Source organism: Kocuria sp. CPCC 205231 (assembly GCF_040980965.1).
Taxonomy (GTDB): domain Bacteria; phylum Actinomycetota; class Actinomycetes; order Actinomycetales; family Micrococcaceae; genus Kocuria; species Kocuria rosea.
Map to the genome: position 1 here is coordinate 55469 of NZ_JAVKPP010000008.1, position 113790 is coordinate 169258.

Genomic DNA, 113790 nt, shown 5'->3' on the forward strand with positions numbered 1-113790 from the left:
CTGCGCCCGGCCGCGGCGGAGCCGTCCCGGCGCGGCGCCGCGGAGCTCGTCCGGTGAGCGCGGCGCACCGCCCCGAGGACGTCCGGGCGGTCCCGGGCCCCGCCCCGGCCGCCGAGCCCGTGCCCGAGTCTGCGCCGGTGCCCGACCCCGGACCGGCCGCTGCTGCCGGGTCCGGCGCGGCGGCGACGATCACCGTGTGCCCCGACGGCCCGCTGCTGGTGCGCGGGGGCTACGAGCTGCTGGACGGCGACGACCGGCCCATCGACCCCGGGCGCGCCACCGTGGCGCTGTGCCGCTGCGGGGCGTCGTCCATCAAGCCGTTCTGCGACGGCTCGCACAAGCGGGCCCGGTTCCGGGCCCGCTGAGGCTCAGCGGCGCGGTCCCGGCTCGCGCAGCAGCCACTGGGCGAGCTGGTCCAGCGCCATGCCCAGCAGGCCGATGACGAGGATCACCACGAGCATCTCGTCGTAGGCCAGCCGGTCCCGGGCGTTGAGGATCTCGTAGCCCAGGCCGCTGCTGACCCCGAGCATCTCGGCCGGCACGATGACCACCCACGAGATCCCCAGGGCCAGCCGCACCCCGGTCATGACGAATGGCCGGATGCTGGGCAGCACCACGGTGCGCAGCCGCTCGACCGGGGTGGCCCCGAGCGTCTCGGCGACCCGCAGGTGCAGCGGGTCCAGGGCCTTGACGCCGGCGGCCGTGTTCATGGTGATCGGCCAGACCGCGGCGGCAGCCACGAGGAAGACGACGGGGGCGTTGCCCACCCCCAGCAGCGCCACGGCCACCGGCGCCCAGGACAGCGGGGAGACCATGCGCAGGAACTGCACCACCGGGGCGCTGGTCCACCGGAAGCGGCGGTAGGAGCCGATGAGCAGGCCCAGCGGCACGCCCAGGCCCGTGGCCACGGCCAGCCCGCACAGCAGGCGCCACAGGCTGGTCAGGCCGTCCTGGACCACCACCCCCCGCTCGGCCAGCGAGGCCACCGCACCGGGCATGCGCTCGGGCTGGAAGGAGGCGATCATGGTGTTCGCCCCGGCCGCGGCGTGCGTGAACGCCCACCACACGGCGATCGTGACCAGCACCCCGAAGGCCCCCCAGGCCGGGCCGGTCCAGCGGGACCCGGTGCGCCGGGGCGTCCGCGCCGGGGCGGGGCCCGCCGGACCGGTCCCGGCCGGAGCGCCGCGGGCGGCGTCGTCGAGGTCGGTGGGGGACGCCGGGGTGTCGTGCGGGGCGGGGTGCGGCGCGCTCATGCGCTGATCTCCTCGGTCCGGGTGGTGCCGGTCATGCCGAAGGCGGCGAGTCCGCCTGCCTTCTCGATGCTGCGGGTCACGAGCGTGTCGTCGACGAGCTCGCGGTGCACGAGCGCCGGGTCCAGTCCGTCGAGGAACCCCGCCGGGGCGTCGACGACGGTGTCCTGCATGGCGCGGACCAGCTCCTCGGTGAAGCTCGCGTACGGGTATGGCCGGAAGTCCAGGCGCTCGCCGTGCCAGTCCGGGTGGTGCAGGGCGTCCCGGTGCGCGGCGGCGGAGTAGGTCAGGGCCTGCTCGATCACGGGCCGGGGCTGGGGGAGGTAGCCGGCGGCCAGCAGCGCCGCGGTCTCGGGGCGGTTCTGCCGGGCCCAGGCCTGGGCCCGGACGAGGGCGTCCATGAACCCGGCGGCGTGCGCGGGGCGGTTGCGCAGGAGCTCGCCGCGCATCATGGTCACGCAGCACGCGTGGTCGCGCCACACGTCGCCGAGGAAGCGGTGGATGTGCCCCACCTGCCGCGCCTCCGCGGCGGCGTTGAACGGGTCGGCCACCACGTATCCGCCGATCACGCCGTTGTTCAGCGCGGGGAGCATGTCCGAGGGCGCCATGGGCAGCAGGGCCACCGTGCGCCGCGCCCGGGACGGGCTCTCGCGCATCACCGGGGTCAGGCCCGCGGACCGCAGCAGCTTCTGGACCACCACGTTGTGCACGGACCACCACGCCGGGATCGCCACGGACTCCCCGGCCAGGTCGGCAATCTCCGCCACGTCCGGGCGGACCGTGAGGGCGGAGCCGTTGGTGTGGTTCCACGCGGTGATCCGCACGTCGGCCCGCAGCCCGTAGCGCATGTACAGGGCCATGGGCATCAGCAGGTGGATCGCGTCCACCTTGCCCGCCACGAACGCCTCGGACAGCGAGGACCAGCTGCGGAAGAGCACGGGGTCGGCCACGGGGACGGCGGCGTCCTCGTAGTACCCGTTGGCGTGGGCGACCAGCAGGGGGGAGGCGTCCGTGATCGGGAGGTACCCGATCCGCACCGGGCGCTCCGGGTCGGCCGCGCCGCGCGCCTCCTGCTGGCTGTCCGCGTAGAGGGAGCCCGCGCCCCAGCCGAGCCCGGTGAGGGCCGCGGCCCCCGCCCCGGCCCGCAGCAGGACCCGCCGGCTCGGCCCGCCGGCGCTCATATGACCCAGTTCCCGGAGCCGTCGTCGGCCCCGCGGTAGTGGGCGAGGATCTGCTCGGCCGTCGTGCCGTCCTGCGCCGGGACCCACTGCCGGCGGAAGCCGCGCGGACCGGCGAAGAAGCCGATCCGGTCGCCGAGGGTGATGGCCTCGTCGACGTCGTGGGTGACGAGGAAGACCGTCAGGTCCAGCTCGGTGGCGAGCCCGCGCAGCCACAGCTGGAGGTCCTTGCGGGTCGCCGGGTCCAGGGCGCTGAACGGCTCGTCGAGCAGCAGCACGTCGGGGCGCACCGCGAGCGCGCGGCCCACCGACACCCGCTGGGCCTGCCCGCCGGAGAGCTCCTGGACGGGGGTGTGCGCGAGCGGGACCAGGCCGAGGATCTCGAGCAGGTCGTCCACGCGGGCGTCCTCGAAGCGGTCCCGGTTGCGCCGGTACCGGCCGCCGAGGGCGATGTTCTGGCGCACCGACAGCCAGGGGAACAGCCCGGGGTCCTGGAAGACGACGGCGAAGCGCTCGTCGGCCCTGCCGAACTCGATGCTGCCCCCGTCCAGGGGCTCGAGCCCCGCGATCGCCCGCAGCAGCGTGGACTTGCCGGACCCGCTGGGCCCCAGCACCGCGAAGGTCTCGCCGTTGCGCAGGGTCAGGTCCACCCCGTCGAGGGCGGGCGCGGAGGCCCCCGGGTAGCTCTTGCGCAGCCCGCGGACGGTGAGCGCCGGCGCGGCGCGGCTCAGGCCAGGTTCTGCAGCACCCACCGCAGGTGTCCTTCCGTGGGGGACTGCACGGGCAGGAACGCGGCCTCGCGGGCCCGGCGGGCGGTGGGGGAGGACATGGCGTAGCCGCGCCCGCCCACGACCTTCCCCTCGATCCGGGTCGCCCGGCCCGTGAGCAGCGCGGCGTCCAGCCGGAGGGAGAACAGCTCCCGGGGGGCGGTCTCCCGGGGCGCCTCCGCCAGGCGCAGGAGGTCGGCGCGCAGGCGGCGGTACTCGGCGGTCGCCTCCTCGAGCTCCTCCCGGAACACCTCGGCGACGCCCTGCAGGGCCTCGTGCGCGGCGGTGAGCGCGGCGGCCGAGAGGCCGAGGCAGAACGCGGTCTGCAGCAGCAGGAACGGGCCGCGGACGGCGGCGAGGAAGGACGGGACGTCCTCGCTCAGCAGGTCCTCGGCGGGGTCGACGGCCACGCCCTCGAGGACGAGCACGCCCGAGGCCGTCGCGTTGAGCGCCATCAGGTTCTCGAGCAGGCGCACCGTCACACCCGGTGCCGAGACCCGGGTCCGGACCACCACGCGGGTGCCGTCCTCCCGGACGGCGGGCAGGACCACGACGCCCTCGGGGTACAGGTTGGAGGCCCACGGCACGGTGCCGTCGAGGACCGGTCCCGCCGCACCGGCGGTCAGCGTCACGGGGATCTCGCCGATGCCGGCGGCGTCCTTGAAGGCCGGCGCCATCGCCGAGCAGCCGGGCACGGCCCCGGAGCGCACGTCCGCGGGGATCTCCGTCCCGGTGGCGGCGAGGTACTCGACGGTCGCCCGGTGCGCCCACAGGGAGAACGCCGTGGCGGTGCACTCGGTGGCGAGGTCGAACACGACGGCCGCCTGCGGGGCCAGCGACCCGGTCAGGCCGAGGTCCAGGAGCCCCCGGGCGCCCAGCTCGCGCAGGGTCCCCAGCGGGGAGGCGGCGGCCGTGTCGACGTCGCGGGCCCGCGCCGCGGCGGTGCGGCGGACGAACTCGTGCTCGGGGTAGTCGACGAGCGGCGCGAGCAGGGGCCGGCTCTCGGGGTCCGGCCCGCCGGCCGTGGACGGGGAGCGCGTGGACTGGGTCATGGTCTTCCGTTCTGCCGGGGAGTGCGGGGCGGGGCTCGTCCGCTCGGCGGGCGGGCCCGGGCGTCGAAGCACGACGGCGGCCCCCGGCTCGCGGGGACCGCCGTGTCGTCGTGTGCTGCGGCCCGTCAGACGTTGAGCTTGAACAGCCGGTCGAACGGGGTGCCCACGGCCTGGCGGGCCCGCTCCACGGCCGCCTCGTCGGGGGCGTTGTAGAAGCACAGGCACTTGGCGGTGTCCTCGCGCACGTAGGTGCGCAGGAAGGAGACCTCGGGGACCTCGGCGTACTTCGGGGAGTTGGCCTTCTTGCGCGCCAGGTACTGCTCCATGGTGATCTCGGCGGGGATGTCCCACTCCACCAGGTACTGCGCGTCGCCCTTGAGCTTCTTGATGTCGTCGAGCTCGGCGCCCACGAGGCGGACGGCGTCGGGGCCGGTGACCTCCGCGGCGGCGTCCCCGGCGGCGGTGCGCACGGTCTGGGCGAGGCCCTCGGCGCTGTCGGCCTCCACGATCACGAACACCCGTCCGTGGTCTGCCGTGACCTGGGACTCGATGAACTCGGCGCCCGCCGCGGAGACGGCCTCGGAGACCGTGGCGATGAGCTGGGTCACGGCGTCCTTGGACGCGGAGGCGGGAACGATCTCGAGCAGGTGGAGCGACATGGGGGTTCCTTCCGTCGGGTCGGGGCGGCGTCGTCGCCGCTCGGGCACTCCTGCCAGGCTAGGCTCCTGCCCCCGGAAGGTCCCGGGATCCGTCACACTTCGCAACACGGGGCGTCCGGGCGGGTTCTCCTCGTGCCGGGGGCTCGCAGGGTGCACAATGCGCCCCGGTCCGCCCGCCCGGGGTCGGCGCCGGGCGGCGCCGCCTGCGGGTCGCTAGCCTGGGGGAGTGCGCGCGGAAGAACTGAACCGGTCCGTCCAGGACTGCCTGAAGACGGTCTGGCTGGCCCAGGAGTGGTCCTCGGACGCCGTGACCACCACCGGGCTGGCCCAGCGGCTGGGCCTGTCCCCGTCCACCGTGTCGGAGGCCGTCAAGAAGCTCACCGCGCAGGGGCTGCTGAGCCGGCCCGCCCACGGCGGGATCGTCCTCACCGACCGCGGTCGGGACGTCGCCGTCCAGATGGTGCGGCGCCACCGGATCCTCGAGGCGTTCCTCACCGGCCACCTGGGCTACTCCTGGGACGAGGTGCACGAGGAGGCCGAGGTCCTCGAGCACGCGGTGAGCGAGAAGTTCGTCGCCCGGCTGGACGCCCTCCTGGGCCATCCGGAGCGGGACCCGCACGGCGACCCGATCCCGCGGCGGGACGGCACCGTGCCGTCCGCCCCGGCCGTGCTCCTCGCCGACGTCGCCCCGGGCAGTCCCGTGGTGGTGGCCCGGGTCTCGGACGCGGATCCGGCCGTGCTGCGCCGGCTCGGAACCGCCGGCATCCGGCCGGGCACCGAGCTCGTGCTCGGCGAGCACCGGTTTCGCGCGGTGCCCGTGGTGCTGGACGGGGACGTCGTCGAGGTGGACGTCCTCGCCGCGGAGGCGGTCTGGGTCCGGCCCCGGGACCGGCCCGGACCGCCTCCGGGGCCCGTCAGGAGATGACGCCGTCCACCAGCGCCTTGGCCTCCCGCTGGACCTGCTGCAGGTGCTCCTCGCCGAGGAACGACTCCGCGTAGATCTTGTAGACGTCCTCCGTGCCGGACGGCCGGGCCGCGAACCACGCGTTCTTCGTGGTGACCTTCAGCCCGCCGATCGCCGCGCCGTTGCCGGGGGCGTTCGTGAGCTTCGCCGTGATCTGCTCGCCGGCCAGGGTGTCCGCCTCGACCTGGGCCGGGGAGAGCTTCTTCAGGGCGGCCTTCTGCTCCCGGCTCGCCGGGGCGTCGATGCGCTGGTAGACCGGGGCGCCGAACTCCTCGGTGAGCTCCGTGTAGCGCTGGGACGGGGTCTTGCCGGTGCGGGCCGTGATCTCCGAGGCCAGCAGGGCCAGGATGATCCCGTCCTTGTCGGTGGACCACACGGAGCCGTCCCGGCGCAGGAAGGACGCGCCCGCGGACTCCTCGCCGCCGAAGCCGATCGAGCCGTCCATCAGGCCGGGCACGAACCACTTGAAGCCCACCGGCACCTCCACGAGCTCGCGGCCCAGCGAGGCCGCCACCCGGTCGATGATCGAGGAGGACACCAGGGTCTTGCCGACCCCGGCGTCCGGGGACCAGCCGGTGCGCTCGCGGAAGAGGTAGTCGATCGCCACCGCCAGGTAGTGGTTCGGGTTCATCAGCCCCGCGTCCGGGGTCACGATGCCGTGGCGGTCGGTGTCGGCGTCGTTGCCGGTGGCGATGTCGTACTTGTCCCGGTTGCCGATGAGGGAGGCCATGGCGTTCGGGGAGGAGCAGTCCATCCGGATCTTCTCGTCCCAGTCGAGGGTCATGAACGCCCACTGCGGGTCCACCTGCGGGTTCACCACGGTCATGTTCAGCCCGAAGCGCTGGGCGATCTCGCCCCAGTAGGCCACGGAGGCCGAGCCCATGGGGTCCGCGCCGATGTGCAGGCCGGAGTCCCGGACCACGTCGAGGTCGACGACCTCCGGCAGCGTCCGCACGTACTCCTCGAGGAAGTCGTAGGTGCCCGTGGTCTCCGCCGCCCGCGCCCGCTCCAGGGAGACCCGGCGGACCCCGGACATGCCGTTCTCGAGGAACTGGTTGGCCCGCTGGGCGATCCACTCGGTGGCGTCGGAGTCCGCGGGGCCGCCGTTGGGCGGGTTGTACTTGAAGCCGCCGTCACCGGGCGGGTTGTGCGAGGGGGTGATGACGATGCCGTCGGCCACCGCCTCCGCCCGGCCCGCGTTGTGGGTCAGGATCGCGTGGGACAGCGCCGGGGTGGGCACGTAGCCGTCCCGGGAGTCCAGCAGGACGGTGACCTCGTTGGCGGCCAGCACCTCGAGCGCGGTGTCCTGCGCGGGCCCGGACAGGGCGTGGGTGTCCTTGCCCATGAACAGCGGGCCGGTGATCCGCTGGCCGGCGCGGTACTCCACGATGGCCTGCGTGATCGCCGCGATGTGCTGCTCGTTGAACGAGGCCTTGAGGGACGAGCCGCGGTGCCCGGACGTGCCGAACGCCACGCGCTGGTCCGGGTCCGAGGGGTCGGGCACGACGTCGGTGTAGGCGTCGAGGAGCTTGCCGAGGTCGACGAGGTCACTGGGTTGGGCGACGGTGCCCGCACGATTGGTCATGGCGCCCAACCTACCGCCGGGCGGCGGGCCCGCGGAGGCTGGCACGCGATCGGGTCGCCAGGTTTCGTGCTCCGTGCCGCGCGGGAGGCCCGCGCGGGGGTGGAGGAATCGCGGCCGGTGGGACAGGATGAAGGCACCAGACAGGGCAGGACCGAACGAGGAGGCAGGGACACCATGAGCGACGCACCCGGCGGGACGACCGAGGGCTCGGGCAAGGGCCCGGAGGGAACCGTTCCGGACAACGAGCAGGGCGTCGGGCTGACCACCGACGAGAACGCGACCGGCTTCGAGCCGGAGGAGGACCCCCAGGCGGCCACCGATCCGGACGACCCCGACTCGGAGGAGGAGGCCCTGGGCCACTCCTAGGCGGTGGCGCGGGGGCCGGGGCGGCCCTGGTCCTCGAGCTGGGCGACGACGGCGAGCAGCTGCGCCTCCGCGCTCGGGCGGCCGATGAGCTGGACGCCCATGGGCACGACCGGCCCGTCGTCGTCCGCCGCGCGGGTCCACAGCGTCGGGACGGTCACCGCGGGCAGGCCCACGACGTTCACGACCGAGGTCCACGGCGTGTACGCGCACTGGCGCCGGTAGTCCTGGTCCGCGCCCGCGGGGTCCGCGAGGTCGTAGCCCTCCCAGTACCAGCCCAGCGGCCTCGGTGTCATGGCGAGCGCGGGCGTCAGGACCACGTCCCAGGCGCCGTAGGCCCGCACCACGTCCTGCTCGATCCGGCGCAGGACGCCCACGGCCTGCGCCAGCTCAACCGCTGACCGGCGCAGGGCGCGGGCGCGGAAGGCCCCCGCGAGGCCGGTGAGCCTCCCCGCCTGCTCGTCGTCCAGCGGGGCCGTGCCCATCGAGGTGGTCCACACGTCGAAGAAGGCCCCCGGGTACTCGGGGTCGTAGGACAGCTCGGCCTCCTCTACCTCGTGCCCGGCGGCCCGCAGCAGGGCGACGCCCGCATCGAGGGCGGCGCGGGCCTCCGGGAAGACCTCGATGTCCTGGACGGCGTCGAACGGGGAGGCGGTGCTCACCCCGATCCGCAGCGGCCGGTCCCCCCACGGGAGATCGCCCCGCCGAGCCGCGCGCACACCGTCCAGGAAGGACCCCTGCGGGGCGGCACGGACCGCCCGCCGCACCACGTTGCCGTGCGCCGGGCCGGGCGCGGGGGCGCACAGGACGTCGAGCAGCAGCGCCGCGTCCTCGGCCGTGCGGGCGAGAGGCCCGTTCACCACGAGCTGGGCGGCGTCCGACTGCGCGTCCGCGGTGGGCACCCGGCCGCGGTTGGGCTTGAGCCCGACCAGCCCGCACACCGCCGCCGGGATGCGCACCGACCCTCCGCCGTCGGAGCCCGGCGCCACCGGGAGCAGACCCGCCGCCACGGCCGCCGCCTGGCCGCCCGAGGAGCCGCCGGCCCCCGTGGACGGGTCGTTCGGGTTCCGGGCGGGCGGGGCCACGAGGTTCTCGGAGTAGCAGTTGAGGCCGAACTCGGGCACCTGGGTCTTGCCCAGGCACACCGCCCCGGACGCGCTCAGCAGGGCCGCGAGGTCGTCGTCGTCCTCCGCCACGGGCGCGCCGCCGCGCCGTCCGGTCACGGCGGCGGAACCGTAGGTGGTGGGCATCCCGGCGACGTCGTGCAGGTCCTTCACCGCGAGCGGCACGCCGTGCAGCGCTCCGCGGGCGGCCCCGGCGGGCAGGGCGTCGAGCGCGCGCGCCCGGTCGAGGGCGAGGTCCGCAGCGACGTGGACGAACGCCCCCAGCGCCGGATTGCGCGCCTCGATCCGGGCCAGGAAGTGCTCGGCGGTCTCCACCGCGCCCAGCTCGCCGCGCGCGAGCGCGTCCCGCAGCTGCACGGCGCTGAGGTCCCCGATCGAGGGCACGGCAGGCTCCTGTCCGACGGTCGCGCGGTCCCCCCGGGGCTCCGCAGGGCGCTGAGCCCAGGCTAGTAGGCTGGCGGCTGTCCGGACGTGCCCGCGCGCCCCGGTTCCCGATCTTCTCCGACCCGCAGGAGTCCCCCGTGCCCACCGCCTGTGCGCCCCGTCCCGCGGCGATCCGCGCGGCGACGGCGTCCGTCCTGCTCCTGGCCCTCGCCGGCTGCTCGTCCTCCGCCGAGGGGGACGGCGCGGCCGGCAGCGGTCCGGACTCGACGGCGTCCGCCGCCGCGAGCGCCCCCACGGCCTCCGGCGGAGCCTCGCCGGCCACCGTCCAGGAGACGTGCGCCCGCGTGCTCGAGACCGTGCGCACCGCGCCGCAGCAGTTGCGGGACGATCCCGCCGGGCTGTTCTCCGACGTCGACGAGCTCGCGGCCACCGCCCCGGACGAGCTGTCCGGGCAGCTCACCTCGGTCCGTGAGGCCGTCGCCGGCTTCCGGCAGGGCGAGCGCTCCTTCATCAGCGTGGTCCAGGAGGTCCGAGGCCTGCAGGAGCGCTGCTCCGGCTGACCTCCCGCCGTGCGCGAGGGGTCGCGTTCGGCACCCCGGGGGCGCGAGGGGTCGCGTTCGGTGGGAAACAGCGCCGCGGAGGGTCCGGCAGCGACCCGTCGGTGATGGCGACGTGCAGAACCCGCCCCCTCGCCCTGGAGGGGCCGCAGAATGCCGGGCGGCGCAATCGCACTCCACCGGGGCACGATGACGGTCCGGGAGAGCAGGACTGCGCCACTCCGTGTGCTCGCGCCCTCCTCCGCCCGTCCCCGGCGGTCATGCTCCCGGCATGAGACACCCCGCACCCCTGCCGCCCGAGCTCCGTGGCATCGGCTTCTCACGTCGGGAGGCCCTCGCCCTGGGCGTCGCGGAGCACCGGCTCCGGGACGCCGACCTCACCAGTCCCGTCGGCAGGGGAGTGCGGGTCCCCGCCGGCTGTCCCGCTCCGCTGCTGGAAGCGGCACGGGCACTGACCCGCCGGTATCCGGGGACGGTGATCAGCCACCGCTCCGCGGCGCTGCTCCACCGGATGCGGGTTCCTGACCCCTGGCAGCGGTCCTCGCAGCTGTGGCTCACGCGCGCCGACGACTCGAGGGCCCTGAGGCGGCCCGGCGTCGTCTGCCGGAGGGGACGCCTCGGTCCGCACGAGGTGGTCCGCGTCCACGGGGTGGCCGTCACGTCACCGGTGCGCACGTTCCTTGACGTCTGCGCCGAGCTCACGGTGACGGAGGCAGTGGTGCTCGCCGACGGGCTGGTCGACGCCCACCGCCACGGGATCCGCCGGGCCGTGGCCGCGGTGTGCCGGCCGGACGAGCTCGAGACCGGGGTGCGGGCGCACGCCGGGCGGCGTGGCATCCGTACGGCCCGCGCCGCGGTCGAGCGGATGCGGGTGGGGTCGGACTCGCCCGGCGAGACACGGCTGCGGCTGCTGCTCGAGGACCACGGGATCCGGGGCCTGGTGCTCGACCATCCGCTGCTGGGGCCGGACGGGACGCTGCTGGCGCAGCCCGACCTCGCCCTGGAGAGCCACCGGCTGAGCCTGCAGTACGAGGGTGCCCACCACGACCGGGCGGAGCAGCGAGTGCTGGACATCAGGCGGTTGCGGGCCACGGAGTCGGCGGGGTGGCGGGAGCTCCGGATCTGCGCTCACGACCTGCACCGGCACACGACGACGACGCGGGGCCGGGTGCCGGTGGCGGTCGCCCTGGTGTGGGAGGCCATGGGGGTCGCGCACCGCCGGTGACGGGGCCGAGCCGGGGTGCGCGGGGCGAGGGGTCGCGACCGGCCGCCCGCCGCGCCGAGGGGGCTCGTCCGGACGGAATGTGACTGACTGACCGTGCGAACGAGACCCCTCGGCGTGAGGGTGGTGCTGAACGAGACTCCTCGAGCTGGCCTAGGCCGCCGCGTTGCGGACGGCCTGGGCGAGCACCTGCAGGCCGTCGCGCAGCAGCTCCTCACCGATGACGAGCGGGGGCAGCAGGCGCACGATGTTGCCGAAGGTCCCGCAGGTCAGGATGATGACGCCCTGCGCGAGGCACTCCGCGGCGATCGCCTTGGCGGCGTCGGCGTCGGGCTCCGTGCCGCCGGGCCGGACGAACTCCAGGGCCATCATGGCCCCGCGGCCGCGGATCTCGCCCACGGTGCCGGTCTCCTCGGCCACCGGGGCCAGCTCCTCGCGGATGATCTCCTCGATCCGGCGGGCGCGGGCCACGAGGTCCCACTCCTCGATGGTCTGTAGCGCGCCGAGGGCGGCGGCGCAGGCCACGGGGTTGCCGCCGTAGGTGCCGCCGAGGCCGCCCGCGTGGACGGAGTCCATGATCTCGGCGCGGCCGACCACGCCGGACAGCGGCATGCCGCCGGCCACGCCCTTGGCCACGGTGATCAGGTCGGGGACGACGCCCTCGTGGTCCACGGCGAACCACTCGCCGGTGCGCGCGATGCCGGACTGGACCTCGTCGACGACGAACACGGCGCCGTTGTCGGTGCACCACTCGGACAGCGCGGGCAGGAAGCCGTCGGCCGGCACGATGAACCCGCCCTCGCCCTGGATGGGCTCGATCACGACGGCGGCCACGTTCTCGGCGCCGACCTGCTTCTCCACCTGGAGCAGCGCGCGGCGGGCGGCCTCGGCGCCGGTCATGCCCTCCGGGTCCCGGAACGGGTAGGACACGGGCACGCGGTAGACCTCGCCGGCGAACGGGCCGAAGCCCTGCTTGTAGGGCATCACCTTGGCGGTCATCGCGAGGGTCATGTTCGTGCGCCCGTGGTAGGCGTGGTCGAACACGACCACGGCCTGGCGGCCGGTGTGCACGCGGGAGATCTTCACGGCGTTCTCGACGGCCTCGGAGCCCGAGTTGAACAGCGCCGCCTTCTTCTGGTGGTCGCCGGGGGAGAGCTCGGCGAGCTTCTCCGCGACGGCCACGTAGCCTTCGTACGGGGTGACCATGAAGCAGGTGTGGGTGAAGTGCGCCACGGCCTCCTGCACCTTGGCGACCACGGCGGGGGCGGAGGCGCCCACGCTGGTCACGGCGATGCCGGACCCGAGGTCGACGAGCTGGTTGCCGTCGACGTCGAGCACGATCCCGCCGTCCACGTCCGCGGCGTAGGCGGGCACGGAGGAGGCGACTCCGGAGGCGACGGCCGCGGCGCGCCGCTCGGACAGCTCGCGGGACTTGGGGCCCGGGAGGGCGCCGTCGAGGTGACGGACCTGCTCGAGACGGTACTGGATCTCGGTCACGACGAGATCTCCTTTCGGTGGGGACGGGACGGTGGGGACGGGACGGTGGGGACGGGACGGTGGGGACGGGACGGTGGGGACGGGACGGAACGGTCGGGGGCGCCGGGCGGGAGTGCCCCGGCACGGGACGGCGGCCGCCGCAGCTGCCTGCGACGACCGCCGTCCCGGTGCGGGAACGCGGGTCAGGACCTCAGGCGGGGGTGCCGGTGCCGGGGTTCGGGACGTTGGCCCAGGGGTTCTCCACGCCGATGTACTGGGTGGTGGTGTACTCGTGGAGGCCCTCGGCCCCGCCCTCGCGGCCCAGGCCGGACTGCTTGACGCCGCCGAACGGGGCGGCCGCGTTGGAGATCACCCCGACGTTGAGGCCCATGAGGCCGAACTCGATGCGGTCGCCGATGCGCAGGCCGCGGGAGATGTTCTCGGTGAACACGTAGGAGGCCAGGCCGTACTCGGTGGAGTTGGCCAGGGCCACGGCCTCGTCCTCGTCCTTGAAGGTGACGACCGGGGCCACGGGGCCGAAGATCTCCTCGGTCACCGCGCGGGCGTCGACGGGGACGTCGCGCAGCAGGGTGGGCTGGAAGAAGTAGCCGGGACCGTCCACGCGCGCCCCGCCGACGACGACCTTCGCCCCGCGCTCGACGGCGTCGGTGACGAACTCCTCGACGGAGTCGCGGGCCTTGGCCTCGACCATCGGGCCCACGCTCACGCCGTCGTCCACGCCGTTGCCCACGGTGAGCGCGGCCATCTTCGCGGCCATCTTCTCGACGAACTCGTCCACGACCGACTCGTGCACCAGCAGCCGGTTGGCGGCCGTGCAGGCCTCGCCCATGTTGCGCATCTTCGCGGCCATGGCGCCGGCCACGGCCTTGTCGATGTCGGCGTCCTCGAAGACGATCAGCGGCCCGTTGCCGCCGAGCTCCATGGAGGTGCGCAGCACGTTGTCGGTGGCCAGCTTCATCAGCTGCTTGCCCACCGGGGTGGAGCCGGTGAAGGAGACCTTCCGCAGCCTGGGGTCGGCCATGATCGGCTCGGACACGGCCGAGGCGGACTTGGAGGAGACCACGTTGAGCACCCCGGCCGGCAGGCCCGCGTCCAGCATGAGCTGGGCGAAGTACTGGGAGGTGAGCGGGGTCAGTCGGGCGGGCTTGAGCACCATGGTGCAGCCGGCGGCCACGGCCGGGGCGACCTTGCGGGTGGCCATCGCCAGGGGGAAGTTCCACGGGGTGATCAGCAGGCACGGGCCCACGGGCTTGTGCGTGACCAGCATGCGCAGGTTGCCCTCGGGGGTGTCGAGGTAGCGGCCGTAGTCGCGCACGGCCTCCTCGGCGAACCAGCGCAGGAACTCGCCACCGTACTTGACCTCACCGGCGGCCTCGGCCAGCGGCTTGCCCATCTCCAGGGTCATCAGCAGCGCGAGGTCCTCGGCGCGCTCCTGGACGAGGTCGAAGGCACGGCGCAGGATCTCCGAGCGCTCCCTGGCGGGGGTGCGTGCCCAGGACTCCTGGGCGTCGGCGGCGGCGTCCATCGCGGCCTGGGAGTCCTGGCGGGTGGCCGAGGCCATGGTCGCGATGACCTCGCCGTTGGCCGGGTTCTCCACCTCGAAGGTGGACCCGTCCGAGGCGTCGCGCCACTGGCCGTTGATCAGCAGCCCCGTGGGGGTCCTGCCCAGGACCTCGGTGATGCGGTCCGTCATGCCGGTGGCCGCGGGGGCCTTGTCCGTGGTGCTCATGTATCAGCCTCTCTTCTCGACGCGCGCCGGGCCACCGGGCACCGGTGGCGCTGCGCTGCGTCAGGGGGTTCGTCGGACGGGCGGGCGACAGCACTGGGCCCGCCCGTCCATCGTAGGACTCCGGACGGGCTCCCCCGCGGGGACGTCGTCACCGGGTGACGCCGAGCCGGGGCGGAGCCGGCGCCGAGGGGCCGCCACGGTCCCCCGACTGCTCCAGGCTAGCGCCGGGGCGACCCAGCAGGATGCTGAATCTTCGTGACGTCGTCGTGCACAGTGCACAGGGAAACGACGGCGGGCTACGGCGTCGACCGGTCGGGCCGGTCGGACAGCCGCAGGGCGATCCACAGCTCCGCGCGCAGCTGCGGGTCGTCCACGGACCGGCCGAGCGCCTCCTCGATTTCCTGCAGCCGCTGCTGCAGGGTGTTGCGGTGGATCCCCAGGGCCTCGGCCGTCCCGCTCCGGTTGCCGTTGTGGGCGAGGAACGTGCGCAGCAGGGACAGCCGCCCGGCCCCGTCGACGGGGCCCAGCAGCTGCCGCGCCCAGGCCCGGGCGGTCTCGGGCGGGAGGAGCCCGGCGACGCCGCCCGCCACGAGGTCGTCCCACGTGCCGACGCGCTGGCGGTCCGTGGTGCGCTCCAGCGCCTCGCGGGCCTCCCGGTCGCTCGCGTCCGTCTCGTGCACGGCCGCCGGGCCGCCGATCCCGGCCCGCAGCCCGGAGGCCTCGGCGGCGGCACGCACCTCGGCGAGCCGCTCCGGGAGGTCCTCCAGCAGCACCGCGACGGTCTGCTCGCCGCCGGGCTCCGTGGCCGGCGCCCCGACGAGCACCGGTCTCGCGCCGTGGGCGGCCTGCGCCTCGAGGCGCCGCACGCCGTCCCGCAGCTCCTCGGCGCCGCCGCGCAGGCGGGCCACCCGCACCCGGGGCGCCGTCGACCACGTCGTGTCGTCCGCCACCCCCAGCAGGGCGTCCGCCGAGCGCACCTCGCCGTTGAGCAGGAGGGCGAGGGCCCCCGCGCGGACCCGGCGGCGGAACAGCGCCTGCTCCGCCGCGCGCTCCGCGTGCAGCGAGAGCAGGGCCACGGCGGTGGCGATCACGCCGGTCCGGACGGGGTCGGCCGGGCCGGGCAGGACCACCACGAGGTAGCTCTGGGGGGCGCCGTCCACCCCGAGGGGGTGGGCGACCACCGCGCCGGCCGGGCCGGACTCGCTCAGGGACCCGCGCAGCCCGGCCGGCCGCAGCCGGTCGAGGAGCTCGGGGAGCGTCCGGCCCGCGGGCAGCTCGGGCAGCCCGGGGCCGGAGCGCTCCACGATCCGGGCGTCCGCCGCGCAGACGCCGGCCCACCCGCCGCCGAGCACCGACACCAGCGTGCGGACCACCCGGGCCGGGCCGTTCCTCCCCACCGCGGCCCGGGTCAGGCGCCGCTGCTCGGAGAGCATCGCCTCGAGGGCGGTGCGCGCCTCCGCCGCGCGCATCTCGGCCGCGGCGCGGATGATGCCCAGGAAGGGCGTGCGCTCGGGGACCCGGAACAGGGTCAGCCCGGCGTCCCGGCACGCCGCGGCGAGTGCGTCGGGCACGCGGAGGTAGGACAGCTGTCCGCCCACGCCCAGGCCCAGCGCCACCACGCCCCGGTCCGTGAGCCGGCGGACGTACTCCGTCCAGGAGTGCGCCCGGGCGGAGGTGTGGAGGCCCGTCAGGAGGAGGACCTCCCCGCCCTCGAGGTACGGGGTGGGGTCGGCGAGCTCGCTGGTCACCACCCAGCTCACCGGCAGGTCGGTGGCCGCCTCGACGACGGGCTCCAGCCCGAGCCCGGGCAGGCCGAGCACCTGGGCGACCGTGACCATGGGCAGTCCTCCTCTTCCGCAGTCCTCGCTGTCCTTCCCGGCGCGGCGGCCGTCTCAGCTCCGCTGCCTGCGGCGCTCGACCTCGGCGACGAGCCGGTGCTCGGCGTCGGCGCCCGGCCGGATCCCGGTGGGGATGCGCAGCAGGAACACGAGCCCGAGCAGCCACCACAGCCCGAAGATGGTCCAGGCGGGCGCGCTGAGGAAGGCGGGCATCCCGGGCAGGTACAGGCTGATCAGGGCGAGGCACAGCACGACCGAGAGCACGCCGATCGCCGTTCCGCCGTGGCCGTGGCCGCCGATCCGGAAGGGGCGTTCCATGCCGGGCTCGCTCCGGCGCAGGATCACGAAGACCACGGAGACCAGGGCGTAGGCGATCACGATGGACGGGGAGCCGGAGTCCACGAGCCAGCCCAGCATCTCGGCGCCGAAGAACGGGGCCACGAAGGAGAGGGCGCCCACGAAGAGCAGGGCGTTGGCCGGGGTGCCGTACTGCGGGTGGAGGCGGCCGAACCACTGCGGCACCATCCGGGAGTTGCCGAGCGCCCAGAGCAGGCGGGACGCCCCCATGAGGAGCGAGTTCCAGGACGTCAGGATGCCGGCGAGGCCGCCGGCGATGAGCAGGTTGGCCACGGCCGTGCTGGAGAACATGGCTCCCATGGCGTCCGCGACCGCGATGTCCGCGCCGGCGATGTCCGCGCCGGACATCGCCGAGGACGTGGTGAGCACGACCATGACGTACCAGGCGGCGGCGAGCAGGACGGAGACGATGATGGTCCCGCCCAGCTGCTTGGCCGGCAGGTGCATCTCCTCGGAGACCTGGGGGATGACGTCGAAGCCGACGAACAGGAACGGGACGGTGACGAGCACGAGGAAGAAGCCGGCCGTGCCGCTCGTGAAGAACGGCTCCATGGTGTCGACCGAGCCGCGGGTGAACGCCCCGAAGATCATCATGAGTCCCACGATCAGCAGGAAGAGGATCACGAAGATCTGCACCATGGAGGCGTGCTTCACGCCGCGGATGTTGATCGCGGTGATGATGACGGCGGTCAGCGACCCCACCAGCGCCCAGGTCAGGTTCACCTCGAAGCCGGCCACGGTCCACAGCGGGATCTGGCTCAGGCCCGGGAAGATGTACTGCAGGGTGCGGGGGACCGCCACGGCCTCGAAGGCCACGATGGTGATGTAGCCGCCGGTGATGGCCCAGGACCCGACGAAGGCCCACCGGGCGCCCATGCCGCGCAGGAGGTAGTTGTGCTCCCCGCCCGCGTACGGCATGGCGGCGACGAGCTCGCCGTAGACGAGTCCGACGACGGCCATGATGAGCCCGCCGGTGACGAGGGCCAGCACGGTGCCCATGGTCCCGGCCTCGGCCAGCCAGTCGCCGGTGAGGATGACCCAGCCGAAGCCGATCATCGCGCCGAAGCCGAGGGCGATCGCGTCGAGGCGGCCGAGGACCTTCTTGAAGCCGTGGTCCTCGCGGTCCGGGGCGTCGGGCCCCGCGCTGCGGGGTTCGCTGGTGCTCATGGGAGTTCTTCCTTCTGTCGAGGACACCCGGACGAGGTGCCTGGTCGGACCCGCCGCACGGCACTCCCGGCGGCGAGGGCACAATTTATACAGGGATTGTTTCGTCCCTGTGTGCCGCCTGGAAGCCCCCGGCCGCCCGCAGCTCGCTCGGCACCGTATCTTTGCGAAAGAGAATATGTTCGCCGCTTCCCTGAGGATGCCATGACCCAGCGCCGGGCCGCCCTGTTCATCGATTTCGACAACTTCTTCGGCGGTCTGCTCGGCAGTGATCCGACGGCGGCCATGGCGCTGGCCGAGCGGCCGTCCGTGTGGATCCACCGGCTGGCCGCGGCGAGCGGCGGGGAGGGCGCCGACAGTACCCGGCGCTGGCTGGTGCTGCGGTGCTACATGAACCCGTCCGGGAGCGTCGCGCATCCGCTGAACCCGGGGCAGAGGCTGTACCTCTCGACGTTCCGCCCCTTCTTCACGCAGGCCGGCGTCGAGGTCGTCGACTGCCCCAGTCTCACCCGGGGCGCGAAGAACGGGGCGGACATCCGGATCGTGATCGACGTGATGACCGCATTGCAGCACCACGCCCACTACGACGAGTTCGTCCTGGCCTCGAGCGACGCCGATTTTACGCCGCTGCTCCAGGTCCTCAGGGCCCAGGACCGCAGGACCTGCATCATTGCGACCGGGGCCACGGCGGTGGCCTACGAGGCGCTCGCGGACCAGTACCTCGACGAGCAGGACCTCTTCGACCTCATGGCGCCTGCGCCGGCGGAGGAGCCCGTGCCCGGCTCCGGGGACCGGGTGCCGGCTCCCGGAGGGTGCTTCTCCCCGGGCGCCGCGCCGATCGCGGGCCCCTCGGAGGACCCGGGGGCGTGGCACGAGTTCTGCGCGGTCGTGCGCAGTGACTACGAGTCCTCCGAGGGGCCCGTCAGCCTCTCCCGCCTGGCAGGTCGGATCCACGCGGACATGGGAGAGGTCGTCACCCGCACCCGGTGGTTCGGCAGCGGCTCCTTCCGCCGGGCCGTGGAGCTGGTCGACCTGCCGGAGGTCGAGTTCTCGAACCTGCACTTCTGGCACCGCACGAGGCACCGGGCGCCGGGGCCGGCACCCGCGGCGCCGCCGGCTCCTGTCCGGCCGCCGCTGCCGGCGGCCGTCACCCGCTTCTGCGACGTCGCGAAGATGCCGCGGCTCTGCCGGGCGGTGCTCGCCAGCGTGCTGGAGCATGCGGTGCTGGCGGGCTTCCATCCCTCCGCGGCGGAGCGGCAGGAGCTGGCCGCCTGGCTCGGGGCGGGCGCACCGGCACCCGTGCCCGCGGACTAGGCTGGTCCGGGACAGCCCGTTCCCGACGAGAGGACCCGGACCATGGACAACCTGGACAGCCTGCCGAGCGCCTCGGTGGAGGAGATCCCCGAGGGCGCACGCGTCCTGGACGTGCGCGAGGACGAGGAGTGGGAGGCCGGGCACATCGCCGGTGCCCAGCACATCCCGCTCCGGCAGCTCCCGGAGCGCTACGGCGAGGTGCCGGTGGACGAGGACGTGTACGTGATCTGCCGCTCCGGCGGCCGGTCCCTCAAGGCCACGGCGTACCTCCAGCAGTACGGCTTCGACCCCATCAACGTCCTGGGCGGCATGGGGGCGTGGATGGACGCCGAGAAGCCCATGGTGTCCGAGACGGGCGAGACCCCGAACGTCCGTTGAGGTACGCCTACCTGGGCCCCGCCGGCACCTTCACCGAGGCCGCGCTGCTGAGCGTGGCGGGCGCCCGTGAGGCGGAGCGCCTCCCCGTGTCCTCCGTGCCCGTGGCGCTCGCGGCCGTCCGCTCCGGCGAGGTCGACGCCGCCATGGTGCCCATCGAGAACTCCGTGGAGGGCGGCGTGACCGCGACCCTCGACGCGGTGGCCACCGGCAGCGAGCTGCGCATCGTCCGTGAGGCGCTGGTGCCCATCAGCTTCGTCCTCGTGGCCCCGCCGGGCACGGCGCTCGCCGACGTCCGCTCGGTCTCCACGCACTCCCACGCCTGGGCCCAGGTGCGGGGCTGGATGGACGAGCGGCTGCCGGGCGTGGACTACGTCCCGGCGTCCTCCACGGCCGCCGCGGCGCTCGCGCTGCTCCCCGGCGGGGCGGGGCGCGAGGGGCCGGCGTCCCGGGCGGGCTTCGACGCCGCGGTCTGCTCGCCCGTGGTCGTCGAGCAGCACCCCGAGCTCGAGGTGCTGGCGCAGGACATCGGGGACAACAGGGCCGCCGTCACCCGGTTCGTGCTCGTGGCCCGGCCCGGGGTGCCCCTGCCGCCGCGCACGGGCGCGGACCGCACCACGCTCGTCATTCCCCTGTGGGAGGACCGCGCCGGGGCCCTCATGGAGATCCTCGAGCAGTTCGCGACCCGGGGGGTCAACCTCTCGCGGATCGAGTCGCGGCCCACGGGCAACTTCCTCGGGGAGTACTTCTTCAGCGTGGACGTCGACGGTCACATCCTCGACGCCCGGGTGGCGGACGCCGTCGAGGGTTTGCGCCGCGTCTGTCCCAGCACGCGCTTCCTCGGCTCCTATCCGCGGGCCGACCACAAGGTGGCGACCGTGGCCCCGCACCACTCCGACGACGCCTTCCGCGAGGCGGCCGCCTGGGTCGCCGCCCTCCAGGACCGCGACCGCCGGACCCCGGAGAACCCGCCCGTGCAGGGCGCACCGGGCGGCGCGTAACGCGAGGACGCGCACCGCACCCCCGCTTGTTAGCAATTGCGAATACATGCACCATGGGGAGTGCGGGCGCGTCCGTGCCCGCGATCTTCAGCCGGTGTCGATCGACCCCCCGGGTCGGGACCGAGCCCGACCGGAGGTGCCACCATGCCTGCTCCCGCCGTCCGCCGCCTCGCCCTCGCCGCCGCCCCGGCCCTCCTGGCCTGCGCGCTCGCCGCTCCGCCGGCCGCGGCGGCCGCGCCGCCCGAGCCGAGTCAGGTGGTCCGCGTCGAGATCGGCCCGAGCCCCGTCGTCGGGGACCCCCGGACCGCCGACGCCCTCGACCTCGTGCCGGCCTCCCGGGTCGTCCCGGAGCCGGTCGCCTCGGTCACGGACCGCGGGCAGGGCCCGCTCGTGGCCGTGGGACTGGCCGTGCTCGCCCTCGTGGCCGCGTTCGTGGCGGGCCTGAGCCGCCGGCCCGATCCCGCCGACTGACCCGCGGGGCCCGGGCGCCCGTGCGGGTCAGTCGCCCTGGGAGGGCGGAACCCGCACGGAGAGCGCGCCCGGGAGGATCTCGGACTCGAACCCGTTGATCAGCCCGGTGCCGTCCCCGTCCATCTGGGACTCGATGGGCTCGTGGAACTCCACGCGCACCTTCTTCGCGGCGAAGAACTCGATCACGGGCAGGTCGCGCCGCTGCCGGAACACGACCTTGGCGGCCATCAGCGCCCACTCCAGCGTGCTGCGCGGGGACATCACCACGAGGTCCAGCAGGCCGTCGTTGATCTTGGCCTGCGGCACCAGGATCAGGCCCGCGGTGAGGATCCCGCAGTTGGCGGCCATCACGGAGCGGACGCGGCGGCTCTGCCACTCGCCGTCGTCGATCCGGAAGCGGGCCCACCGCGGGGGCGCGATCAGGTGCCGGACCCCGGCCTCCCCGTAGGCCGCCCAGCCGACCAGCTTCTTCAGCTCGTCCCGGGTGTCCGTCATGATCTGGGCGTCGAAGCCCGCCCCGCCCATGACGCAGAACGCGTGGTCCCCCACGGTCCCGTCCTCGAGCTCCACGCGGAACGTGGCCATGTCGATGGCCCGCTCCGCGCCGAAGAGCGCGATGTCCACGTTGCGGTGGGGATCGCCCAGGTCGGCGCCCAGGTTGCGGGCCAGGAGGTTGCCGGTGCCCAGCGGGATGAGGCCCAGCGGGGTGTCGTGGCCGACCAGCGCCTCCGCCACGGCCCGGACGGTGCCGTCGCCGCCGGCGGCGATGACGAGGTCGGCGCCCTGCTCGAGCGCCTCGCGGGTCATCGAGGAGCCCGGGTCGTCCTCCGCGGTCTCGTAGAACACGGGGTCGGGGAACCCGCCCTTGCGGCACCCGATGATCACGGCGTCGCGGGCGACGTCCGCGTCGGCCTTGATGGGGTTGATGACGACGGCGACCCGTTTGGGGGCCACGGGAGTGGCGGTCACGGAAGGACTCCTCGGTTCTGCGGCGCCGGGGACCGGTGGCGCCGTGCGGTGGGGCGGTGGCGCCGCGGCACGGCGCCGCGGGCCCGCGGCGCCGGGCGGATCGCGACGGGCCTCCACCCTAACCCCCGTCGCGTCCGGAGGACTTGGGTACCCTGTCAGGGTGATCGACATCAACCAGCTCCGTGAGAACCCCGACGTCTTCCGCGCCTCGCAGCGTGCCCGCGGGGCGGACGACACCCTGATCGACCGGATCCTGGAGGCGGACGTCGAGCGCCGCCGGCTGATCACCGAGTACGAGTCCCTGCGGGCCGAGCAGAACGCCTTCGGCAAGCAGGTGGCCCGGGCCCAGGGCGAGCAGAAGCAGGCGCTGCTCGCCGAGGTCAAGGAGCTGGCCGCCCGGGTCAAGGAGGCGCAGGCGGCCGCGGAGGCCGCCCGTGCCGGTCAGGACGAGCTCGTCGCGGTCGTCGACAACCTCGTCCTCGACGGCGTCCCCACGGGCGGGGAGGACGACTTCGTCCTGCTCCGGACCGTCGGGGAGCCCCGCGACTTCGCCGCGGAGGGCGTCGAGCCCAGGGACCACCTGGAGATCGGCGAGCTCGTGGACGGCATCGACATGGAGCGGGGGTCCAAGGTCTCCGGCGCCCGGTTCTACTTCCTCAAGCGCGACGTCGCCCGGCTCGAGACCGCCCTGCTGCTCATGGGCCAGGACCAGGCGCTGGACAACGGCTTCGTCCCCATGACCACCCCGAACCTCGTGCGCCCCGAGATCATGAGCGGCACGGGCTTCGACGTCGCCCACTCCGACGAGATCTACCACGTGGGCAAGGACGAGCTGTACCTCGTGGGCACCTCCGAGGTCCCCCTGGCGGGCTACCACGCCGACGAGATCCTCGACCTCTCCGACGGCCCGCTGCGCTACGCCGGCTGGTCCTCCTGCTACCGCCGCGAGGCCGGCTCCGGGGGCAGGGACACCCGGGGCATCATCCGCGTGCACCAGTTCAACAAGCTCGAGATGTTCGTCTACTGCTCCCCGGAGGACGCGGAGGCGGAGCACGCGCGGCTGCTCGCGTGGGAGGAGGAGATGCTCGCCAAGTGCGAGCTCGCCTACCGGGTGATCGACACCGCCGCCGGGGACCTCGGCACCTCCGCGGCCCGCAAGTTCGACTGCGAGGCCTGGGTCCCCACCCAGGGCAAGTACCGGGAACTGACCTCCACGTCGAACTGCACCACCTACCAGGCGCGGCGGCTCAACATCCGGGAGCGGCTGCCCGAGACCACGGACGCCGCCGGCAAGGTCCGCAAGGGCGGCACCCGCACGGTGGCCACCCTCAACGGGACGCTGGCGACCACCCGCTGGCTGGCCGCCATCCTCGAGACCCACCAGCAGGCCGACGGGTCGGTGCGCGTCCCCGAGGCGCTGCGGCCCTACCTGCGCGGCCAGGAGACCATCCCCGTCCGGCGCTGAGCCGCCGGGAGGCGTTCGGCTCCCGTTCATCTCACATCGACATCTCGGCCATCCTGTCGGTGTGATGTGGCACCATGTCCCGCATGACAAAAGAAAAGACCGCTGGCACCGAGGACCAGCACGAACTCGTCGGCATCAACTCCACCGTCCCGCTGAAGGTCGAGCACTCGGAAGACCTCAGCGACACGGCCGGCGGCACCACCGCGCCCGCGCGCTCCGCCGCCGACGTCCGGATCCCCCTCAAGGTCCAGCCTCCCCGCTCGAACGGGTGGAAGAAGGAGGCGGGCGTCCAGTACCTGGTGGCCCTCGACGTCGACGGCACGCTCGTCGACCACGACGGCCACATGTCCCGGCCGGTGCGCGAGGCGGCCCAGGCCGTGCTGGCGGCCGGCCACCACGTGGTCATCTCCACCGGCCGCTCCAAGGGGGCGACCCTGCCCGTGGTGGAGCTCATCGGCCAGGAGCGCGGCTACGCCGTGTGCTCCAACGGCGGTATGACGCTCGAGCTGGACCCGGAGCTGCCGGCGTACCACCGGGTGCTCGAGTGCGTCTCCTTCGACCCCGGCCAGGCCCTCGAGGCCCTCGAGCAGCGCCTGCCCACCGCGAAGTTCGCCCTCGAGACCGAGGACGGGTCCTTCTACTCCACGGAGCGCTTCCAGGACGCGTCCTTCGGCATCGAGGCGATCGGCGTGGACCTGCACCAGCTGGCGCGGATGAAGGCCGTGCGCATGGTGGTGTACAGCACGGAGCACACCCCGGAGGAGTTCGCCCGGGCGATCGACGAGGCCGGGCTGCACGGCGTCACGTACTCCGTGGGCTGGAGCGCCTGGCTCGACATCGCCGCCAACGGCGTCTCCAAGGCCAGCGCCCTGGAGCAGATCCGCCGCCGGCTCGGCGTGGACCCGTCCCACACGGTCGCCGTCGGCGACGGCCGCAACGACATCGAGATGCTCGACTGGGCCGCCCGCGGCGTGGCCATGGGCCAGTCCCCGGACGAGGTCGCGGCCGCGTGCCACGAGGTGACGCACACGGTCTACGAGGACGGCGTCGCCCGGATCCTGCGCTCCCTGCTCTGAGCCCGGCGGCTCAGAGCCCGTACTCCTCGAGCAGCCGCAGCCAGACCTCGCTGATGGTGGGGAAGACGGGCACCGCGTGCCAGAGCCGCTCCAGCGGCACCTCGCCGACCACGGCGACGGTCGCCGCGTGCAGCAGCTCCGTCACGTCCGGGCCGGCGAAGGTCGCGCCCACGAGGGTCCGGCGCCGCCGGTCGACCACGAGCTGGGCCCAGCCCCGGTAGTCGTCGCGGTGCAGGAGCGCCCCGGCCACGTCGATGGCGTGCTCCACGACGTCCACCTCGAGGCCGTCCGTGCGGGCCTGCTCGGCGGAGCGGCCCACGGAGGCCACCGCGGGGTCGGTGAAGACCACCTGCGGGACGGCGCACCCGTCGGCCGTGGACGCGTACGGGGACCACGGGGGCGCGGACGCCCCCAGCCGGCCGGCCGCGCGCGCCACGACCGCGTCCGCGACGGCGCGCGCCTGGTACTTCCCCTGGTGGGTCAGCAGGGGCCCGCCTGCCGCGTCCCCGGCGGCGTAGAGCCAGCCGCCCTCCGCACCCGCCACGAGGCCCGAGCCGTCGACCCGCAGCGCGGAGGGGTCCAGGCCGAGCTCCTCGAGGCCCAGGTCCGCGAGCGCGGGCCGCCGCCCCGTGCTCACCAGCAGCTGCTCCGCGGACACGGTCCCGCCGCCCTCGAGGTCGAGCTCGACACCGCCGCCGGCGGACCGGACCCGCTCCGTGGCCCGCCCCTCGACGACCGTGACGCCCTCGGCGTCGAGGGCCTCGGCGACCAGCCGCGCGGCGGTGGACGGGAAGGCGCTCAGCAGCCGGCTGCGGGCGACCACCGTGACCCGGGAGCCCAGGCGGGCGAAGGCCTGCGCGAGCTCCGTGCCGGCCACGCCCCCGCCGAGCACCGCCAGGGACCCGGGGACCTCCTGGGCGGCGGTGGCGTCGCGCGTGCCCCAGAACGGCACGTCCCCGAGACCCGGGACCGGGGGCACGACCGGCCGCGAGCCCGTGGCCAGCACCACGGCGTGCCGGGCCTCGAGCACCCGGACGCCGCCGTCCTCGCCCGTGACCCGGACCCGCCGGGGCCCGGCCAGCGCGCCCCGGCCCCGGACCAGGTCCACGCCGGCCCCGGCCAGCCACTCCGCCTGGCCGGTGTCGTCCCAGTGCGCCGCGAACCCGTCCCGGCGGCGCAGCACCGCCGCCGCGTCCGGCGGGCCGGTGACGGCCTCGGCCGCCCCGGCCACTCCGCGGGCGGCCTCGAGGGCCGCGCCCGGGCGCAGCAGCGCCTTCGAGGGCGTGCACGCCCAGTAGGAGCACTCCCCGCCCACGAGCTCCGCCTCGACGAGCGCGGCGCTCAGCCCGCCCCGCACCACGCGGTCGGCCGCGTTCTCGCCGACCGGACCACCGCCGATCACCACCACGTCGTACCTGTCCCGGGGCTCTGTCATGCCCCGAGTCTGCCAACGGGCGCGCCGCCCGACAACAGCCCCGGCGGCGCTCGGGCAGGTGTGATCCGGGCCATTTCCATGAGAACGGAGTGCTAGCCTTCTTGCCAGGCCGGGTGACCACGTCATCGACGACGACCGAAGGGTGTGCCGTGATCGAGTACGTCTCCGACCGGTGGGAACAGATCCTCTTCGCCAGCTGGCAGCACTTCTCCCTGGTGGTCCAGTGCCTGGTCCTGGCCACGGTCCTGGCGGTGGCCCTCGCGGCGCTGTGCTACCGCTCGCCCCGGCTCACGACCGTGGCCAACAACGTCTCGGCCGTGGGGCTGACCATCCCGTCCTTCGCGCTCATCGGCCTGCTGATCGCCCCGCTGGGGTTCGGGGTGGCCCCCGCCGTCGTCGTCGTCACCTTCTTCGCCGTCCTCCCCGTCCTGCGCAACGCGCTCGTGGGGCTGGCCGGGGTCCCGCAGGCCACCGTTGAGGCGGCGCGCGGGCTCGGCATGAGCAGGGCGGCGACCTTCCTGCGCGTGGAGCTGCCGATGGCGTGGCCGGTCATCCAGGCCGGCATGCGGGTCTCGGCGCAGATGGTGATGGGCGTGGCCGCCATCGCCGCCTACGTGCTCGGCCCCGGCCTGGGCGGCTTCATCTTCTCGGGCCTGTCGCGGCTCGGGGGCGCCAACTCCTTCGCGTCGGTCGTCACCGGCGTCGTGGCCGTCATCGTCGTCGCACTCATCCTGGACGGGCTGCTCGTGCTGCTCGGCCGGCTCACCACATCGCGAGGTATCCGTGTCTGACTCCATGACCACCCCCCGCACAGACTCCTCCGTCACCGGGGCCCGGATCCTGCTGGAGAACGTCTCCAAGCGCTACCCCGGGCAGGCCAAGGCCGCGGTCGACGGCCTGACGCTCGAGATCCCCGCGGGCAGCATCGTCATGCTCGTGGGCCCCTCAGGCTGCGGCAAGACCACCACGCTGAAGATGATCAACCGGCTCATCGAACCCACCGAGGGCCGGATCGTCATCGACGGCCAGGACGTGACCTCGATGAACGGCGACGAGCTGCGCCGCGGCATCGGCTACGTGATCCAGGCCGGCGGGCTGTTCCCGCACATGAGCGTGGCCACCAACATCGGCATGGTCCCGAAGATGCTCGGCTGGGACAAGCAGCGCATCGCCGCCCGCGTGGACGAGCTGCTCGAGCTCGTCTCCCTCGACCCGGCCGTCTACCGCGACCGGTACCCGAGAGAGCTCTCCGGGGGCCAGCAGCAGCGCGTCGGGGTGGCCCGCGCCCTGGCCGCGGACCCGCCCGTGCTGCTCATGGACGAGCCGTTCGGGGCCGTGGACCCCATCACCCGCCAGCGGCTCCAGGACGAGCTCATCAACATCCAGCACGAGCTGCAGAAGACCATCGTGTGCGTGACCCACGACTTCGACGAGGCGGTCAAGCTCGGCGACTGGATCGCGGTCTTCGACGAGGGCGCCCGGATCGTCCAGTACGACGCCCCGGAGCGCGTCCTGGCGGAACCGGCGGACGAGTTCGTGGAGGACTTCATCGGCTCGGGCGCGGGGCTCAAGCAGCTCACCCTCACCCGAGTCCGGGAGGTCGACCTCGTCCCCGCCGTGACCACCCGCCCCGGCGAGGACGTCCGGGCGGTGCTCGGGCGGGTCGACGAGGCGGGCACCCGGGACGTCGTCGTGGTCGACGATCGCGGCCGGCCGCTGTCCTGGCCCTCCCGCCGTCAGCTCGAGCGCTTCAGGACCGTCCCCGGGGAGCGCAACGACCGCCTGCCCCTCGTCGGCACGAGTTCCACGCTCAACGACGCGCTGGACACCATGCTCGTCTCCAGCATGGGGGCGGCGCTCGTGGTGGGGCCGCGGGACCGGTTCGAGGGCGTCATCTACGTCGAGACCGTCATGGCCGCGATCACCGAGGCCCGCCGGGCCGTGGCCGCGGAGGACGCGCCCCTCGGCCACAACACGGGTGAGATGCCCGCGGTCAGCGCGAGCCCGGGAGGCGGGGACCGATGAGCGCGCAGCCCGAGCGCCCCGCCGCCGCGGAGCCGGAGCCCGCCGACGACCCCGTGTCACGCCCGGCCGCGGCCGACCCGGACCAGCGCACCTGGAAGGGCCTGCTCCTGCAGCCCGTGGCGATCCTCGCGGCGCTGGGCCTGCTCGTGCTCTGGCTGACCACGGCGGAGCTCACCGAGACGGAGGCCGTGACCCTGAGCCCCGCATCGCTGTGGGCCCTGACCCTGGAGCACCTGCAGCTGACGGTCGTGGCCACGGTGGTGGTCCTGCTCATCGCGATCCCGGTCGGCATCCTCCTGACCCGCAGACCGTTGCGCTTCCTCACGGGCCCGGTCATCGCGCTGGCGAACGTCGGCCAGGCCGCCCCGGCGGTGGGCCTCGTCGTCCTGTTCGCCTTCTGGTTCGGCTTCGGCTTCCGGGCGGCCGTGGTCGCCCTGATCGTCTACGCGATCCTGCCCGTCCTGAAGAACACGATGGTGGGCCTCGACGGCGTGGACCGCAGCCTCGTCGAGGCGGGCCGGGGCATGGGGATGAGCGCCGCCGCGGTCCTGTTCCGGGTCGAGCTGCCCCTGGCCGTGCCCGTCATGCTGGCCGGCGTGCGCACCGCCCTGATCCTGGTGGTCGGCACCGCGACCCTCGCCACATTCATCAACGGTGGAGGGCTCGGGCTGCTGATCACCACCGGGGTCAACCTCAACCTCGTGCGGGTGCTGATCGCCGGCTCGATCCTCGTGGCGCTGCTCGCCCTCGCCATCGACTGGGTCGGCCGTGTCGTGGAGCACGTCGCGCGGCCGAAGGGACTGCGATGAGAACCTCCCGCGCCGCCGGCGGCGCCCTGCTGCTCTCCTGCGCCGGCCTGCTGCTGACCGGTTGCGGGCTCGAGCCGTCCACGGCCTACGTGCCCGACGCCGCGCCCGGCTCCATCCGGCCCGTCGAGGGCGCGGAGGGGACCGAGGTGCGGGTGACGTCCAAGAACTTCACCGAGCAGCTGATCCTCGGCAAGATCGGGGTGCTCGCGGTGCAGGCCGCCGGCTTCGAGACCGAGGACATCACCAACGTGCCCGGGTCCCAGCCGGTGCGCGAGCTCATGCTCTCCGGGGACGCCGATCTCACCTTCGAGTACACCGGCACGGCCTGGCTGACCTACCTCGGGCGGGCGGAGGGCATCCCGGACCAGCAGGAGCAGTGGCGGGCCGTGTACGAGGAGGACCTCGGCAACGGGCTGACGTGGGGCGCCCCGGCGGCCCTCAACAACACCTACGCCATGGCCGTGCGCTCCGAGTACGCCGAGGCCAACGACCTGGCGACCGTCTCGGACATCGCGGACCTGCCGGTGGCCGAGCGGACGTTCTGCGTGGAGTCGGAGTTCAACTCCCGCAGCGACGGGATGACCCCCCTGCTGGCCCACTACGGCCTGGACCGCGGCAGCGAGGTGCCCGAGGGCAACATCGGCATCTACGACACCGGCGCGATCTACTCGGCGACCGACGACGGGGAGTGCAACTTCGGGGAGGTCTTCTCCACGGACGGCCGCATCCCGGCCCTGGACCTGACCGTGCTCGAGGACGACCGGCAGTTCTTCCCCGCCTACAACGCCGCCCCCGTCTTCAGCACGGAGCTGCTGGACGAGTTCCCAGCGCTCGAGCAGGTCCTGGAGCCGATCGCCGCGGCGCTCACCGACGACGTGATGCAGGAGCTCAACCGGCAGGTGGACGTCGAGGGGCGGGACCCGGCCGACGTCGCCTACGAGTGGATGATCTCCGAGGGGTTCATCGTCGAGCCCTGAGCCCCGCCCGCCGGGCCGCCCCGGGCCGGCTCGCACAGGCCCAGCAGCCGGGCCGCCGCGGGCCGGGCGTCCTGCTCCTCCTGCCACAGGGAGCGGGCCACCGCCTTGGAGACCGCCTGCGGGGAGATGCCGAGCTCGGCGGCCACGGCCTTCTGCTGGCCGCGGGCCCCCGGCACGAGCAGGTCGACCACGCGCCACTCCGCGTCGCTGCGCTCCGCCACGATCCGGCCCAGCAGCCGCAGCACGGCCTGCGCCTGCGCCGCGGCGGGCGCGTCCTCGGCGACCACGCGCACCGGCACCCGGCCCGCGGCGGCCTCGGCGGCGGCGCGCGCGTGCGCCGTCCCGGGGCCGTCGGCGCGCAGGCCCGTCCGGCCCTCCGGGTCGGTCGCCGTCTCCAGCCGGACCGGCCCCACCCCGACCCCCACGCTCCAGGCCGATCCGCGCAGACCGGCGAGCGCGGCCGCGACCGCGGCGCCGGGATCGGCGGTGATGCCCTGCACCGCGTGCGCCCGGGCGCGCTGGAACGGCACCACGGTCTCGAGGTCCGCGAGGCGGCGCAGGAGGCCCGGCACGAGGTCGCCCGCCTCGCGGCGGCGCTGGTCCAGGGTCACGACGTACACGGTCCCAGTATCGGGCACGGGGGCCGCGGGGGAGCGGGGGCGCGGCGGGGACTCACTCCCAGAACCGCGGCTCGATGTCGACCCCCTGCACGATGAGCTCGTCCTCGAGGGGCTCCCGGCACACCACGGGCAGGCGCAGGCAGCCGATGCGGTCGTCGGGGCCGAAGTAGGCGGTGAGCCGGTCGAAGCCCTGCCGGAACGAGGCCAGCTCCTTGGCCGTGGCGGCGACCTCCGCCAGGTCGGCGTCGGAGCCGAGCACCCAGAAGGAGTCCGGGTCGGTCAGCTGGAGCAGTCCCACGGCCGCCCCGGCGTCATTGTTCTCGGTCCCGGCCCAGCCCGGGACCCGCAGCCACCCGCCCGGTGCCGCCGCGCCCAGGGCCGGCGCCAGGGGGTCGTACTCCCACGCCCGGGCCTGCTGCAGCCACGCGGGCGGCGCCGGGAGGTAGAGCGGGCCGTCGAGGTCCACGGGCCACCGGGCGGCGGCGAACGCCCCGGCGTCCACGCGGTCCCAGAACTGCTCCGCGGTGAGGTCGGTGCCCACGCTGTTGAGCGCCGCCCCGGGATCGTCCTGGTGCATGCCGTGCCAGTAGGTGGGGCGGGTCCGGACGTCGGCGCGCCGCAGCAGGGCGTCCAGCTCCTCCAGGTGGGCCGGCTCGCCGAGCACCACCGTCCTGGACTCGAAGTGCAGGACGTAGGGCACGCGCTCGGTGCTCACGGCAGCCCCGCGGGCCGTCCGCGGCGGCACAGCCGCGTGAAGCGGCCGAGCACCTGCAGCGCCTCCGGGGTGGCGGGCAGGTAGTCCGTCAGGGCGGGGGAGCGCACCACCACGGCGCACCACTGCCCCCGGGAGACCGCCACGTTGAGCCGGTTGGGGGAGAGCAGGAACTCCATCCCGCGGGGGCCGTCGGCCGCGGAGGCGGCCATCGACACGATCACGACGGGGGCCTCCTGGCCCTGGAACCGGTCGACGGTGCCCACCCGGACCCCGCCGCCGTCCTCGTCCCGCAGGCCCGCGGCGGCGAGCTCCCGGCCGATCAAATCGACCTGGGCGTTGTACGCGGCCACCACGAGCACGTCCTCGGGCGCCAGCGGCACGGGGGGTGCCCCCGGACCGGAGCGCCACGGCGTCCCGGCGAACTCGTGCACCAGCTCCACGACGCGCCGGGCCTCCTCGGGGGAGGCCGTGCGGTTGCCGGTGTGCTCGACGTAGCAGGTGCGCAGGCCCGGGGCCACGCCGGTGAGCTCTCGGCGGCCCGCGGCCGGGGCGGACCCGAGCCGCCCGGCGTAGGAGAGCTCGGAGACCGGTTCGCACAGGGCCGGGTGCATCCGCCACGTGCGGTCCAGGAAGTAGCCGTGCTCGGCGGGCAGGGTGGGCGAGCCGTGGGAGAGCCAGCCCAGCGCCGACTCGTCCACGGGCAGGGGGTGGGTGCCCTGCGAGACCTGCGGCAGCTGCTGCGGGTCGCCCAGCAGCAGCAGGCGCCGCGCGGCCCGGGACACGGCCAGGGTGTTGGCCAGCGAGTACTGCCCGGCCTCGTCGACCACGAGCAGGTCCAGGGCCTCGTCCTCGAGGTGCTTGGCGTTGGAGAAGTCCCACGCGGTGCCGCCCACCACGGCGCCGCCGTCCGCCAGGAACGCGGCGAAGTCCTTCCCCGGGACGTCGCGCCACGGCGTCTCCCGGTCCGCGGGCCGGCCCGAGGGCGGCTTCTTGCCGACGCGCTCGGGGGCGACCCCGCCCTTCTCGAGCACCCCGGTGAGGAGGTTCTCGACGACGGCGTGGGACTGCGCCACCACGCCGATCCGCCAGCCGGCCTCCACGAGCCGGCCGATCACGTGGGAGCCGAGGAACGTCTTGCCGCTGCCCGGGGGCCCCTGGACGGCGAGGAAGCTGCGGTCGAGCGAGCGCAGGGCACGCACCACGGCGTCGATCGTGCCGTCGGGGCCGTCGTGCGGGCGGGGCAGGGGGCTGCCGTCCGCGGGCCGCGGCGCCCGGCGCTGCAGCAGCTCGAGGCCGGGCTGCCGCGGGAGCTCCGGCAGGGCGTCGGCCGTGCGGGCGGCGAGGGTCTGCAGGGACTCCTCGAGGGAGCGGGTGGCGATCGGCTGGGCCGGGCCCAGTGCGATCGGCAGCTCCGCCCAGGGCTCGGGAGCCGGGGCGTCCCGCGGCTTCTTCAGCCGTTCGCGCACGGTGAGCACCGCCGTGCCGTCCTCGTGCTCCTCGACGTGCTCGAGGGCGGCGGTCCAGTCCCCGGCGCGGCCGCTGCCGCGCGGGGCGGCGTCCTCGGCCAGGTGCGCGGGCACGGGGGCCCCGTACATCAGGAACAGCCCGGCGGTGCCGGGTCTGGGGGTGGAGCCCTCGCCGAACCGGCCCGCGAGGCGCAGGAGCCGGGTGGGTGCGGCGCTGCTGCGCTTGCCCGGGTCCTTCGCCCAGTCCTCCAGGACCTCCGCGCGCCGGACCACGAACACGTCGCGGGTGTCCTCCCAGTCCTCCACGGGGCCCTCGAGGCGGTCGAAGTGGGACCACCAGTACTGCTTGCGCTCGCGCCGGTGGTAGCCGGTGGCGGAGGCGACCATCGCGACGGCCGTGCGCTGCTCCTCGGTCAGGACGTCCCGCGCGGACGGGTCGTCCAGGTGCTCGTGCAGGCGCTGCTCGGCACCGGTCATCCCGGCGTCCGGCAGCTCCTCGGGCAGCTCGAGCCGCTCCTGGGCGGGGCGCGGCGGGTGGTCCGCCGGGTCCGGGGAGATCCCGGCGAGGCCCAGCAGCCAGTCCCGCAGCCGCAGGGTCGAGAGGCAGTCGTAGGCGTTGTAGTCGGCGATCCCGGCCAGCAGCCGCGCCGCGTCCTCCTCCCGCCCGGCCGCCCGGGCCGTGCACCAGTCGGCGTAGGCGACCACCGACGCACCGGCGTCCACGACGTCCCCGGTGCGCAGGTGCTCGCCCATGTAGAGCGGCTCCAGCTTCTTGATGGAGTACGAGCTCTCCGACAGCCGCAGGCTTCCCCGCACCGTGTCGTAGAGGTCCACCAGCACGTTCTCGCGCAGCAGCTCGTCCACGGCGTCCTCGCCCACCGCGTGCACGAGCGAGAGCCGGCGCAGGGCCGCCTTCTCGTAGTTGGCGTAGTGGTAGACGTGCATGCCGGGGAAGCGCCGGCGCCGTTCGGCCACGTAGTCGAGGAACGCCCGGAGCGCGTCCCGCTCCTGGGCCCGGGAGTGCGCCCAGAACGGCCGGAAGACGGGGGCGGCGCCGGGCTCCGGGGGCTGCTCCACGACGCCGAACAGGTACTCGAGCCCCCAGGACGTCGGGTCCCCCGGGTCCTGCCACAGCGGGTCGCCCTCGAAGTCGAAGAACACGTCCCCGGCGTCCGGGGCGGGCAGCCGCCGCACGGGGTCCGTGGCGGTGACCCGGTAGGCGACCCGGCGGGTCCCCCCGTCCTTCCGGTACTCGACCGAGCCGTCCTCCCCGCCCCGGCCGGTCTGCATGGCAGCCTGGTCCCGCAGCCGCCGCAGCGCGGCGGGGAGCCGCCGGTCCTCCAGCAGCGCGAGCTCGTCGACGGTGCGCACGCCGTGCCGGTCGCGCAGCGTGCGGCGCACCCGCACGGACAGCCCCGCCGTCAGCAGCAGGTCCCGGTGCTCGGCGACGGCCCGGGCGCAGTGCTCGCACCGGCCGCAGCGGGCGACGTCGTCGTCCTGCCAGTCCACGGGCCCGGTCCGCGCCCGGTGCGCGGCGGCGGCCGCGACGAACCGCTCCCGGCGCTCGCGGTAGACCGCCAGGTGCTCGGAGACGGGGAAGACCGCCTCCCGCTGGTCGCCGAGGACCAGGGTGACCTCGGGGGCCACGTCCACCCCGGCCCGCTCGAGCTGGTCGGCGTAGGCGGCGAGCTGGAGCAGGGCGGTGACCTTGGCGTGCCGGGCGAGCTTGGTGTCGTGCACCGCGTACGCGCCGTCCGGGCGGCGGACGAGGAAGTCGGCGCGGCCGTGGAAGGCACCGTCGAAGAAGGAGGCCTGGAAGACCACGTCGGCGCCCGCGCGCAGGGCGTCCAGGGACTCGGCGTGCTTGGCGGTCAGCTCGTCCCGGTCCATCCGCCGGGCCGGCTCGACCTCGTGCACCCCCCGTCCGGTCGCCGCGTCCCACGGGCCGAACGCCGCCAGGTGCGCGGCCAGGACCCGGTGCTCGTGGGCGTCGCCCAGCTCGGCCGTGCGGGCGAGCATCGCGTCCCGCTCCGGGGCCCGGCGCGGCGCCCGCCCCAGCTTCTCGTCCAGGACGCACAGGCTCGCGTAGGGGCACTCGGCCGCGCGCACCAGGTCGCTCGCGGAGAAGACGAGGTCCGCCTCGGGGCCCAGCAGGAACATGCGCATCCTTCCGACGGCGCCGGGTCCGTCCCGGGTCCGCGTCCATCGAACCACAGGGACCGGACGTCACAAGGAGGGCGGGACCGGCAGCGCAGGACGGGGATCGGCCGGCAGGTCCTCGGACCTGCCGGCCGACTCCCGGGGGCCGGTGACCGGCCCGCCGGGATGGACCGGGAGAGATCGATGGGATGCGGCGCGGGTGGGGGGACCCCCGCCGCCACCGGGCACCTCGCGGGTGCGCTCCGGCGACCTCGATCCCGGTCGGCGGCCCGGATGCCGATGGGGGGATGCATCCTGGGGCCGTCGGGCCGGCTGAGCCGGCCGATCCCAATATAACGAAATTCATGGAATCCCTGTAGGGCGCACGTCACGCGCCGACCCGGGTCGGGCCCGGGGCCCCGGACGCGCGGGGGCCGGGGACCCTCCGGTCCCCGGCCCCCGCGCGTGCCCGTCCGCTCAGTCGGTGGACGGGGCCTTCTCCTCGGCCTCGGCGGCCGAGTCGTAGTGGGACTGCTCGAAGCGCTCGCGGGCCTCCTCGACGAGGCGCTCGGCGGTCTCCCGGCCCTCCCAGCCCTCGCCCTTGACCCACTTGTTGGGCTCGAGGTCCTTGTAGCGCTCGAAGAAGTGCTGGATCTCCTTGAGCTTGTACTCGTCGATGTCGTCGAGACCCTGGATGTGGTCGTAGCGCTTGTCCGTGGACACGCACAGGATCTTCGCGTCCCCGCCGGCCTCGTCGTTCATGTTGAACACGGCGATGGGGCGCGACTCCACGAGCACGCCCGGGACGATCTCGAAGTCCAGGAGCACGAGGGCGTCCAGGGGGTCGCCGTCCTCGCCCAGGCTGTCCTCGAAGTAGCCGTAGTGCGCGGGGTACTGCATCGACGTGAACAGGACGCGGTCCAGGCGGAGGCGGCCGGTCTCGTGGTCGATCTCGTACTTGACGCGCGATCCCCGGGGGATCTCGATGGTGACGTCCAACTCCATGGTGCTTCTCCTCGTGCTGGATGGGCCCGGAAGGGCCGGAAAGGGCTGACAGCGGCCGAGCGCGGCCGCACCACCCTGGGCGGGGTGGGGCAGATCCGAGACCCACGATAGCGGCGGCCCCGCGGGCGGCGGTAACCGTCCGGCCCGCCACGGGGCCGCGCCCGGCCCGCCGCGGCGCCGCTCCGGGGCCGGCGCCGGAGCCGCCGCGGCGCCGCGGACCGGGCCACAATGGGGGCATGAGCAGTCCCCGACGCCACGGTCCCCCCGCCGGGCGACGGCGGCCGCGGGCCCGTCCGGGCCCCGGTCACCGCGCCCTGACGGCGCTGCTCGCCGCCGGCTGCGTGGGCGTGGCGGGCTGGCTGCACCCCCACTGGGCCCCCGCGCTGGGCCTGGGCGGGGACGACCTCCCGGCGGCCCGCGTCCTCCCCGCGGAGGCGCCCGCCCCCGCCGGGGCCGTTCCCCCCGACCCGGCCGCCCCCGTGCCCGGCGCCGCCGAGGTGGCCGCGGCGGTGGAGCCCGTGCTCGCCGGCACCGCCGGACGGCGCTCCGTCCTCGTGGCCGACGCCCTCACCGGGGAGCCGCTGCTCGAGCGGGACGCGGACGCGCCCCTGGTCCCGGCCTCCAACCAGAAGCTCGTCACGGCGCTGTCCCTGCTCACCCACGCCGATCCCGGCCGGCGCCTGCGCACCACGGTGGTCGAGGGGCCGGAGCCGGGCACGGTGGTGCTGGTGGCCGGCGGGGACACCCTGCTGAGCCCGGGCGGCTCCGACCCGGACGCCGTGCTGGGCCGGGCCGGGATCCGGACCCTGGCGCAGGAGACGGCCGAGGCGCTCGCCGAGCGCGGGGCGGCCGGGCCCACCGCCGTGCGGTGGGACGCGAGCCTGTTCGCCGGACCGGACGTCAACGAGGACTGGGTCTCGGGGGACGTCGCGGCGGGGCAGATCGGGCCGGTGGCGCCCATGGCGTTCTGGTCCCACCGCGTGCCCGCGGGGGAGGGCCCGTCGGCGGAGCGGCCCGTGGACGCGGCGCAGGACGTCGCCGAGGTCTTCGCGGCCGAGCTCGCGGCCCGGCTGCCCGGGGGCGGGGCGCCCTCCGTCCCCGCGGTCGCGCCCGGCCGGGCGCCCGAGGGTGCGGCCGAGCTGGCCGCCGTCGAGTCCGCGACCCTCGCCGAGCAGGCCGAGCTCATGCTGCAGGACTCCGACAACCACCTCGCCGAGGTCCTCTCGCGGCTCGCGGCCCGGGCCGCGGACCGGCCCGCGAGCATCGCCGGCGGCCGTGCCGCCGCGGCCGCGGCGCTCGAGGCGCACGGCGTCCCGGCGCCGGGCGCCGTGCTCTCCGACGCGTCCGGGATGTCCCTGCGCAACCGCATCCCCGCCCGCGCGCTCGAGCAGGTCGTGCGGGCCATGGTCACCGACCCCACGGGGGTGCTGACCCCCGGCGCCCGGGCGCTCCCGGTGGCCGGCGGCAGCGGGACCCTCGCCGGCCGGTTCGACGACGACGCCGAGCGCCCCGGGCGAGGCCTGGCGCGGGCGAAGACGGGCACGCTGAACTCCGTGGTCGCCCTCAGCGGGCACGTCAGCACGGACGGGGGGCGGCTGCTGACGTTCTCCGTGGTGCTCAACGAGGTCGCCGACCCCGCCGCCGCCCGGGACGCCGTGGACCGCGCGGTGGCGGCCCTGGCCCTCCTGTGACGGCCCGCGCCGGGCGCTCCCAGGCGCGTGTGGTTGCATGAGGCCATGAGCGCAGCACAACGACCGCCGGAGACGGACGCGCCCGGGATCGTCCGGTGGGACCTCGCGGCCTCAGCCGCCGCCCGGCTCACGCCGCCGGGGCCGAGGATGTCCGCCCGGGCCATGCAGGCGGCGGTGGCCTCCATGCGCCGCCACGCCGAGGCGTCCGTGGACCACGTCCACCGGATCACCGGGCTCGAGGCGGCGCGGGACCTGCGGGACTCCACCGTGCTGGTCGTGGACCGCGCCGGGTGGTCGAAGGCCAACGCCCAGGCCTTCGAGGTGCTCATGGAGCCGGCGGTCGAGGCCCTGCGCCGGCGCCGCCCGGAGCAGTTCGGCGCGGCCGCCACCGCCCTCGGCGGCACGGCCACCGCCATGGAGATGGCGGCGGTGCTCGGGTTCCTCTCCGCGAAGGTCCTGGGCCAGTACGACCCGTACGCCGGGCTGGTCTCCGCCGTGGCCGCGCAGCGGCACCCCGGCGGGCGGCTGATGCTCGTCGCGCCCAACATCCTCACGGTCGAGCGGGAGCTCAACGTCGAGCCGGAGGACTTCCGGCTGTGGGTCTGCCTGCACGAGCAGACCCACCGCGTCCAGTTCGCCGCGGCCCCGTGGCTGCGCGAGCACATGATCGAGCAGATCAACGAGCTCGCCGACTCCCTCATGGGGCACGCCGAGACCCTCGGGGCGCGGCTCACGGAGGCGGTCCGCGCCCTGCCCGGGCGCGGCGCGGGGGCGGAGGAGCCCCGGGCCTCCCTCGGCGTGGTGGGCCTGCTCATGGGGCGGCGGGAGCGGGAGGTGCTCTCCCACCTCACCGCCGTGATGAGCCTGCTCGAGGGGCACGCGAACTTCGTGATGGACGGGGTGGACGCCTCCGTGGTGCCCTCCGTGAAGACGATCCGGCGGCGCTTCGAGCGGCGCTCCGAGCTCCAGGGCAGCCTCGACCGCTTCGTCCGGCGCCTGCTCGGGATGGACGCGAAGATGCGCCAGTACAGCGACGGCCAGCGGTTCGTCACGACCGTGGTGGGGACCGTGGGGCTGGAGTCGTTCAACCGGATCTGGGAGGCCCCGGAGCACCTGCCCACGGAGGCCGAGATCCACGCCCCGGAGCGCTGGATCGAGCGCGTGCTGGGCCCGGGCGCACCGCCGCGCCGGCCCCTCCCCGCCCCGGAGCCGCCGGGAATGTGGTAGACACCACGCACCCCCGTTTGACATGCAGATTCATACACATTAGGGGTGGGGCGTCCCGCCTCGGAGACCTCGGTCACGGCGCGACACGCGGTAGGTCGGATCACCTTTGTGTGACAAAATCTTTACGTGAGCACAGAGAATATCGAACAGCAGGTCAAGCTGTACGGCCAGCCCCTGTCGGAGCGCTTCGGCACGGTCGTCCAGGCCTACGGCATCACGCAGCGGCGACTGGCCGAGGTCCTCGGCCTCTCCGCCCCCATGCTGTCGCAGCTCAACAGCGGCCGCCGGATCAAGATCGGCAACCCGGCGGTCTACGAGCGCCTGGTGATGCTGGAGCAGCGCATCGGCACCCCGGACATCGAGGAGGTCCTCGCCGCGGTCGAGGCCTCGCAGCCCGTGCTGTCGACCACGCAGATCCAGGCCGGCATCCACAGCGAGACCAACGCCGTGGCGGCCCTCGCCCACGTGGTCCCGCGGCAGGAGCTCGAGGCCGCCCTGGACCTGCTCGGCGAGACCGCCCCGACCCTCGCCAAGGTCGTGCGCCTGGCCGTGCGGGAGTCGCAGAACCAGCAGGCCGCGAGCGACCGCGAGGACGCCCGCCGGTGACCCAGTTCGCCCGCCGCGGCCGACTGTCCCCGGACGTCGCCGCGGGGCGGCGCCGTGTGCTCGACTCCGTCCGGCAGCACGTCCCCCGGACCTCCGCGGAGCCCCCGCTCGTGCTGGTGGCCTGCAGCGGCGGCCCCGACTCCCTCGCGCTGGCCGCCGCCGCGGCCCACTTCGCCCGGCGCGGCACGCTGCGCGTGGGCGCCGTGGTGGTCGACCACGGCCTCCAGGAGGACTCCGCGGCGGTCGCGGCCCGCGCCGCCCGCACGCTCGAGCAGACCGGGCTGGCGCCCGTCGTCGTCACGGCCGTGACCGTGCGCCGGGACGCGGGCGGCCCCGAGATGGCGGCCCGCACCGCCCGCTACGCGGGCATCGCGGAGGTCGTGGGGCGCACGGGCGCCGACGCCGTGCTGCTCGGGCACACCCTGGACGACCAGGCGGAGTCCGTCCTGCTGGGCCTCGCCCGCGGCTCCGGCACCCGCTCGCTGGCCGGGATGCCCCCCGTGCGCGAGCTCGACGGCGTCACCTACCTCCGCCCGTTCCTCGACCTCTCCCGCGCGCAGACCCTGGAGATCTGCGCCGCCGAGCAGCTCGAGCCCTGGCACGACCCCACGAACCAGGACACCACCCTGATGCGCTCCCGGGTCCGCCACCGCGTGCTCCCGCTGCTGGAGGACGAGCTCGGCCCCGGTCTGGCCCGTGCACTGGCCCGGTCCGCCGCGATCCTCGGCCCCGACGCGGACTACCTCGACGGCGCCGCGGGGGAGCTGCTCGAGCGCGCCCGCGCCGCCGCCCCGGAGCTGCCCGGCTCCCTGGCCCTCGACCTCGCCACGGTGCGGGCCGCGCACCCCGCGCTACGCCGCCGCGCCCTGTCGGCGGCCGTGGTCGCCGCCGGCGGACAGACCCCGGCCTACGAGCGGCTCGGCGCGCTGGACGAGTTCGCCGCCGGGCACGGGGCCGCGGGGCCCGTGCAGATGGCGGGTAAGGTGTCGGTGTGGCGCCGCCGCCCGACGGCGGGCACCCGTGGCCCGGGGCACCTGGAGCTCGTCCGCCCGCGGCCCGCGAGCGCCACCCGACCCGCATCCGCATCACCCGAGGAGCGCCGTGAAGGCTGAGGACGTCCAGGGGGATCTCACCGAGGTCCTGTACAGCAAGGAAGACATCGACACGAGGATCGCCGAGCTGGCGGCCGCCGTGGACGCCGACTACCAGGGCCGGGACGTCCTGCTCGTGGGCGTGCTCAAGGGTGCGGTGATGGTCATGGCCGACCTGTGCCGGGCGCTCCAGGGCCAGTACCCCATGGACTGGATGGCCGTGTCCTCCTACGGCTCCGGGACCAAGTCCTCGGGCGTGGTCCGCATCCTGAAGGACCTGGACACGGACCTCACGGGGCGGGACGTGCTCATCGTGGAGGACATCATCGACTCGGGCCTGACCCTGTCCTGGCTGCGCGCCAACCTCGAGTCCCGCGGCACGGCCTCGGTGGAGATCTGCGCCCTGCTGCGCAAGCCCGAGGCCGCGAAGACCTCCATCGACGTCAAGTACGTGGGCTGGGACATCCCCAACGAGTTCGTGGTGGGCTACGGGCTCGACTACGCCGAGAAGTACCGCAACCTCGACTGCATCGCGACCCTGGCGCCGCACGTCTACGAGTGAGCCGGCGCCCCCGGCGGGCGTGCGCCGCGGCGGTTCCCGGGCCGGGTGTCCGCTGACAGGGAACTCCCGGCCCGTCCGGGGCCCGACCCCGAGTCCGGGCTGTACATTGTAGGTCTGCGTCCCCTGGACCTCCGGCCCTGGGCGGGCACGGGCTCGAGGGGGCCCGGACAACCATCCACGGGAGGATCAGCGGCTTGGCCACGGCGAAAAAACCCAACAACTTCTTCAGAGGACCCTGGTTCTGGGTCCTGCTGGCCGCTCTGATCCTCTTCCCCCTGGTGGGCACGCTCACCACGGGCTCCTCCGGGCGCGTGGACACCAACGTCGGCCTGCAGCTGCTCCGCGAGGGCCAGGTCGCCGAGGCGAAGATCTACGACGGCCAGCAGAAGGTCGAGCTCCAGCTGGAGGAGGACCTCTCCCTCGACGGCCGCGACCTCGGGCGCAGCGTCGAGTTCTACTACGTCACCCCGCGCGGGGAAGAGGTCGTCGACGCGATGAACGCGGCGGACCTCCAGGGGTTCACGGACCAGCCCGTCGAGTCGAACTGGTTCACCAGCCTCCTCGGCTTCATGCTGCCGTTCCTGATCATCCTCGCCATCTTCTGGTTCGTGTTCTCCCGGATGCAGGGGGGCGGGTCCCAGGTCATGCGCTTCGGCCGCTCGCGGGCCAAGATGTTCGACAAGGACAACCCCACGGTGACCTTCGCCGACGTCGCCGGCGCGGACGAGGCCGTGCAGGAGCTCGACGAGATCAAGCAGTTCCTGGTGGAGCGGGAGCGCTTCACCGCCCTCGGCGCGAAGGTGCCCAAGGGCGTGCTGCTCTATGGCCCTCCCGGCACCGGCAAGACCCTGCTCGCGCGGGCGGTGGCCGGCGAGGCCGGCGTGCCCTTCTTCTCGATCTCCGGCTCCGACTTCGTCGAGATGTTCGTGGGCGTGGGCGCCTCCCGGGTCCGCGACCTGTTCCAGCAGGCCAAGGAGAACGCGCCGGCCATCATCTTCGTGGACGAGATCGACGCCGTGGGCCGTCAGCGCGGCGCGGGCATGGGCGGCGGCAACGACGAGCGCGAGCAGACCCTCAACCAGCTGCTCGTCGAGATGGACGGCTTCGACGCCACCACCAACGTCATCCTGATCGCCGCGACCAACCGCCCCGACGTCCTGGACCCGGCGCTGCTGCGCCCGGGCCGCTTCGACCGCCAGATCGGCGTGGAGGCCCCCGACATGAAGGGCCGCCTGCAGATCCTCCGGGTGCACTCGCAGGGCAAGCCGCTCGCGGACAACGTGGACCTCGCCGCCGTGGCCAAGCGCACCCCCGGCTTCACGGGCGCCGAGCTCGCCAACGTGATGAACGAGGCCGCGCTGCTGACGGCCCGCTCCCACGCCCAGCTCATCGACGACCGCGCCGTGGACGAGGCGATCGACCGGGTCATCGCCGGTCCGCAGAAGCGCAGCCGGATCATGAAGGAGCTCGAGCGCAAGGTCACCGCCTACCACGAGGGCGGGCACGCGCTCGTGGCCGCGGCCCTGCGCAACACGGACCCGGTCACGAAGATCACCATCCTGCCCCGCGGCCGGGCCCTGGGCTACACCATGGTCATGCCCATGGACGACAAGTACTCGACCACCCGCAACGAGCTGCTCGACCAGATGGCCTACGCCATGGGCGGGCGCGCGGCGGAGGAGATCGTGTTCCGGGACCCGTCCACCGGCGCGTCCAACGACATCCAGAAGGCCACCGACACGGCCCGCAAGATGGTCACCCAGTACGGCATGAGCGCCCGCGTGGGCTCGATCAAGCTGGGCGGGGACAGCTCCGAGCCGTTCCTCGGCCGGGACGCCGCCGGCTCGGGCCGGGATTACTCCGAGCGCACCGCCGCGATCGTCGACGAGGAGGTGCGGGCCCTGCTGGACCAGGCCCACGACGAGGCGCACGCGATCCTCATGGACAACCGTCCCGTCCTCGACCGGCTCGCCCTCGAGCTGCTCGAGAAGGAGACGCTCAACGAGGCGCAGATCGCGGACCTCTTCCACGACATCCGCAAGCGGGACCTGCGGCCCGTGTGGCTGTCCAAGGACACCCGGCCGCTCTCCGAGGACCCGCCCGTGGTCACGCAGGCCGAGCGCGAGGAGGCCCGGCGGCTGCACGCCCAGGACCCCGCGACCCTGGCCCCGCAGGACCAGGCGGCCGCCGCGAAGCCGGAGCACCCCCTCGAGGTCCCGGAGCGCGGGCACTCGGTGCCCCCGGGGGAGGGGGCGGGCTCCTCGAGCACCACCGGACCCTCCGCGGAGCGCGCCCCGGGGGCCGGCACGGACTGAGCCGGGCCTAGGATGGAGCGACAGCCGGTCGCGTCCGCCGACTCCCGTCCCGTCCGGCAGACCCCGCCGCACCGGCAGATCCCGAAGGAGGGCGCGTTGCCCCACGAGGCCCGCACGAAGCAGACGAGCGCGCACGACCTGCGCGCGGAGGCGTTCGACCCGCCGTACCCCGACCCCGCCCCCGCGCTGGAGGCCGGCGCCGGGGCGGTCGACCAGCCGCGCGTCGCGGCGGCCGTGCGCGAGCTGCTGCTGGCGATCGGCGATGACCCGGACCGGGACGGCCTGCAGGGCACCCCGGGGCGCGTGGCGCGGGCGTACGCGGAGATGTTCGCGGGCCTGCACCAGGACCCCGCCGAGATCCTCGGGACGACCTTCGACATCGGCCACTCCGAGATGGTCCTCGTCAAGGACATCCCCTTCTACTCGACCTGCGAGCACCACCTCGTCCCGTTCCACGGGCACGCCCACGTGGGCTACATCCCCGGCCACGACGGGATGGTCACCGGCCTGAGCAAGCTCGCCCGCCTCGTGGACCTCTTCGCCCGCCGGCCCCAGGTCCAGGAGCGGCTGACCACCCAGGTGGTGGAGGCGATCATGGAGCACCTCCAGCCGGCCGGGGTGATCGTGGTGGTCGAGTGCGAGCACCTGTGCATGTCCATGCGCGGGGTGCGCAAGCCGGGCGCCAAGACCGTCACCTCGGCCGTGCGCGGACAGCTGCGCGAGCCCGCCACCCGCGCCGAGGCGATGAGCCTCATCCTGGGGCGCTGAGCACATGACGACCCCCCTCCGCACCGACCCCGCGCACCGGCCCTCCGGCTGGGGCTCCTTCGAGAACCTGCCCACCGGGCGCACGCTGGTCATGGGCATCCTCAACGTCACCCCCGACTCCTTCAGCGACGGCGGCGAGCACGCCGGGCACGAGGCCGCGATCGCGCACGGGCTGCGCATGCTCGCCGAGGGCGCCGACATCGTCGACGTCGGGGGCGAGTCCACCCGGCCCGGCTCCGAGCGGATCGACCCCGCCGAGGAGCGGCGCCGGATCCTGCCCGTGGTCGAGGCCCTCGCCGCCGCGGGCGCGGTGCTCAGCGTCGACACCCTCCACGCCGGGACCGCCGAGGCCGTCCTGGACGCCGGGGCGCACATCGTCAACGACGTCTCGGGGCTGCGCGCGAGCCAGGACATGATCGACCTGGTCGCCGAGCGGCAGGCCCCCTACGTCCTCATGCACGCCCGCGGCCTGCCCGACGTGCAGGACTCCCGGGCCGTCTACCACGACGTGGCCGGGGAGGTGCTCGGGGAGCTCGAGGCGCTGACGGAGCGCTGCCTGGCCGCCGGCCTGGCCCCCGAGAAGCTGGTCCTGGACCCCGGGCTGGGCTTCGACAAGCGCGGGGCGCAGAACTGGGAGCTGCTCCGGGCGCTGCCGCGCTTCACGGCCACCGGCCACAAGGTGCTCGTGGCGGCGTCCCGCAAGCGCTTCCTCGGCACCCTGCTCGAGCAGGACGGCGCACCGCGCCCCGCGGCCGGGCGGGACGCGGCGACGGCCGCGATCAGCGGGCTGTCCGCCCACGCGGGCGCGTGGTGCGTGCGCGTCCACGCCGTGCGCCCGAGCGCCGACGCCGTGGCCGCCGCGCACGCCTGGCGCGGCGTGGAGCCGGCCCTGCTGCGCCCCGCCGCCGACGCCGGCGTGCTGCCGGCGTCCTCCGGAGCGGACCGGTGAACCGCGTGCCGCGCGAGGACGCGGACGCCGCCCGGATGCGCGCCGGGGACCGGGCCGGCCGCCAGCACGTCCCGGTGTCCACCACCAGGGCCCCCGACCGCCGGGACCGGATCAACCTCCTGGGCATCGGCGCGGTGGGCTACCACGGCGTCTTCGACCAGGAGAAGCGCAGCGGCCAGCCCTTCTTCGTGGACCTCGTCATGTACCTGGACCTGGCCGCGGCGGGGGCCTCGGACGACGTCGCCCTGACCGCCCACTACGGCGAGGTCGCCGAGGAGGTGCGGGACATCGTCATCGGCCCCAGCGTCAACCTGCTCGAGACCCTCGCCGACCAGGTCGCCCGGCGGCTGCTCGCCCGCTTCCCGCTCGACGCGGTGGAGGTCACCGTGCACAAGCCCAAGGCGCCCATCGAGGTGACGTTCTCCGACGTCTCCGTCACGATCTACCGGGAGCGCTGAGGTGGGCACCCGGGCCGTCCTCGCCCTCGGCGCCAACCTCGGCGACCGGGAGGCCACCCTCCGCGGCGCCGCCCTCGAGCTGGCCGCCCACCCGCGGATCACGCTGGTCCGCGCCTCGCCCATCGTGCGCTCCCGGCCGGTCGGCGGACCGGCCGGCCAGGGGGACTACCTGAACGCGGTCGTCGAGGTGGAGACCGAGCTGAGCCCCTTCGGGCTGCTGCGGGCGTGCCAGGAGGTGGAGGAGCGCCACCACCGGACCCGGACGCAGCGCTGGGGCCCGCGCACCCTCGACGTCGACATCGTGGTCTACGGGGACCTGCGCCTGGACGAGCCGGACCTCACCGTGCCCCACCTGCGCGCCGGCACCCGCGCGTTCGTGCTCGTGCCCTGGGCCCTCATGGACCCCGGCGCGACGCTCGAGGGGCGCAGCGTCGCCGAGCTGGCCCGCCGGGCAGAGGACCTCGGCGGACTGGGGCCGGACACGATCCCCCTGCTGCCCGAGGACCCCGCTCCCAGCGGGGACGGGGACTGAGGGGGAGCCGCCGTGCACGTGCTCACGGTCCCGGCGCTGCTGATGTGCGCCGCCGCCGCCGGCGCCGTCGGCTGGACCGCCAACCGGCTGTCCACGGGCGCGGGCGGGCCGCTGCTGATCCTGCCGTGGGCCTCGCTCGCGGCCCTCGCCGCCGTGGCCGCGGCCCTGCTGGTGCTGGGCGTGCGGGTCAAGCGGCACCAGGACGGAGCGCGCCCGGAGCGTTTCGACCCGCTCGTGGCCGCCCGCACCGCGGCCGGCGCGCAGGCGGCGGCCTGGGCGGGGGCGATGCTGACCGGCTGGCACGCCGCCGTGGCCGTCGAGCAGCTCGCGCTGGTCTCCGTGCGCTCCGAGCAGGGCCCGCTGTGGGCCAGCCTGGTGCACGCCGGGGCCGGGCTCGTGCTCGTGGTGGTGGGCTGGATCGTGGAGGGCTTCTGCAAGCTGCCGCCGGACGATCCCGACGCGGAGGAGGGCGCCGAGTACCGTAGGGGGCGGCAGAAGGAGCTTCCCGAGGGAGAAGGTGGTTATGCCCGAGAGATCCGCCCACGAGCCCGTCGGCGGCCCCGTGGCGGGGACGCCCGGTGACCGGGTGCCCCTGAGCAACCCCGCGATCGACCCCGAGGGCCTGGCCTGGACCCGGGTCTCGCCCAAGCACCTCTCCGTGGTGGTGCTCTCCACCCTCCTCAGCACCCTCTTCTGGCTCGCCGCCCTCGGCTGGCCGGCGGTGCTGGCGGCCACGGGCGTCTGGTCCGGCGCCCCCCTGGGCCTGCTGCTGCTGCCGCCCGCGGCCGTCCTGGCGGCCGGGCTGCTCTCCGTGCTCCTGGCCCCGCGGCGGGTCCGGGCGATCGGCTACGCCGAGCGCGGCGAGGACCTGCTCGTGCGGCGCGGCCTGCTCTACCAGCGGGTCACGGTGATCCCCTACGGCCGGATGCAGTACGTGGACGTGTCGGTCTCCCCGCTGCAGCGCAGCTTCGGCCTGGCCACCGTGAAGCTGCACACCGCCGCCGTGGGCAGCCACGCCGAGATCCCGGGGGTGGAGCACGCCGAGGCGTCCCGGCTGCGCGAGCGGCTCACCGCGCGCGGCGAGGCCCTCCTGGCGGGCCTGTGAGCGCTGCCCCCGCCCCCGCGCCGGCCCCGCAGTGGCACCGTGTCCACCCGCTGACCCCGGTGGTCAAGGGGTGGCTCGCGATGGTCGTGATCGCGGGCGCCTTCGTCAACATCCTCCTCGACGACTTCCTCAACGCCTTCCTCGGCCGCGGGGACGCCGTGCCGCCCCAGGACTTCGACCCGGCCCGGATGGGCGCCGTCTTCTGGTGGGTGCTGGCCGGGCTCGTGGCGTTCGTGCTCCTCGTGTTCGCCGCGGCCGTGCTGGTCTCCTGGTGGTTCACCCGCTACCAGGTGACCCCGGAGCACGTGCGGATCCGCTCCGGGGTGCTCTTCCGGCAGGAGCGCCAGGCGCGGCTGGACCGGGTGCAGGCCATCGACATCCACCGCCCGTTCCTGCCCCGGCTGCTGGGGCTGGCGGAGCTGAAGTTCGAGGTGGCCGACGCCGGGCAGTCCGCGGTGTCCCTGTCCTACCTCACCCACCCCCAGGCGCGCGTGCTGCGCGGGGAGCTGCTGGGCCGGCTCGGCCTGGCCGCCCCGGGCCAGGACCCCGCCGCCCCGGCGCCCGGCGCGGCGCCCGGCGCGCCCGTGCGGCGACCGGCCCCCTGGGCGGTCACCGGGGACCAGGAGCGCCCGGTGCTCGGCGTGCCGGTGCCGCGGCTGATCGGCTCCGTGCTCGCCTCGGGCTCGTCGGTCGCCCTGGCCGTGCTGCTGGCCGCCGCACCGGCCGCCCTGCTGGTGGACGCCCGTGCCGCCCCGGCGATGCTCGCCGCCTGGCTGCCCGGGCTGATCAGCTTCGGGGCCGTCTCCTACCGCCGGGTCGAGCAGGGCTACCACTTCCGGCTGCTGCGCGTCCCCGAGGGCATGCGCGTGCGCTACGGCCTGTTCAGCGTCCGCTCCCAGACCGTCCCGGCGGGGCGGATCCAGGCGGTGGGCGTGGACCAGCCGCTGCTCTGGCGGCCCTTCGGCTGGTACCGGGTGCGGGTCAACGTGGCCGGCTACGGGCCCGCGGCGGGGGAGGGCGACGCCATGCGCTCGACCCTGCTGCCCGTCGGCACCCTGCCCCAGGTGCACCAGGTCCTGCACCTCGCGCTGCCCGGCGCCCGGGACGGTGACCTCGCCGCGCTGCTGCGGGAGGGCCTGCACGGCCTGGGCGCGCAGGGCCGGTTCACCACCTCTCCGCGCCGGGCCCGGTGGCTCGACCCCCTCGTGCACCGCCGGACGGGCTTCGCCGCGACCGAGGACGTCCTCGCGGTCCGGTCCGGGCGGCTGAGCCGGCGCACCGCCGTGCTGCCGCACGAGAAGACCCAGTCGGTGGCCGTGAGCCAGGGCCCGCTCGAGCGGGCCCTGGGGCTCGCCGACGTCCAGCTGCACTCCACGCCGGGGCCCGTGAGCGTCATGGTCCCGCATCTCGACGCCGGGGACGCCCGGGCGCTCGCCGCGGCCCAGGCGGTGCACGCGGCCGGGGCCCGTAGACTGGCCGACGGCCCGAGCCACCCCCACACCCCCCGCCAGGAGAGACCATGAGCCACCCGTCCGACCGCCCGGGACGCCTCGGGGTCGGGGTCGTCAGCGCCGGGAAGGTGGGCGCCGTCCTGGGCGCCGCGCTGCGCGCCGCCGGCCACGCCGTCGTCGGCGTCAACGCCGTCTCCGAGGCCAGCCGGGACCGGGCCGAGGCCCTCCTGCCCGGCGTGCCCGTCCTCGAGGTCCCGTCCGTGCTCGAGCGCGCCGAGCTCGTGCTGCTCGCCGTGCCCGACGACGAGCTGCCCGGGCTCGTGCAGGGCCTCGCCGACGCCGGGCTGTGGCAGGCCGGGCAGCTCGTGGTGCACACCGCGGGCCGCTGGGGCACCCGTGTCCTGGACCCGGCCCGCCGGCTCGGGGCGATCCCGCTCGCGATCCACCCGGCCATGACCTTCACGGGCATGAGCCTGGACCTTGCCCGGCTGAGCGACTGTTCGTTCGGGATCACGGCCCCGGGACCGGTGCTGCCCATCGCCCAGGCGCTGGTGGTCGAGATGGGCGCCGAGCCGGTGGTCGTCGCGGAGGCCGACCGCCCGCTCTACCACGCGGCCCTCGCCCACGGCGCCAACCACCTGATGACCGTCGCCGGACAGTCCATGCAGGTGCTCCGCGACATCGGCGTCGAGCGCCCCGACCGGATGGTGGGGCCCCTGCTGCGCGCGACCTTGGACAACGCCCTGGCCGCGGGGGAGTCCGCGCTCACAGGACCCGTGGCCCGCGGCGACGCCGGGACCGTGGCCGCCCACCGGGACGCCCTCGACGAGTACGCCCACGGCCACGGGAGCGACGACGTCCTGCTCGCCTACCTGGACCTCGCCCGCGTCACCGCCCGCCGCGCCCTGGACCGCGGCCTGCTCGACCGCCCGCGCTACGACGCCGTGCTCGCCGCCCTCGAGCTCACCCGGGACACCGACGGCACCGACGGCACCCGCGGCACCGACGGAGAGGAGACCCTGTGAGCGACCCCACCGGCGCCCCCACCGGCGTCCCCCGCGTCTGCCGGGGCATCGAGGAGTTCCGGGCCGCGCTGGCCGACCGGCTCGGCGCGGCCCGGGACGGGGCGCCCGGTGAGCGGGCGTCCCTGGGCCTCGTGCCCACCATGGGCGCCCTGCACGAGGGGCACGGCCACCTGGTGTGCCTCGCCCGGCAGGAGAACACCGTGGTCGCGGTCTCGGTCTTCGTGAACCCGCTGCAGTTCGGCCCCGACGAGGACTTCGAGCGCTATCCGCGCACCCTCGAGGCCGACGTCGAGCTGCTCGGCCGGTTCGGCGCCGATCTCGTCTTCGCCCCGTCGACGGCGGAGATGTACCCGGACGGGGAGCCCCTCGTGCGCGTCACCTCCGGCCGGCTCGGCGCCGTGCTCGACGGCGCGAGCCGCCCCGGCCACTTCGACGGCGCCCTGACCGTGGTCAACAAGCTGCTCAACATCACCGCCCCGCCCGGGCCGGCCGCGTTCCGGGCGTACTTCGGGGAGAAGGACGCCCAGCAGCTGCTCCTCGTGCGCCGGATGGTCGCCGACTTCGACCTGCCCGTCACCGTCCGGCCCGTGCCCATCGTGCGCGACGAGGACGGGCTGGCCCTGTCCTCCCGCAACCGCTACCTCGACGCCGCGCAGCGCCGCTCCGCGCTCGTGCTCCCGCGCACCCTGCGGGCGCTCGCCGCCGGGGAGCTGGAGCTCGAGGCCGCCCGGCGGCGGATCGACGCCGAGGACGGGGTCCGGCTCGACTACCTCGTCGTCGTCGACCCCCGCACCCTGGCGCCGGTCGAGCCGGCGCCCGGCGCCCTTGCCCTCGTGGCCGCCCACGTGGGCGGCACCCGGCTGATCGACAACCTCGTGCTGTGAGGGCCCCGGCCGGGATTTGACCCTCCCCGTTATCCTGGACAACTGTGACCAACGCGCAGAACACCTCCCCGACCGCCCAGGCAGAGGCCGAGCAGGCCGAGCTCTCGGACCAGATGCAGTTCCGCCTCGCCAAGCGCGCCCGGCTCCTCGAGTCGGGCCGGGAGGCCTACCCCGTGGGCGTGGAGCGCACGCACACCCTCGCCGAGGTGCGGGAGGCCCACGGCCACCTCGAGCCCGGCGAGGAGACCGGGCAGTTCGTCGGCGTGGCCGGGCGCGTGGTCTTCGTGCGCAACACCGGCAAGCTGTGCTTCGCCACCCTCCAGGAGGGGGACGGCACCCGCCTGCAGGTGATGCTCTCCCTGGCGAAGGTGGGGGAGGAGTCCCTGGGCGAGTGGAAGTCCCTCGTGGACCTCGGCGACTTCGTCGCCGTGCACGGCGAGGTGATCGCCTCCCGCCGCGGCGAGCTCTCCGTGATGGCCGACGCCTGGACCATGGCGTCCAAGGCGCTCCGGCCTCTGCCCACGCTGCACAACGAGCTCAGCGAGGAGACCCGGGTGCGCCGGCGCTACCTCGACCTCATCGTCCGGCCCGAGGCCCGCGACGTCGTCGTGCAGCGGGCGCGGATCATCCAGACGGTGCGCAACGTCCTGGTGGAGCGCGGCTACGTGGAGATCGAGACGCCGATCCTGCAGCTCGTGCACGGCGGGGCCACGGCCCGGCCGTTCGAGACGCACCTCAACGCGTTCGACCAGGACATGACCCTGCGCATCGCCACGGAGCTCTACCTCAAGCGCGCCGTGGTCGGCGGGATCGAGCGGGTCTTCGAGATCGGGCGGGTCTTCCGCAACGAGGGCGTCGACTCCTCGCACAGCCCCGAGTTCACCACCCTGGAGGCCTACGAGGCCTACGCCGACCAGTTCACGATGGCCGAGCGGATCAAGGAGATCATCCTCGCGTGCGCCGACGCCCTGGGCGTCGACACCATCGAGACGGACAAGGGCACGATCGACCTGCGCGGGGAGTGGCGCTGGCTGTCCGTCTACCCCGCCCTCTCCGAGGCCGTGGGGCAGCGGATCACCCCGGAGACCCCCGTGGAGACCCTGCACCGGATCGCCGAGGAGCACGAGGTCCCCGTCGGCCCGATGTGGGACGCGGAGAAGTACGTGCTCGAGCTGTTCGGCGAGATCGTGGAGCCCACCCTGGTCCAGCCGACCTTCGTGTGCGACTACCCGCCCTCGGCGCAGCCGCTCGCCCGCCAGCACCGCTCCGAGCACGGCCTGATCGAGGCGTGGGACCTGATCATCGGGGGGATGGAGCGCGGCACGGCGTTCTCCGAGCTGATCGACCCCGTGGTCCAGCGCGAGCGGCTCACCGAGCAGTCCCACCGGGCCGCGGCCGGCGACGACGAGGCCATGCGGCTGGACGAGGACTTCCTGCGCGCCCTCGAGCACGGCGCCCCGCCCATGGGCGGCCTGGGCCTGGGCCTGGACCGGCTCATCATGCTCTTCACCGACCTGGGGATCCGGGAGACCATCCTGTTCCCCCTCATGAAGCCCGAGCAGGACTGAGCCCGGGCCGCGGCCGTGCCGCGGCCCCTCGCCGTCCCCAGCCTCCGCCCAGATCTCCCCGGGAGAATCGCACCCATGGAATACATCGCTGTCCTGCTGCCCTCGATCAGCATCGGCATCATCTTCTGGTTCATCCTCCGCTGGATCTTCCGCGGCGACCGCACGGAGCGCGCCGTCGAGTCCCGCTCGCAGGAGGACGCCGAGCGCTGGTACGAGGAGCTCAAGCAGCGCGACGGCGAGGACCTGCCGTTCGGCCACTCCCCGCGCCGCGGCCGCCGGACGGAGCGCTGAGCTCCCGGCCCCCGCCGCACCGTCTTTCGAATGAATTCGAATTGGCGCCCTGTTTGTCCGCCTTTTCGTGCTGTTGAATTCCGCCCGGTAATTGTAGGATAAACTCGACGACGCCGGGTGTTCGGGTCCGTCGGAGTTCTCCGGAATTCACGATCAGGATCATCCGGTATCACACGGGGGAATCAGCACCGCCTCAGGAAGCGCCGCTCTCGGCGCGGCCGGGCAGAGACGAGCGCCGAAAGGCGGAGGAGAGTTCCAGTTATGGCACAGACCGTGCAGATCATTCTCGAGGACGACCTCGACGGCGGGCCCGCGGAGGAGACCGTGCGCTTCGGCCTCGACGGCGCGCAGTACGAGATCGACCTCTCCGAGGAGAACGCCGCCAAGCTGCGCGACGCCGTGCGGCCCTTCATCGCCAAGGCCCGGCGCGCCCAGCAGGGCAAGCAGACGTCCAAGCAGGCCCGGCCCACCGGCAAGTCCAATCCGGACACCGCCGCCATCCGGCAGTGGGCCCGAGAGAACGGCCACCCGGTCTCCGACCGCGGCCGTATTCACCAGGACGTGCAGAAGGCGTACTACGACGCCCACAAATAAGAGCGCGCGTTCCGCGTCCGGCGGAATAGAGGAGGGGCCGGTCCGCCGGTCCCTCCTTTCCCTTTTCCTTCCGCCGGGCCCGTGCCCCTATCGGCCGCCGCGGGGCCCGGGCACGAAATGCCCCGGCATTCTTTTGATGACCTGCGCCTTTGCCGGTGCGGACGCGAACACCGGCATTTCCCCCGGGCTGTTCCGGGGACGGCCCGCGCCCCGGCCGTCCGGTCTTCTCGCCGGTGGCGAACAGCCCCCCGATCACCCCCTCGGGTGCGTAGCATCGGGTGCAGACATCGACTGAGGAGTATCCATGTTCGAACGCTTCACCGACCGCGCCCGCCGGGTCGTGGTGCTGGCCCAGGAAGAGGCCAGGATGCTCAACCACAACTACATCGGCACCGAGCACCTGCTGCTCGGGCTGATCCACGAGGGCGAGGGAGTGGCCGCCAAGGCGCTCGACTCGATGGGCATCACCCTCACCGGCGCCCGCGAGCAGGTCCAGGACATCATCGGACCGGGCCAGCAGGCCCCGTCCGGGCACATCCCCTTCACCCCCCGGGCCAAGAAGGTCCTCGAGCTCTCGCTGCGCGAGGCCCTCCAGCTCGGCCACAACTACATCGGCACCGAGCACATCCTGCTGGGCATCATCCGCGCGGGCGAGGGCGTGGCGGCGCAGGTGCTGACCAAGCTCGGCGCGGAGCCCCAGAAGGTGCGCTCCACCGTGCTGGAGCTGATCTCCGGCTACCAGGGCGGGGGCACCCCCGAGAAGGAGGGCGCCGGCGTGCGCTCGGCCGGCCAGTCCGAGGGCACGCCCGCGGGCTCGGCCGTGCTGGACCAGTTCGGCCGCAACCTCACCGCGGCCGCCCGCGAGGGCAAGCTGGACCCCGTCATCGGGCGGTTCCGCGAGATGGAGCGGGTCATGCAGATCCTCTCCCGGCGCACCAAGAACAACCCGGTGCTGATCGGCGAGCCCGGCGTGGGCAAGACCGCGGTGGTCGAGGGCCTGGCCCAGGCCATCGTGCGCGGCGACGTCCCGGAGACGCTCAAGGACAAGCACCTCTACACCCTGGACCTCGGGTCCCTGGTGGCGGGCTCCCGCTACCGCGGCGACTTCGAGGAGCGGCTCAAGAAGGTGCTCAAGGAGATCCGCACCCGCGGGGACATCATCCTGTTCATCGACGAGATCCACACCCTCGTGGGCGCCGGCGCGGCCGAGGGCGCGATCGACGCCGCCTCGATCCTCAAGCCCATGCTGGCCCGGGGCGAGCTGCAGACGATCGGCGCCACGACCCTCGACGAGTACCGCAAGCACATCGAGAAGGACGCGGCTCTCGAGCGCCGCTTCCAGCCGATCCAGGTGGACGAGCCCTCCGAGGCGCACGCCGTGGAGATCCTCAAGGGCCTGCGCGACAAGTACGAGGCGCACCACCGCGTCTCGATCTCGGACGACGCCCTCGAGGCGGCGGTGCACCTGGCCGCCCGGTACGTCTCCGACCGGTTCCTGCCGGACAAGGCGATCGACCTGATCGACGAGGCCGGTGCGCGCCTGCGCATCAAGCGGATGACCGCCCCGCCGGAGATCAAGGAGCTCGACGACCGCATCGTCGAGGTCAAGCGGCTCAAGGAGGCCGCGATCGACGGTCAGGACTACGAGAAGGCCGCCTCGCTGCGCGACACGGAGCAGAAGCTCATCGCGGAGCGGGACGACAAGGACCGTGCCTGGCGCGAGGGCGGCGACGAGCTCGCCGAGGTGACCCCCGAGGTCATCTCCGACGTCCTCTCCGCCTCCACGGGAGTGCCCGTCTACAAGCTCACCGAGGAGGAGACGGGCCGTCTCCTGCACATGGAGGACGAGCTGCACAAGCGCATCATCGGCCAGGACGACGCCATCAAGGCGCTCTCCCGGTCGATGCGCCGCACCCGGGCGGGCCTGAAGGACCCCAAGCGCCCGGGCGGGTCGTTCATCTTCGCCGGGCCCACGGGCGTCGGCAAGACCGAGCTCGCGAAGGCGCTGGCGGAGTTCCTGTTCGGGGACGAGGACGCCCTCATCACCCTGGACATGTCCGAGTACCAGGAGAAGCACACCGTCTCCCGGCTCTTCGGCGCCCCTCCGGGCTACGTGGGCTACGAGGAGGGCGGCCAGCTCACCGAGAAGGTGCGCCGCAAGCCGTTCTCGGTGGTGCTCTTCGACGAGGTCGAGAAGGCGCACCAGGACCTGTTCAACTCGCTGCTGCAGATCCTCGAGGACGGTCGCCTGACCGACTCGCAGGGCCGGGTGGTGGACTTCAAGAACACCGTGATCATCATGACCACGAACTTGGGCACCAAGGACATCTCCCGTGCCGTCCCGGTCGGCTTCCAGACCGGCGTGGACCCCGCGTCCAACTACGAGCGCATGCAGGCGAAGGTGCAGGACGAGCTCAAGGAGCACTTCCGGCCCGAGTTCCTCAACCGCGTGGACGAGATCATCGTCTTCCCGCAGCTCACCGAGAACGAGATCGTGCAGATCGTGGACCTGTTCGTGGCCCGGCTGCAGGAGCGGCTGCGCGACCAGGGCATGTCGATCGAGCTCTCCGACGCCGCGAAGCGGTGGGTCAGCCGCAAGGGCTACGACCCGTCCATGGGCGCCCGCCCGCTGCGCCGCACCATGCAGCGGGAGATCGAGGACCAGCTGTCCGAGAAGATCCTCTTCGGGGAGATCAGCACCGGGGAGAAGATCTTCGTGGACACCGAGGGCGAGGGGGACGCGGAGAAGCTGACCTTCTCCTCCACCCCGATGTCCGACCTCACCGGCGACGGCATGGTCGACCCGATGGGCGGCCTCGAGGACGTCGACGTCGCCCGCGGCGACGGTGAGAACCGCTCCGAGGGCTGAGCCGGCCGGGTGTCCGCCGAGGGGCCCGTCGCGCAACCGCGCGGCGGGCCCCTCGGCGTCCGCCCAAGTGGGGACGGTCACGGAGGGAGGCTCCGGCGGGCCGGCGGAGTTCGCAAGCGTACACTGGGGGTCGTGACCGACCTGCGCCTGCGACCCGCCCGCACCTCCGACGTCCCCGCCATCAAGGACCTCGTGGCCCCCCTGGCGCGCGCCGGGGTGCTGATCAACAAGGACACGGTCGCCTACTACGAGGGCATCCAGGAGTTCCTGGTGGTGGAGGCGGTCGGGGACGAGCAGGCCGGTCTCGTCGGCTGCGGCGCCCTGCACGTGATGTGGGAGGACCTGGGCGAGGTCCGCACCCTGGCGACCTCCGACGAGTGGCGGGGCCGCGGGGTGGGACGCACCCTGCTGGCCGGGCTGATCGAGCGGGCCCGCGCCGTGGGGGTCTCGCGCGTGTTCTGCCTGACCTTCGAGGTCGACTTCTTCAGCCGGCACGGCTTCGCGGTCATGCCCAACCAGAACCAGGTGCACCCCGACGTGTTCGCCGAGCTGCTGCGCTCGCACGACGAGGGCGTCGCCGAGTACCTGGACCTCGCCCGGGTGAAGCCCAACACCCTCGGCAACACCCGGATGCTGCTCCAGCTCAGCCCGGAAGACTGACCCCGGACGGTCCCGCGGCGGCCAGCCCGTCCCGCAGCAGCCCGTCCAGGGCGCGCCGGCGCTGCTCCTCCGGGGCGCCCAGCCCGTGCAGGGCGTCCAGGGCCCGCAGGGCCTCCGGCGCCAGTCCCGCGCCCGTGGCGACGTCCACGGGACCCGTGAGGGAGACTGCCGGCACCGGCGCGGACCCGGCCCGCAGCACGGCCATGATCGCCCCGCGGACCTGGCGGTCCGTGCCGTGCCAGGCCTGGCCGCGGGGCGCCTCGACGGGCTCGGGCCGGCCCGCGGCGACCCACGCGCACGCGTCCCGCACCGGGCACTGCTCGCAGCGGGGGGAGCGGGCCGTGCAGACGAGGGCGCCGAGCTCCATCACGGCCTGGTTCCAGCGCACGGCCAGGGCGTCGTCGGCGGGCATCAGCTCCTCCGCGAGCCGGAGCTCGGCGGCGGTCAGCGACCGCGAGGGCAGGGCCCGCCCCGTGACCACCCGGGCGTGCACGCGGCGGATGTTCGTGTCCACCACGGTCTGCCGGTCGCCGAAGGCGAAGACCGCGATCGCGGCGGCCGTGTAGGCGCCCACCCCGGGCAGGGCCAGCAGCAGCTCGTGCGCGGCCGGCACCCGGCCCCCGTGGTGCTCGGTGATCTCGACGGCGGCCGCGTGCAGCCGCAGGGCCCGCCGCGGATAGCCGAGCCGGCCCCAGGCGCGCACGGCCTCCCCGGTGCTCTCCGCCGCGAGGTCCGCGGGCCGCGGCCAGCGCTGCATCCACGCCCGCCACACGGGCAGCACGCGCACCACGGGCGTCTGCTGGAGCATGAACTCGCTGACCATGACCCCCCACGGGGAGCAGGACGGGTCCCGCCACGGCAGGTCCCGGGCGGCGTCGTCGAACCAGTCGGTCACGGCCCGGTGCAGGCCCGGCGGAGCGGGCTCCGCGGCGGCGGTCGGGGCAGTGTGCGGGGAGCTCATCGCAGTCCACTGTAGCCTGGGAGCATGGCGCAGAAGGGTTCCGGGAGCACCCCCCACGGACGGTCGGGGAACGGTCACGACGACGACGGACGAGCTCCCCGCGACCCCGGATCCCGGCGCTTGAGCCCCGAGGTGTACCGGCGCCGCCGGCTCGTGGCGGCCCTCGCGGCGGGCGTGCTGCTGGTGCTCGTGGCGGTGGGACTGGTCTCCGCGGTCGCGGGCATGCTCGGCTCCGGGGAGACGGAGGACGTCCCGGCGCCGGAGGCCGCCACCGCCTCGGCCGCCGCGGCCTCGGAGGAGCCCTTCGCGGACTTCACGCCGCGGCCGGACGAGAGCGCGTCGGCGTCCGGGTCCGCGTCCGGGTCCGCGTCCGCGCCCGCCACGGAGGGTCCGGTCGAGGAGTGCGGCCCCGACCTCGCCGTGCGGGCGTCGACGGACCGGGAGAGCTACCCGGAGGACGTCGAGCCGGTCCTCGAGCTGACCCTGGAGAACACCGGGGAGGACCCCTGCCGCGTCAACGCGGGCACGTCCCGGATGGTCTACGAGGTGACCTCGGGGGCGGACACCGTCTTCGACAGCAGGCACTGCCAGGCCGGCTCCGAGGACGCGGAGGTGACGGTCGAGCCCGGACAGGAGAAGGTTGCCCGGCTGACGTGGAACCGCCTGCGCACCGCCGAGGGCTGCGCGGAGGCGGGGGGCGAGGCCCAGGCCGGGTACTACCGTCTCGTGACGTCCCTCGGGGAGCGCACCGCGGAGCCGGTGCCGTTCGTCCTGGAGTGAGCGCGCCGCGCGCGGCTCACATGAAGCGTTCGAGCAGGCTGGTCTCGGCCATCCGGGAGAGGGACTCGCGCACCGTGCGGGCCCGCTGCTCGCCGATGCCCTCGACCGCCTTGAGGTCCTCCAGGTTGGCGGCCATCAGGGACTGCAGGCCGTCGAACTGGCGCACCAGCCGGTTGGCGACCGCCCGGGGCATCGACTTGATGCCCTCCAGCAGCCGGTAGCCGTGCGGGTGCAGGTCGGTCTCGAGGCTGCCCTGCGGCTCGACGAGACCCACCGACACCGCGATCCGCTGCAGGTCGATGAGCTCCGTGGGCGTGAGCTCGGCGAGCCGCCCCAGTCCCTCCTCGATGCCCTCCGCGGGGGTGCCGTCGGGCAGGTAGTCGCGCAGCACCACGTCCGGCCCCGGGCCGGTGCCCGCGGTGAGCTCCTCGAGCTGCAGCGCGATGAGCCGCCCGTCCACGCCGAGCTCGAGCACGTACCAGCCGATCTCGGAGGAGATCCGCCGGACCATCTCCATGCGTTGGAGCGTCAGGGCCACGTCCCGCACCGTCACGGACGCCTCGATCTCGAGCGAGGAGAGGTTGCCGAGCACCTGCTCCATCCGGTGGCTGTAGTGCTCGAGGGTCTGCAGGGCCTGGTTGGCGCGGGCCATGATCGACTGGGAGCCCTCGATGGCGTACCGGGTCTCGCCCACGTAGATCGTGATGACGCTCATGGACTGGCTCACGGAGATCACCGGCACCCCGGTCTCCTTGGCGGTGCGCTCCGCGGAGCGGTGCCGGGTGCCGGACTCCGTGGTGCCGATCGAGGCGTCGGGGACCAGCTGCACCCCGGCCTTCAGGATGCGGGTGGCGTCCCGGTCGCAGATGATGGCGCCGTCCATCTTGGCCAGCTCCCGCAGCCTGGGCGCGGTGAAGTCGGTGTCGATGTCGAAGCCGCCGGAGCAGATGGCCTCGACGGAGCGGTCGAAGCCGAGCACGAGCAGCCCGCCTGTGCGCCCGCGCAGGATCCGCTCGAGACCGGTGCGCAGTTCGGTGCCGGGTGCGATGCGGGCCAGCGTCTTGCGCAGTGCGTTCTCAGGGGTCTTCGCCACGGTCACATCATACGGCCGCGGCGGTCTGCCGGTTCCGGGCGGGCGCGGCGGCGGACCGGGGGAAGAGCAGCTCCATGGCGTCGCTGATGGTGGTCACCTCCCGGACGGTGAACCCCGCCGGGACGGGGCCCGGGCCGGTGGGGCTCGCGGGCACGACCGCGTGGGTGAAGCCCAGCCGGGCGACCTCCTGGATGCGGCGCCCGATGCCCGGGACGGGCCGCACCTCGCCGGCCAGGCCCACCTCCCCGAAGCACACCAGGCGCTGCGGCAGGGGCCGGTCCTGCGCGGCCGAGGCCAGCGCCATGGCTACGGCGAGGTCGGTGGACGGCTCCGTGAGCTTCACCCCGCCGACCGTGGAGACGTAGCAGTCCAGCCCGGCCAGGTTCACGCCGGCCCGCCGCTGCAGCACGGCGAGCAGCATGGCGACCCGCTGGGAGTCCAGGCCGGCGGTGGCCCGCCGGGGCTGGGCGGTGGAGGAGCGGTCCAGCAGCGCCTGCACCTCGGCGAGCAGGGGCCGGCGGCCCTCCAGGGTCACCGTGAGGCACGTGCCGGAGACGGGCAGGGCCGTGCGGGAGACGAACAGGCCCGAGGGGTCCTCCACGCTCGTGATCCCGGTCTCGGTGAGGTCGAAGCAGCCGACCTCGTCCGTGGGGCCGTAGCGGTTCTTGACCGCCCGCAGCAGCCGGATCCGGGAGTGCTTCTCGCCCTCGAACTGGCACACGACGTCCACCAGGTGCTCGAGCAGCCGCGGCCCGGCGATGGAGCCGTCCTTGGTCACGTGCCCCACGAGCAGCGTGGTCATGTTCCGCTTCTTGGCCGCGGCGATCAGGGAGGCGGCGACCTCCCGGACCTGCGTCACCCCGCCCGCGGAGCCCTCGACCTCGGCGCTGGCCAGCGTCTGCACGGAGTCGACCACGAGCAGGCGGGGGGAGATCTTCTCGATGTGGCCCAGCGCCGTGGCCAGGTCCGTCTCGGCGGTGAGGTACAGGGTGGGCGCCACGGCGTCGATCCGGTCCGCGCGCAGCTTCACCTGCGCCGCGGACTCCTCGCCGGTGACGTAGAGGACGTCGCGGGTGCCCTCGCCCGCGCCCTCCGCGAAGCGGGCGGCGACGTCGAGCAGCAGCGTCGACTTCCCGACCCCGGGCTCGCCCGCCATCAGCACGACCGCGCCGGGGACCAGTCCGCCGCCGAGGACCCGGTCCAGCTCGGGCACCCCGGTGGGCGCGGAGGCCGCCACCGTGGCGTCCACCTGGGCGATGGGACGGGCGGGCTCGGCGATCGACCGGGCGGCCGTGGTGCGGGCCTTGTGCTCGCCGATCTCCTCGACCGTGCCCCACGCCTGGCACTCCCCGCAGCGGCCCACCCACTTGGCGGTGCTCCAGCCGCACTCGGTGCAGCGGTAGGCGGGGGAGTTGCGGCGGGTGCGGGTGCTCATGGCGTCCAGGCTAGCCGCCGCCTCGGACGGCCCAAGCGCCGCGGCCGGCTCAGCGCAGGTCGAGGAAGGCGCGCAGCTCCGCGAACGCCCCGGGCACCACGGAGTAGTGCGCCCACTTGCCGCGCTGCTCGCGGGTGAGCAGGCCGGCCTCGACCAGCTTCTTCATGTGGTGGCTGACCGTGGGCTGGCTGATGCCGAGGTCGTCCGTGAGGCTGCAGACGCACACGGTGTCGCAGCCCTGGGCGGCCACGTGGGAGAGCAGGCGCAGCCGGGTGGGGTCGGCCAGGGCCTTGAGCAGGCCCGCCACGCGCCGGGCGTCGTCGTGACCCATGGGCCCGCCCGAGAGCGAGCAGCACTCCGTGGCCGGCGCGCCGGGGGCGCACCGGTCGGCGGTCCCGGCGTCGGCCGTGCTGTCGAGGTCCGGAGCGGGAGTCATCCCCCCATCCTACATTGACGGGCGTCGATGTGACCCGTACTGTGCGGGATAGATGCCCGTCGATGTGAAGAGGTTCGCCCGCCCATGAGCACCACCACCGCCTCCGCTGCCTCCCACGGGGTGATGAAGGACCTGTCCTTCCTCGACCGCTGGCTGCCCGCCTGGATCATCGCGGCCATGGTCGCCGGCCTGCTGCTCGGTCGCTTCGTCCCGGGCTTGAACACCGCCCTGGAGGCCGTGCGGATCGGCGAGGTGTCGCTGCCCATCGCGATCGGGCTGCTGGTGATGATGTACCCGGTGCTGGCCAAGGTCCGCTACGACGAGACGCACCGCGTGGCCGGCGACAAGCGCCTGATGGGGGCGTCCCTGGTGCTGAACTGGATCGTCGGGCCGGCGCTGATGTTCGCCCTGGCCTGGATCTTCCTGCCTGACCTGCCCGAGTACCGCACGGGGCTGATCATCGTGGGCCTGGCCCGCTGCATCGCGATGGTGCTGATCTGGAACGACCTCGCCTGCGGGGACCGGGAGGCCGCCGCCGTGCTGGTGGCGGTCAACTCCGTGTTCCAGGTCATCGCCTTCGGCGCCCTGGGCTGGTTCTACCTCCAGGTCCTCCCGGCCTGGCTGGGCCTGGCCACCACCTCGGCCGAGTTCTCGGTGTGGTCGATCGTGCTGAGCGTCCTGGTGTTCCTCGGGATCCCGCTGGTCGCCGGGTTCCTCACCCGCACCCTGGGCGAGAAGGCCAGGGGCCGGGAGTGGTACGAGACCACGTTCCTGCCCAAGCTCGGTCCCTGGGCCCTGTACGGGCTGCTGTTCACCATCGTGCTGCTCTTCGCCCTGCAGGGTGACGCCATCACCTCCAACCCCTGGGACGTCGCCCGGATCGCCCTGCCCCTGGTCGTCTACTTCTTCCTCATGTTCGGGGTGGCCCTGCTGGCCTCCCGGGCGCTGGGACTGAACTACGCGAAGTCCACCACCGTGGCGTTCACCGCCGCCGGCAACAACTTCGAGCTCGCCATCGCCGTGGCCATCGGCACCTTCGGAGTCACCTCCGGACAGGCCCTGGCGGGCGTGGTCGGCCCCCTCATCGAGGTGCCCGTGCTCGTCGCGCTGGTCTACGTGTCCCTGTGGGTGGGCCGGAAGCTCTTCCCCGGCGATGCCACCGTCCCCACCCGCTGACCCCCAGATCCAGGAGCAACCGTTGAGCGAGACCACCCAGCCTTCCGTCCTGTTCGTGTGCGCCAAGAACGGCGGCAAGTCCCAGATGGCCGCAGCCCTCATGGAACACCACGCCCGTGGGGCGGTAGAGGTCCACTCCGCCGGCACGAAGCCCGGCAGCAAGATCAACGCCCTGTCCGCCGAGGTGGTCGCCGAGGTCGGTGCGGACATGTCCTCCGGAACGCCGAAGCCCATCGACCCCGAGCTGCTGCGCCGGGTCGACCGGGTGGTCGTACTGGGCGATGAGGCGAGGGTCGAGCCGGTCGAGGGGATGACCGGAACGATCGAGACCTGGCACACCGACGAGCCCTCCGTCCGCGGCATCGAGGGCGCGGAGCGGATGCGCCTGGTCCGCGACGACATCGACACCCGGGTCCGGCGGCTGCTGGACGAGCTGACCGCGGAGCGCACGGACCGGCCCAGCGTCCTGTTCGTGTGCGTGCACAACGCCGGGCGCTCGCAGATGGCCGCCGCCTACCTCAGCCACCTCTCCCGGGGGCGCATCGAGGTGCGCTCGGCCGGCTCCGCGCCGGCGGACTCCGTGAACCCGGCCGCCGTGGCGGCGATGGCCGAGGAGGGCATCGACATGAGCGCCGAGACCCCCAAGGTCCTCACCGACGAGGCCGTGCAGGACTCCGACGTGGTCATCACCATGGGCTGCGGGGACGCGTGCCCGTTCTACCCGGGCAAGCGGTACGAGGACTGGGCGCTGGCGGACCCGGCGGGGAAGGGCGTGGAGTCCGTGCGCCCCATCCGGGACGAGATCAGGGCCCGGATCCAGCAGCTGATCGCGGAGCTCCTGCCCGGCGAGACCGCCGGCTGAGGGGCCTCGGGGCCGGGACCGTCCCGGCTCAGGCGCGGTCCCAGCCCTCGAGCCGGGGGAGCTGGTCCCGCGCCTCGTCGTGCGTCATCCCGGCCGCCTCCAGCAGGTCCACGACCATCGGGCGCATGTCCAGCACCAGGGTCTCGCCCTCCATGGTGCGCACCCCCATCTGCCCGGGGTGCAGGCGCCCGGCCACGTTCGCCAGCTCGTTGCGTGCCTGGCGAAGGTAGCTCTCCCGGGAGCCGGGGGAGGCCACCGCGAGCGCGTTGCCCAGGGTGACGACGGCGTCCGCGAGGTCCTCGAGGGCGGCGCTCATGGCGGCCACGGCCTCGTCGGAGAGCGTCACGTGGTTGAGCACGGAGGCGAGGCGGCGGGTGAGCACCCGGGCGTTGCGCACGGCGAGGTCCAGGTAGCGGATGGAGTGGGCGATCCCCTCGACCTCCGCGCGGCGGCCGCGGTAGAGCGGCGAGGCCGTGGCGATCTCGAGGGCCGACTTCAGTCCGGACGTCACCGAGTCCACCAGCGGCTGGGTCTGCCGGGCACGCACGAGGGCGTGCCAGGCGGCGGTGGCGTCGTAGTCCTCCATGGCCCGGCTCGCCTCCCGGAGCACCCCGGAGAACTCGTCGACGAGCGCCCGCAGGCCCTGGCGCGGCTGGCTCCGCGGGTCCGTGGGCACGAAGTAGGCCATGGCCAGGGCGCACAGCCCGCCCACGACCGCGTCCGTGGACCGCGCGAAGACCCCGTCCTGGGACGGCGGCAGCAGGACCACGAGCACCGACTGCAGCCCCATCTGGGTGGTGAACAGCGTGCCGTTGTCCAGGAAGCGGGCGAGCAGGATCGAGGTCATCAGGACCACGCCGGCCTGCCAGACGCCCGTGCCCAGGACGTGGATCAGCGTGTCCCCCACGGCGATGCCGAGGGTGCAGCCGATCGAGACCTCGAGGACCCGCCGGTAGCGCAGCCCGTCCTTCGCGAAGCCCAGGGCCACGAGGGCCGCGGTGGCCGCGAAGATGGGCCCGGAGTGGCCCAGCAGCTGCTCCGCGATCACGTAGGCGCCGACGCTGGCGACCGTGATCTGGAAGCTCTGGAGCAGCCCCGTCCGGACCCGCGTCACACCGATCCGGGTGCGGCTGCGCACCGCGCGGGCCGCGGCTCGCGCACGGTTGCCTGGCTGCATGGGGCCATCCTAGGCGAGCAGCACGGGACCGCCGGTGCGGGGGGCCGGAGCCCCCGCACCGGGCCGGGATCGGGTGGGCGCGGTGTGAGATGTGCAACGACGGCACGGCTGCGGGGGGCGGTGTTCACCCTCCGTTCACCTTCACGGGCCAATCTGGCCACCTGCGCTCCCTAGCGTCTCTCGGTGAGAGGTCCGCGGCCCGCCCGCAGATCCACCTCTCGCACCGGCCCGGAACTCTGCCGGCGCCACATCGAACGACGGCCCCTCGACGGGGCACCACTGTGATCTGAAGGGGCTACTCAAGTGAAGGTTTCCCACCTCGGCCGTTCCGCAGCCGTTCTCGCCATCGGCTCGCTGGCGCTCACCGCGTGCGGTTCGGACAACGCCACGGGCGAAGGCTCCGGCTCCACCGAGACCTCGGCCGCCGGCGCCGGCGTCTCCGGCACGCTGACGGGTATCGGCGCGTCCTCGCAGCAGGCCGCCATGACCGCGTGGCAGAACGGCTTCCAGGAGGCCAACCCCGAGGCCACGGTGCAGTACTCCCCGGACGGCTCGGGTGCCGGCCGCGAGGCCTTCATCGCCGGCGGGGCGGACTTCGCGGGCTCCGACGCCTACCTCGACGACGAGGAGTACGAGGCGTCGAAGGAGGTCTGCGGCCCCGACGGCGGCTTCCACGTCCCGGCCTACATCTCCCCGATCGCGGTGGCCTTCAACCTGCCCGGCGTCGACACCGTGAACATGGACGGCGAGACCATCGCCCAGGTCTTCACCGGCGAGATCACCGAGTGGAACGACCCCGCGATCGCCGAGCAGAACCCCGACGCGGAGCTGCCGGAGACCCCGATCACCGTGGTGCACCGCAACGACGAGTCCGGCACCACCGAGAACTTCCAGGAGTACCTGGCCGCGGCCGCCCCCGAGGTGTGGACCGAGGAGGTCTCCGGCAACTGGCCGTCCCAGTGGGCCGCGGAGAACAACAAGGGCACCGCCGGCGTGGTCCAGTCCGCCGGCGCCACCGAGGGCGCCATCACCTACGCGGACGCCTCCGCCGTGGGCGACCTCGGCACCGTGGCCGTGGGCGTCGGCGAGGAGTATGTGAACTACTCCCCGGAGGCCGCCTCCGCCGCCGTCGAGAACTCCTCCCCGGTCGAGGGCCGCGCCGAGTACGACATGGCGATGGACCTGGAGCGCGACACCACCGAGTCCGGGACCTACCCGATCGTGCTCGTGTCCTACGAGATCTTCTGCCCGCAGTACGATTCCCAGGAGACCGCTGACCTCGCGAAGGCGTTCGGCGAGTACGTCATCAGCGAGGAGGGGCAGCAGGCGGCGTCCGAGGCCGCCGGTTCCGCTCCCATGTCCGAGAGCCTGCGCACCGCCGCGCAGGAGGCGATCGACCAGATCACGGTCGCCGGCTGATCCAGTTCTGCTGGTCCCGTTCGGTGCGGGCCCGGGCCCTTCCGCCCGTGCCCGCGCCGAACGGGACATTCGTGTGTGAGGCGCCTTCCCCGTGAGGCGCGTCACCGGACCCACGCGCCGGGGCACCACCCCGTCCCGGCGCCATCCGTGTCAGGCAATCGAAGGGGCACCCGACATGTCCACCACCGTCACCACCAGGAAGACCGCCGCCGGCGGCAAGGCGGGCGACTCGATCTTCTCCGGGCTCAGCCTCGGGGCCGGCGTGCTGATCCTCGCCGTCCTGGCGGCCGTGGCGCTGTTCCTGTTCCTGCAGGCGCTGCCCACCTTCCAGGCCCCGGCCGAGGAGATCTCCGGCGGGGCCGGCTTCTGGTCCTACATCTGGCCGATGGTCATCGGCACGGTGATCGCGGCCGTGATCGCCCTGGTGATCGCCACCCCGATCGGCGTGCTGGTGGCCCTGTACATCTCGCACTACGCGCCGGCACGGATCGCCAAGCCCGTGGGGTACGTCATCGACCTGCTGGCGGCGATCCCGTCGGTGATCTACGGAGCCTGGGGCACCACGGTCCTGGCCTCCTCGGTGGTGCCCTTCTACGACTGGCTCTCGACCAACCTCGGGTTCGTCCCGATCTTCGGCGGCCCCGCCTCCCAGACCGGCAAGACCATGCTCACGGCCGGGATCGTGCTGGCCATCATGATCCTGCCGATCATCACGGCGATGTCCCGGGAGCTGTTCGTGCAGACCCCGAAGCTCCACGAGGAGGCGGCGCTGGCCCTCGGCGCCACCCGGTGGGAGATGATCCGGATGACGGTGCTGCCCTTCGCCCGCCCCGGCATCATCTCCGCGGTGATGCTCGCCCTGGGGCGCGCGCTGGGTGAGACCATGGCGGTGGCCCTGGTGCTCTCGAGCGGACCGCTCACCGCGTCCCTCGTTCAGTCCGGCAACCAGACCATCGCGGCGGAGATCGCCCTCAACTTCCCGGAGGCCTACGGCCTGCGGCTGTCCGAGCTCATCGCCGCCGGACTGATCCTCTTCGTGATCACCCTGGTCGTGAACATGATCGCCCGCGCCATCGTCGCCCGCTACAAGGAATTCTCGGGAGCCAACTGATGTCCTCCACCGCCTTCCGCAGTCCCACGCCCGTGCGCCCGTCCTCGCCCCGCCGGTCGATGCTCACCCGCAACCAGAAGCCGAAGTGGCTGGTGCCCGTGATCGGTGCCGGCGCCGTGGTGGTGGGCGCCGCCCTCGCGGCGCTCCTGGGCTTCTCCACGGCCCTCTGGGCCGTCCTCGCCGCCGCGGTCTTCCTGGTCGCCGCGCCGATCGTCGTCTCGATGATCGAGGGCGGGCGCAAGGGCGCGGACTCCCTGATGACCTACCTCGTCTACACGGCCTTCGTCCTCGCGGTGATCCCGCTGATCTCCGTGATCTGGACGGTGCTCGCCAACGGGCTCCCCGGGCTGACCTCCAACCTGCTGCTGACGTCCATGAACGGGGTCACCGGCGCCACGGACAACGCCGCGGCCGCCGGGGACGGCCCGGTGCTGGGCGGTGCGTACCACGCGATCGTGGGCACCGTGTCCATCACCTTCTGGGCCACCCTGCTGTCGGTCCCGATCGGCCTGCTGACGGCCATCTACCTCGTGGAGTACTCGCGGGGCGGCTGGCTGGGGCGGGGCATCACGTTCTTCGTGGACGTCATGACGGGCATCCCCTCCATCGTGGCCGGCCTGTTCGCCGCGGCCCTCTTCGGCCTCCTGTTCGGCCCGTCCACCCGCTTCGGCTTCGTCGCGGCGGTCGCGCTGACCGTGCTGATGATCCCCACGGTCGTGAAGAACACCGAGGAGATGCTGAAGATCGTCCCCAACGAGCTCCGCGAGGCCGCCTACGCCCTGGGCGTGCGCAAGTGGCGGACGATCCTCAAGGTGGTCATCCCCACGGCGATCTCCGGGATCGCCTCCGGCGTGACCCTGGCGATCGCCCGGGTCATCGGGGAGACCGCTCCGCTGCTCGTCACCGCCGGCTTCGCGACCGCCATCAACTGGAACTCGTTCTCCGGGTGGATGACCACGCTGCCCACGTTCATCTACTACCAGATCATGACGCCCACGTCCCCGACGAGCCCGGACCCCTCGCAGCAGCGGGCGTGGGCCGCGGCGCTGCTGCTGATCCTGATCGTGATGCTGCTCAACCTCGTCGCCCGACTGGTCGCGAGGGCGTTCGCCCCCAAGGTCGCCGGCCGCTGACGCGCCCCGCACCCCGATCCCGCACGCACCCCTGCGAGAAAGAAGCAAGGAACACACATGTCCAAGCGAATCGACGTCGACCACCTCAATGTCTACTACGGCGACTTCCTGGCCGTCGAGGACGTCGGCATGGGGATCGACGCCCGGTCGGTGACCGCGTTCATCGGCCCGTCCGGCTGCGGCAAGTCGACCTTCCTGCGCACCCTCAACCGCATGCACGAGGTCATTCCCGGCGCCCGCGCCGAGGGCCAGGTGCTCCTCGACGGGGAGGACCTCTACGGCCCCGGCGTGGACCCCGTGGTGGTGCGCTCCATGATCGGGATGGTCTTCCAGCGCCCCAACCCGTTCCCCACCATGTCCATCCGCGACAACGTGCTCGCGGGCGTGAAGCTCAACAGCAAGCGGATCTCGCGCGGTGACGCCGACGCGCTCGTGGAGAGCTCCCTGCAGGGCGCCAACCTGTGGAACGAGGTCAAGGACCGCCTCGACAAGCCCGGCTCGAGCCTCTCCGGCGGCCAGCAGCAGCGCCTGTGCATCGCCCGGGCGATCGCGGTCAAGCCGGACGTGATCCTCATGGACGAGCCGGCCTCCGCCCTGGACCCGATCTCCACGCTCGCGATCGAGGACCTGATCAACGAGCTCAAGCAGGACTACACCGTGGTGATCGTGACCCACAACATGCAGCAGGCCGCGCGGATCTCGGACCGGACCGCGTTCTTCAACATCCAGGGCACCGGCAAGCCGGGCAAGCTCATCGAGTACGGCCCCACCTCCGAGATCTTCAGCAACCCCCGGGAGAAGCAGACGGAGGACTACGTCTCCGGCCGCTTCGGCTGAGCCGCCCCGGCACCGACGACGACGGGCGCCGGTCACCTCCGCGGAGGCGACCGGCGCCCGTCGTCGTCGGTGCGCCCGCCCCGGCAGGCAATGCTCCGGGGCCGGCGGCCCGGGGCCCGCGGCGGCGCCGCTGCGGCGTCTAGAGCAGCGGTGAGAGGGCGAGCAGGAGCGTCCCGGAGAGCACGCCGCAGGCCGGGATGGTGAGGACCCACACCAGCAGGACCCGCCGCACCACCCGGACGTTGACCGTGTGGAAGCGCTGCTGCCGTCCCGCGCCCAGGATCGCGGCGGCCGTGGTCTGGGACGTGGACATCGGCACGGGGATCAGCGTCCCGCCCAGGAACAGCAGGGACCCGGCCACGCCCTGGGCCACCGCGCCGCGGAACGGGTCGGTCGTGATCATCCGGGAGGACAGGGTGTAGGCGATCCGCCAGGCCCCGAACAGGGTGCCCACGGCCAGTCCGGTCGCCACGAGCAGGAACAGCCAGGGGCCGGCCCCGCCCGCCAGCGGGTCCTGGAGGCCGGCGCACAGCAGCAGCGTGGCGAGGACCCAGACGGCTCGGCGGCCGTGGTGGATGCCGTGCCCGAAGGAGACGGCCGCCGCCCCGATGGCCAGGACGAGCCGGGAGCGGAACGTGGTGGCGTCCGGCTCCGAGTGCCGCAGCAGGTGCAGCAGGGGGACCACGAGCACCCAGGCCGCGGCGTAGGCGACCAGCGGCGCCAGCACCAGGGGCACGACGACCTGGTAGAAGGCCGTGGCCGTGAGCGGGTCCACCGCCGGGAGCCCCACGGCGCGGGCGCCCAGCAGGGCGCCGAGCAGCCCGCCGGCCAGTGCCGTGGTCGAGGAGCTGGGCATGCCCCACCGCCACGTGAGCAGGTTCCAGCCGATCGTGGTCACCAGGGCGCAGACGATCGTCGCGGAGCCCACCACGCTGTGCGGCACGGGGACGCCCGTGATGACCCAGTCCGCGAGCAGGTACGCGGCGGCCCACACGCCGGCGACGTTGACGAGGGCGGTGAACACCAGGCCCACCCGGGGCGTGAGCGCGCGGAAGCGCACCGGCAGGGCGAGGGCGTTGGGGGCGTCGTGGAAACCGTTGACGACGGTGTGGGTCACGGCCAGGGCGATCCCGAGGACGGTCAGGGCCGTCAGCACGGGCTCAGGACTCCGCCACGACGATGCGGCCCACCTCGGTCGAGACCCGCACCAGGGCCCGGGCGGCCCCGGCGAAGCGCCGGACGGCGCGCTCGCGCCGCATCGCGGGGATCGCCTTGTGGTTCTCGAGCAGGTGGCCCATGTGCAGCTGGTAGATGCGCTCGGACTGCTTGCCCAGCCGGAGCATCTCGTACCAGTAGTCGTCCAGCCCCTGGAGGCTGCCGAGGTCGCGCATCGCCCGGGTGGTCAGCTCGGACATCCGCTCGATCACCCCGAGCTGGTCCGTGGCGTAGGAGGGCGGCCGGCTGAGGGCGTAGGCGACGTGCGCCTCCGCGACCGCCAGCAGCTCCTCCGCGGCCTTGTTGAGCCAGTGGCCCAGGATGTAGACGTCCTGCCGGGGGATGGGGATCACGAACGTGGAGCGCACCGTGGTCATCACGGAGAAGTACAGGTCGGTGGAGCGGGCCTCGCACTCGCGGATCGCGTCGAGGGTCGCGGTGTCCGTCTCGGGGGAGCCCATCAGCTCGGACAGGAGCCGCACGGTCTCCGTCACCTGTCCCGACATGTCGGCCAGCAGGTCCAGGACCAGCTCGTCCTCCGGGAAGATGCGAAGCGCCATGTGTTGACCGTCCTGGGCGTCGTGACCTGCGCCGCGGAGCACGGCGGATCCCACTGTACATGGGGCCGCCGGGCGGCCCGGGGGCGGCCCGTGGTCCCGGAAGGAGGAGGGGGCGGTGCCGGACCGGGAGCGCCTCTCGGCGGAAGGCCGCTCGTGGCGGCTATGTGATGGAGCCCGGGGCTGCCGCGGCCCGGCACCTGGGTTCCATGGTAGTCGACGTGCTCGTGGGGCCAAGTCCTGCGGCTGTGGGCTCCCGCACGGCGGGACCTCCGCACGCCCGGACGGCGGGGCTCAGTCGAGGTGGCCGCGGCGCCACTGGTGCGCCGCGGCCTCGAGCTCCTCCGCGGTCCGCTCGAGCCGCTGGGTGAGGGCCACGGTGCTCGGCGCCCGGGCCGCGTCCGGGTCCACGACCGGCATCTGCCCGGTGTCCGCCAGCCGGATCCGGCCGAGGGCGATCACGCGGCAGAAGGCCGCGAACCGGTCCAGGGCGACGTCGAACTCCCCGTTGAACGCGCCGGAGAGGATCGCGTCCGCCATCGAGGTGATCTCGTCCGCCCCGGGGGGCTCCGCGACGCCGGCCACCACGTGCGAGACCTGCGCGGTGCCCCGTCCCGCCGTGAAGTAGCGGCCCATCCGCACCGGGTCCTTGCGCACCCCCGCCCGCAGGGCGTAGAGCCGCCAGAGGGCCCCGGGCAGGGACACCGCCGGGGCCTCGGCCCACATCTCGGCGATCCCCTCCAGGCCCTGCTCGTCGGTCAGCTCGATGAGCCGCCGGCTGATCTCGGGATCGTCGCTGGCGCGCCCGCGGGAGACCAGGGCGTGGGCGGCGAGGTGGGCCGCCTCGGACACGCGGGCCGGGTCGGGGCCGCCCTCGTGCGCTTCGAACTGCTCCGGGGAGAACTTCACCGGCTTGTGGTGGCGGGGCGCGTCGCTCATGCGTCCAGCGTACGGCCGTGGCCCGCGGCGGGCCACGGAGCGCTCACCAGTCGCTGGTCGAGGCGTGCACCGCCGCGTCCCGCCACTGCTGGTCGGTCTGCTCGAAGCCGTCCCGGGCCAGCGCCTTCCACAGCCGCAGCCCCAGGGCGGGCTCCTCCTGCTCGAGCTCCGCGAGCGCCTGCGGGAGCAGCACCCGCGCGGTGACGTCGGTGACGGCGCTCAGGGTCGCGTGCTGCTTGTTCCCGGTGCCGAGGGCCAGCTCCCCGAAGCTCATCCCCGGGCCGAGGACCTGCAGCTCGATCCGCTCGCCGGTGGGCGTGCGCAGGGACATCGACACGCTGCCGCTGACGATGAGGTGGATGCCGGCGAAGTTCTGCCCCGTGCGCAGGATGTTCTCCCCGGCCGCCCACGTCCGCTCGACGGTCCGGGCGCGGAGGTCCCGGGCGTCCTCGGGGTCCAGCCGGGAGAACAGCTCGGACTCCACGGGCTTCACCCGGGACGGGGTGCACTCCGGGCCGCCGTGCTCCTCGAGCAGCCGGTCCTCGACCCACTTGATGGCCGCGGCCCGGCTGGGGAACACCTCGAGCGGCGGTTCGCCCCCGAAGGAGCCGGCGAAGCCCGGGTCCGTGGCCACCGCCACCACGGTGCGGCCCGCCGCCTGCAGCTCGGCCCGGGTCTTGGCCAGGAGCGGCATCGCGTACTCCGCGATCACGTCCACCCGGCGCATGTCCACCACCACGTACGAGGCCTCGTAGGCGACGTCGCGGACGGTGCGGATCGCGGTCTCCGTGCCCGTGAACAGCAGGTCGCCCTGGAGCTCCACGACGACGGCGTCCTTGCCGTGGTCGGCCAGCACCGCCTCGGCCTCGGCGTTGCGGCGGACCAGGGAGGGGGACTGGTCGATCGGGTAGCTGGCGCGCACCGTGGAGCGGGCCACGCGGGCGGTGTGGGTGAAGTGCAGGTCGAGGTCCTGGGAGAGCCGCTCGCAGGCGAGCACCCCGCGCACGCTGTTGCCGTGCCGGTCCAGCGCAGGGGAGAAGGTCGCCACGGCCAGCTCCCCGGGCAGGACGGCGATGATGCCGCCGCCCACCCCTGACTTCGCGGGCAGGCCCACCCGGACCATCCACTCGCCGGCGTCGTCGTACATGCCGCAGGAGCTCATCACGGACAGCACCCGGGAGACCGTGTCGACGTCGAAGACCTCGTCCCCGGTCAGCGGGTTGGTGCCGCCGTTGGCGAGGGTCGCGCCCATCAGGGCGAGGTCGCGGCACGTGATCAGCACCGAGCACTGGGCGAAGTAGTCCTCGAGGGCCTGGGTCGGGTCCCCCTCGATGATCCCGGCGGAGGCCAGGAGGTAGCCGAGGGCGCGGTTGCGGTCCCCGGCGGCGTGCTCCTGGGCGAGGACCTCGGGACTGATCGCCAGGTCCCGGCCCGCGCACCGCGAGTAGGCCTCGCGGATCCGGTCCCGGCGCAGGTCGCGGTCGCTGTCGGGGACGAGCCACGTGGAGGCGATCGCACCGGCGTTGATCATCGGGTTGGCGGGGCGTCCCGTGCCGGGCTGGAGGGAGATCTCGTTGTAGGCGTCCCCGCTCGGCTCCACGTCCATCTTCGCGTGCACCGCCTCCGCCCCGAGGTCGGACACGGCGAGCGCGTAGGTGAACGCCTTGGAGATCGACTGGATGCTGAACTCGTCCCGGGTGCTGCCGGCCTCGTACACGTGGCCGTCCGCGGTGGCGATGACGACGCCGAAGCGCTCGGTGTCGGCCTGGGCCAGGGCGGGGATGGAGGAGCTGGGCTCGCCGCCGCGGACGTCCCGCAGCTGCTCCACCACCTGCTCGAGGTACTCGGTGACGGCCGACGGACCGAAGAGCTCCGTCTCCGTGCGTGCTTCTTCCTCGGTGCTCGGGTGCGGCACGGTCGGTCCTCCGGTCGAATCGGCATGGGTGGCACGGGACTGCCCACCACTCTAGGCGTCCGGCTCCCGGGGGGACCGTGCGGTAGAGTGGTGCCCGCTCCGGACCGGCCGCCCCGCGCTCGCCGGTGGAGCACGGGCCTCTAGCTCAGCTGGTAGAGCAGTGGACTTTTAATCCATGGGTCGTGGGTTCGAGCCCCACGGGGCCCACCCGCGACAGAACCCCATCGCTCCCGGTGCGCCCGGGGCCGGTGGGGTTCTCTGCTCCCCCGCGGCGGGCGACCCGGTGCGCGGGGGGCGCCCGGCGGCGCCGGTGGTGCTACTGGTCGAGCAGGGCGAGGGCCTCGCCGATGCGGTCGTGCAGGGCCCTGGCCTGCTCCACGGTCCACGCCTCGTGGCCGATGTGCAGGACGAGCCCGTCACGGTGGGCGTAGGAGCCGTCCGCGGTGGTGATGACCTCCCAGGTCTCCAGGAGCGCGACCGCCGACGGGCCGGCGAGGGACCGGGCGGGCAGCTCCCGCGAGTTGGTGACCGTCTCGGGGTCGGTCAGCTCCTGATGGGTGGCCCAGCGGGGGCGGGGAACGAGAGCGGTGTTCTCGTACATGGGGGAACCTTCCAGGGAGAGGGGGTATGCCCATGTTTATGCATGTGAGAGCCCGGGGGCACCCGTGGCCCGCGCGTGTCGCCGAGGGATCGAGGTGTGGACATCCGTCGGCATCCCCTGCACTTTTGTCCGGCCGGACGCCGGCGTCCTCCCGCCCGGGCCGTGCTACGGCCCGTCGAGCTGCTCGGAGGGAGTGGGGACCGACTCGGGGCCGGGCGGGTCCGGGGCCGGAGCCGCGGACCCGGTGCCCGGATCCGTGGGCAGGCCGTCGGGCGTCGGGGTCGGCGTGGCGGTGACCGGGGGAGGAGGACTGAAGGAGGTGGGGGAGGCACCGGGGGTGCTCGCCACCTCCTCCGGCCGGTCGTCGCACCCGGTCAGCGTCAGCGCGAGCAGGGCCACGGCGGGAACGGTGCGGCGCATCGGGGGAGCCTCTCTGTCGGGGACCTCTCCACGGTAGCCCGACGGCCCGCAGTGTCGGGGGAAGGGCGGCGGATGACGTTCCCGGACCGGAGCCCCGCAGGACGCACCCGTCCGGGATGTGCGAGGATCCGGGGACCAGGACGCCGACCGGCAGGAGCCGCCATGTCCGAGCGAAGCAGCGAGCGCACCGCGCTGATCCTGCTCTCCGCGACCGCGGTGCTGCTGCTCGCGGGCCAGCTGCTCACCTGGTCCTCGGAGGATGGGGTGTTCAGCGCCTTCGTGTTCGTGCTGCTGCTGCTCTGGGCCGGGGTGATCGCCGTCCGGGTGGTCCGCTTCGTCCGGCGCGACCGGCGACCGGAGGACCTCGGACCCGACGACCCGGTCTAGGGGGCGGCCGCGCGCTGGTCCCAGCCGCCGGCGAGCCGCTTCCGCACCGCCGCGACCGTGTCCCGCGCCGAGCGGCCGACACCGACGAGGGTTGCCGATCCCGGACCCGTCCAGTCCCCGTACCCCACGAGGTACAGGCCGGGCACCCGGGTGGAGGCCGTTCCCTCGGTGCGGATCCGCCCGTCGTCCTCCCGCAGGTGCAGGGGCCGCAGGTGCCGGAGGGCCGGGCGGAACCCGGTGCACCACACGACGGCGTCCACGGGCTGCTCCCGGCCGTCCGTCATGACCACGCCGTGCGCGGTGAAGCGCGTGAACATCGGCCGGGGGTCGAGCACCCCGGCGTCGCGGGCGCGGCGCACGGAGGGAACGGCCACCACGTCGCCGAGGCTCGCCACCCCGCCGGGATCCGGCCGGCCCGCGGCGAGGGCCTGCGCGCGCAGCGTGGCCACGCGGAACAGCTCGCGCCCGTCGACCTCGTCGGGGAGGTAGCGGGGCGGGGCGTTGGTGCACCACGTCAGCTCGCACACCTCGGCGAGCTCGGCGGCGATCTGCGCCCCCGAGTTCGCCCCGCCGACCACGAGCACGCGGCGGCCGCGGTACCGCGCCGGCCCCTCGTAGTGGGCGCTGTGCACCTGCTCGCCGCGGTACTCCCGCTGCCCGGGGAGGGCAGGCCGGAACGGCTGCGACCACGTGCCGGTGGCGCTCACGACGGCGCGCGTCCGCAGCTCGCCGTCGTCCGTCACCAGGCGGAACCCCGCCCCGTCACGGTGCACGGCCCGCACCCGGACCGGTCGCCGGACGGGCAGCCCGTAGCGCTCCTCGTACCGGTACAGGTAGTCGACCACGTGCGCGGCGTCCGGGGCCGCCCCGGCCGTGTCCGGCATCGGGTGCCCGGGCAGGGACGAGTACGCGGCGGGGGAGAACAGCCGCAGCGACGGCCAGACGTGCCGCCACGCCCCGCCCGGCGCCTCCTGCTCGTCGAGGAGCGCGAAGGACAGGCCGGTGCGCCGGAGGTGGTAGCCCACGGCCAGTCCGGCCTGCCCGGCGCCCACCACGGCGACGTCGAGGACCTCGCCCACGTCCGTGCTCCCGTCCCGGCCGGTCAGCGGAGGGTGATCGAGTCGAGGGCGGCCTGCGCCTCGGCGGTCAGGTTCTCCGGCAGCGGGGCGCTCTTGACGGCCTCCGAGGAGGCCTGCTGGCCCTCCTCGCTGACCACGTAGTGCCCGAACTCCTTGGCCAGCTCGAGGACCTCCGGGTCCCCGTAGCTGCTGCAGTAGATGTGGTAGGAGACGAGGACCACCGGATAGGCCCCGGGCGCGTCCGGCTCGCGGTCCAGCTCGAGGGCGATGTCGTGCCGGCCGGTGCCCTCCACCCGGGAGGCCTCGCCGACCGCGGTGCCGGCCGCCTCGCCGGACACGGCCACGTACTCGGAGCCCACCTTCACCCGGGCCTTGCCGAGGGAGTCGTCCACGAGCGAGTCGTCCGCGTAGGTGACGGCGCCCTCGGTCTCGGCCGTGAGGCTCACCACCCCGGCGTTGCCCTGGGAGCGCTCCGTGGGCAGCCCCGCCGGCCAGCCGCCGTCCTCCTCGTCCGTCCACACCTCGGGGACCACCGAGTGCAGGTAGTCGGTGAAGTTCTCGGTCGTCCCCGAGTCGTCCGCGCGGGCGATGGGCGTGATCGGCAGGTCGGGCAGCTCCACGCCGGAGTTCTGGGCGGCGATGGCCGGGTCGTCCCACCGGGTGATCTCGTGGCGGAAGATGCCCGCGATGGTCGCGGCGTCGAGGTCGAGCTCCTGGATGCCGGGGAGGTTGAAGGCCACGCTGATCGGGGAGATGTAGACGGGGATGTTCAGGGCGCCACCGGGGCCGCAGAAGTCCCGGACCTCGGCCTGCTCCTCCTCGTCCAGGTAGGCGTCCGAGCCGGCGAAGTCGGTGCCGCCCCCCACGAGCGCGCTGCGCCCCGCCCCGGAACCCGCGGAGAGGTACTGCACCTGCGCGTCCGGGTGCATCGACTCGAAGCCGCTCCGCCACGTCAGCATGGCGGCGTTCTGCGCCGAGGAGCCCACCCCGGTGAGGATCCCGGACAGGTCCGAGCCGCCCTCTTCCGCGGCGCGGCGCTGCTCCTCGCCGAGGGGGTAGTCCGAGCCGCACCCGGTCAGCGCCGCCAGGGCCAGGACCAGGGCCGGGGCCGCGCCGGCCCGCAGCGCACGGCCGGTCCTGTTCCGTCGGCGCGGTCGCGAAGCGTTGAGCATGGGGAGGTCTCCTCGAGGGCGGTCAGGTGGGGCGTCAGGGAGGTGGCGCGTCCGCGGGTGTGCGGGTCCGGGCGCCCAGCCTACCGCCACCGCCGGGAGGGGCAGGTCTAGGGTGGGCGCATGGACAAGCTCTCCGGCTCGTGGCGCCGGGTGTTCGACAGGTTCTGGTTCGTGCCCGCCGTGTGCGTTCTCGCCGCCGTCGTCCTGGCCCAGTCCGTGGTGGCCGTCGACCGGTGGCTGCCCGAGGACCTGGACTCCCCGTGGATCGCGTGGGTCTACGCCGTCGGCATCGACGGGTCCCGGTCGATGCTCTCCGCGATCGGCGGATCGATGCTGGGCGTGGCCGCCACCGCCTTCTCCATCACCATCTCGGTGATCGCCACGGCCAGCTCCACGTACGGGCCCCGGCTGGTGCGCAACTTCATGGCGGACCGCGGCAACCAGGTGGTGCTGGGCGTGCTCGTGTCCACCTTCATCTACGCGCTGCTGGTCCTGCGCACGATCCGCTCGGCCTCCGACGACCTCGCCCAGCCGTTCGTCCCGCACCTGGCGGTCAACCTCGGCGTGCTGCTGGCGGTCGCGGACGTCGCCCTGATCGTCTACTTCATCCACCACATCGCGGACTCCGTGCAGGTGGACACCCTCGTCCACGGCGCGCGCCGGCGCCTGCTGGACGTGATCGAGCGGTGGCACCCGGAGGAGACGCCGGAGGAGCTGGTCCGGACCGCGGGGCGTCGCAGCGGCGGGGGAGAGGTCCGTGCGGGCAGCGTGGGCTACGTCGTCGGCGTCGACTACGAACGGCTCCGGGACCACGCCGCGGCCGGTGACGTCGTCCTCGAGCTCGTGCCGCGGGTGGGCGACCACGTCCTGGCGGAGGAGCCGCTGGTCCGGGTGTGGCCCGCGCACCGGGCCGGGGAGCTGGCGGACCGGCTGCGGCGCTGCGTGCGGGTGGGCGACTCGCGCTCGGCGCTCCAGGACGTCCGCTTCGCGGAGCAGCAGGTCGTGGAGCTCGCCGTGCGCGCCCTCTCCCCGAGCACCAACGACCCCTACACCGCGGTCAACGCCGTCGAGGAGGTCGCGTCCGGGATCGTCGCCGCCGTGGCCCGCCCGCTGCCGGGGAACACGGTGGTGGTCGACGGCGTGCACCGGCTGCGCTACGGGACGGTGGGGGTCGAGGAAATCGTGGACATGCCGTTCGACCAGATCGGCCCGCACGCCACCGGGCACGTCAGCGTCCTGCTGGCCCTCGTGGACCTCGCCGCCCGGATCGAGGCGGCCAGCGTCCACCCGTCCGTGCGGCGGCAGGCGCGCGAGCACGTCGACGTCCTGCTCACCCGCTTCCGCGAGGGCGCACCCCACCCCCGGGACCTCGCCCGGGTGGAGCAGCACGTCAGGCTGCGCTCGGCCGACTGAGCGGATCCGCTACCGGCGCCGGAGCCGAGGGACCCGGCGCAGCAGCAGGCCCACGGCCACGGCGGTCCCGGCCAGCAGGGCGGCGCCGATCCCGGCGGACAGGTGCACACCGGCCTCGAAGGCCGCCACGGACGAGGCCAGCAGCTCCCCGGACGCGTCCGGGCCGAGGGCCGCGGCGACGTCGACCGCCCCGCCGAGGGTCTCGGACGCGGTGGCGGCCTGCCCGGGGTCCAGGCCCGGCGGCACCGCCACCCGGGCGGCGTAGGTCGCGGTCACGGCCGTGCCCAGGACGGCCACGCCCAGCCCGGCCCCCAGCTCGTAGGCGGTCTCCGAGATCGCGGAGGCGGCGCCGGCCTGCTCGGGGGCCACCTCGGTGAGGATCAGGTCCCCCGCGATCGTCTGGGCCGCGCCGGAGCCCAGCCCGATGACCACGAGGGCCACCACGAGCACGGCCCCGCCGGAGAGGTCCCCGAGCAGGACGAGCAGGAAGCCCGAGGCCATGACCAGCAGCCCGCCGCCGAGCACGAGCGCGGGGGGCACGACGCCGACCACGTGCACCACCAGCAGCCCCGAGACGATCGTGACCACGGCCCCCGGCAGCAGTGCGAGGCCCGCCTCCAGGGGCGGCAGGCCCTCCACCAGCTGCAGGTACTGGGAGACGAAGAACAGGAAGCCGATGAAGGTGGTCGAGGCCACCAGGTTGTTGAGCAGCCCGCCGGTGAACGGGGCGTGGCGGAACAGCCGCAGGTCCAGCATCGGCACCGGGCTGCGCAGCTGGCGGCGCACGAACAGCGTCCCGGCGGTCACGGCCAGCACCGCGGCGGCCAGCACGCCGGCGGACGGGCCGTGGCCGCCGAGGTCCTTGATGCCGTGGACCAGCGCCACCATGGCGGTCATGATCAGCGCGGCGCTGGGCACGTCCACCGGGCCCGGGGCCGGGTTGCGGGACTCCGGCACCAGCACCGGCGCCAGGACCAGGAGCGGCAGCAGCACCGGGACCGCGAGGAGGAACACGGAGCCCCACCAGAAGTGCTGGAGCAGGAACCCGCCCACGACCGGCCCCAGGATCCCGCCCGCCGAGAAGCCCGTGGCCCACACCGCGATGGCCGCCCGCCGCTGCGTTGGGTCGTGGAAGATGTTGCGCAGCAGGGACAGGGTCGCGGGCATCAGCATCGAGCCGAAGAGTCCCAGCAGCGCCCGCGCGGCGACGAGGGCCTCCCCGGTCGGGGCGAACGCGGCGAGTGCGGACACCGCCGCGAAGCCCGTGCTGCCCACCAGCAGCAGCCGGCGGCGGCCCACCCGGTCCCCGAGGGCGCCCATGGGCACGAGCAGCCCGGCGAGCACCAGCGGATAGGCGTCCACCATCCACAGCAGCTGCGTGCCGGTGGGGCGCAGCTCGCGGGAGATCTCCGGCAGCGCGAAGTTCAGCACCGTGTTGTCCACCGAGATCAGCAGCACCGGCAGCATCAGGACCACGAGGGCGGCCCACTCGCGGACGCCGGCGCGGACCGGGACGTCGGGTGCCGGGGACAGCATGGCGGGACGGGCTCCTTCCGGGCGGGGGTGCGGCCCCCATCCTTCCAGAGCCGGCACCGGGCCCGCCCCCGGGACGGGGGAGGGGCGCCGCACTAGACTGCACGGGATGGCCCGCCGGACGGTTCCGTCCGGCCCGCAGCGACAACCATGGAGGTCCCCGATGGCCGAGCCGGTCCCCACCAGTGCGACGTCCGACGCCGCCCCCGGCGTCTCCGAGCAGTACGAGGCGGCACGGGACCGCGTCCTGGCGCTGCGCGAGGACTACGACCGGGCCCGCGAGGAGTTCCGCTGGCCCCGGATGGAGCACTTCAACTACGCCCTGGACTGGTTCGACCACGTCGCCCGGGACCCGGAGCGCGGGGCCCGGGACGCGCTGTGGATCGTCGAGGAGGACGGCACGGAGCTCCGGCGGACCTTCCGGGAGCTCGCCGGGTCCTCGGCGCGCACCGCGAACTGGCTGCGGGGCCTGGGGGTGCGGCGCGGCGACCGCGTGCTGCTCATGCTCGGCAACCAGCTCGAGCTGTGGGAGACCCAGCTCGCCGGCATGAAGCTGGGCGCGCCCCTGATCCCGACCGCCGTGATGATGCCGCCGGCCGACCTGCTGGACCGGGTGCAGCGCGGCAAGGTCTCGTGGGTCGTCACGGACGCCGCCAACGCCCCCAAGTTCGCGGGCGTCGACGGCGACTACGAGCTCGTCGTCGTCGGTGCCGCCGCGGAGGTGGAGGCGGCGCGCGCACAGCTGCCCGGCCGTCCCGTGCACCCGTACGAGCAGGCCGCGGACGCGGACGCCGTCTTCGTCCCGGAGGGCGTCACGCGCTCCCGCGACCCCCTGCTGCTGTACTTCACCTCCGGCACCACGTCCCAGGCCAAGCTCGTGGAGCACACCCACGCCTCCTACTCCTTCGGGCACCTGTCCACGGTCTACTGGATGGGCCTGCGCCCCGGGGACGTCCACCTGAACATCGCCTCGCCGGGATGGGGCAAGCACTCGTGGTCCAACTTCTTCGCCCCGTGGATCGCGGAGGCCACCGTTTTCATCCACAACCAGTCCCGCTTCGACGCGGCGGGTCTCCTGGAGCAGATGGGCCGGGCCGGGGTGACGAGCTTCTGCGCGCCGCCCACGGTGTGGCGGATGCTCATCCAGGCGGACCTGCACCGCGTGCAGGACCCGCCGACGTCCGCCGTCTCCGCCGGCGAGCCGCTCAACCCCGAGGTGATCCGCCGGGTGCAGGACGCCTGGGGCGTGACCATCCGGGACGGCTACGGGCAGACGGAGACCACGCTGCAGATCGCCAACACCCCCGGGCAGCCGGTGGTGCCGGGGGCCATGGGCCGGCCCCTGCCGGGCTTCGTCGTCGACCTCTTCGACCCGCAGACGGGCGCACCCGCCGAGGAGGGGGAGATCTGCCTGAAGGTCGACGACGACCCGCCCGGGATCATGGCCGGCTACATCGACGAGCCCGAGCGCACGGCCGAGGTCGTCAAGGACGGCTGGTACCACACGCGCGACATCGCCCGCCGCGACGAGCACGGCGTCTACACGTACGTGGGCCGCACCGACGACGTGTTCAAGGCCTCCGACTACCGGATCTCCCCGTTCGAGCTGGAGTCCGTGCTCATCGAGCACCCCGCGGTGGCCGAGGCCGCCGTGGTCCCGGCGCCGGACCCGGTCCGGCACGCGGTGCCGAAGGCCTACCTGGTGCTCGCCGCCGGCGCGGAGCCCACCCGGGAGCTCGCCGGGGAGATCCTGCGCTTCGCCCGGGAGAACCTCGCCCCCTACAAGCGGGTGCGCCGGGTGGAGTTCACGGACCTGCCCAAGACCATCTCCGGCAAGATCCGCCGGGTGGTGCTGCGCGAGCGGGAGGAGGCCGCGGACCGCTCCGGCCCCGCGGCGCCCGGGGCCGACGGGTACGGCGTCGAGTACACGGAGGCCGACTTCCCGGGGCTGCGCGGCTGAGCGCCGTGCCCGGGACGCGGTCCTGCAATGTGACGCCGCGCACGGCGCCCGGCGTGCGCCCAACGGGGGACGCCGAGGGCCCCGGATGTCCCCACTTCGTGCCACGCCCGCCGCCCCCCGAATACCCACCGGTAGCGAAAAGCCGCCACAGAACCCTCTGTTGACTAGTGCAAATAGATGAATCTGTTTGAGTGTCCCCCGGATCGAATGTGACTTCACGGTCCGTGACAGGTCACAGAAACCCTGCCACCATGGTGCCAATTGGTTCACCCGATGGGGCGGAACCAACCGATCCGCCGGGGGGCGGATCGACTGCGGTTCATCGGGGGATGGGCCGCGTGCACGCAGGCATCGGGGGGTGCCGGTGCAACCGGTTCATCGGGGGGTGAACCGAATGGGAGCACCGCTGGGGGGCGGTACTCCCGCCAGGCGAGTCTCTGCTCGCCACCGGCCGTCAGGCCGGTCGATGCGCCCGCTGCGGGGGCCATCCGTTCGACGGATGGGCAGCGGGCGCATCGCTCTGTCCGGGCCCCGTCGCCACTGCACGCCCCGCCCTCCGGTCGGGCGGCGTCGGGGGGCCCTGGAAGACTGGGGCCATGACGACTTCCCCGGCCCACGACATCGCCGACCACGACACCGCGCCGGACCCGGCCCTGCACGAGGACGCGCTCCACCTGCTGCGCGCGCTCACCGGCCGGCCGGACGCCGCCTTCCACCCCGGGCAGTTCGAGGCGGTCGAGGCCCTCGTGGGGCGCGGCCGGCGGGCCCTGGTGGTGCAGCGGACCGGCTGGGGCAAGTCCGCGGTCTACTTCCTCTCCGCCCTGCTCCTGCGGGCCCGGGGCCGCGGGCCCACCCTGATCGTCTCCCCGCTGCTGGCCCTCATGCGGGACCAGGTCTCCGCCGCCGCCCGCGCGGGGGTCCGGGCGGCGGCCATCAACTCCGCCAACGCCACCGAGTGGGGGCAGATCGCCGCGCAGCTGGAGGCCGACGAGCTCGACGTCCTGCTGGTCTCCCCGGAGCGGCTCAACAACCCCGTGTTCCGCGAGCAGCAGCTGCCGCAGCTGGTCGCCCGGCTCGGGCTGCTCGTGGTGGACGAGGCGCACTGCATCTCCGACTGGGGCCACGACTTCCGCCCCGACTACCGGCGCATCCGCGACCTCATCGCCCGGCTCCCGGAGCAGGTCCCCGTCCTGGCCACGACCGCCACCGCGAACGAGCGCGTGGTCGCCGACGTCGAGGAGCAGCTGGGCGTGCGGCCCGGCGGCAGCAGCACGGGGGAGGTCTTCACCCTCCGCGGCCCGCTCTCCCGGGCGTCCCTGCGCCTCGGCGTGCTGGACCTGCCCTCGGCCACGGCCCGCCTCGCCTGGCTGCTCGAGCACGTCGGGTCCCTCCCGGGCAGCGGGATCATCTACGCGCTGACCGTGGGGGCCGCCGAGGACACGGCCCAGGCGCTCGCCGACGCCGGGATCCCCGTGCGCGCCTACACCGGGCGCACCGACCAGGGCGAGCGCGAGGAGCTCGAGGCCGCCCTCAAGGAGAACAGGGTCAAGGCCCTCGTGGCCACCTCCGCGCTCGGCATGGGCTTCGACAAGCCGGACCTCGGCTTCGTGGTGCACCTGGGGGCGCCGTCCTCGCCCGTGGCCTACTACCAGCAGGTGGGCCGTGCGGGCCGCGCCACGGACAACGCGGACGTCCTGCTGCTGCCGGGCACCGAGGACCGCCGGATCTGGGAGTACTTCGCCACCTCGTCGATGCCCACCGAGCAGAAGGCCGCCGCCGTCCTGGACGAGCTGGGGGCCGCGGGCGGCGCCCTGTCCGTGGCCGTGCTGGAGTCCCGCGTGGACGTCCGGCGCAGCCCGCTCGAGCTGCTCCTGAAGGTGCTCGCCGTCGAGGGCGCGGTGGAGCGCGTGCAAGGTGGCTGGCAGAGCACGGGCGTGCCGTGGCGCTACGACGCCGAGCGCTACGGTCGGATCGCCGCGGCACGGGTGGCCGAGCAGAACGCCATGCTCGAGTACGAGCGCACCACCGGGTGCCGCATGGAGTTCCTCGCCCGGCAGCTCGACGACGCCACGGCCGAGCCCTGCGGGCGCTGCGACAGCTGCGCCGGCCCCTGGTACCCCACGACCGTCGACGAGTCCGCCACCGACTCCGCGGGCGCCGCCCTGACCCGCGTGGGCGTCGTGGTGGAGCCGCGCGCCCAGTGGCCCACCGGGATGCCGCGCCTCGGGGTCGAGGTCAAGGGCCGGATCCCCGAGGAGGAGCGCTGCGCCGAGGGCCGGGCACTCGCCCGGCTCACGGACCTCGGCTGGGGCAACCGGCTGCGCGAGGTGTTCCGCACCGACGAGGAGGGCGCGCCGGTCGACGGACCGGTGGACCCCGCCCTCGGCCGGGCGTGCGTCCAGGTGCTCGCCGAGTGGCGCTGGTCGGACCGGCCCGCGGCCGTCGTCTCGATCCCGTCCCGCTCGCGCCCCCGGCTCGTGCCCTCCCTGGCGGAGGGCATGGCCGAGGTCGGGCACCTGCCCTATCTGGGGGAGCTCGAGGTCCCCGAGGGCTTCCCGTCCGGCGGGCACGGCGGCAACAGCGCGTACCGCCTCGCGGCCCTGTGGGAGAAGTTCCGGGTGCCCCCCGAGCTCGCGGAGGGGCTGGACCGGCTCGGGGGGCGCCCGGTGCTGCTGGTCGACGACCTCGTGGACAGCCGCTGGACGCTCGCCGTGGCCGCCCGCGCGCTGCGCCGGGCCGGCTCCGGGCCCGTGCTGCCGTTCGTCCTGGCCTCCCAGGGCTGAGGCGCTGCAGAGCCAGAAGGGCTCGGGGCGACTTGTATGCTCATGGAATGAATTCTCCCGCGGTGCCCCTCGTCGACGTCATCATCCCGGTGCACACTACGGAGCGTCCTATCGACCGTGCGGTCAGCTCGGTGCTGTCCGGCGGGTTGCCGGTCACCGACGACGGTGGACTGCACATCACGATCGTCAGCCACAACATCAGCGCGGACCGTATCGGAGAGTGCCTGTCTCCGGCCAACCGGGAGCTCGTGGAACTCGTGGAGTGCTTCGATGACACACAGAATCCAGCTCGGCCGCGCAATCTCGCCCTTGACCGCTCAACAGCCCGGTACGTCTCCTTCCTGGACAGCGACGACACCATGGATCCGGGAGCTCTCGCCCGGTGGGTGGACCTCGCCCGGCGGCACGGCTCCGCGGCCGTGCTGGCCCGCGTCAGTGACAACGGCAAGGTGCTCCGGGCACCCGTCACGCGGCCGTGGCGGTCCAGGGACCTCGATCCGGTCAAGGACCGCTTGATCTACCGGGTGGCGTCTTTCGGACTGCTGTCCAGGGGCGCCGTCGAAAAGCTGAGCCTGCGCTTCCCGGAGCACTTCGCCACCGGTGAGGACCAGTCGTTCACGGCCAGGCTCTATGCGGACGGCGGACGCATCGACTACGCCCGGGGCCGCCCGGGCTACCACCGCCGGGACGACGCCGTCCAGCGCGTCACCTCGGCACCCAGACCGCTCGCGGACGATCTGGCGCCGTTTCTCGACCTCGCCGTCTCCGACTGGATGCGAGCCCAGTCCCTGTCGTTCCGGCGCGGCTACGCCGTCAAGGTGATGCGCATCCACCTCTTCGGCCAGGTCACGGAGCTGACCCGTACAGGACGGTGGACAACTGAGGACGCCGATGCCGGACGCGCGGCGCTGCAGCTCCTGCTGGCTGAAGCGCCGGGCGCCGAGCGGGCCATGTGCCGGGCCGACCGGTCCCTGATCGACCTGCTGGCCGGCGGGGAAACCGATGCGGCGGTGATCGCGCGAGCTGCCCGGGTTCGCCGCCGCTTCGGCACCCCGGCGACAGTGCTGCCCCGGGACCTGACCCGTCTGCTCCACCGGGACGGCTCGCTGCGGTTCATGGCCGCCGCCGCACTCATGCGCTAGAACAGGTGCCCGGAGCCGCTCCGGAGAGGGCCGGGGTCAACGATGCAACCGACCGGTCGCGGTCCTGACGATCAGGCGGAGGTGGCGCACGTTGAGTGCGGCCCACACCGCGAGGAACGCGGCCGTGGCCCCGAGGGTCGGAAGCGGGCGGAATTCGTCGCCCAGCAGTTTGAGCGCGCCGAGGATCATGGCGTAGCCCAGGACGGTCCGCAGGACGACGGCGCCCCAGGGCATCCGGTCGAGTCTCCAGACCACCAGCAGGGGCAGCGCTGCACTGATCAGCGAGCCCACCAGGTAGCCGACTGCCGAAGCCATGATGCCGAGCCGCGGCCCCAGTACGACCATGGTGGCGACGCCGATCACCAGGCCGGCGCCGTTGGCCAGGGCGAGAACCTTGATGCCCCAGGACTCCGTGCCGTTGAGCCGCGCATTCGCGGCATTGAAGCTCGAGGCCGAAGCCGCGAAGAAGAGGATCACGAGCAGCGGTTCCGCAGTGACGAATCTCGGGTCTCCGAAGTAGATCAGCTGGAGCATGGGTTCCGCCCAGAGGATGCACACGCCGAAGACCGGCAGGAAGAGCGTCACCATCGTGCGCAGGATCACGTCAACCTGCTCCGCGAGCGCCTCGGCATCTCCCGCGGCGAAGCGCCGGGCGATGCTGGGTGACAGGGCCGTCAGCATGGAGGAGGAGAGCATGCTGGCGGGGGTCGCCAGGGACACAGCCGCCGAGTAGAGACCGAGGGCCTCGTCGGTGTCTATGATCCGCCCCACGATGACGGACAGCTGCATCAGTCCACTCGCCGCAAGGATGTGTGCCGAGCCCCAGGCGGTGAACACGAGGATCTCCCGGCGCAGAGCCGGGTCCAGCGGGGTGCTGCTACGCCGCGGCCAGGCGGGCAGAGCGGCCAGGAGATAACCGATGGACAGAGGGAGCAGCAGCGCCCAGTGCCAGCCGCCCAGCAGTACCAGGAGCAGCAGCGTGAGCGTCACGAAAGAGCTGACGGTGTCCCACGCAGCGGTGGTCACGAACTGGTTGTTGCCGGTTCGCACCCCCCGGGCGAAGCTGAAGCACCCCTGTGCCAGCACCAGGACACCCGTCGAGACCGCGTAGCCCCAGTTCAGATCGAGGAAGTGGACTGCGAGCAGCACCGCCGAGACGCTCAGCAAGGCAAGGGCCGCTGCACTGCTCGTGGCGGTGAACGCTGCCGTCGCAGCCTGGCCGGCGCGGTCCTGTCGACCTCGCGCCATCGCGATGAACTTGGCGGCGGCGGATCCGGAGGCTTGTGGCCACAGCAGGCAGAGGAACAGTGCGAGCGAGATCACGAGGTTGACCTCGCCGAGCACGTCCTGGCCCAGCACGTTGCCCACCAGGACGCTGTAGCCGAACCGGGACAGGCCTTGGACGAACACGGCAAGGACCGTCAGGGCGAAGGCCGAGCCGAGCGGATTGTCCGTGTTCCCGTAGTTGGGGGGCGGAAAGAAGACCTCGCGCAACCGGGGCATCATGCGGTCGGCCTGAGGGCGGGGATCATCACCGTCCTCATCCTAGCCGGGACCGATCCAGCCGGGTGCGAGCGACTGCCGGCAGCGGGGCGTCGTGTGCCCGGCGGAGGCAGGTCGTGCCGGAGTTTGCCCTTCGGCGGGCCGGGTGGTCGGGCGACGTTCAGAGCACGACTTCCGGGCCGTTAGGGTGGACGTGACCCGCCGGGGTACCGTCCACGTCGTTGAAAGGTCCGCATGCGCTCCCTCGTAGTCACCGCCTGGTTTCCGGATGACGAGGTGCCCAGTCGCACCCCCTTCATCGTGGAGCACTGCTGGTCCTTGCAGGAGGCAGGACACGAGATCACAGTGGTGCACGTCGTCATCGGCCGGGAGCAGCGTCCGACGCGCCAGGAGGTCTACCAGGCGGTGCCGGTAACCCGGGTGTGGCTGGACGTCACTTCCCCCCTGTCCTACCTCCGCGTAGTTCGGACGATCCTTCGGGGTCTGCGAGCTGCTGATGTCCTGCACACCATGGCGTACTCGGCAGTGCTGGTCACCGCTCCGTCATGGTTGTTGCGCCGACTGCCGTGGGTGCACACGGAGCACTGGGGCGGCATCGTCCACCCGGCCAACGTCGGCCCGATGTGGCGGCGATTCGCGTGGCTCAGGCATATCCTGCGCCTGCCGCACGTGGTGACCGGTGTCACGACCCATCTCGCAACGAAGATGTCCCCCTTCACGCGACCGGGTGCCACCCGTGTCGTTCCGTGCGTCGTCGAGAGTCTCCGACCGGTGCTGCCCTTCCCGCCCGCGCCGCCGTTGCGGCTCGTGGGCGTGGGAGCGTTCAACCCGGGCAAGAACCCGTTGCTGGCTCTCGACACCATCGCATGGCTCACGGAGAGGGGCGTCGACGTGCGGTACACCATGGTGGGCGGAGGGCGGCTTCTCGAGCGGGCTCAGAGCCACGCGCAGGAACTCGGCATTGCGGACCGTGTCGTGTTCACCGGGCCGATCCTGCCGGAACGCGTCTTCGACGAGCTGCCGAAGGCCCACCTCTTCTTCCTCCCCAGTGCGCGAGAGAACTTCTTCACCGCCGTTGCCGAGGCCATCGCGTCGGGCCGGCCGGCCGCCGTTCCGCTCAGCGGAGGATTCGACGACTACTGCACCGAAGAGAACTCGGTGCTCACCGACAGCTGGGACACCGAAGCGCTCGGCGCCGCGATCCTCAGTGCCTGGGACCGTTTCCAGGACGCGGATCCGGAAGCGATCGCTTCCACGGTCCGTTCACGCTTCTCCCGGGCGACGGTGGGAAGGCAGTTCGACGCCCTCTACCGTGAGGTGGCGAAGGCGCCTTTGACCCACCGGCGGTCCTGACGTTAAGCTGGCACGTGTTGTCCGGGGCCGCTTCGCCCCCGGATGACCGAGGAGACGTGCCAGAGCGGCCGAATGGACTTCACTGCTAATGAAGGGTCGGGGTCAACTCGACCGGGGGTTCAAATCCCCCCGTCTCCGCACTGTGATGTCTCAGGACATCGGAAACACCCCGGACCTCCGGTCCGGGGTGTTTTTGTGTGTCCGGGGGTTCGGGCGTAGGCCCGTCCGATGCCGATGTGGTGCAGCCTCGAGTGCAGGCGGACGGCGACGCGGCCGTTCTTGTCGACGCGGTCGGTGCGGATCCGCCACCCGGTGGGTGCTCCGGTGGGGGTGGCCATGGGCAGGGCCCGGTAGGCGGTCGCGGGGGTGGCCCGGTCCAGGGACCGGTGGGGTCGGACGGTGGTGACGCGGTGGGCGGTGCAGGCGATCGCGTAGCGGGAGTGGTCGTCGAGGTAGGTCAGGATCTCCACGTCGGTGCGATCGGCCAGGGACCAGTGGGTGAAGTCGGCCTGCCACAGCTGGTTGGGCAGGGCCGCGCTGAAGCTGCGCCAGCTGGCGCGGGGGCGTTCGGCGGGGTCGGGGGTGATGAGCCCGGCCCGGGTGAGAATGCGCCGCACGCTGGCGCGGGATCGCGTTGGGGTGGTGGTGGGCCGTCCGGGAGCCGGGCGTGAACGCCGCCTCGCCGACGGCGCGGTAGCGGGCCACCAGTTTCGAGACCCAGGACCGGCTGACCTGGAATCGGCGGGCGGCCTCGGCCTGGGACATCGTCCCGGTGGTCACCGCCAGGATGATCGCTTCGTTCTTCTCCACTCCCGCACGGTCGGACCGGTGTTTCCGATGCCCTGAGACACCTGTTTCCTATCCACTGAGACCGGACACCCCCGTCTCCGCGGACGTGCTGTCTCAGCACATCGGAAGCACCCCGGATTTGTGGTCCGGGGTGCTTCTCCGCGTCCGGGGCGGGGCCGATCGGCCCGGCCCCGGCAGCGCGAGGCCGCGAACTGGGTAAACTGTGGCGGAACACTCCCAGCCAGAAAGCAGGTGTGAAGACCGTGTCCGCCAGGAGAACACCGGCATTCACCAAGAACCCGTGGATCACCCGTGACGGGCGCTGGCCCGCGCTGGCGCGACAGGCCGTGAGCCGCATTCCTTTGGGGCTTCGCCGCCAGGTCTTCTACTTCTACCGGCACCACCGCTTCTTCTCCCGGACACCGCGTACGTTCACGGAGAAGATCCAATGGCGACTCCTCCACGATCGGCGGGACCTGTTCGCGGTCGGTGGGGACAAGATCGCCATGAAGGAGTACGCCGCGCAGCTGGGACCGGACCTCGAGATCCCCCGTACGCTGTGGCAGGGGGAGGATCTCCACGCCGTCCAGGACGACGACTGGGGGTGCGCGTGGGTGCTCAAGCCGGTGACCGGTTCCGGGTACGCCCTCTTCGGGGCAGGCAGTCTGCGCGACAGCGGGATCGACCTGAACGAAGTGGAGCGCTGGCGAGCCGACGACGCCCACCGGGTCTACGGCGAGTGGCACTACAGCCGGTCGCGGCCGGGGTACCTCATCGAGCAGCGCATCCCGACCCGTGACGGCGCGTCGCCGGACGACTACCGCTTCTTCGTCTTCGACGGCCGGGTGGAGGTGGTCCAGATCGACACTCCGCGTGTTGCGAAGGTCCAGCGCCGCTTCTACACCCGGGACTGGACGCCGCTCGACGTGCGCCAGGCCGGAGCCGATCTGGCCGCCCCGGTCCCGGCGCCCCCCACCCTGGACCGGATGGTCGAGCTCGCGGAGCGGATCGGTGCAGAGTGGGACTTCGTCCGGGTCGACTTCTACGACGCCGACGGCACGATCTGGTTCGGGGAGCTCACCCCGTGCCCCACGGGCGGGCTCGCCCCGTACGACCCGCCGGAGTTCGACCGGGAGCTCGGGCGACTGTGGCGGCTTCCCGGCTGAACCCGAGCCCGGCGCCGCCCGTCATCTGCGGCCGCCCCGTGACCGAGGGCCGTCGGCTTCCTAGACTGGGGCTCAGCGCGCCGCCGGCGCCCGAGCCCAGGAGGCCACCATGCCGGAGCAGGACCGTCCGCAGACCACGCCCGCCGCACCCGGTGCGCCCCGCCCCGCCCCCGCCTGGCGCGCCGGGCTCACGGACCGCTCCGTCCTCGAGGAGGCCGTCGACGCCGTGACGGTGCGCCGGGTCTTCGGCGAGGCGTACGAGGCGTACGGCACCACGGTCGTGCCCGTGGCCCGCGTCAGGGGCTGGGGCGGCGGTGGCGGGGGCTCGGGCGAGGAGAAGGACAGCTCGGGCAGCGGATCGGGCGTGGGCTACGGCGTGCACGCCGAGCCGGCCGGGGTGTACGTGGTCCGGGGGGACAGCGTCACGTGGCGGCCCGCCGTGGACGCGGGGCGGATCGCCCTCACCCTGGGCCTGGCGCTGTGCGGCGCGGCCGCGCTGGTGGGCTGGGCCGCCGTCACCCGCCGTTCCTGACAGGATGGGGCCATGTCCTTCCTGCTCCGTGTCCTCGTCAACGCGCTCGCCATCTGGGTGGCCGCCTGGATCCTGCCCGGGATGGGCATCGCGGCGGACCCGTCCGTCGTCTCGGCCGTCGGGGGCGAGACCACGGCGTCGGTCCTGGCCTACCTGTTCGTCGGCCTGGTCTTCGGCGCCGTGAACGCGGTCGTGCGGCCCGTGCTGACGATCCTGTCCCTGCCGATCACCTGCCTCACGCTGGGGCTGTTCGCCATCGTGGTCAACGCGGCGATGCTGTGGCTGACGTCCTGGCTGAGCTCCTTCACGCCGCTGCGGCTCGAGATCGACTCCTTCCTCTGGACGGCGGTGCTCGCCACCCTGATCATCGGGGTGGTGTCCCTCCTGATGGGCTGGGCCGTCCCGGACCGCGAGCGCCGCTGACCCGCGCCGGGGCTCAGCCCCGGTGCAGCGCCGTCCAGAGGAACTCGTGGGACAGCGCGTGCAGGCGGGCGGCCTGCTTGTTGTCGCCCGCGCCCGCGTGCCCGCCCTCGGTGGCCTCGTAGAACCACACGTTCTCGTAGCCCATGCCGAGCATCCGCGCGGCGGCCTTGCGCGCCTGGACGGGGCCCACGCGGTCGTCGCTCGTGGCGGTCCAGAACAGGACGTCCGGGTAGTCCCGCCCCTCCTCCAGCAGGTGGTACGGCGAGAACGTGCGGACGGACTCCCACTGCTCCGGGTCGTCCGGGTCGCCGTACTCCGCGATCCAGGAGTAGCCCGCGGACAGCTTCGTGTAGCGGCGCATGTCCAGCAGCGGCACCCCGCAGGAAATCGCCCCGAACAATTCGGGGTGCCCGGTGAGCATGTTGCCCACGAGCAGCCCGCCGTTGGAGCCGCCCGAGCACGCGAGCGTTCCCCGGGTGCACACCCCGCGGTTCTGCAGGTCCGCGGCGACGGCCGCGAAGTCCTCGTACGCCCGGTGCCGGTTCCCCTGCAGGGCGGCCCGGTGCCACGCGGGGCCGTACTCGCCGCCGCCGCGGATGTTGGCGAGGACGTAGACCCCGGACCGCCCGGCGTCGTCGGTGCGGGTCAGCCAGGACCGCCCGAGGGCCCCGGAGTAGGCGGGGGTCCGGGAGACCTCGAAGCCGCCGTAGCCGGAGAGCAGCGTCGGGTTCCGCCCGTCGAGGACCGGGTCGGCGGGGCCCACCTGGAAGTAGGGCACCCGGGTGCCGTCCGCCGAGACCGCGAAGTGCTGCTCGACCGAGAGCCCGGTCGTGTCGAAGAACGCGGGGGCGGTCCTCGCCACCCGCGGCGGGGCCGTCACCCCGCCGCGGGCCGGGAGGGTGCCGCGGGACACGGTGGTCGGGGTGAGGAAGCCGGTCGCCACGAGCCAGTAGTCGTTGCCCGCCTCCGGGTCCTCGTCGTCGACGGCGTAGGCGTCCACGCTGTGCAGGGCCGGCGCCCCGGGCAGCTCGGACGAGGTCCAGGGGCCCGGCTCGGCGACGCGGACCACCGAGGAGACGTCCCGCAGCAGGTTGAGGATCAGCCGGTCGGCCGTCCAGGACCAGGACTGCAGCGACGTGCGCGCGTCCGGGACGAACACGGCGGTCACGGAGCGGTCCCCGGCCAGGAACGCCTCGAGCTCGGCCACGAGCAGGGACCCGGCCGGGTGCACGGTCCCGTCCAGCTCGAGCTCCTCCTGCGGGCGCAGCAGCAGCCACTGACGGTGCAGGTCCACCGTCACCGAGTCGGGGACGTCGACGTGCACGAGTTCCTCCTCCCGCACCAGGTAGGTCCGGGAGGCGAAGAAGTCGGCCACGTCCACGGCCACGTCCCGGACGAAGCCCGGGGTGTGGTCCCGCACGAGCACCGCCTGCACGTGGTCCTCGGCCACCTCGAACACCTGCCGGGCCTCGGCGAGGTCCTGCCCGCGGCGCAGGACGCGCACGGTGCGGGGGTAGGAGGAGGTGGTCATCGAGCCGGGGCCGAAGTCGGTGCCCACGTGCAGGGTGTCGGCGTCCACCCACGTCACGGTGGACTTCGCCGTGGGGACGTCGAAGCCGCCGGGCACGAACCGGCGCTCGTCGAGGTCGAACTCGCGCACCCGCTTCGCGTCGCCGCCGTCGGGGGAGAGGCTGAGCAGCGCCCGCCGGTGCCGCCCGCCGGTGTACTGCGGGCGCAGCAGCCGGGCCCCGCCCCAGACCCAGTCGACGCCCTCCACGGCGGCCAGCGCGTCGACGTCGAGCAGGACCTCCCACTCGGTGTCCCCGCCGAGCCAGGACTCCCACGTGGTGCGGCGGAAGACGCCGCGGGGGTGCTCGGCGTCGCGCCAGAAGTTGTAGTAGTGCGGCCCGTGCTTGGCGACCATGGGGATCCGCTCGGTCGAGTCCATGACCGCGAGCACGTCGGCCTCGAGGCGGCGCAGCCGCGGGCTCTCGAGCGCCGCCAGGGTGCGGGCGTTCTGCCCGGCGACCCACTCCAGGGGCGCGTCCCCCGTGATCTCCTCCAGCCACAGGTTCTCGTCGTGCGGCTGCTCGGCGGTCGGGCGGGCGGCGGTCTGCGCGGTCTCGGTCATGTCCGCCATCGTAGGCGCAGCCCCGTGCCCGTGGCCCGGCGGGCGGGTCGATATCCTGAGGGCCATGAGCGCAACGGGCAGGCCAGGTTCCGAACGACGGGTCACGGTGATCGGGGCGGGCCCGCGCGGGCTCTCGGCCGTGGAGCGGCTCGCGGCCCGCGCCGCGGCCTCGGGCGCCCGGGTGCGCATCGACGTCGTCGACCCCTTCCCGCCCGGTCCGGGGCACGTGTGGCGGACGAACCAGTCCCCGCTGTACCTCATGAACACGCCCTCGGTGTTCCCCACGGTGATCGCCGACGACGGCGTGCTGCCCGTGGACCCGCTCGAGCCGCTGCGGAACATGAGCTTCGAGCACTGGCGGCTCGCCGCCGTGGCGGGGACCATCGCCGTGGACCCCGACGACGCCGCGCACCTGACCCGGATGACGCCCCAGTCCTATCCGTCCCGGCGGATGTACGGGGTCTACCTCTCCTGGATCTTCCGCACGCTGCAGGACGCCCTCCCCGCCACCGTGCAGCTCGCCGTGCACCGGGCCGAGGCCGTGGGCGTGCACGTGCGGGAGCACGCCCGGCACCGCTACGACGTGGAGATCAGCGGCGGGCAGAACCTCCCGGCGGACGCCGTGGTGCTCGCCCTGGGCCACCTCGACGCCGACCTGCGCCCCGACCAGCGGGAGCTCGTGGACGGCGCCGCCGAGCTCGGGCTGACCTACTGGCCGCCCGCCGTGCCCGCCGACGTGCACTGGGACGACCTGCCCGCCGGGCGCACCGTGCTGGTGCGCGGCATGGGCCTGAACTTCTGCGACGTCCTGGCCCAGGTCACCGAGGGCCGCGGCGGGATCTACACCCAGGACGGGGAGCGCTACGTCTACCACCCCTCGGGGCGGGAGCCCGTGATCGTGGCCGGCTCCCGCCGCGGCGCCCCGTACCGCTCCAAGGCGGTGCTCGAGGGCTACTACGCCGGCTCCCTCGTCACCCGGTTCTTCACCCTCGACGCCGTGCGGGCGCTCGCGGCGCGGGCGGAGGGACCGCTGTCCTTCGGGACGGACCTCTATCCGCTGATCCGCAAGGACGCCCAGTGGAACTACTACTCCGTCCTGGCGCGGACCGCCCCGGACGCCTTCGAGACCGACCCGCAGGAGTTCCTGGCGCGCTTCGACGCCGTGCTCGGCACCGGCGACGACCACCCCGAGGGGCCCTGGACCTCCCGGGCCGAGCGGCTCATCGCGTCCGCGGTGGTCCCGGGACGGCAGCTCAACGCCCTCCGGCTGGCCCGCCCCTTCGAGGGGCTCAGCTTCGGCTCCCACGACGAGTACGCGGCGGCCCTGGTCCACCACCTGGACCGGGACGTGCACGGCGCGCTGGCCGGCGAGGACGACCCGCTGCAGATGGCCGTCGCCTCGCTCAACGCCGCGCGCACCGTGCTCAAGGCCGTGCTGGCGGACCTCGGGATCAGCGACGCCTCCTGGACCGACGAGCTGCGGCGCACGTTCGAGCCCTTCGTGGAGGGGCTCGCCTCCGGGCCGCCGGTGCTGCGGAACCAGCAGCTGGCGGCGCTGGCCCGTGCCGGCGTGGTGCGCTTCCTGGGCCCGGACCCGCAGTTCCTCGTGGACGAGGAGGAGGGCCGGTTCGTGGCGAGCTCCCCCTGGGTCAAGGACGAGCCCTTCCGCGCCGAGCACCTCGTGGAGGCCATGTCCCCGCCCAACGACGTCCGGCGCAACATCTCCCCGCTGCTGTCCGCGATGCACCGGGAGGGCCTGGTGCGGGTCCGGGCCATGGAGACCCGGGACGGCGTCGCGACCGTGCCCGGCACCGGGCTGGACGTCACCCGGCCCCCGTACCGGGCCGTGCGCGTCGACGGCGGCGTGGAGCCCGGCGTCCTCGTGCTCGGCCTGCAGCTCTCGGCCGTCCAGTGGGGCGTGGCGATCGCCGCGGAGGCCGGGGCGTCCGCGGAGCTGGGTGCCCGGACCCTGGCGGACGCCGACCGCATCGCCGCGGCGGTGCTGGGCCCGGCCCCGGCACGCGACTGACCCCGGGGGCACCGGGGCCGGCCGGCGCGCCGCGGCCGGGTCAGCCGAGGCGGCGGTGCAGGACCTCGCGGGCCCGGTCGTCGGCGTGCTCCCGGAGGCCCTTGCCGGGGTGCTCGCCGGAGTTGCCCCTGCCCGGCTTCTGCGGGCCGGCGGGCTCGGCGCCGGCGGGGGCCAGGCCGACGATCTCCGGGTTGTGGTCCGAGGCCCGGTACGGGTCGGCCGCGTAGAGGTCGACCACGTTGTGGTTGTGCCGGCTGTACTCCAGGCCCACGGACTCGTGGGTGTTGATCTCCCAGATGTCCGAGCCCGTGACGATCCCGGCCGCGGCCGGAGAGGCCAGGACGTGGTCGAGGGAGCCGACCATCCCGCCGTAGGCGTAGGAGTGCTCGCCCGCCGGCGCGAGGTTCGTGTAGCCGGCCTCGTGCAGGACCCGCATCGGGTCCTCCTGGTCGTAGGAGTTGAAGTCACCGGCCAGGAGGACCCGGTCGGTGCCCTGGGTGGTCTTGAGCTCCTCGGCGAAGGCCACCAGGGCCCGGGCCTGGGCGGTGCGGTCGGCGTTCCAGGCCCCGGCGCCGTCCCCGGCGTCCGCATTGGGGCCGGTGGAGGGGGCGGAGCCCTTGGACTTGAAGTGGTTGACGACCACCGTGAAGTCGCCGCCCGCGTCCCCGCCTGCGGGGCGGAACGTCTGGGCCAGCGGCTCGCGGGCGTTGTCGAAGTTCTCCTCGTCGTCCAGGATCACGGACTCGCCCACGGTCTCGAGTGCGGCCGGCTGGTAGATGAACGCGGTGCGGATGACGTCCTCGTCCTCGACGGCGGGTCGCTCGGCCGGTGACGGCACGTACGCCCAGACCTCGGAGCCGGCGGCGGTGTTGAGGGCCTCGACCAGGTCGGACAGGGCCTGGTCCCGGTCCTTGCCGAACTTCGCGGAGTTCTCGATCTCCTCCAGGGAGACGACCTCGGCGTCCAGGGCGTTGATCGCGGCGACGATCTTGGCCTGCTGGCGCTCCAGGTCCTCCTGTTCGGCCGCCCCGCGGGCGTCGCAGCCTCCGCGCACCGAGACCGGGTCGCCGGCGCGGTCCGTGTAGTAGGTGCAGCCGGTCAGCTCGTCGCCGGTGGTGGTGAAGTAGTTCAGCACGTTGAACGTGGCCAGCTGCACGTCCCCGCCGACGTCCTCGGGGGCGGCGGTGCGGGTGTTCTCGGCGACCACGGGGGCGTCCTGGGCGTTGTCCCCGGTCACCCGGGTCGTGGGCTGGAGGCGCCACTCCTCGAACGAGTAGCCGAGCACCACCGGCGCCACGAAGTCCACGGGCGCGCCGATCCGCATCGGGGTCGTGGGAGAGAGGTAGGGGAGGGGGACCGAGGCGTTGGCGAAGTTGCCGTAGTTGGTCGTGGCGCCGTCGTCGAGCAGGACGCCCCGGGCCTCGTTGTCCGCGGCCTGGGCGGCGGCCTCCGGCGAGCCGGGCGCGCCGACGGCGGTGGGCTGCACCAGCGGCGTGGTGTCCGCGGCCAGCCCGATCTCCCCGTAGCGGTTGAGGTCGTGGTTGTCGGCGACCACGAACGCACCGGCCGGGTCCAGGAGCATGCCCTCGAGGTCCTCGCGCTCGGCCTCGCCGGCGGGCCAGCCGACGGCGGCGGGCTCGACCGCCTCGGCGGCCTCGTCGAGGACAGTGACCCCCTCCGGGTGCACGCTGATCTGGGTCTGTCCGTGGTACTCGGCGACCGTCCCGGTGACCTCGACGTACTGGCCGAGCTCCACGTTCGCCACGGCCGAGGGTGAGTACACGAAGACGCCGTCGGAGGCGTCGTGGGCGGCGGTGTCCAGGTCGCCACCGGTGCCAGGGGTCTGGAGGTACCAGCCGTTGAGCCCGCCGGTGGCGTAGACGGCGGTGACCACGCCGCGGGTGGTCACGGCCTGTCCGGCCCTGGGGGAGACGTCGCCGGTGCCCTGGATGTCCCGGATCGCCAGCTCCACCGGCGGGGCGGCGGGCTCCGGGCTCGGCTCGGGGACCGGTTCGGGGGCGGGCTCGCCCCCGCTGCCACCGGAGTTCTGCGGGGTCACCGCGGTCGTGGCGGTGAAGTCGGCGGAGTTGTCGTCGGTGTCCACGCCGTCGGCGCGGGTCATGGACTTCGGGTCCGCATTCGCCGACGGGCCCGTGGCGGGCGCGGTCTCGTAGGTGTTGGAGGTGCCGTAGCCGAGCAGGTCCACGAGCCCGTCGGTACCGGTCACCGAGCCAGTGGGGGCGGCCAGGGGCTGCTCGCCGTCGGAGAGCACGATCGTCCCGGAGACGCCCGCCGGGTTGAACGAGGTGGCGAGGTCGGGGGCGGGCAACGCGGCACCGCTGCCCGCGTTGGACCCGCCCTGGACCAGGAAGTAGCCGCCCGGGGCGATGGTCCCGGACAGCGCCACCGTGCTGGTGACGGTTCCGGTGCCGGACGCGGAGCGGTACTGCAGGGTCCAGCCGGTGAGGTCCACCGGCTGGACCGTGGGGTTGTAGAGCTCGACGAACTTGTGGGTGTAGACGGCGTTGGCCGAGCCGCCGTTGGTGTAGGCCTCGTTGATGACCACGTTCGCCCCGTCCGGGGCGGCGTGCACGGGCACGGTCAGCGGCGCGGCGAGCAGGGCCGCGGCCAGAGCCCCGCTCAGGGGCAGGGAGAACAGCTTGTTCACGGTGGGGAGTTCCTTCAGTGGGGGCAGGGGGAGAAGGGGAGAGAACGATCGGGGCTCAGCCGAAGAGACGGCTGAGGACCTGGTGGGCCCGCTCGGAGCCGTGCTTCCAGTCGCCGCGGCCGGGCTCGCCCTGGCCGGGGTGCTCGCCGGAGTGGCCCGTGCCGGGTTTCTGCGGCTGGGTCGGCCTGTCGGTGGGCTCCGGCTCGGTGGCGCAGTCGGTGGGCAGGTCCAGGACAGCCTCCGGCACGCGGACCTGCGTGCCGGACGGCTCGGCGACCAGCCACACGGCGGCGTCGTCGGCCAGGCCGGTCGTGTCGAGGCTGACCGAGGTCGTGCCGTCGGTGACCGGTGCCGTGCCGAGTTCAGTGCCGTCCGGGTCGCCCGCGCGCACGCTCAGCGAGGTGTTCTCCGATGCGCCCAAGGAGGTCATGTCCAGGGAAGAGACGTCGAAGGTCACGGTGCAGCCGTCCGCGGCGGCCCCGGTCAGCGCCACGGACCGGCGGTCGAACTCGGGGGACAGCGGGCTGTTGGCGGCGAGGTACTCCATCCAGGCGTCGCGGTCGATCCGGCCGGTGTCGGTGACGTCGGTGCCCTCGGTCAGGGCGGTGAAGTTGTCGCCGCCCTCCACCAGGAAGGACACCGAGCCGATCACGTACTCGGCGGCCGGGTCGACGGGCTGCCCGTCGACCGTGATCGAGGTGATCCGGTCCCCGGCCGGGCGGGCGGCGTCGAAGGTGTAGGACACGTTCTCGGACAGCCCCAGCTGCAGGTACGGCCGGGACGATCCCTCGGGCTGCCACTGCTGTTCGAGGACCCGCTCGAACTGCTCGCCGGTGAGGGTCACGGTGGTGAGGTTGTTGGCGAAGGGCAGCACCTGGTTGGCCTCGGACTCCGTCACCACGCCGTCGCGCTCGCCGTCGATGGCCTGGCCGGGGTCGTCCGCCCAGAGGAGGTCGGCGCGCAGGCCGCCGGGGTTGATGAGGCCGATCTGCACGCCGTCCGACTCGTCCAGGCTGTCGCGGATGGACTCGGCGACCAGGTTGCCGAGGCTCGACTCGGCGCCGCGGTCGTCGCGGGCCTGCACGCCGTCCCGCAGACCGTAGGCGGTGGTGATGTCCCCGGTGATCTCGCCGACCGGGGTGCTGCCCCGCTCCAGGGCCACCGCCTCGGCGTCCGCGACGATCCCGGCGACCTCCGCGACGCGCGGATACCTGGCGACCAGCTCCTCCTCGGTCGCGGTGACGACCTCGTCGACGGCCAGCACGCCGGTGGTGAGGTCGACGTCGTCGGCGGCCTCGTCGTAGCTCAGGGAGATCCGCCCGAGGCTGCCGCCGTACGAGCCGGCCTGCAGGACCGCGCGGTCGAGGTCGCCGTCGCCGTCCACGTCGACGCCCTCGTCGTAGACCTGGTGGGTGTGCCCGTTGAGCACCACGTCCACGGTCGCGCTGGTGCCGGTCACCAGCCGATCGCCGAGGGCGTCGGCCGCGTCGGCGGCGCCCTCGTGGTAGACGGCCACCACGACGTCGGCCCCGTCCGCCTCGAGCCGCTCGGCCTCGGCGTTGACGGCCTCGACGGGGTCGCCGAAGGTGATGCCCTCGATCGCGCCGGGCGAGACGAGCGTGGCGGTCTGCTGGGTGACGGCGCCGACCACGCCCACGCGCACGCCCTCGACGTCGAACGTCGCGGACGCCTCGGTGACGAGCTCGCCGTCCGGGCCGGTGACGTTGGCCGCCAGGTAGGGGAAGCCGGCGCGCTCGGTGATGCGGCCGGTCACGTCGTCCGCGCCCCGGTCGAACTCGTGGTTGCCCACGGCGGAGGCGTCGAGCTCGAGCGCGTCGAGCACGTCGAGCGTGGGGTCGTCCTGCTGCACGGCCGAGACGTATTCGGTGGCGCCCACGTTGTCCCCGCCGGACAGCAGCAGCGTGCCGTCCTCGTTCTCCGCGCGCAGCTGCTCGATCGCGCCCGCGAAGAGGAGGGGGTCGGAGGAGAGCCGGCCGTGGTAGTCGTTGAAGTAGAGCAGCTCGACGGCCGTCTCCCCGGCCGCGGTCGCCCCCGCGCCCGGTGCCGGCGGGGGCGCCGTCCCCTGGGCGGACGCCGCGGGGAGGACCAGACCGGTCGAGGTGACCACGGCGCCGGCGGCGAGCGCGGCGAGCAGGGCAGGACGGTGCTTCTGGGGCGCCATGGGGGTCCTCCGGGGGATGCGGCGGTGCGTTGTCCCCATTTCAGCACGCGGAGGTGAACGGCGAGCCACGACACCGCGACATTTCTCCGGCCCCGGGACGGGCCGAGGCCCCCACCGGCCGGTTCGGGGTGGGGGCCTCGTGCGGAGGCGGAAGGTAAGGGATTTGAACCCTTGGTACGGGGTCACCGCACACCGGTTTTCAAGACCGGCTCCTTAGGCCGCTCGGACAACCTTCCCCGCGCCCGCCCGGTCCCCGGCGGGGGCGGCGGAGCGCGCAGCCCATTCTTCCACGGCGCCCGGAACGCCGCCAAAGCCCCGGTAGGGTGAGCGCGTGGACGCACCCGAGAGCCCCGACCGCGGGACGACGACGATCGTGTGGTTCCGGGACGATCTGCGCGTCACGGACCACCCCGCCCTCGACGCCGCGTGCCGGCGCGGCGCGGTGGTCGCCCTCTGCGTCCTGGACCAGGAGTCCGAGGGGGTCCGGCCCCTCGGCGCGGCCGCGAAGTGGTGGCTGGACGGGTCGCTGCGGTCCCTGCGGGAGTCGCTCCGGGAGCTGGGCATCCCCCTGGTGCTGCGCCGCGGCCCCGCCGGGACCGTGCTCCCCGAGGTCCTCGAGCGCACGGGGGCGGGCGGCATCACGTGGAACCGCCGCTACGGCGGGCCCGAGCTCGCCGTGGACGCCGGAGTGAAGCAGTGGTGCGCCGAGCACGGGGTGGAGGCGCACTCGTTCCAGGCCGCGCTGCTGCACGAGCCGTGGACCCTGCGCACCGGCGCCGGCGGCCCGTACAAGGTGTTCACCCCCTTCTGGAAGGCGCTCCGGGCGCTGGAGATCCGGCAGCCGCTCCCCGTGCCCGGGCCGGGCCGGGGGGCCGCCGCGGAGGTGGCGGCGACCGCCGGCACCGAGGACCCGGTCGACTGGGGCCTGGTGCCGTCCCCGGAGCGCGCGGCCGGGCTGGCCGCGGTGTGGAAGCCCGGGGAGGCGGCCGCGTGGGAGCGGCTGGACGACTTCCTGGACCGCGTCGAGGACTACGCCGAGGGCCACGACCGGCCGGACCGGGACGGCACCAGCCGGCTCTCCCCGCACCTGCGATGGGGCGAGATCAGCCCGTTCGCGGTCTGGGACGCGGCCGTCCGGCACCGGTCCGAGCAGGGGAGCAGCCCGGGGCTGGAGAAGTTCCTGGCCGAGCTGGGCTGGCGGGAGTTCAACTGGCACCTGCTCCACCAGGTGCCGGACCTGCACGTGCGCCACGTCCGCCCGGCCTTCGACGCGTTCCCGTGGCGGGACGCGGCGGAGGCGGCCGGCGACGTCCGGGCCTGGCAGGAGGGGCGCACCGGCTTCCCGCTCGTGGACGCGGGCATGCGGCAGCTGCGGGCCACGGGGTGGATGCACAACCGGGTCCGGATGGTCGCCGGGTCCCTGCTCACCAAGAACCTGCTGGTCGACTGGCGGGTGGGGGAGCAGTGGTTCTGGGAGACGCTCGTGGACGCCGAACCGGCGAGCGGGCCCGGGAACTGGCAGTGGGTCGCGGGCTCCGGCGCGGACGCGAGCCCGTTCTTCCGGATCTTCAACCCGCTGACCCAGGGCCGGAAGTTCGACCCCGAGGCCCGCTACATCCGCCGCTGGATCCCCGAGCTGGCCGGCGACGAGGGCGTGGACCCGCACGAGCCCGGTCTGCTCGGACCGTCGGTCGGCTACCCGGAGCCGGTCGTGGACCTGCCGGCCAGCCGCGGCCGCGCCCTCGACGCCTACGCCTCGATCCGCTGAGGGCGGCGCCGGCGTCCGCCTGTTCGGCACGGGCCGACGCCGGGTGACCGGGGGCCCGCCCCGCGACACAATGGGAGCGACCGTCGCCCCCGACCGGAAGGCCCCACCATGCGCGCAGTGCTCGAGACCACCCCCGGCGGACCGGAGGTCCTCGCCGTCGCCGAGGTCCCCGCCCCGGAGCTCACGCCCGACGGGGTGCGGATCCGGGTCCGGGCCGCCGGGATCAACCGGGCGGACGTCATGCAGCGGCTGGGCAGGTATCCGGTCCCGCCCGGGGCGTCGACCGTCTTCGGCCTCGAGGTCTCGGGCACGGTGCAGGAGCTCGGCCCCGAGGTGCCCGCCGGCGCCGGGTTCGCCCCCGGCGACGAGGTCGTCGCCCTCCTGGACTCCGGGGGCTACGCCGAAGAGGTCGTCGTCCCGGCCGGCCAGGTCTTGCCCGCGCCCGCCGGGGTGGACCTCGTCGCCGCCGCCGGCCTGCCGGAGGTGTGCGCCACGGTGTTCTCCAACGTCTTCATGGCCGCCGCCGCCCGCGAGGGCGAGACGGTCCTGGTGCACGGCGGCACCGGCGGGATCGGCACCAACGCCCTCCAGATGTGCCGGGCCCTCGGCCTGCGCGTGCTCACCACGGTCGGCAGCCCGGAGAAGGCCGAGGCTGCACGGCGGCTCGGCGCCGAGGCGATCGACTACCGGCAGGAGGACTTCGTGGCGCGCGTGCGGGAGCTCACGGACGGGCACGGCGCCGACATCGTGCTCGACGTCGTGGGCGGCTCCTACCTGGGGCGCAACCTAGACGCGCTGGCCACCAACGGCCGGATCGCGGTCATCGCCACCCAGGGCGGACGCACGGGGGAGCTGGACCTCGGCAAGCTCATGGCCAAGCGGGCCGCCGTGATCGGCACCACGCTGCGCCCGCGGCCCGTGGCGGAGAAGACCCGCATCATGGCCGCCGTGCGGAAGCACGTGTGGCCCCACGTCGAGTCCGGCGCCGTCCGCCCGGTCGTGGACCGCACCTTCCCCCTGGACGAGGTCGCGCGGGCCCACGAGTACTTCGACTCCGGCACGCACATCGGCAAGGTCCTGCTCGTCCCCTGAGCGCACCCCTCGGCACGGCCGCGGACGGCCCGGTCCCGGCCCGTCGCCGGGCCCGGCCCGCCCTCCGCGCGCACGGAGGGCGGGCCGGGCCGCCGTAGGATGGACTGTCTCCACTCGAAAGGACCGCCCGTGGCATTCCTGCGCGACTACCGCGCCGCTCGCCGTGACGAGGCCGAGCTCGGTCTGGGCGTGTGGCGCCGCGCCCACGACCGGTTCCGCCGGGGTCTGGACCGCTTCCACCAGATCCTCGAGAGCCTCCCGGACAAGACGCTCGCGCAGTCCGTGGTCCCCACCGCCAACGCGCTCGCCGATCTGCTGCCGGAGGTGCGGGCCGTGTGCGCGGCGGCGCAGCGCACGGCGCCGAGCAGCAGCCACGACATCCCGGCCTCCCCGGGCGGCTACCTCAACGACGTCCACCGCGAGCTCTCCCGAGCCGGCAACGCGATGGCCCAGGCGGCGGAGGCCCTCACCATGGCCCGGTTCGTGCGGGCCGACGAGGAGTCCTCGGCCCACCGGCTGGACGCGGTCGTCCGCCGGGCCGAGGCGGTGCGGGAGCACGTGGAGCGCGCCGAGGAGCTGCTGCGGCGCGGCTGAAGCCCGTTCCCGGCGGTGACGGGGTGGACCCGACAGCCTGCTGATGGTTTGATGGGCGGCATGACCTCCTCCGGATTCGACTACCGCGCGGCCGACGGCGAGTTCGACGCCCGCTGGTCCCGCTCGCCCCTCGGCCGGCCCGACCGCGGAGGCCTTGGCCGCTTCGGCCCGGGCTACGACCTGCCCGGCCGCCGGGGCGGGGGGTACGGGCGCCGCTCCGGCTTCCGCATGCTCCCCTTCCCCGGGTACTCCACCCGGACGCGCCGCGGCACGAACGTCACGGTGGGCGGCTGCTGTCTGCCCCTGCCGATCGGGTGCCTGACCACCACGGTCCTCGCGGGCGCGGCGGCCGTCCTCGTGGGCCGCGCCGCCCGCGACTGAGCGTCCCGGTGGGCCGGGCGGCGGATCACGCGGCCGCCGGCTCCGCGCGGAGGACCTCGACCGGGACGGGCGCGAGGTGCTCGACCGGGACGGGGGCGGCGTGCTCCGCCGGGACGGGCGCGAGGTGCTCGACCGGGACGGTCCCGTCCTCCTCGGCCTCCAGCGGCGGGCAGAGGCGCCAGCCGACGGCCTCCAGGTCGAGGGCGAGACGCGTCTGGCCGGTCACGGCGCCCTCGTCGCAGTAGCGGCCGAACGACCGGTGGACGTCCTCGAGCGCCTGCCAGCGGATCAGCGCGGCCGGGCCCCCGACTGCGGTGGACCGGGCGGAGACGGCGCCCACGTTGCGGTCCCGGAGGGCGGCCAGGGCGCGGGCCAGGAAGCCCGGCGGCAGCCGGACGCCGGGGTCGAGGACCAGCACCAGGTCGTCCGGCTCCATCCGGACGGTGTCCAGGGCCTGGTTGAGCGCCCCGGCACGGTGGTGCCGGTTGTCGACGGTGAGCAGGACCTCGGCGCCGGCGTGCAGGGCGACCTCGACGGTGGCGTCGGTGGAGTCGTCCGACATGACGAGGATGCGCTCCGGCGGACGGGTCTGGCGGTGGAGGGAGACGACCGCGTGCTCGACGCGGGCCGCCTCGTCGTGGGCGGGAATGATCGCGGCGATCATGACGACTTCTCTCGGCGTGCCCGGCGTGCGTCCCGCCGCTGACGTCCCCCTGGGGCGGGGCGCCCGACCGGCCCCTGAACGAGTGTTCTCGGTGACAACGTGAGCCCCCTGACGTGTTGTCCTGGACCAAAGTCTAGGCACCACGGCGGACAGTTTACATCCGCAAATCAGGGGACGTCCGCCCCGGCCGGACGCGGGTTCGGCGCCTCCCCGGGGGCGCTACACCTCGTCCCGGCCGCACTCCCGGCACAGCTTCCAGACGTTCGTGTCCCCGTGCCGCTCGAACACCACCCGGCTGACCAGGGCCTGGATCAGGGCGAGCCCGCGGCCGGACTCGCGGTGCTCCTGCGCCATGGCCCCCGTGAGGTCGACCTGCGCCGGTGCGGCGCCGATCTCGTAGATCCTCGCCTCCAGCCGGTGGGGGTCCGCGACCAGGTCCACGGACAGCTCGATCGGGTCCTCCGCCGCGGGCACCGCGTGCACCACCACGTTGCCGGCCGCCTCCACGACCGCGAGCGTGAAGGCCATCCGGTCGGTCTCGGGCACGAACGCGGCCTCCCCCCACAGCGCGTCCAGGTCCTCGTGCAGGGCGTCCACCGTCAGGGCGGTGGCCGGGCCCCGGCGCGAGCGGCGGGCCGTGGGCTCAGTCATCGGCGAAGGCCGCGTCGGCGGTGTCGTAGGGGGTCAGGACGCGGTGCATGCTGGTGAGCTCGAGGACCATGCGGACCTGGGGGCGGACGTTCGCGATCCGCAGGTCGCCGCCGGCCTGGCGGGCCAGCTTGAGGCACCCGATGAGGGCGCCCAGACCGGACGAGTCCATGAACTCGGTGCCGCCGAGGTCGACCACCACGTGGTTGCTGCCCTCGTCGACGACCTTCGCCACGACCTCCCGGAGCTTGGGCGCCCCCACCATGTTGAGCCGTCCGGTGCCCGTGATGTGGGCGAACCTCGGCTTCTGCTCAATCGTGAACTGCATCGGCACTCCTCTCCTCGGGCTCGAAGCCCGTGTATCTCGCGGCGGTGACGAGCACGCTCAGCACCACCAGGTCGAAGGCGACCCAGGCCACGTTGACCAGGGTTCCCACCGGTTCGTTCAGCCCCACCGCCAGCCGGGCGGTCCCCACCAGGAGGGCCGCGGCCAGCAGCCCCATCACCACCAGCTGGGGGCGGATGAGGTGCCAGGCCGGGCCGGCGTCCTGCCGCACCTTGGGCGTGACGGCGAAGCCGAGGGGGCGGCCGAACCAGACGTTGCGGGCGGCCGTGGTGCACGCCCTGATCCAGATGGGGAACAGCGCCAGGCTGTACTGCTGGCCGCGCCAGGTGGGGATGCCCCGGCCCACCACGAGGAACAGCAGCTGGTTCACCACCATGAAGGGGATGAAGCGGACGAAGAAGTCCCAGCTGAGGCTGGTGACGGGGAGGATGCCCAGCACCAGGTACACGATGGGCGCGGCGAAGTAGACGACGGCCGCGAAGCCGGACAGGTAGCTCCACATCGTGGCGAAGTACATGAGCCGCTGGCCCCACCCCAGCCGGCGCTGCAGCAGCGGGTTCTCCCGGAGCAGCACCTGCACCGTGCCCTGTGCCCAGCGCAGGCGCTGGGTGAGCATGGTCTTCAGGTCCTCGGGGGCCAGGCCGTGGGCGAGGACCTCGTGGTGGTAGACGCTGCGCCAGCCCAGGCCGTGCAGGCGCATCGCGGTGGCCATGTCCTCGGTGACCGAGATCGTCGCCAGCGGCATCACCGGCTGGGCCTCGCCGGGCCGGTCCACGGAGACCGCCTCGAGCACCTCCCGGACCGGTTCCACGGCGGCCAGCGGGGACAGGTCGCGGCGGGACATCCGGTCCACGGCGGAGGCGAGCTCGTCCGGCCAGACCATGCCGTCCTCGGGGGGCAGGTCCAGGGCGGCGATCGAGGCGAGGTCCGCCTCGATCTGGGAGAAGTCCTGCGTGACGGTGCGCCGGGCCGCCGCGTCCACCTCGCGCTGCAGACGGTAGGTCAGCTCGGTCAGGGGGGCGCCGGCCTTCAGCTCGGCGCGGGCCCGCTCGGTGGCGGCCTCGACGTCGTCGAGCATGCCTGCGACGACGGGGTTCGCGGCCTCCGGGGACCGTCGCGCCCTCCGCAGGGCGGCCCGGGTGCGGGCGAGGGACTCCTTCACGTCCTGCTCGACCTCCTGGACGTAGCCGGAGAGGCCGAGCTGCATGAGCGCCTCGCGGCGCAGGATCGCGTTGGAGCCGCAGAAGAAGGCGGCGTTCCAGCCGTCCTTGCCCTGCTGGATGGGGCCGTAGAACAGGGGGGCCTGGCTGCCGAGCGGATCGTGGTCCGGCACGTTGACGAACCACTGCGGCGTCTGCACGAGCGCCACCCTGCGGTCGTTGAACCAGCCCAGGGTCCGGTCCAGGATCTCCGGGGCCGGGACCTGGTCGGCGTCGAGGATCAGCAGGAACTCGCCCTGGGTGAGCATCAGGGCGTTGTTGAGGTTGCCGGCCTTGGCGTGGCGCGGCCGGTCGGTCCAGTCCTCGCTGCGCGTCAGGTAGCCCAGCCCGTGCTCGGCGGCGAGCGCCTCGAGCTCGGGGCGGGCCCCGTCGTCGAGGATCCACGTGCTGTGCGGGTGCCGGATCGCCTGCGCCGCCAGGGCGGTGCCCATCACGAGGTCGAGGGGCTCGTCGTAGGTCGTGATGAACACGTCCACGGTGGCGCCCGCGGGCGGGGCACCGGCCTCCCCGCGCCGCCGGAGCCGCCAGACGGTGAGCCCGAACAGCGAGACGTCGATCAGGCTGTACGTCTCGGCGAGCACCAGGGGCACGGCGATCCACCACGCCGACCAGTTCAGCGACTCGAGCCAGCGCCAGGCGATGTAGTTGACGCCCAGCAGGAGGGTCAGGACGACCAGGAGCCGGACGAGGAAGCGGTTCACGGGGCGGACCGGCGGCGGACGACCACGGCGGTGACGTCGTCGGTGCGGGTCTCCTCGCCGGCGAGGTCGATGACCGCGGTGCAGGCGGACGCGGCGTCCTCGTGGCGGGAGACCACGTCGGCGACCGCCCGCACGGCGTCGTCGACGTCCTCGTACGCGTCGAGGAGGCCGTCGCTGACGACGACGAGGGCGTCGCCGGGCGCGAGCACGATCCGGCCGGGCACCCACTGCGTCCCGGGCACCGCCCCCACCGGGGGGCCGCCCGGGCGCAGCCGGTCGATCCCGTCCGCGCGCACGTGCAGTCCCAGCCCGTGGCCCGCGTCGACGTACTCCACGACCCCGTCGGCCGTGTCCAGGCGGGCGTGGAAGAGCGTGACGAAGGAGTCGGAGTGGGCGAGGTCGTGCTCGAGGTGCCGGCAGGTGTCGCCGAAGGCCTGCGCCATGTCCGGCTGCCCGGCCGCGGAGCGCAGCACGGCGCGCACGGTGGCGGCGATGAGCGCGGCCCCCATGCCCTTGCCCATGGCGTCGGCCAGCGAGACCTGGAGCCCGCCCTCGGTCGTGTACCAGTCGAAGAAGTCCCCGCCCACGCTGCGGGACGGCCGGCACGCCCCGGCCACGTCGTAGCCGGGCACGGCCGGGGCGGCGGCGGGCAGCAGGCTGCGCTGGACCTCGGCCGCGCGGCGCAGCTCCTCGGCGTCGGCCTGCTCCGCCCGGGCGCGCGGCCGGCGGAACATCGCCTCGATCCTGGCCTGCAGCTCCCGGGGGCTGAACGGCTTGCTGATGTAGTCGTCCGCCCCGCGCTCGAGGCCCTCCAGCCGGTCGATCTCGCCCGGGCGGGCCGTGACCATGAGCAGGTAGGCGTCCGAGAACTGCCGGACCCGCCGGCAGACCTCCAGCCCGTCGAGGTCCGGGAGGCTGAGGTCCAGGGTGATGAGATCGGCGCCGTCGCGGCGCACGGCCTCGATGCCCTCGAGGCCGGTCGCGGCGGTCGTCACGGTGAAGCCGCGCATGCCGATGGTCTGGGCGAGGAGGTTGCGGATGTCGTCGTGGTCTTCGATCACGACGGCACGGCGACCCTGGGGGGAGGGGGTCATGGACCCATTAAGCCGCTATTCTTTGCAATTGTCATCCCGACCCCCCGAGGGTGACGCACCCAGTCGGAAGAGTTCCCCGTGGACCGCTTGCTCACCGTCCTCTCCCTCGACCGGATCAGCTTCCACGAGCTGTCGATGCGCCGGCGCGTGCTCCTCAGCCAGCTGCCGCTGTTCGTCACGACCGTCGTCCTCGTCGCCGGGATCTGGGTGGTCCACGAGCCGCTGCGGGGCGACCTGCGGGTGCAGCTGGCCCTGGCGCTCACGGTGGCGCTGACGGCCCTGTGCGTGCTGGTGCCGTGGGACCGGCTGCCCTACGGGGCGTTCCTGGCCGTCCCGGTCCTGGACTTCGTCCCCATCACCCTGCTGCGGGAGGGCACGCTGAGCACGGTGACCGGGGTGGGCATCATGGCCGCGTTCCCCGTCATCTGGCTCACCGGCTCCGGGCGGCTGCCCCGGGCGTCCGCCCCGCTGGGTTTCGTCCTGACCCTCGCCATGGTGTGGGTCCCGCTCCTGGTCCCGCCCCGGCCGCTGAGCGCGCAGCTGCTGACGGCCCCGCTGCTGATCCCCGTCATGCTGCTGGGCATCGGGCTCACCGTCCAGGTGCTGTCGAACAGCATGGAGCGCCAGAACGCCGAGCTCGAGGCCAAGGACGCCGAGCTGCGCCGGCTGCTGGGCGTGACCGCGCGGCGGGAACGGCTGCTGAACACCGTCCTGGACACGGTGGACGTGGGCGTGCTGGCGATCGACGAGCACGGCCACGACATCCTCATGAACCGCCGCCAGCACCGGATCCACGAGCTCTCGCTGCCCGAGGGGGTGCGGGACGGCGCCGAGGCGGACCTGCGGGTCTACGCGGACGGGGACGGGACGCCGCTGCCCGTGGACCGGCGTCCCGCCCGCCGCGCGATCCGCGGCGAGTCCTTCTCCGACGCCCTGGTCTGGGCGGGGGAGCCGCCCCTGCAGCGGGTGCTCTCCGTGTCCGCCCGCGTGCTCCGGGACGAGGACGGCGGGGTCGAGGGCTCCGTCCTGTCGTTCAACGACGTGACCGAGCTGGTGGCGGCGCTGCAGGCCAAGGACGACTTCGTGGCCGGCGTCTCCCACGAGCTGCGCACGCCCCTGACGTCCATCCGCGGCTACACCGAGCTCCTGGCCATGGACGAGCGGCTCCCCGGGCACGTCCGCTCCGGGCTGGAGGTCGTCGAGCGCAACGCCGACCAGCTGCTCGTCCTGGTCGAGGACCTCCTCCGCACCGCGGGCCCCGTCCTGGCGCTGCAGACGGCGGAGGCCGACCTCGTCCAGGTGGTCCAGCAATCCGTCGCGGCGGCCGGGCTCCGGGCCGCGGAGGCGGGGGTGGACCTGCGGGTCGACGCCCCGCCCCGCCTCGTGCTGGCCTGCGACCCCGTGCGCCTGGGGCAGGTGCTCGACAACCTGCTCTCGAACGCCATCAAGTACTCCCCGGGCGGCGGGCCGGTGACGGTCCGGGTGGACCGGGCCGGGGCGACCGTGCAGGTGCAGGTGGCGGACCGCGGCATGGGGATGCGCCCGGAGGACGCCGAGCACGTGTTCGGCCGGTTCTTCCGCAGCAGCAACGCCCGGATGAGCGCCATCCCGGGTCTGGGCCTGGGCCTGGCGGTCGTGCACGAGATCGTCGAGCGCCACGGCGGCACCATCCGCTGCGAGAGCGCACCGGGGGAGGGGACCGTCTTCACCCTGACCCTCCCGGCGGCCGGACCGGTGGGTGCGGAGGACCCAGACCGGGCGGAGCAGGACGGATCACCGGCTGTACTCCAGCCGGACCGAGTCGTCGTCGGGCAGCACCAGGACGGTGCTGCCGGCGACCGTCCACTGCTCGGGCAGCAGGAAGTACCGGCCGCCCCGCAGCGTCAGGAGCCGTAGCCCGTCGTAGCGGTGGAGCGGGTCGTCCGGTCCGCCCAGCTCCTCCGCACGGACCCCGGGCAGGCCGATGTGCAGGGGCTTCTCGCTGTAGACGACCGTCCGCGGCATCGTCCCCAGCTCCTCCTCGAGGTCGTGGGCCAGGGCCCGTCCCATGGCCTCGGCCACCGACGACGTGCCCCAGAACACCAGGAGCGCGACCACGGACACCAGCGCGAAACCCCGCAGGAGCGGCCGCTCCGGCGCGGTGGGCCGCTCGTCACGGGCGGTGACGCGCCGCCGGAGGCCGGCGGCCCAGGCGGCCGCGAGGACGCACAGCGCCATGGCGAAGGGGATCACCCAGGCCTCCTCCTCCGGGACGGCGCCGCCCAGGAGCCGCACCGCGACCGCCAGCCCGATGAAGAAGCACGTCCCCCGGCGCGCCCACCGCGCCACCGGGGCGCTCCCGGAGCGGCGGGCACGGGCCTCCACGCGCTCGCGGACCCGGCGGTCCAGCCAGATCCCGCCGAGCACGGCCACGGCGATCCAGAGGAGCTGGACGTACAGGGAGCCGATGCTCAGCAGCAGGTAGTCCTGGGTGGTGTAGCCGAAGAGGTTCGCGTCCAGGCCCATCTCCCGGGCCTGGGCGCCGGCGCGGACCCAGCCGAAGTAGACCAGCAGGGCCGTCAGCAGGCTCACCCCCACGCCCAGCTTCGAGACCGCCTGGAAGAGCCGCCCCCAGAGCGGGGACCCGTCCGGCTCCTGCTCCGCCACCGTGGCTCCTAGAGTGTGGGTGGAGCGGTGGGCGCGGGTGCCGGGGCGGGCGCCGGCGGGGGGTCGGGACAGGCGGCGGCCGGCACCTGGTACACCAGGTAGCCCTGCCCGCCGACCGGCCAGTCCGCGTCCGAGACGGTCACCGGGACGGGGCCGGCGACGTCCGACGGCGGGGCGCGGAAGAACAGGCTTCCATTGCCCTGCTGCACCGGCACGACCGCGGCGCCCACCGACACCGCGCGGATGCCCTCCGGCGGCACCCACTCGAGGTTGCCCTGCAGGAAGACCGGTGCGCCGCCGCAGGTGGACACGGGGATCTCCAGGCCCTCGACACCGGGGGCCAGCGGCGAGAGGAGGCCCTCCAGCACGAGGGGGCAGGCCGTGCCGTCGGGGACCTGCAGCTCCGGGACCGCCTCCGGGGCCCGGCGGTGGAACTCGACCAGCCGCCGCAGGCCCGCCACGGTCTCCTCCTCCCAGCAGCCGGCGGGCGCCGGGACGGCAGCCAGGGCGTCCTCGCCCTGCCGCCACAGCTCGGGGTCGTTGGTCGTGGCGGCCTCGCACAGGAGGGCGCCGGCGCGCGGGACGGGCTGGGCCCGGGACGCGAGCAGCTGCTCGTCGCCGCAGTCCCCGTCCTTCAGGGGGTCGTACCACAGCGGCGTGCCCTCCCCGTTGGGTCCGATCCGCAGCCACGTCAGGATGCGCGAGACCGGGGGGTCGCCGGACTCGCTCGGGGAGGGGACCGCGGAGCCGGACGGAGCCGCAAAGCCCGACGGGTTCGCGGCCCCGGACGGGTCCGAGGCGGGCGGGCTCGGGGACGAGCCGGGAGAGCCACCGCAGGCCGGCGCGGTCAGCGCTGCTCCGGCCAGGACGAGTGCGCAGACCAGCTGTCGGGAACGGAGTTGCATGGTGCACCGCCAAAGTCGTCCGTGGTGGCCGGTCGCCCGGAACAGATTCAGCGTACGGCGGGTCCTACCCGCCGAACACGACTGTGACCAGGGGTGACGTGACTGTGACGGCCGGTCCGCGCCGCCCGCCGCCGTCGCCCGGGGGTGGCTGCCGGCGGGCCCGGGGCGGGACGACGAAGGCTCCGGACCCTGGGGGTCCGGAGCCTGCTCCGCTCGGAGCCTCCTGTCGGAATCGAACCGACGACCTTTTCATTACGAGTGAAACGCTCTACCGACTGAGCTAAGGAGGCGTGCACGCGGCCGTCCGGAACGGCCTCAGTGCAGGTGAAACTGTAGCAGAGAGCGCGGGGGCGCCCCCAATCGGCGGGACCGGGCGCGGTGCGGGCGTTCCCCGGGAGTTCACCGGCTCTTCGGCTCCCCGGCCTTACCGGCCCGCGGGGCCGGGGCGAAGCATGGACGGACACGACGACGGGGCCGGCCGCTGCGGTCCGCCCGGAACAGGAGCAGCCCAGTGCGCACACCGGACGGCGGCATCGCGACGGATCTCGAACTGGCCTTCCTGGACATGTCCGGAACCGTGTTCCACGACAACGGGATCATGGAGCGGGCCTTCGAGCGCACCGTGACCGGTCTCGGCGTCGACCCCGGCTCGGAGCGGTTCCGGCAGATGCTCCACCACGTCCGGGACACGCTGGGCCAGTCGAAGGCGGGAGTGCTCGAGCAGCTGTTCGCGAGCGACCCCCACCGGGCACGGCAGGCGGTCCGGGACTTCGAGCGCCACCTCGACGAGCTGCTGGCCACCGAGGGGGTCATTCCCGTGGAGGGCGCGGAGCAGGCCGTCACGGCGCTGCGCGAGGCGGGCCTGCGGGTCTGCCTGGCCACCGGCTACAACCGGCACAGCCTGAACACGCTCCTCGAGCAGCTCGGCTGGACGGGTCTCGCGGATCTCAGCCTGTGTCCCTCGGACGCGGGGCGCGGACGACCCTGGCCGGACATGGTGCTCACCGCCGTGCTGGCGCTCGACCTCGGCGACGTCCGCCGGGTCATGGTGGTGGGGGACACCGCGGCGGACGTGCAGGCCGGCCTGCGGGCCGGCTCCGCCGCGGTCGTCGGCGTCCGCACGGGCGCGCACGACGCCGCGTCCCTGCGCGCGGCCGGCGCCCACGTGGTGGTCGACTCGGTCCGGGACCTCCCCGGACTCGTCCGCACGCCGGTGCCCGG

Annotated in this window: 101 protein-coding genes, 4 tRNA genes and 2 pseudogenes (2 of these 107 only partly in view); 62 read left to right on the forward strand and 45 right to left on the reverse strand. The window is 73.9% G+C overall.

What is annotated here, in order from left to right:
• A protein-coding gene (locus RF640_RS10155) for an iron-containing redox enzyme family protein (protein WP_172604878.1) crosses the window boundary here: on the forward strand, positions 1 to 57 show its final stretch. The gene continues 1005 nt to the left of window position 1, outside the view; 57 of the gene's 1062 nt are visible here — the last part of the coding sequence; its start codon lies beyond the left edge, outside the window; the stop codon is at positions 55 to 57.
• Positions 54 to 365 carry a CDGSH iron-sulfur domain-containing protein gene (locus RF640_RS10160; RefSeq protein ID WP_109222238.1) on the forward strand — a complete coding sequence of 104 codons (312 nt, stop codon included), beginning with the start codon at positions 54 to 56 and terminating at the stop codon, positions 363 to 365. The genes RF640_RS10155 and RF640_RS10160 overlap by 4 nt, the downstream gene beginning before the upstream one ends.
• A 3-nt stretch (positions 366 to 368) precedes the next feature.
• Here the strand turns inward: RF640_RS10160 and RF640_RS10165 are convergent, their stop codons facing one another.
• The 5 genes from RF640_RS10165 to RF640_RS10185 all read right to left on the reverse strand — a co-directional run bounded on the left by RF640_RS10165 (position 369) and on the right by RF640_RS10185 (position 4906).
• Positions 369 to 1253 carry an ABC transporter permease gene (locus tag RF640_RS10165; RefSeq protein WP_081994338.1) on the reverse strand — a complete coding sequence of 295 codons (885 nt, stop codon included), beginning with the start codon at positions 1251 to 1253 and terminating at the stop codon, positions 369 to 371.
• Positions 1250 to 2431, reverse strand: coding sequence for an ABC transporter substrate-binding protein (locus tag RF640_RS10170; RefSeq protein ID WP_368827721.1), 1182 nt, complete (start codon positions 2429 to 2431; stop codon positions 1250 to 1252). The genes RF640_RS10165 and RF640_RS10170 overlap by 4 nt, the downstream gene beginning before the upstream one ends.
• Complete coding sequence (locus RF640_RS10175) at positions 2428 to 3180, reverse strand: ABC transporter ATP-binding protein (RefSeq protein WP_284562730.1); 753 nt, start codon at positions 3178 to 3180, stop codon at positions 2428 to 2430. Before RF640_RS10175 ends, RF640_RS10170 begins: the two co-directional genes overlap by 4 nt.
• Complete coding sequence (locus RF640_RS10180; RefSeq protein WP_109268624.1) at positions 3156 to 4247, reverse strand: acyl-CoA dehydrogenase family protein; 1092 nt, start codon at positions 4245 to 4247, stop codon at positions 3156 to 3158. The genes RF640_RS10175 and RF640_RS10180 overlap by 25 nt, the downstream gene beginning before the upstream one ends.
• Positions 4248 to 4372: 125 nt before the next feature.
• Positions 4373 to 4906, reverse strand: a complete 534-nt coding sequence (locus tag RF640_RS10185; RefSeq protein WP_017832068.1) for a DUF4242 domain-containing protein — start codon at positions 4904 to 4906, stop codon at positions 4373 to 4375.
• A 226-nt stretch (positions 4907 to 5132) separates the two neighbouring features.
• On the opposite strand from RF640_RS10185, the gene RF640_RS10190 reads away from it, so the two are divergent.
• Complete coding sequence (locus RF640_RS10190) at positions 5133 to 5831, forward strand: metal-dependent transcriptional regulator (protein WP_176337932.1); 699 nt, start codon at positions 5133 to 5135, stop codon at positions 5829 to 5831.
• Here the strand turns inward: RF640_RS10190 and pgm are convergent.
• The gene (pgm, locus tag RF640_RS10195) at positions 5821 to 7455 is read right to left on the reverse strand and encodes a phosphoglucomutase (alpha-D-glucose-1,6-bisphosphate-dependent) (RefSeq protein WP_368827724.1); all 1635 of its coding nucleotides are present in this window, start codon (positions 7453 to 7455) and stop codon (positions 5821 to 5823) included. The genes RF640_RS10190 and pgm overlap by 11 nt on opposite strands.
• Before the next feature lie 174 nt (positions 7456 to 7629).
• On the opposite strand from pgm, the gene RF640_RS10200 reads away from it, so the two are divergent.
• The gene (locus tag RF640_RS10200; protein ID WP_017832065.1) at positions 7630 to 7821 is read left to right on the forward strand and encodes a hypothetical protein; all 192 of its coding nucleotides are present in this window, start codon (positions 7630 to 7632) and stop codon (positions 7819 to 7821) included.
• Here RF640_RS10200 and RF640_RS10205 read toward each other — a convergent pair.
• A complete protein-coding gene (locus RF640_RS10205) occupies positions 7818 to 9326 on the reverse strand; it encodes an amidase (protein ID WP_368827726.1) in 1509 nt (502 codons plus the stop codon). The two genes, RF640_RS10200 and RF640_RS10205, sit on opposite strands and share 4 nt — an antisense overlap.
• Positions 9327 to 9463: 137 nt before the next feature.
• On the opposite strand from RF640_RS10205, the gene RF640_RS10210 reads away from it, so the two are divergent.
• A complete protein-coding gene (locus tag RF640_RS10210) occupies positions 9464 to 9886 on the forward strand; it encodes a hypothetical protein (RefSeq protein WP_095651059.1) in 423 nt (140 codons plus the stop codon).
• Between the two features lie 268 nt (positions 9887 to 10154).
• On the forward strand, positions 10155 to 11108 hold the full coding sequence (locus RF640_RS10215) for a hypothetical protein (protein WP_126346522.1): 954 nt from the start codon (positions 10155 to 10157) through the stop codon (positions 11106 to 11108).
• Between the two features lie 150 nt (positions 11109 to 11258).
• On the opposite strand, the gene gabT is transcribed toward RF640_RS10215, so the two are convergent.
• The 4 genes from gabT to RF640_RS10235 all read right to left on the reverse strand — a co-directional run bounded on the left by gabT (position 11259) and on the right by RF640_RS10235 (position 17693).
• On the reverse strand, positions 11259 to 12602 hold the full coding sequence (gabT, locus tag RF640_RS10220; protein WP_229588186.1) for a 4-aminobutyrate--2-oxoglutarate transaminase: 1344 nt from the start codon (positions 12600 to 12602) through the stop codon (positions 11259 to 11261).
• Positions 12603 to 12792: 190 nt separating this feature from the next.
• Entirely contained in the window at positions 12793 to 14295 is a 1503-nt protein-coding gene (locus RF640_RS10225; RefSeq protein WP_368827804.1) for an NAD-dependent succinate-semialdehyde dehydrogenase, read from the reverse strand.
• A gap of 332 nt (positions 14296 to 14627) precedes the next feature.
• Positions 14628 to 16169, reverse strand: coding sequence for a PucR family transcriptional regulator (locus tag RF640_RS10230; RefSeq protein ID WP_272027104.1), 1542 nt, complete (start codon positions 16167 to 16169; stop codon positions 14628 to 14630).
• A 54-nt stretch (positions 16170 to 16223) separates the two neighbouring features.
• Positions 16224 to 17693: an APC family permease gene (locus RF640_RS10235; protein WP_109222230.1), complete on the reverse strand. Its 1470-nt coding sequence runs from the start codon at positions 17691 to 17693 to the stop codon at positions 16224 to 16226.
• A gap of 201 nt (positions 17694 to 17894) precedes the next feature.
• Between RF640_RS10235 and RF640_RS10240 the strand changes: the two genes are divergently transcribed.
• The 4 genes from RF640_RS10240 to RF640_RS10255 all read left to right on the forward strand — a co-directional run bounded on the left by RF640_RS10240 (position 17895) and on the right by RF640_RS10255 (position 20851).
• On the forward strand, positions 17895 to 19004 hold the full coding sequence (locus RF640_RS10240) for an NYN domain-containing protein (protein ID WP_109222229.1): 1110 nt from the start codon (positions 17895 to 17897) through the stop codon (positions 19002 to 19004).
• 42 nt (positions 19005 to 19046) lie between these two features.
• The gene (locus RF640_RS10245) at positions 19047 to 19382 is read left to right on the forward strand and encodes a rhodanese-like domain-containing protein (RefSeq protein ID WP_017832057.1); all 336 of its coding nucleotides are present in this window, start codon (positions 19047 to 19049) and stop codon (positions 19380 to 19382) included.
• On the forward strand, positions 19379 to 20380 hold the full coding sequence (gene pheA, locus RF640_RS10250; protein ID WP_167508912.1) for a prephenate dehydratase: 1002 nt from the start codon (positions 19379 to 19381) through the stop codon (positions 20378 to 20380). Before RF640_RS10245 ends, pheA begins: the two co-directional genes overlap by 4 nt.
• Before the next feature lie 144 nt (positions 20381 to 20524).
• A complete protein-coding gene (locus RF640_RS10255) occupies positions 20525 to 20851 on the forward strand; it encodes a hypothetical protein (RefSeq protein ID WP_017832055.1) in 327 nt (108 codons plus the stop codon).
• Positions 20852 to 20878: 27 nt separating this feature from the next.
• Here RF640_RS10255 and RF640_RS10260 read toward each other — a convergent pair whose 3' ends face one another.
• Positions 20879 to 21820, reverse strand: coding sequence for a diacylglycerol kinase family protein (locus RF640_RS10260; protein ID WP_035925994.1), 942 nt, complete (start codon positions 21818 to 21820; stop codon positions 20879 to 20881).
• A gap of 160 nt (positions 21821 to 21980) precedes the next feature.
• Here RF640_RS10260 and serS point away from each other — a divergent pair, with 160 nt between their 5' ends.
• Positions 21981 to 23285, forward strand: a complete 1305-nt coding sequence (serS, locus tag RF640_RS10265; RefSeq protein WP_017832053.1) for a serine--tRNA ligase — start codon at positions 21981 to 21983, stop codon at positions 23283 to 23285.
• A gap of 83 nt (positions 23286 to 23368) precedes the next feature.
• Positions 23369 to 24361: an HAD family hydrolase gene (locus RF640_RS10270; protein ID WP_109222302.1), complete on the forward strand. Its 993-nt coding sequence runs from the start codon at positions 23369 to 23371 to the stop codon at positions 24359 to 24361.
• Positions 24362 to 24371: 10 nt separating this feature from the next.
• Here the strand turns inward: RF640_RS10270 and RF640_RS10275 are convergent, their stop codons facing one another.
• Positions 24372 to 25796 (reverse strand): NAD(P)/FAD-dependent oxidoreductase, encoded by a 1425-nt coding sequence (locus RF640_RS10275; RefSeq protein WP_368827731.1) that lies wholly within the window; start codon positions 25794 to 25796, stop codon positions 24372 to 24374.
• A 149-nt stretch (positions 25797 to 25945) separates the two neighbouring features.
• On the opposite strand from RF640_RS10275, the gene RF640_RS10280 reads away from it, so the two are divergent.
• Genes RF640_RS10280 through RF640_RS10295 form a run of 4 tightly spaced genes read left to right on the forward strand, consistent with a single transcriptional unit; the run spans position 25946 to position 29607 of the window.
• Positions 25946 to 26587: an ABC transporter permease gene (locus RF640_RS10280; RefSeq protein WP_017832050.1), complete on the forward strand. Its 642-nt coding sequence runs from the start codon at positions 25946 to 25948 to the stop codon at positions 26585 to 26587.
• Positions 26588 to 26591: 4 nt separating this feature from the next.
• Entirely contained in the window at positions 26592 to 27821 is a 1230-nt protein-coding gene (locus RF640_RS10285) for an ABC transporter ATP-binding protein (RefSeq protein ID WP_368827733.1), read from the forward strand.
• Positions 27818 to 28630 carry an ABC transporter permease gene (locus tag RF640_RS10290; protein WP_368827735.1) on the forward strand — a complete coding sequence of 271 codons (813 nt, stop codon included), beginning with the start codon at positions 27818 to 27820 and terminating at the stop codon, positions 28628 to 28630. The genes RF640_RS10285 and RF640_RS10290 overlap by 4 nt, the downstream gene beginning before the upstream one ends.
• Positions 28627 to 29607 carry a glycine betaine ABC transporter substrate-binding protein gene (locus tag RF640_RS10295; protein ID WP_035926006.1) on the forward strand — a complete coding sequence of 327 codons (981 nt, stop codon included), beginning with the start codon at positions 28627 to 28629 and terminating at the stop codon, positions 29605 to 29607. Before RF640_RS10290 ends, RF640_RS10295 begins: the two co-directional genes overlap by 4 nt.
• Here the strand turns inward: RF640_RS10295 and RF640_RS10300 are convergent.
• The 4 genes from RF640_RS10300 to RF640_RS10315 form a co-directional block, all read right to left on the reverse strand.
• Positions 29565 to 30227: a hypothetical protein gene (locus RF640_RS10300; protein ID WP_035926011.1), complete on the reverse strand. Its 663-nt coding sequence runs from the start codon at positions 30225 to 30227 to the stop codon at positions 29565 to 29567. The genes RF640_RS10295 and RF640_RS10300 overlap by 43 nt on opposite strands.
• Positions 30228 to 30279: 52 nt before the next feature.
• Positions 30280 to 30942, reverse strand: coding sequence for a hypothetical protein (locus RF640_RS10305; protein ID WP_126349843.1), 663 nt, complete (start codon positions 30940 to 30942; stop codon positions 30280 to 30282).
• Positions 30939 to 34568: a TM0106 family RecB-like putative nuclease gene (locus tag RF640_RS10310; RefSeq protein ID WP_368827738.1), complete on the reverse strand. Its 3630-nt coding sequence runs from the start codon at positions 34566 to 34568 to the stop codon at positions 30939 to 30941. Before RF640_RS10310 ends, RF640_RS10305 begins: the two co-directional genes overlap by 4 nt.
• A gap of 456 nt (positions 34569 to 35024) precedes the next feature.
• The gene (locus RF640_RS10315) at positions 35025 to 35552 is read right to left on the reverse strand and encodes an inorganic diphosphatase (protein ID WP_017832043.1); all 528 of its coding nucleotides are present in this window, start codon (positions 35550 to 35552) and stop codon (positions 35025 to 35027) included.
• A 236-nt stretch (positions 35553 to 35788) separates the two neighbouring features.
• Between RF640_RS10315 and dacB the strand changes: the two genes are divergently transcribed.
• The 20 genes from dacB to RF640_RS10415 all read left to right on the forward strand — a co-directional run bounded on the left by dacB (position 35789) and on the right by RF640_RS10415 (position 56198).
• Entirely contained in the window at positions 35789 to 37243 is a 1455-nt protein-coding gene (dacB, locus tag RF640_RS10320; protein WP_368827740.1) for a D-alanyl-D-alanine carboxypeptidase/D-alanyl-D-alanine-endopeptidase, read from the forward strand.
• A 45-nt stretch (positions 37244 to 37288) separates the two neighbouring features.
• Positions 37289 to 38470 (forward strand): zinc-dependent metalloprotease, encoded by a 1182-nt coding sequence (locus RF640_RS10325; RefSeq protein ID WP_176337922.1) that lies wholly within the window; start codon positions 37289 to 37291, stop codon positions 38468 to 38470.
• A 126-nt stretch (positions 38471 to 38596) separates the two neighbouring features.
• The gene (locus tag RF640_RS10330) at positions 38597 to 39076 is read left to right on the forward strand and encodes a hypothetical protein (protein ID WP_035926022.1); all 480 of its coding nucleotides are present in this window, start codon (positions 38597 to 38599) and stop codon (positions 39074 to 39076) included.
• The gene (gene tilS / locus RF640_RS10335) at positions 39073 to 40188 is read left to right on the forward strand and encodes a tRNA lysidine(34) synthetase TilS (RefSeq protein WP_368827743.1); all 1116 of its coding nucleotides are present in this window, start codon (positions 39073 to 39075) and stop codon (positions 40186 to 40188) included. Before RF640_RS10330 ends, tilS begins: the two co-directional genes overlap by 4 nt.
• Positions 40178 to 40729, forward strand: a complete 552-nt coding sequence (gene hpt / locus RF640_RS10340; RefSeq protein ID WP_368827745.1) for a hypoxanthine phosphoribosyltransferase — start codon at positions 40178 to 40180, stop codon at positions 40727 to 40729. The genes tilS and hpt overlap by 11 nt, the downstream gene beginning before the upstream one ends.
• A gap of 194 nt (positions 40730 to 40923) precedes the next feature.
• Entirely contained in the window at positions 40924 to 43044 is a 2121-nt protein-coding gene (gene ftsH, locus RF640_RS10345) for an ATP-dependent zinc metalloprotease FtsH (protein WP_368827747.1), read from the forward strand.
• Between the two features lie 186 nt (positions 43045 to 43230).
• On the forward strand, positions 43231 to 43812 hold the full coding sequence (gene folE / locus RF640_RS10350) for a GTP cyclohydrolase I FolE (RefSeq protein WP_043738444.1): 582 nt from the start codon (positions 43231 to 43233) through the stop codon (positions 43810 to 43812).
• Positions 43813 to 43816: 4 nt separating this feature from the next.
• The gene (folP, locus tag RF640_RS10355) at positions 43817 to 44761 is read left to right on the forward strand and encodes a dihydropteroate synthase (RefSeq protein ID WP_368827749.1); all 945 of its coding nucleotides are present in this window, start codon (positions 43817 to 43819) and stop codon (positions 44759 to 44761) included.
• On the forward strand, positions 44758 to 45219 hold the full coding sequence (folB, locus tag RF640_RS10360) for a dihydroneopterin aldolase (protein ID WP_017832034.1): 462 nt from the start codon (positions 44758 to 44760) through the stop codon (positions 45217 to 45219). The genes folP and folB overlap by 4 nt, the downstream gene beginning before the upstream one ends.
• 1 nt (position 45220) lies before the next feature.
• Positions 45221 to 45751 carry a 2-amino-4-hydroxy-6-hydroxymethyldihydropteridine diphosphokinase gene (gene folK / locus RF640_RS10365; RefSeq protein ID WP_115162302.1) on the forward strand — a complete coding sequence of 177 codons (531 nt, stop codon included), beginning with the start codon at positions 45221 to 45223 and terminating at the stop codon, positions 45749 to 45751.
• 12 nt (positions 45752 to 45763) lie between these two features.
• On the forward strand, positions 45764 to 46333 hold the full coding sequence (locus RF640_RS10370; RefSeq protein WP_368827751.1) for a DUF3180 domain-containing protein: 570 nt from the start codon (positions 45764 to 45766) through the stop codon (positions 46331 to 46333).
• A gap of 10 nt (positions 46334 to 46343) precedes the next feature.
• On the forward strand, positions 46344 to 46856 hold the full coding sequence (locus RF640_RS10375) for a PH domain-containing protein (protein ID WP_031282261.1): 513 nt from the start codon (positions 46344 to 46346) through the stop codon (positions 46854 to 46856).
• Entirely contained in the window at positions 46853 to 48379 is a 1527-nt protein-coding gene (locus tag RF640_RS10380; protein ID WP_368827753.1) for a PH domain-containing protein, read from the forward strand. Before RF640_RS10375 ends, RF640_RS10380 begins: the two co-directional genes overlap by 4 nt.
• Positions 48376 to 49332, forward strand: a complete 957-nt coding sequence (locus RF640_RS10385) for a Rossmann-like and DUF2520 domain-containing protein (protein WP_109222219.1) — start codon at positions 48376 to 48378, stop codon at positions 49330 to 49332. The genes RF640_RS10380 and RF640_RS10385 overlap by 4 nt, the downstream gene beginning before the upstream one ends.
• Positions 49329 to 50216 (forward strand): pantoate--beta-alanine ligase, encoded by an 888-nt coding sequence (gene panC / locus RF640_RS10390; RefSeq protein WP_109222218.1) that lies wholly within the window; start codon positions 49329 to 49331, stop codon positions 50214 to 50216. The genes RF640_RS10385 and panC overlap by 4 nt, the downstream gene beginning before the upstream one ends.
• A 44-nt stretch (positions 50217 to 50260) precedes the next feature.
• The gene (lysS, locus tag RF640_RS10395) at positions 50261 to 51784 is read left to right on the forward strand and encodes a lysine--tRNA ligase (protein WP_095650873.1); all 1524 of its coding nucleotides are present in this window, start codon (positions 50261 to 50263) and stop codon (positions 51782 to 51784) included.
• A 75-nt stretch (positions 51785 to 51859) separates the two neighbouring features.
• Complete coding sequence (locus RF640_RS10400; RefSeq protein ID WP_017832026.1) at positions 51860 to 52075, forward strand: hypothetical protein; 216 nt, start codon at positions 51860 to 51862, stop codon at positions 52073 to 52075.
• 261 nt (positions 52076 to 52336) lie between these two features.
• Positions 52337 to 52669, forward strand: a complete 333-nt coding sequence (locus tag RF640_RS10405) for an Lsr2 family protein (RefSeq protein ID WP_017832025.1) — start codon at positions 52337 to 52339, stop codon at positions 52667 to 52669.
• A 304-nt stretch (positions 52670 to 52973) separates the two neighbouring features.
• A complete protein-coding gene (locus RF640_RS10410; protein WP_035926045.1) occupies positions 52974 to 55538 on the forward strand; it encodes an ATP-dependent Clp protease ATP-binding subunit in 2565 nt (854 codons plus the stop codon).
• Between the two features lie 132 nt (positions 55539 to 55670).
• On the forward strand, positions 55671 to 56198 hold the full coding sequence (locus RF640_RS10415; protein ID WP_035926048.1) for an amino-acid N-acetyltransferase: 528 nt from the start codon (positions 55671 to 55673) through the stop codon (positions 56196 to 56198).
• Here RF640_RS10415 and RF640_RS10420 read toward each other — a convergent pair.
• Entirely contained in the window at positions 56182 to 57159 is a 978-nt protein-coding gene (locus RF640_RS10420) for an A/G-specific adenine glycosylase (RefSeq protein ID WP_109222217.1), read from the reverse strand. The two genes, RF640_RS10415 and RF640_RS10420, sit on opposite strands and share 17 nt — an antisense overlap.
• 120 nt (positions 57160 to 57279) lie before the next feature.
• Here RF640_RS10420 and RF640_RS10425 point away from each other — a divergent pair, with 120 nt between their 5' ends.
• On the forward strand, positions 57280 to 57939 hold the full coding sequence (locus RF640_RS10425) for a hypothetical protein (protein WP_249033770.1): 660 nt from the start codon (positions 57280 to 57282) through the stop codon (positions 57937 to 57939).
• Positions 57940 to 57955: 16 nt separating this feature from the next.
• Here the strand turns inward: RF640_RS10425 and disA are convergent, their stop codons facing one another.
• Genes disA through RF640_RS10440 form a run of 3 tightly spaced genes read right to left on the reverse strand, consistent with a single transcriptional unit; the run spans position 57956 to position 60903 of the window.
• The gene (gene disA / locus RF640_RS10430; RefSeq protein WP_031282255.1) at positions 57956 to 59032 is read right to left on the reverse strand and encodes a DNA integrity scanning diadenylate cyclase DisA; all 1077 of its coding nucleotides are present in this window, start codon (positions 59030 to 59032) and stop codon (positions 57956 to 57958) included.
• Between the two features lie 7 nt (positions 59033 to 59039).
• On the reverse strand, positions 59040 to 60467 hold the full coding sequence (radA, locus tag RF640_RS10435) for a DNA repair protein RadA (protein WP_095650876.1): 1428 nt from the start codon (positions 60465 to 60467) through the stop codon (positions 59040 to 59042).
• A gap of 49 nt (positions 60468 to 60516) precedes the next feature.
• On the reverse strand, positions 60517 to 60903 hold the full coding sequence (locus tag RF640_RS10440; protein WP_017832018.1) for a helix-turn-helix transcriptional regulator: 387 nt from the start codon (positions 60901 to 60903) through the stop codon (positions 60517 to 60519).
• Positions 60904 to 60987: 84 nt separating this feature from the next.
• On the opposite strand from RF640_RS10440, the gene arsB reads away from it, so the two are divergent.
• From arsB to RF640_RS10455, 3 genes and pseudogenes are all read left to right on the forward strand, one after another.
• Positions 60988 to 62079 carry an ACR3 family arsenite efflux transporter gene (arsB, locus tag RF640_RS10445; RefSeq protein WP_109222215.1) on the forward strand — a complete coding sequence of 364 codons (1092 nt, stop codon included), beginning with the start codon at positions 60988 to 60990 and terminating at the stop codon, positions 62077 to 62079.
• Positions 62057 to 62494, forward strand: a pseudogene (locus RF640_RS10450) (low molecular weight phosphatase family protein); the annotation flags it as partial. The gene arsB and the pseudogene RF640_RS10450, both read left to right, overlap by 23 nt.
• A gap of 18 nt (positions 62495 to 62512) precedes the next feature.
• Positions 62513 to 62941 (forward strand): arsenate reductase ArsC, encoded by a 429-nt coding sequence (locus RF640_RS10455; protein ID WP_051063706.1) that lies wholly within the window; start codon positions 62513 to 62515, stop codon positions 62939 to 62941.
• A gap of 28 nt (positions 62942 to 62969) precedes the next feature.
• On the opposite strand, the gene RF640_RS10460 is transcribed toward RF640_RS10455, so the two are convergent.
• Positions 62970 to 64118 (reverse strand): aromatic acid exporter family protein, encoded by a 1149-nt coding sequence (locus RF640_RS10460; protein WP_017832015.1) that lies wholly within the window; start codon positions 64116 to 64118, stop codon positions 62970 to 62972.
• Between the two features lie 303 nt (positions 64119 to 64421).
• On the opposite strand from RF640_RS10460, the gene pstS (RF640_RS10465) reads away from it, so the two are divergent.
• The 4 genes from pstS (RF640_RS10465) to pstB all read left to right on the forward strand — a co-directional run bounded on the left by pstS (RF640_RS10465) (position 64422) and on the right by pstB (position 68618).
• Positions 64422 to 65537, forward strand: coding sequence for a phosphate ABC transporter substrate-binding protein PstS (gene pstS, locus RF640_RS10465; protein WP_109222214.1), 1116 nt, complete (start codon positions 64422 to 64424; stop codon positions 65535 to 65537).
• Positions 65538 to 65712: 175 nt separating this feature from the next.
• Entirely contained in the window at positions 65713 to 66648 is a 936-nt protein-coding gene (pstC, locus tag RF640_RS10470) for a phosphate ABC transporter permease subunit PstC (RefSeq protein WP_017832013.1), read from the forward strand.
• Positions 66648 to 67781 (forward strand): phosphate ABC transporter permease PstA, encoded by a 1134-nt coding sequence (gene pstA / locus RF640_RS10475; protein WP_017832012.1) that lies wholly within the window; start codon positions 66648 to 66650, stop codon positions 67779 to 67781. Before pstC ends, pstA begins: the two co-directional genes overlap by 1 nt.
• 57 nt (positions 67782 to 67838) lie before the next feature.
• The gene (gene pstB, locus RF640_RS10480) at positions 67839 to 68618 is read left to right on the forward strand and encodes a phosphate ABC transporter ATP-binding protein PstB (RefSeq protein ID WP_095650878.1); all 780 of its coding nucleotides are present in this window, start codon (positions 67839 to 67841) and stop codon (positions 68616 to 68618) included.
• 139 nt (positions 68619 to 68757) lie between these two features.
• On the opposite strand, the gene RF640_RS10485 is transcribed toward pstB, so the two are convergent.
• From RF640_RS10485 to glsA, 4 genes are all read right to left on the reverse strand, one after another.
• Positions 68758 to 69774, reverse strand: a complete 1017-nt coding sequence (locus tag RF640_RS10485) for an inorganic phosphate transporter (protein WP_109222213.1) — start codon at positions 69772 to 69774, stop codon at positions 68758 to 68760.
• Between the two features lie 4 nt (positions 69775 to 69778).
• A complete protein-coding gene (locus tag RF640_RS10490; RefSeq protein ID WP_095650880.1) occupies positions 69779 to 70393 on the reverse strand; it encodes a DUF47 domain-containing protein in 615 nt (204 codons plus the stop codon).
• Between the two features lie 291 nt (positions 70394 to 70684).
• Positions 70685 to 71329, reverse strand: coding sequence for a hypothetical protein (locus RF640_RS10495; RefSeq protein ID WP_017832008.1), 645 nt, complete (start codon positions 71327 to 71329; stop codon positions 70685 to 70687).
• 43 nt (positions 71330 to 71372) lie between these two features.
• Positions 71373 to 73244 carry a glutaminase A gene (gene glsA, locus RF640_RS10500; RefSeq protein ID WP_017832007.1) on the reverse strand — a complete coding sequence of 624 codons (1872 nt, stop codon included), beginning with the start codon at positions 73242 to 73244 and terminating at the stop codon, positions 71373 to 71375.
• A 134-nt stretch (positions 73245 to 73378) separates the two neighbouring features.
• On the opposite strand from glsA, the gene RF640_RS10505 reads away from it, so the two are divergent.
• A tRNA-Lys gene (locus RF640_RS10505) sits at positions 73379 to 73451 on the forward strand.
• Between the two features lie 109 nt (positions 73452 to 73560).
• Here the strand turns inward: RF640_RS10505 and RF640_RS10510 are convergent.
• Both RF640_RS10510 and RF640_RS10515 read right to left on the reverse strand, forming a co-directional pair.
• Positions 73561 to 73845: a hypothetical protein gene (locus RF640_RS10510; RefSeq protein WP_017832006.1), complete on the reverse strand. Its 285-nt coding sequence runs from the start codon at positions 73843 to 73845 to the stop codon at positions 73561 to 73563.
• 165 nt (positions 73846 to 74010) lie between these two features.
• Positions 74011 to 74265, reverse strand: a complete 255-nt coding sequence (locus RF640_RS10515) for a hypothetical protein (RefSeq protein WP_017832005.1) — start codon at positions 74263 to 74265, stop codon at positions 74011 to 74013.
• Between the two features lie 162 nt (positions 74266 to 74427).
• Between RF640_RS10515 and RF640_RS10520 the strand changes: the two genes are divergently transcribed.
• Entirely contained in the window at positions 74428 to 74652 is a 225-nt protein-coding gene (locus RF640_RS10520) for a hypothetical protein (RefSeq protein WP_017832004.1), read from the forward strand.
• Here RF640_RS10520 and RF640_RS10525 read toward each other — a convergent pair.
• Both RF640_RS10525 and pstS (RF640_RS10530) read right to left on the reverse strand, forming a co-directional pair.
• The gene (locus RF640_RS10525) at positions 74649 to 75731 is read right to left on the reverse strand and encodes an ArsO family NAD(P)H-dependent flavin-containing monooxygenase (RefSeq protein ID WP_095650881.1); all 1083 of its coding nucleotides are present in this window, start codon (positions 75729 to 75731) and stop codon (positions 74649 to 74651) included. The genes RF640_RS10520 and RF640_RS10525 overlap by 4 nt on opposite strands.
• A gap of 23 nt (positions 75732 to 75754) precedes the next feature.
• On the reverse strand, positions 75755 to 76903 hold the full coding sequence (pstS, locus tag RF640_RS10530; RefSeq protein ID WP_052132873.1) for a phosphate ABC transporter substrate-binding protein PstS: 1149 nt from the start codon (positions 76901 to 76903) through the stop codon (positions 75755 to 75757).
• Positions 76904 to 77023: 120 nt separating this feature from the next.
• Here pstS (RF640_RS10530) and RF640_RS10535 point away from each other — a divergent pair, with 120 nt between their 5' ends.
• Positions 77024 to 78316 (forward strand): DUF2254 domain-containing protein, encoded by a 1293-nt coding sequence (locus RF640_RS10535; RefSeq protein WP_095650882.1) that lies wholly within the window; start codon positions 77024 to 77026, stop codon positions 78314 to 78316.
• Between the two features lie 9 nt (positions 78317 to 78325).
• Here RF640_RS10535 and RF640_RS10540 read toward each other — a convergent pair whose 3' ends face one another.
• The gene (locus tag RF640_RS10540; protein ID WP_368827764.1) at positions 78326 to 79852 is read right to left on the reverse strand and encodes an MFS transporter; all 1527 of its coding nucleotides are present in this window, start codon (positions 79850 to 79852) and stop codon (positions 78326 to 78328) included.
• A gap of 160 nt (positions 79853 to 80012) precedes the next feature.
• Between RF640_RS10540 and RF640_RS10545 the strand changes: the two genes are divergently transcribed.
• From RF640_RS10545 to RF640_RS10555, 3 genes are all read left to right on the forward strand, one after another.
• On the forward strand, positions 80013 to 81809 hold the full coding sequence (locus RF640_RS10545) for an AMP-binding protein (protein ID WP_368827766.1): 1797 nt from the start codon (positions 80013 to 80015) through the stop codon (positions 81807 to 81809).
• Between the two features lie 596 nt (positions 81810 to 82405).
• Complete coding sequence (locus tag RF640_RS10550) at positions 82406 to 84592, forward strand: ATP-dependent DNA helicase RecQ (protein WP_368827768.1); 2187 nt, start codon at positions 82406 to 82408, stop codon at positions 84590 to 84592.
• A 47-nt stretch (positions 84593 to 84639) separates the two neighbouring features.
• The gene (locus tag RF640_RS10555) at positions 84640 to 85734 is read left to right on the forward strand and encodes a glycosyltransferase family A protein (protein WP_136341452.1); all 1095 of its coding nucleotides are present in this window, start codon (positions 84640 to 84642) and stop codon (positions 85732 to 85734) included.
• A gap of 36 nt (positions 85735 to 85770) precedes the next feature.
• On the opposite strand, the gene RF640_RS10560 is transcribed toward RF640_RS10555, so the two are convergent.
• Entirely contained in the window at positions 85771 to 87237 is a 1467-nt protein-coding gene (locus RF640_RS10560; RefSeq protein ID WP_136341455.1) for a lipopolysaccharide biosynthesis protein, read from the reverse strand.
• A gap of 234 nt (positions 87238 to 87471) precedes the next feature.
• Between RF640_RS10560 and RF640_RS10565 the strand changes: the two genes are divergently transcribed.
• Entirely contained in the window at positions 87472 to 88590 is a 1119-nt protein-coding gene (locus RF640_RS10565) for a glycosyltransferase (protein WP_136341451.1), read from the forward strand.
• Between the two features lie 50 nt (positions 88591 to 88640).
• Positions 88641 to 88728 (forward strand) — tRNA-Ser (locus tag RF640_RS10570).
• On the opposite strand, the gene RF640_RS10575 is transcribed toward RF640_RS10570, so the two are convergent.
• Positions 88710 to 89207, reverse strand: coding sequence for a hypothetical protein (locus tag RF640_RS10575; protein ID WP_368827810.1), 498 nt, complete (start codon positions 89205 to 89207; stop codon positions 88710 to 88712). The genes RF640_RS10570 and RF640_RS10575 overlap by 19 nt on opposite strands.
• Positions 89208 to 89262: 55 nt before the next feature.
• Positions 89263 to 89355: pseudogene (locus tag RF640_RS10580) on the reverse strand (helix-turn-helix domain-containing protein); the annotation flags it as partial.
• 278 nt (positions 89356 to 89633) lie between these two features.
• On the opposite strand from RF640_RS10580, the gene RF640_RS10585 reads away from it, so the two are divergent.
• From RF640_RS10585 to RF640_RS10595, 3 genes are all read left to right on the forward strand, one after another.
• Positions 89634 to 90545 (forward strand): ATP-grasp fold amidoligase family protein, encoded by a 912-nt coding sequence (locus RF640_RS10585; protein ID WP_161976705.1) that lies wholly within the window; start codon positions 89634 to 89636, stop codon positions 90543 to 90545.
• Positions 90546 to 90654: 109 nt separating this feature from the next.
• The gene (locus tag RF640_RS10590) at positions 90655 to 91077 is read left to right on the forward strand and encodes a spore germination protein GerW family protein (protein ID WP_017831992.1); all 423 of its coding nucleotides are present in this window, start codon (positions 90655 to 90657) and stop codon (positions 91075 to 91077) included.
• Positions 91078 to 91089: 12 nt separating this feature from the next.
• The gene (locus tag RF640_RS10595; protein WP_017831991.1) at positions 91090 to 91500 is read left to right on the forward strand and encodes a phage holin family protein; all 411 of its coding nucleotides are present in this window, start codon (positions 91090 to 91092) and stop codon (positions 91498 to 91500) included.
• Positions 91501 to 91513: 13 nt separating this feature from the next.
• On the opposite strand, the gene RF640_RS10600 is transcribed toward RF640_RS10595, so the two are convergent.
• On the reverse strand, positions 91514 to 93631 hold the full coding sequence (locus tag RF640_RS10600; protein WP_017831990.1) for a prolyl oligopeptidase family protein: 2118 nt from the start codon (positions 93629 to 93631) through the stop codon (positions 91514 to 91516).
• Between the two features lie 64 nt (positions 93632 to 93695).
• On the opposite strand from RF640_RS10600, the gene RF640_RS10605 reads away from it, so the two are divergent.
• Entirely contained in the window at positions 93696 to 95660 is a 1965-nt protein-coding gene (locus RF640_RS10605; protein WP_051063701.1) for an FAD/NAD(P)-binding domain-containing protein, read from the forward strand.
• Positions 95661 to 95700: 40 nt separating this feature from the next.
• Here the strand turns inward: RF640_RS10605 and RF640_RS10610 are convergent, their stop codons facing one another.
• The 3 genes from RF640_RS10610 to RF640_RS10620 all read right to left on the reverse strand — a co-directional run bounded on the left by RF640_RS10610 (position 95701) and on the right by RF640_RS10620 (position 100746).
• A complete protein-coding gene (locus RF640_RS10610; protein ID WP_109222205.1) occupies positions 95701 to 98328 on the reverse strand; it encodes an ExeM/NucH family extracellular endonuclease in 2628 nt (875 codons plus the stop codon).
• 55 nt (positions 98329 to 98383) lie between these two features.
• Positions 98384 to 100510 (reverse strand): bifunctional UDP-sugar hydrolase/5'-nucleotidase, encoded by a 2127-nt coding sequence (locus tag RF640_RS10615; protein WP_368827772.1) that lies wholly within the window; start codon positions 100508 to 100510, stop codon positions 98384 to 98386.
• A 148-nt stretch (positions 100511 to 100658) separates the two neighbouring features.
• Positions 100659 to 100746: transfer RNA gene (locus RF640_RS10620), tRNA-Ser, on the reverse strand.
• A gap of 95 nt (positions 100747 to 100841) precedes the next feature.
• On the opposite strand from RF640_RS10620, the gene RF640_RS10625 reads away from it, so the two are divergent.
• From RF640_RS10625 to RF640_RS10640, 4 genes are all read left to right on the forward strand, one after another.
• The gene (locus RF640_RS10625) at positions 100842 to 102278 is read left to right on the forward strand and encodes a deoxyribodipyrimidine photo-lyase (protein ID WP_368827774.1); all 1437 of its coding nucleotides are present in this window, start codon (positions 100842 to 100844) and stop codon (positions 102276 to 102278) included.
• Between the two features lie 108 nt (positions 102279 to 102386).
• Positions 102387 to 103370: an NAD(P)H-quinone oxidoreductase gene (locus RF640_RS10630; RefSeq protein ID WP_109222203.1), complete on the forward strand. Its 984-nt coding sequence runs from the start codon at positions 102387 to 102389 to the stop codon at positions 103368 to 103370.
• 129 nt (positions 103371 to 103499) lie between these two features.
• Entirely contained in the window at positions 103500 to 103964 is a 465-nt protein-coding gene (locus RF640_RS10635) for a hypothetical protein (RefSeq protein WP_017831984.1), read from the forward strand.
• A 60-nt stretch (positions 103965 to 104024) separates the two neighbouring features.
• Complete coding sequence (locus RF640_RS10640) at positions 104025 to 104345, forward strand: hypothetical protein (RefSeq protein WP_368827776.1); 321 nt, start codon at positions 104025 to 104027, stop codon at positions 104343 to 104345.
• Positions 104346 to 104370: 25 nt separating this feature from the next.
• On the opposite strand, the gene RF640_RS10645 is transcribed toward RF640_RS10640, so the two are convergent.
• The 5 genes from RF640_RS10645 to RF640_RS10665 all read right to left on the reverse strand — a co-directional run bounded on the left by RF640_RS10645 (position 104371) and on the right by RF640_RS10665 (position 109018).
• Complete coding sequence (locus RF640_RS10645) at positions 104371 to 105009, reverse strand: glycosyltransferase family 2 protein (RefSeq protein WP_368827778.1); 639 nt, start codon at positions 105007 to 105009, stop codon at positions 104371 to 104373.
• A gap of 219 nt (positions 105010 to 105228) precedes the next feature.
• Positions 105229 to 105660: an ATP-binding protein gene (locus tag RF640_RS10650; protein WP_109222200.1), complete on the reverse strand. Its 432-nt coding sequence runs from the start codon at positions 105658 to 105660 to the stop codon at positions 105229 to 105231.
• Positions 105653 to 105985: an STAS domain-containing protein gene (locus RF640_RS10655; RefSeq protein ID WP_017831980.1), complete on the reverse strand. Its 333-nt coding sequence runs from the start codon at positions 105983 to 105985 to the stop codon at positions 105653 to 105655. Before RF640_RS10655 ends, RF640_RS10650 begins: the two co-directional genes overlap by 8 nt.
• Entirely contained in the window at positions 105969 to 107924 is a 1956-nt protein-coding gene (locus tag RF640_RS10660; protein ID WP_095650897.1) for a glycosyltransferase family 2 protein, read from the reverse strand. The genes RF640_RS10655 and RF640_RS10660 overlap by 17 nt, the downstream gene beginning before the upstream one ends.
• Entirely contained in the window at positions 107921 to 109018 is a 1098-nt protein-coding gene (locus tag RF640_RS10665; protein WP_368827781.1) for a PP2C family protein-serine/threonine phosphatase, read from the reverse strand. Before RF640_RS10665 ends, RF640_RS10660 begins: the two co-directional genes overlap by 4 nt.
• Positions 109019 to 109096: 78 nt before the next feature.
• On the opposite strand from RF640_RS10665, the gene RF640_RS10670 reads away from it, so the two are divergent.
• Complete coding sequence (locus tag RF640_RS10670) at positions 109097 to 110914, forward strand: sensor histidine kinase (RefSeq protein WP_368827783.1); 1818 nt, start codon at positions 109097 to 109099, stop codon at positions 110912 to 110914.
• Positions 110915 to 111672: 758 nt separating this feature from the next.
• Here RF640_RS10670 and RF640_RS10675 read toward each other — a convergent pair.
• Positions 111673 to 112569: a hypothetical protein gene (locus RF640_RS10675; RefSeq protein ID WP_368827785.1), complete on the reverse strand. Its 897-nt coding sequence runs from the start codon at positions 112567 to 112569 to the stop codon at positions 111673 to 111675.
• 217 nt (positions 112570 to 112786) lie between these two features.
• Positions 112787 to 112859, reverse strand: a tRNA-Thr gene (locus tag RF640_RS10680).
• Positions 112860 to 113080: 221 nt separating this feature from the next.
• Here RF640_RS10680 and RF640_RS10685 point away from each other — a divergent pair.
• On the forward strand, positions 113081 to 113790 hold the 5' portion of the coding sequence (locus RF640_RS10685; RefSeq protein WP_368827787.1) for an HAD-IA family hydrolase. It continues 10 nt past the right edge of the window; only the first 710 of its 720 coding nucleotides appear in the window; its start codon is at positions 113081 to 113083; the stop codon falls past the right edge of the window.

Excerpts from the sequence above, each read along its gene's own strand:
- RF640_RS10165 (WP_081994338.1), bottom strand. The coding sequence starts at position 1,253 with ATGAGCGCGCCGCACCCCGCCCCGCACGACACCCCGGCGTCCCCCACC.
- RF640_RS10170 (WP_368827721.1), bottom strand. The coding sequence starts at position 2,431 with ATGAGCGCCGGCGGGCCGAGCCGGCGGGTCCTGCTGCGGGCCGGGGCG.
- RF640_RS10180 (WP_109268624.1), bottom strand. The coding sequence starts at position 4,247 with ATGACCCAGTCCACGCGCTCCCCGTCCACGGCCGGCGGGCCGGACCCC.
- RF640_RS10185 (WP_017832068.1), bottom strand. The coding sequence starts at position 4,906 with ATGTCGCTCCACCTGCTCGAGATCGTTCCCGCCTCCGCGTCCAAGGAC.
- pgm (WP_368827724.1), bottom strand. The coding sequence starts at position 7,455 with ATGACCAATCGTGCGGGCACCGTCGCCCAACCCAGTGACCTCGTCGAC.
- RF640_RS10200 (WP_017832065.1), top strand. The coding sequence starts at position 7,630 with ATGAGCGACGCACCCGGCGGGACGACCGAGGGCTCGGGCAAGGGCCCG.
- RF640_RS10215 (WP_126346522.1), top strand. The coding sequence starts at position 10,155 with ATGAGACACCCCGCACCCCTGCCGCCCGAGCTCCGTGGCATCGGCTTC.
- RF640_RS10225 (WP_368827804.1), bottom strand. The coding sequence starts at position 14,295 with ATGACGGACCGCATCACCGAGGTCCTGGGCAGGACCCCCACGGGGCTG.
- RF640_RS10230 (WP_272027104.1), bottom strand. The coding sequence starts at position 16,169 with ATGGTCACGGTCGCCCAGGTGCTCGGCCTGCCCGGGCTCGGGCTGGAG.
- RF640_RS10235 (WP_109222230.1), bottom strand. The coding sequence starts at position 17,693 with ATGAGCACCAGCGAACCCCGCAGCGCGGGGCCCGACGCCCCGGACCGC.
- RF640_RS10240 (WP_109222229.1), top strand. The coding sequence starts at position 17,895 with ATGACCCAGCGCCGGGCCGCCCTGTTCATCGATTTCGACAACTTCTTC.
- RF640_RS10245 (WP_017832057.1), top strand. The coding sequence starts at position 19,047 with ATGGACAACCTGGACAGCCTGCCGAGCGCCTCGGTGGAGGAGATCCCC.
- RF640_RS10255 (WP_017832055.1), top strand. The coding sequence starts at position 20,525 with ATGCCTGCTCCCGCCGTCCGCCGCCTCGCCCTCGCCGCCGCCCCGGCC.
- RF640_RS10270 (WP_109222302.1), top strand. The coding sequence starts at position 23,369 with ATGACAAAAGAAAAGACCGCTGGCACCGAGGACCAGCACGAACTCGTC.
- RF640_RS10275 (WP_368827731.1), bottom strand. The coding sequence starts at position 25,796 with ATGACAGAGCCCCGGGACAGGTACGACGTGGTGGTGATCGGCGGTGGT.
- RF640_RS10285 (WP_368827733.1), top strand. The coding sequence starts at position 26,592 with ATGACCACCCCCCGCACAGACTCCTCCGTCACCGGGGCCCGGATCCTG.
- RF640_RS10290 (WP_368827735.1), top strand. The coding sequence starts at position 27,818 with ATGAGCGCGCAGCCCGAGCGCCCCGCCGCCGCGGAGCCGGAGCCCGCC.
- RF640_RS10295 (WP_035926006.1), top strand. The coding sequence starts at position 28,627 with ATGAGAACCTCCCGCGCCGCCGGCGGCGCCCTGCTGCTCTCCTGCGCC.
- RF640_RS10310 (WP_368827738.1), bottom strand. The coding sequence starts at position 34,568 with ATGTTCCTGCTGGGCCCCGAGGCGGACCTCGTCTTCTCCGCGAGCGAC.
- RF640_RS10315 (WP_017832043.1), bottom strand. The coding sequence starts at position 35,552 with ATGGAGTTGGACGTCACCATCGAGATCCCCCGGGGATCGCGCGTCAAG.
- dacB (WP_368827740.1), top strand. The coding sequence starts at position 35,789 with ATGAGCAGTCCCCGACGCCACGGTCCCCCCGCCGGGCGACGGCGGCCG.
- RF640_RS10325 (WP_176337922.1), top strand. The coding sequence starts at position 37,289 with ATGAGCGCAGCACAACGACCGCCGGAGACGGACGCGCCCGGGATCGTC.
- folP (WP_368827749.1), top strand. The coding sequence starts at position 43,817 with ATGACGACCCCCCTCCGCACCGACCCCGCGCACCGGCCCTCCGGCTGG.
- RF640_RS10385 (WP_109222219.1), top strand. The coding sequence starts at position 48,376 with ATGAGCCACCCGTCCGACCGCCCGGGACGCCTCGGGGTCGGGGTCGTC.
- RF640_RS10400 (WP_017832026.1), top strand. The coding sequence starts at position 51,860 with ATGGAATACATCGCTGTCCTGCTGCCCTCGATCAGCATCGGCATCATC.
- RF640_RS10405 (WP_017832025.1), top strand. The coding sequence starts at position 52,337 with ATGGCACAGACCGTGCAGATCATTCTCGAGGACGACCTCGACGGCGGG.
- RF640_RS10410 (WP_035926045.1), top strand. The coding sequence starts at position 52,974 with ATGTTCGAACGCTTCACCGACCGCGCCCGCCGGGTCGTGGTGCTGGCC.
- RF640_RS10420 (WP_109222217.1), bottom strand. The coding sequence starts at position 57,159 with ATGAGCTCCCCGCACACTGCCCCGACCGCCGCCGCGGAGCCCGCTCCG.
- radA (WP_095650876.1), bottom strand. The coding sequence starts at position 60,467 with ATGAGCACCCGCACCCGCCGCAACTCCCCCGCCTACCGCTGCACCGAG.
- RF640_RS10440 (WP_017832018.1), bottom strand. The coding sequence starts at position 60,903 with ATGACTCCCGCTCCGGACCTCGACAGCACGGCCGACGCCGGGACCGCC.
- arsB (WP_109222215.1), top strand. The coding sequence starts at position 60,988 with ATGAGCACCACCACCGCCTCCGCTGCCTCCCACGGGGTGATGAAGGAC.
- RF640_RS10460 (WP_017832015.1), bottom strand. The coding sequence starts at position 64,118 with ATGCAGCCAGGCAACCGTGCGCGAGCCGCGGCCCGCGCGGTGCGCAGC.
- pstC (WP_017832013.1), top strand. The coding sequence starts at position 65,713 with ATGTCCACCACCGTCACCACCAGGAAGACCGCCGCCGGCGGCAAGGCG.
- pstA (WP_017832012.1), top strand. The coding sequence starts at position 66,648 with ATGTCCTCCACCGCCTTCCGCAGTCCCACGCCCGTGCGCCCGTCCTCG.
- pstB (WP_095650878.1), top strand. The coding sequence starts at position 67,839 with ATGTCCAAGCGAATCGACGTCGACCACCTCAATGTCTACTACGGCGAC.
- RF640_RS10490 (WP_095650880.1), bottom strand. The coding sequence starts at position 70,393 with ATGGCGCTTCGCATCTTCCCGGAGGACGAGCTGGTCCTGGACCTGCTG.
- RF640_RS10495 (WP_017832008.1), bottom strand. The coding sequence starts at position 71,329 with ATGAGCGACGCGCCCCGCCACCACAAGCCGGTGAAGTTCTCCCCGGAG.
- RF640_RS10510 (WP_017832006.1), bottom strand. The coding sequence starts at position 73,845 with ATGTACGAGAACACCGCTCTCGTTCCCCGCCCCCGCTGGGCCACCCAT.
- RF640_RS10515 (WP_017832005.1), bottom strand. The coding sequence starts at position 74,265 with ATGCGCCGCACCGTTCCCGCCGTGGCCCTGCTCGCGCTGACGCTGACC.
- RF640_RS10520 (WP_017832004.1), top strand. The coding sequence starts at position 74,428 with ATGTCCGAGCGAAGCAGCGAGCGCACCGCGCTGATCCTGCTCTCCGCG.
- pstS (WP_052132873.1), bottom strand. The coding sequence starts at position 76,903 with ATGCTCAACGCTTCGCGACCGCGCCGACGGAACAGGACCGGCCGTGCG.
- RF640_RS10535 (WP_095650882.1), top strand. The coding sequence starts at position 77,024 with ATGGACAAGCTCTCCGGCTCGTGGCGCCGGGTGTTCGACAGGTTCTGG.
- RF640_RS10540 (WP_368827764.1), bottom strand. The coding sequence starts at position 79,852 with ATGCTGTCCCCGGCACCCGACGTCCCGGTCCGCGCCGGCGTCCGCGAG.
- RF640_RS10545 (WP_368827766.1), top strand. The coding sequence starts at position 80,013 with ATGGCCGAGCCGGTCCCCACCAGTGCGACGTCCGACGCCGCCCCCGGC.
- RF640_RS10550 (WP_368827768.1), top strand. The coding sequence starts at position 82,406 with ATGACGACTTCCCCGGCCCACGACATCGCCGACCACGACACCGCGCCG.
- RF640_RS10555 (WP_136341452.1), top strand. The coding sequence starts at position 84,640 with ATGAATTCTCCCGCGGTGCCCCTCGTCGACGTCATCATCCCGGTGCAC.
- RF640_RS10560 (WP_136341455.1), bottom strand. The coding sequence starts at position 87,237 with ATGCCCCGGTTGCGCGAGGTCTTCTTTCCGCCCCCCAACTACGGGAAC.
- RF640_RS10565 (WP_136341451.1), top strand. The coding sequence starts at position 87,472 with ATGCGCTCCCTCGTAGTCACCGCCTGGTTTCCGGATGACGAGGTGCCC.
- RF640_RS10590 (WP_017831992.1), top strand. The coding sequence starts at position 90,655 with ATGCCGGAGCAGGACCGTCCGCAGACCACGCCCGCCGCACCCGGTGCG.
- RF640_RS10595 (WP_017831991.1), top strand. The coding sequence starts at position 91,090 with ATGTCCTTCCTGCTCCGTGTCCTCGTCAACGCGCTCGCCATCTGGGTG.
- RF640_RS10600 (WP_017831990.1), bottom strand. The coding sequence starts at position 93,631 with ATGACCGAGACCGCGCAGACCGCCGCCCGCCCGACCGCCGAGCAGCCG.
- RF640_RS10605 (WP_051063701.1), top strand. The coding sequence starts at position 93,696 with ATGAGCGCAACGGGCAGGCCAGGTTCCGAACGACGGGTCACGGTGATC.
- RF640_RS10615 (WP_368827772.1), bottom strand. The coding sequence starts at position 100,510 with ATGGCGCCCCAGAAGCACCGTCCTGCCCTGCTCGCCGCGCTCGCCGCC.
- RF640_RS10630 (WP_109222203.1), top strand. The coding sequence starts at position 102,387 with ATGCGCGCAGTGCTCGAGACCACCCCCGGCGGACCGGAGGTCCTCGCC.
- RF640_RS10640 (WP_368827776.1), top strand. The coding sequence starts at position 104,025 with ATGACCTCCTCCGGATTCGACTACCGCGCGGCCGACGGCGAGTTCGAC.
- RF640_RS10645 (WP_368827778.1), bottom strand. The coding sequence starts at position 105,009 with ATGATCGCCGCGATCATTCCCGCCCACGACGAGGCGGCCCGCGTCGAG.
- RF640_RS10650 (WP_109222200.1), bottom strand. The coding sequence starts at position 105,660 with ATGACTGAGCCCACGGCCCGCCGCTCGCGCCGGGGCCCGGCCACCGCC.
- RF640_RS10655 (WP_017831980.1), bottom strand. The coding sequence starts at position 105,985 with ATGCAGTTCACGATTGAGCAGAAGCCGAGGTTCGCCCACATCACGGGC.
- RF640_RS10665 (WP_368827781.1), bottom strand. The coding sequence starts at position 109,018 with ATGACCCCCTCCCCCCAGGGTCGCCGTGCCGTCGTGATCGAAGACCAC.
- RF640_RS10675 (WP_368827785.1), bottom strand. The coding sequence starts at position 112,569 with ATGCAACTCCGTTCCCGACAGCTGGTCTGCGCACTCGTCCTGGCCGGA.